Origin of the sequence: Micromonospora sp. NPDC048063 (assembly GCF_043202855.1) — a bacterium.
In the GTDB taxonomy this organism is placed as follows: domain Bacteria; phylum Actinomycetota; class Actinomycetes; order Mycobacteriales; family Micromonosporaceae; genus Micromonospora.
This window is the reverse complement of sequence record NZ_JBIDBG010000001.1, coordinates 507,047-622,389: the sequence shown is the minus strand read 5'-3', so window position 1 is coordinate 622,389 and position 115,343 is coordinate 507,047. Positions and strand designations below refer to the sequence as shown.

The window sequence follows — 115,343 nt, the reverse complement described above, 5'->3', positions numbered from 1 at the left end:
TCAGCTGCTGCTCCGGCGGACCGGGGAGCACCTCGGCGGCGTGGTCGAACTGCCGGTCGGTGACCTCGACGGCGTCCTCGCGGAACTGGAGCAGTGGGTCGGCGCGCTGGCCGGAGAGAACCCGGCGGCGCGGGAGACGACGCGCGCCGCCACGGCCGCGACGGAGGCCCTCGCCCGCGCCGACGCCGCGTTGGAGGCCGACGAACGCGAGGTCCGCGACGGTCTGCAGCGGGCCGAGGCGGAGCTGCGCCGGCTGGAGGCGGGAACGCATCAGCCGCCGCCCGTGCCGCACACGCGCGCCGACGAGGCACGCCGGGACCGGCCGGGCGCGCCGCTGTGGCGGGTGGTGGACTTCGCCCCGGAGGTGCCGGCATCGGATCGGGCCGGCATCGAGGCGGCCCTGGAGGCGGCCGGCATTCTCGACGCGTGGCTCGACCCCGACGGAGGGCTGCGCGACCCGCTCAGCGGGGACACCGTGCTGCGGCCCGGCGCGGCGGTGACGGCAAACCTGGCCACGCTGCTCCGCCCGGCGGTCGACCGGGCGGACCCGGCCTGCGCGGCGCTGTCGGACGAAGCAGTCGCCGGTGTGCTCGCCGCGATCGGCCTCGGCGCCGGCTCGGCGGTGACCTGGGTCGACGTGACCGGCGCGTTCGGCAACGGGGTCCTCGCCGGACGGTGGGCCAAGCCGGCGGCGGAGCACATCGGCGACAGTGCCCGGGAGGCGTCCCGCCGGGCGCGGATCAACCAGCTGCGGCGGGAAGCCGAGGAGCTGTCGGCGCGGCTCGCGGCCGTCGCGGGCCAGCGCGGCGAGCTGCGCCAGCGGCGGGAGCGGGTCGTCGCCGAGGCGCGGGCGCTGCCGTCGGACCAGCCGCTGCGGGAGGCCCACACCCAGGTACGCGGCGCGTACGAGACCCGCCGCGGCATCGTCGGCCGGCGGGACGAGGCAGATGCGGCGCTGGGCCGGCGGCTCGCCGAGGCGGAGGCCGCGCTGGCTGAGGCGACCGAGTTCGCCGACGACGTCGACCTGCCGTACGACGTCGAGGAGCTGGCCGCGGTGCGGGACGGGCTGCAGTCGTACCGGGTGGCCCTGGCCGCCTGGTGGCCGACCGTAAAGGGCGTGCGTGCGGCGCGGGCCCGCCGGGACGAGGCGGCCGGGCTGCACGAGGAGCGGCTGGAGCGGCTGGCGCCGGCAGCGGCCGAGGCGGCTGAGGCGCGGGACGCGGCTCGGGCGGCCCGAGTGGAGTTCGAGACGCTGGACGCCACCGCCGGCGCGTCCGTGGCGGACCTGCAGCGCCGCATCGCGGAGGCGACCGGCCTGCTGGAGGGCTGCGAGCGCGACCGTGAGGAGGCCCGGCGGCAGGAGGCGGCGGCCCGGGACGCCCGGGGTGACGCCGGCGGTCGGCGCAGCCGGTTGCAACAGGAGCTGCACGCGGCGACCGGGGCCCGGGACGCCGCCGTCGAGGGGCTGCGCGCCTTCGCCGGCACCGGCCTGGTCGACCTGGCCTGCCCCGGCCTCGAGGTGCCGGACGTGGCGCAGTCGTGGGCGGCGACCCCAGCGGTGGCGCTGGCCCGGGCCGTCGAGCGGGAACTGGCCGACACCGACGACGACGACCGCCGTTGGGATCGGCTGCAGCAGCAGGTCAGCATGGATGTGAAGGCGCTGACCGACGGCCTCTTGCGGCAGGGTCACCAGGTGGTGACGACCATCCGTGAGGAGACGATGGTCGTCGAGGTCAGCTTCCAGGGGCGTAGCCGCCCCGTCGCCGACCTGGCCGCCGCGCTGGTTGACGAGATCGACGAGCGGCAGCGGATGCTCTCCGCGCACGAGCGGGAGGTGCTGGAGACGCACCTGGTCAACGAGGTGGCCGGGGCGCTCCAGGAGCTGATCGTCGGCGCCGAGCGGCAGGTCGCGGGGATGAACGAGGAGCTGGAGGTGCGGCCCACCTCGACCGGCATGCGGCTGCGGCTGCTGTGGCGGCCGACCCGCGACGCCCCGGCCGGGCTGGCCGAGCTGCGCGCCAAGCAGTTGCGGCAGAGCACGGACGTCTGGAACGACGAGGACCGCCGCGCCGTGGGCGCCTTCCTCCAGGAGCAGATCAACCGGGAACGGCTACGCGACGACGCGGCGACCTGGTCGGAGCAGCTCACCCGCGCGCTGGACTACCGGGCGTGGCACGAGTTCACGATCCAGCGGCACCAGGACGGGCAGTGGCGCCCGGCGACCGGGCCCGCGTCCGGCGGTGAGCGGGTGCTCGCGGCGAGCGTTCCGCTGTTCGCCGCCGCGTCGTCCTACTACGGCTCGGCCGGCAACCCGTACGCGCCGCGGCTGATCGCCCTGGACGAGGCCTTCGCGGGGGTGGACGACGACTCCCGGGCGAAGTGCCTCGGCCTGCTGGCCACTTTCGACCTCGACGTGGTGATGACCAGCGAGCGTGAATGGGGCTGTTATCCGCAGGTGCCCGGCCTCGGGATCGCCCACCTTGCCCGGCACGACGGCATCGACGCGGTGTTGGTCACCCCGTGGCGCTGGGACGGACGCGAACGGCACCTGTTGTCCACGCCGGATCGGCGGGCGCCGCGGCAGCGGAACCCACAGCCGCACGAGCATCATCCCGAGCCGGAAACGACCCCAGGCCTGTGGGACGTGCCGTGACCGACCTGGAACGGCTGCGCCGGCAGCTCGGCGGGGCGGAGACCGAACGGCTGTTCCAGCGGTTACGCCGCCGCATCGCCCGGGGACAGCCGCTGACCGGCACCCTGAGCCTGGACGGGCCCAGCCAGGACGAACGGCGGGCGGTGGAGCGGGTCCTGGGCCGCCCGCCCGGTCGCGGCAGCACCCTGACCATCAACCTCGACGAGCTGGATCGGATCATCCGGCGCAGCGGAATGCACCCCGGCGGCTTGGCCGGGGCGGTCGAGGCGCTGACCGGAGGCGTCGCGGTGCTCGCCGAGGTGCGGGCCGCCGAGGCCGCCGCCTGGCAGGCCGCCCTCGCACCGCTCGCCGCACTCGGCGGTGTGCGCGCCGAACTGGCCGAATGGTGCGCCGCCTCGGGCACGGCCGCGCTGCTGCGGCGACTGGCCGGTACGCCGCCGGCGGCGGCGCGGCTCGTGGCCGACCTGGTTGCCGTCCTCGCCGCGCTGCCTGCGGACGGGGAACCGCTGGCCCGGATCGCAGCCCGCACCACCGGCGACGCACACGCGCTCGACGCCGGCCGGGCACTGGAGACAGTGACCCGCTCGGCCATCCGGGCCACCTGGTGGGGGGACGCGCCACTGCCCGAGTCAGCCGCCGAGCAACGCCGGATGCTCTGGTACGCCGCCGGGGTGTTCCTCGACGATCTCTCCTCGACCGTGCTCGCCGTCAACCTGCCCACGATCCCCGGATGCCGGCTGCACGACCTCGTCGCCCCCGCCGCCGCACTCGGGGAACCGGTCGTCGTGACCCTGCGCCAGCTCGCTCGCGGAGAGCCCCGGTTCGCCGCCCGGACCGTGTACGTCTGCGAGAACCCCACTGTGCTGGCCGCCGCGGCCGACCAGCTCGGTGCGGCGTGCCCGCCGCTGGCCTGCGTCGGCGGCCAGCCCAGCACCGCGGCGCTGCGGCTGCTGGCCAGCCTGGTCCAGTCCGGCGCCCACCTGCGGTATCACGGCGACTTCGACTGGGGTGGCCTGCGGATCGCCAACCTGCTGCACGGCAGGGTGCCCTGGCAGCCGTGGCGCTACAGGACCGCCGACTACCTGGCCGGGGTCGCGGCCCGCACCGCCCAGCCGATTACCGGAGGGTCGCTGAGTGGCACGCCGACCGACGCGGCCTGGGATCCGGGACTCGCTGCGGCGATGCTCGCGGCCGGGGTCCGGGTCGAGGAGGAACTGGTGCTCGACAAGCTGATCACCGATTTGTCGGCGGCGACGGGACATTGAGGTCGCCGCTGTCGGGCCGTAGGCGTTGCGAAACGGCTGCAACCGCACGACGTCGACGAGTCTCGCCCGCGGATCATGGACAGGATCGCAATCGTCGGCTGCGGCGGCAGTGGCAAGTCAACCGTCGCCCGGCAGCTGGCCCGGATCTTCAATTCACCACTGACTCACCTCGACGCGAGCTACTACGACGAACAGTGGAACCCGGTGCAGGAGCAGTTCGCTGACCAGCAAAGGCAGCTGGTTTCATGGGAGTAGCCCTCGGTGAGGAGTGCGTCGGGTCCGCCTTGGCCGAGGCGGCGGATTTCCAGAGATCGCTCAGCCGCCCCATCCGCAGCCACCCCATCCATACGAGGGAGGTCTGAGGTACTAGCATTGCCGCAGTCCGGGACGGCTCTGCTGAAACGAGGCGAAATGCGTTGGCTCCGGCGGTTCCTGGGCGGCGGGCGGGTCCAGCTCGATCCGGGGCGGCAGCAGGCACTGCTACGGGACGTTCAGTACCGGTACGGCGGCCGCGCGGAGATTCGGTTTTCCGAGCAGGTCGAGGCGGTCACCGCAATGCTGAACGGCGACGACGGATTGGTGGTGGCGGCCCGGATCGTGAGCCAGGTCGCCGACGAGGCCCACGCGGACCTACAGGCCCAGGCCAACGAAATACACCGACGGACGGGCCGGCGGCTCGTGGTGCACCGCCGGAACTATCGGCCGCTGTGGATGGAGGCCGGCTCAGCCCTGCGGTGGCCACTGTTCACGTTGCCATGCGGCTTCCACCCGTACGCGCAGGTGGCCGCCGCCGTCGCGGTGGTCGGCGGCCAGGCGCCCCGGCTCGACCAAGTGACCGACCCAAACCCGCTCCTGACCCGCGTGTTCGAGGTGCTCGACCTCACCACCGCCGGCTGGGAGTACGGCCGGGTGCGGATAGACACCGACGCTGCCGCCCTGGCGGATAGACTGATCTCGAGCGCTGGGCAGGTCCTTACAGCCATGGACGACCCGCCCCGGCTGCCACCTCCGGTTCGTGAGTGGATGCGCCGCAACAACACCTTCGACGTGCACGATCCGACCGGCCCTCGGGTGGTAGGCGTGATCAATGTGGGCGCGAGGATGCGGGAGTGTCTCCTGGCCTGAAGAACACCGAGACCATGTCAACGAGCAACGCGCTCGGCTCGTCCAGTCGCCACTCCCCGACCTACTCGACAGTCTCCTGGCCCACATCGGCCTGAGCCTTGAACCCGACTCAACCTAACCATTGAGAGACTTCTATAGCTGTCAAGGGGTGCTGGTAGCTGGGTGTGCGCCGGTCAGGGTTCTGAAGAGTTGCCGGCAGATGTAGCGCTTGAGGTTGCGCATGACCTCGCGTTTGGTGCGGCCTTCAGCGGTGCGGCGGGTGACGTAGGCGCGGGTGCGGGGGTCGTGGTCCATGCGGACCAGGGCGACGGTGTAGAGGGCGCGGTTGAGGCGTCGGTCGCCGCCGCGGTTGAGTCGGTGTCGGGTGGTGTTGCCTGATGAGGCGGGTAGTGGTGAGGCGCCAGCGAGGGCGGCGAACGCGGCCTCGGAGCGGATGCGTCCGGGGTGTGACCAGGTCAGCAGGACGGTAGCGGCGACGACGGCGCCGACGCCGGGTAGGTCGAGCAGTTGCTGGGCCTGTGTGGTGACTGCTTCGTGCAGGGCGGTGTGGTTGGCGGCGAGTTCGGCGTCGAGGGCGCGGATGCGTCGGGCCAGGCGGATGGCCTCGGCTCGGCAGACGGTCAGGGTCGGAGTCTCGTCACGGGTGCGCCAGGCCGCGATGGTGGTGATGGTGGTGGTGGTCAGGGCGCGGCGGGCGTCGATGCCGAGGTTGACGGTGCGTAGCAGGGCGGTCAGTGCGTTGACGGCGCGGGTGCGTTCGCCGCTCATCTGTTCGCGGGCGACGGTCAGGACGCGCAGAGCGGTGCGGGCGCCGGTCGCGCGGGGCCAGCGCAGCTCGTTGACGTTCAGACTGCGGGCTGTTTGGGCCATCGCGATGGCGTCCAGGGCGTCGCTCTTGCCGTGGCGTCGCCTGCTGATGGCCGGGATGTCGGGTGCTTCGGCGACGGCGAGGCCGGCTGCGGTGAGCTGTTCGGTGAAGGTGGCGCCGTAGGAGCCGGCCCCGTCGATGACGATCAGTGTTGTCGCGTCCTGGGTGTGGCGTTGGATCCAGCCGGTGGCGCGGCGTAGCCCGGCCGGGCTGGTCGGGAACTGGGCGTGCTGCTGGACTGCGCCGGTGCCGGCGGTGATGAGTGCGAGGGTGTGGGAGGCGGCGTGAGTGTCCACGCCGACGACGAGGTCGTAGTGGTCTGCGACGATGGCCATTGCGGCGTCCTGCCTTCCGATGCAGAGGTTAGCGTTGTTCGATCTCGACAACACCCTCGTCCAGCGCGATCGGGCATTCGCCGCCTGGGCACAGGAGTTCACCGCAGAGCATGACCTTGACCCCAAGTGGGCCACCTGGCTGATCTTCGCCGACGCACATCACGACGGCCCGATGGACACGTTTTTCGACATCGTCCGCGACGAGTTCGCCTTGACCACTCTCGCAGACGAGTTGTGGCGACAGTACCGACACCGCATGCCACAACTGGTCTCATGCTCCGCCGAGGACCTCGCGGGGCTGGCCAAGCTCCGCCGTCAGGACTGGAAGATCGGGATCGTCACCAACGGCATGACCGACAACCAGCTCGGAAAGATTCGCAACACCGGCCTGGACCGGCACGTCGACGCCTGGTGCATCTCACACGACGTCGGCATCCGCAAGCCCGACCCACGCATCTTCCAGCTCGCGGCCCACCGCTGCGGCCTCACCCTCGACGGCGGCGGGTGGATGATCGGCGACAGTCTCATCCTGGACATCGCCGGTGGTGCCTGCGCCGGCCTACGGACGGTGTGGATCCCCGAGCCCCGCCTCGCCCGTCAGCACGCCACATACGGACCGGACTTCTTCCTCCCGCCCGCACCCGACGCCACTGTCATGTCGGTCGCCGAAGCTGTCGACGTGCTACTCACGGCCGAGTGACCGGCTGCTAGCCCTGCCCTGCTGGTCAGCGAACGCCCTGCGCGGCAGTGAGCGGTCGTCTCGGCCTACCACCTTGCACGGCTTTAGACGTCACCGGGCTTGGTCCAGTCGGCTTCCTCGAACTGACCGTCGAGGAGCTGCGCGGGGTGCGGACTGGCTTGCCCTCCTCCACGCCGGACAACTCGATGTCCGCGCGCCGCCGCGATGCTCCCCGGCCGGTCGCCGGCGTAGCGGGGATGTCTCGTGCCGATGCAGGCTTCTCACACCCGCACGCGGGGATCGGCCAGCACGTTGGCGACCGCGGCCGTCATCCCGTCGACGCACAGCGTCGGCGCGCCGACCATGAACTCCTCCCGGTCGAGCCACTCCACGCGCTCGACGCCCGGCGCGGCCAGGATGCCCACGTCGAGCTGTAGCGACGCGTGGTCGTCGTAGTATCCGCGGGCGGCGTCACCGACCCAGAGGGACCAGTGGTATCCGGTGCCGCCCCGCTTTCGGTCCGCCTCCGTGAGCGGGTCGGTTTTGAGGTCGCCGGTGTCAAGCAGTTCGGCGACGGTCATGGGTTCCAAATCCGGATGGGCCGGCGGCAGCACCACCTCAAGGAGGTGTTCGAGGTGAACGGTGCAGGTACAGTTCCCCCGCTGCGGAGGAGTCCAACTGTCGACCATCACAGCACTCTACGGCCCCGGCTCATCCAGTCGTCATCTCATGTCTCTGCTTTTGCCATGCAGACTCGCCGTGACTTGTACTGGCCCCGTCAGCGCGCACGACGGGCGGCAGATCCGGATGACAGCTGGCGAGGCGGACAGCTACGCGTCATTGTTGCGCGATGATCACCATCCAACGAGTGCGGGTGCGGTGGAGCGCTGCGGCACGCGGCGCTCAGCAGGCCAACCTCCGTCGTGGCCTGAGCTGCCCGGTGCCCCTTCCTGCCTCACTACCGATGTGCGACGTGGCCGTGCACGAGGTGCTGTATAACGAGGCGACCGGCTACGTGCGCCATGACGAGGTTCTCAGTGGGGGCGTGGAGCGAGCCCGCGACGTGGGCTTGTGGCTCACCCTTGAGGGTTCCGCGGTGATCGTGGAACGGCTGCCAGGCCGGGCGGCATTTCCCCGCGACCGTGGTACAGCCCGCCTGTTCCCACTCGCATCGGGGCAGGTGGGCCGCTACCGGGCCAACTTCCGGTTCACGTTCACCCAATGCGCCTGCAATCCCAGCTGGTTCTACGAGGACTGGGCAGTGCACGTCGCCAATGGCCCAGTGGAGCCCGAAAGGTTCATCCAACGCGAACCGGACCATGACGCCGATAACCGCGTGCATCTCTACGGCGGCACGATCAGGCCCGCCGGAGGCAGCCGTCACCGCTAGGATCGGTCGGCGCGCAGCCAGCGGCAGATGAGTTGCGCCTGGTCCTCGAACCGCGTCAACTGGAAACTGAAGCCGACCAGAATCGCCTGCTTCGAGGCCAACCCGGCCAACCACGATGTTCTGATCGGGCCCGGTGACGAATGCGTACGGTCCCGCGGCGACGTCATCGAACACCAGGCCACCTGCGAAGAACTACGTGACGAGATCCAGCAACGGTGCACCCGGGCACTTGCGTTCGCCGGCGCCGCGATCGCGCTGCCACCGATCCTCGTCGAGGTGTGGTGGCGGGTTCGCCGCAGGCCGGCACCGACGACACACTGACTCCACGCTCCCCCACCCTGATCGCGGCAGATGAGGATGCGCCAGTGCTCGCCGACTAAGACGTCACCGGGCTCGGTCCAGTCGGCTTCCTCGAACTGACCGTCGAGGAACTGCGCGGGGTGCGAACTGGCTTGCCCTCCTCCACGCCGGACAACTCGATGTCCGCGCGCCGCCGCGATGCTCCCCGGCCGGTCGCCGGCGTAGTGGGGATGTCTCGTGCCGATGCAGGCTTCTCACACCCGCACGCGGGGGTCGGCCAGCACGTTGGCGACCGCGGCCGTCATCCCGTCAACGCACAGCGTCGGCGCGCCGACCATGAACTCCTCTCGGTCGAGCCACTCCACGCGCTCGACGCCCGGCGCGGCCAGGATGCCCACGTCGAGCTGCAGCGACGCGTGGTCGTCGAGGTTCTGGCACCGAACGTGACGATGGTCAGCGACGGCGGCGGCCTCACCGGTGCGCCACGCAAGCCCATCCACGGTTCGGACCTCGTGGCCCGGGCCATCGTCGTTCTCTCCCGGCAACAGCCGGTGGGCTCGACGGCCGGGGTGCTCCACCTCAACGGTGGCCCCGGTGTCGTCGTCCGCTGTGACGGAACGCCGGTGCTCGCGATGACCCTGCACACGGTGGAGGGTCTGGTTCAGACCATCCACGTCGTCAGCAACCCACAGAAGCTGACAGCCATAGCGCTGTGAGTTAGAACACTCAACACCGTGTCACACATCGGGGTCGTCACCTCGTCTGTGAGCGACTGGTCAACCGCCACTTTTACACATACGGAGACGCCGATGTTCGCCATCTATCTCACGGTGACCCTGCTCGCCTCAGCCCTCAACGGTTCGGCCGCCATCGCAAACGTGATCGGCCACGAATACCCAAAGGCGGAGGCGGACCGCAATCGGATACCCCGATCGTGGGTACGACCATTGGGAATGCTCCTGGGCGCGGGCGCGCTCGGCTTGCTGGCCGGGTTGGTCGTGCCGGTCGTGAGTACGCTCGCGGCAGCCGGTCTGGTCTTGTACTTCCTTGGCGCGCTGGGCGCACATATTCGGGCGGGTAATTTCCGACTCGGCGCCTGGGCACTTTTCTTCGGACTCGCTCTGGCCGCACTCACCGTCAACCTCGCCTACCATCCGGACGCTTGATGTAACTGGTGAGCGGGGGTCGGCGCTGAAGGTCATATCGGCGTCGGTGCCTACCAACGTGTCTGACAGCGTGAACCGCCGCACTCGCGTCCGAACCGGCACGTCGCCGGTGGACGGCCGGTGCGCTATGCCGATGAGCGAATGGCATCTGCTCATCGGCATGAGCGGACACCTGGTGGGGACCGCCGCCGTAGGCATCAAGGTGTGTTGTCGTCTCCACAGGCCGGACGCAGCAACCCCGTGGACCAGGCGTCCCACTGGGGTGCTCGGCGGGCCTCGCCTCTGAGATCAGCAACGGTCTAGCGGCCTGATGAGGTCGGTCCCCAGTCTTCGGCGTGGGTGAGGCCTAGGGCTGACAGCGCGTCGGCCACCGCCGTCCGGTGTTCGGCCTTCACGTCGGCGGCCAGCGTCGGCGCACTGTCGGTGATGGTGACTGGGTATGCCGTGAGTGGGGCGGTGCCGGAGTGGGCGACGGTCAGCTCACCTTCGCCTCGCCCCATGGTGAGGTCGAGGTGGGTCAGGTGCAGGGCGTAGGACGGCACCTGACCGGTGGCGTAGCCGTCGAACGGCGAGCGGACGGCGAGCGCGCCGTCGAGGCACCACCACGGCGCCGACGGTCGCCCCTGCCAGTGGTGGTCGGCGAACAGCTCGTGCCGCACCGACCGGTACTGCCAGGCCAGCACGACCGCGCGCCGCACGCGGGCGTCCAGAATGCCCAGCCCTTCCGCCCGGTCGGTGGCGGCCAGCAGCGCGGCGAGCCGCTGGCGTACCCAGGGGGCCAGGACCTGCTGCAGCCGGTGCGGCCAGGCCTGCTCGGCGGCCTCGGCGGCGAAGCGCAGCGCCGCGGCCAGCCGGGCCAGGCGGTCATCGACGTCGGACCAGTGTTCACCGGCGCGACCGGTGTGGTCGGGCAGCGCTGTGGCGTGACGACGGGCGACGTACTCGACGGTGGCGCGCAGCGCCCCACTGGCGGCAAGGTCGACATCCTGTCGGTTGTCGCACCACGACCAGTCGCTCTGATGCCTCAGCATCTCCCGCGCGTAGGGATCGCGCAGCACTTCCTCGCCGTGGTCACCGTGTGGGGGACGGGTGGCCGCATCGACCACCTCGGCGGCGAACAGCAACGCTTCGGCGTACCTTGTCGGCGCGGACGACACATCCACCTGCGTCACCTCCCCCTTGCGGCGACACGATGCCACAACCACGCGACTCGCCACGTCCACTCCAGACGGCATTCGCGCTCTGCGGAGGGGATACGGCCCGCGGTCATGGCAGTCCGCCGCTTTGACCGCTGCCCATCCCTCCGAGCTGGCGTCGGCCCATGCCTGGCTCCACGCCGGAGCCGGTGGTGCTCACGTCGGCAAGGTTGCTCCGAAGCTGGCTGGCGAGTGTGCTGGTTGCTTCCTGGGGTTCGACGTCGAGGTCGGCCAGGGCTTTGGTCAGGGCACGCAGGAGGGTGCGGATACCGCGCACCACCACCCGAGCCCGGCCACCGCCGCGTCGCCCGCCGCCACCGCTTCCGCCACCGTCAGAGCCAGTCGTGCGTCCAGCCGCGCACGCGGGGCCCCCGGCCTCCTAGAGGGTGGAGGAGACCGGGGGTTCCCGGGTCGGCAGCGGTCAGGCGGTGATGCGGTTCTTCGCCGGCTCGGGAGCGGCGAACGCCTCGGTGGCCGGGGTGCGGAAGGCGTGCACCAGGCCGGCGATCGACAGCAGCAGGAGCAGCCCCGCCCCGATGAACGTCACCAGAGCGGCCTGCTCGGCCTTACGGCCGAACTCGCTGAAGCCGTACGAGGTGAGCAGCATGCCGCGCAGCGTCTCGCCCTTGAATACGGTCTCCCGCTGGCCGCTGACCTCCGCCAACTGCTTCTGCAGGTCGGCCAGGGCCGGGTCGTTGGTCTGCGTGGCCTGCTCGACCTTGGCCCGCAGCTCGCTCTCCGGCGCGCCGAGGTCGGCGTACGTCTTCCCACCGGCCATGGACTTCAGGTGCAGCCCGATGAACTCGTTGGCGTAGCACTCGGCCTGCTTGCCGGTGGTCATCTTCTGGCCGGCGTACTCGACCAGGCAGTCCGCCTTCTTCTCCTCGTCGGTCAGCTTGTCGGCCGGCTTGAAGGTGATGTGCTGCGCGCCGAGCTGGTCGCGTACGTAGTCGTTGGCGAAGTTCGCGTTCGTGGTGAGGACGAGGCCGGCGATGAGCAGCAGAACGGTCAGGCCCAGCCCACCGATGCTGAAAAGCAGGTCCAGGGTGCGTCGCTTCATGTCGGAACTCCTGTGAGGATGGCAACGTCCGTTGGTGTCGCGTCTCATCCTGGCTCACCACGGCGGTCCCTAGTCAGGGCCAAACCCCCTGTCCGGTCCGTGACCTTCGACTCCCCCGCCCGGGCCGTCCGGCCACCTCAGGGCCATTCGTCGGTCAGGTCGCCGTCGCTCACGGCGGGCCCGTCGTCGACGCACGGCTGGCGGGTCGCCATGCGTCCACGGGGTCTCCTCCGGCGTCGAAAACGCCCCGGCCGGCAGGAACGCGTCGGACAGGGTGGTGTGGCAAAGCCACTCGCCCACCTCGGGCACGGCGCCCGGCGGGTCGGCCCCCCGCCCATCTCGCCGGAGACCTCCAGCACCACCTCCGTCCTGCCGTCCGCGGCCGGGTCAGGAAGATCACTCGCGCCTTCTGCGCCGGCCGGGTCGGCGACCACAGCCTCGAGCATGGCCGCATCGCCGACAAGTTCCACTCGCGGACCGACCGGCGCCTGGCCATCCCGCACGGCAGTGAGCCGCCGTTCGGGCGGACGCCGCCCGCCGGGCCGGTGTCCCTACTGCCGGTCGTACCGGATGTGGTCAGGGTCGACGCCGAGGTCGACCAGGCGGTGGGCCATCTCCGTGACCATCGCCGCCGGTCCGGCGAGGTAGGCGTCGTGTCCGGCCCAGCCGCCGTAGCGGGTCACGACGTCCACCACCGTGCCGGGTTCGTACGGGCCGGCGTCACCGTCGGAGACCGCCAGCACCAAGCGGAGCCACGGGAAGCGGTCCGCGAACGAGCGGAGCGATTCGAGATCGTACAGGTCGTCCCGAGTGCGGGCGCCGAAGAACAGCCAGGTTGCCGGCGGGCTGGCCAGACGGGCCAGCCCACCCAGCAGCGCCCGGATCGTGGCCAGACCGGTGCCGCCGGCGACCAGCAGTACGCGATTACCCGAGGCGGTTGCGAGGGTCGTGATGCCGCGCGCCGGGCCGAGCCGCAGCACATCACCCACGGCGCTCTTGTGCACCAGGACGTCGCTGAGCCGGCCGGCGCCTGTCGCCCGCACATGGAACTCCAGCACCCCGTCACCGCCGGGTGGGTTGGCTATGGAGTAGGACCGCCAGGTGCGCGGGAGCCGCCCAGATCCGACGGTGGCGTACTGCCCGGCCCGGTAGTCGTACGCCTCGGCGGTGCGTACCCGCAGGACTGCCAGGTCGGGGCCGCGCAGCTCGTGGTGGACCACGGTGCCGTTGAAGTACGGCGGAGCGGAGAGCTCCCCCGTGGCGGCGTTGCTCATCACGCCGGCCAGGAACCGGTACGCCCGTGACCAGGCGTCGTCGTGTTCGGGACACCAGCCGGCACCGGCACGGGACCGCAGCGCCTCCATCAGCGCCGCACCGAACGGCTGGTAGTGGCTGGCGCGTACGCCGAGCTTGCGGTGCGCCCGGCCAAGCTCCTCGAAGACCGGCACGATGACCTCCGGCTGGTCCAGCCCCTCGATAAGCTGCCGCACCGACCAGGTGAGCTGGTCGCGTTGGGCCGCGAGCGAGTCGGGGAACAGCGACCTCAGGTGCGATCCGTCCCGGAACAGCGCCGCGTACAGGTACGTCAGCGTGTCGGTGAGCGGCTCCAGCAACGCGAGGCTCTCCCGCAGCAGCCGCTGGTCGTCCACTCGTTGCGGCCACGCCGCCAGCAGCGCCCCGGCGGACGCCTCCCGCTCGTCCGGCGCCGGCACGTCCCCGCGCATCCTCCGGCGCAGCACCATGGAGTGGTGCAGGCCGAGCAGATCGTGGTAGTCGTACGCGTGGTCCCTCTCCCTCATCGTCACGCCGGCATGCTAGGCGCGGCCCGCCGGCGAAGTGCCTCTCATCAGGACAAATGTGCGATCTACCACCGCTTGTAGTAGTCGGGGCGGACGGCCCTTCCACGACCGATCCAGTCGTGCTATCGGAATGCGGCCAGTGCTCCGCCCTTCAGGGCGGGGGTGAAGGCCCGTGCTGGAAGGGCCGTCAAGGCCCGGGCAGTGCCTTAGACCGGGCGGTTCTGCTGCTCGATGTACGGCGGCGCCGAAGCCGACGATCGCGGTCCCGCTGGCGATGGTCGCTGCACGGAGCAGCGTTGCTCGTTGAGCTTGGGCTGGTGCTGCCGCCGACAGTGTGCCCGGCGCTTGACTGGCAGGAGCGACGCAGTTGATCGGAGCAAGCTCCCTTGGCGTTGGTGGCTCAGCGTGACATGGGTCAGGTTCTGCGGACTGCGCTGGTGAAGCCGGCGATGAAGAGGGTGGCGAAGGTCCAGGCGAGCAGTTGCAGGAACCAGCTGGCGATGGTGAGGGTGTGGCCGGCGGGGGTGTCGGTGGGTTGGCAGCGGTCGCGGGCGCCGGTCTTGATCAGTGGGGTACCGAGGTCGAGGCCCACGCCGATCTCGTCGATGGTGGTGCAGGCGGTGGCTGCGACTTCTCCGGTGATCGCCGGCTTTTGGGCGAGGCCGCCGCGGTGGCCGATGGTGACGCTGAGGGTGACTGCGGTCGCAAGCGTGGCGAGGAGCAGGAGCAGGGCGCGCCAGGGCTGGTAGCCGTATCCGAGGGTGATGCCGGTGAGGCGGCCCCAGGCCCGTTCGGAGCCGGCCAGTCCGGCGCGCTGGATCTGGTCGCGGCGTTGGGCGATGAGGATGGTGCGGGCGTCGCGGTCGTGGCCGGCGGCGCGGTAGGCGGCGGCGAGGTGCTGGTAGGGCTGGGCTGCGTAGCGGGGGGTGTGCTCGCGCAGCAGGGTCAGCCAGCGCGGCAGTGACGCGGGCCGCGGCAGCCCGCTGTAGGTGAGCCCGTCCAGCTCGACCAGTGATCCCTGGTCCGGTGCCGTGTGCGTCGTTCGGTCGGTGTCGAGGCGGAGCGTCCCGCCGATCCGCGTACCGGTCAACACCAGCACCGCCTGGCCGTCTGCGCTGGTGGCGGTGAACCCGTCGTCCAGGAGCACGTCCTGGTCGACGCGGAGGCCGTCGGTGTTGAGGGCGGGTCCGGTGGTGTTCTCCAGCCGTGCCCCGCCGCAGTACAGGACGCCGCCGATGTGGGCGCCGGGCAGCTGGATCGTGCCCAGCTCGCTGGCGCTGGTGGCGGTGAACCCGGCGTCCAGGGCCACGTCCCGGTCGACCTGGAGGTGGTCGGCTTCGAGGGCGGGTCCGATGGTGTTCTTCAACTGTGCCCCGGTGCAGTCCAATGTGCCGAGGTGGGCACCGAGCAGCCGGATGGTGCCCTGCTCGCTGGCGCTGGTGGCGGTGAACCCGTTGCGGAGCAACACGTCCTGGTCGACCTGGAGCCGGTCGGCGTTGAGGGCGGGTCCGGTGGTGTTCCGCAGCCGCGCTCCGGTGCAGTTCAGTTGGCCGCCGAGGTGGGCACCGAGCAGCCGGACCGTGCCTCGCTCGCTGGCGCTGGTGGCGGTGGAGCCGCGCAGGAACACGCTCTGGTCGACCCGGAGGCCGTCGGCGTCGAGGGCGGGCCCGGTGGCGTTCTCGAGCCGCGCTCCGCTGCAGTCCAGTGTGCCGAGGTGGGCAGCGAGCAGCCGGACCGTGCCCTGCTCGCTGGCGCTGGTGGCGGTGCTCCCTTCGAGCGAGAGCACCCGCGCGGCAAAGCGTGTGGCGTCGACTGGCGCGTCGTCCGAATCTGCCGTTTGCTCGATGCGGCACCCGGTCATGGCAACCGCCGACAGTCGGGCGTTGCGGAGATTCACGCCGCTGGGGAGTAGACAGTCGCGCAGCTCCAGCGCCAGGTCACTGGTGATGTTCTCCAGATCGATCTGGCCGGCGATCCGGGCTCCGCGTAGCCGCAGGCCGTGTGGGTCGGGCTCGCCGACCAGGCGGCCGCGGACGAGCTCACGGATGACCGAGGCCGAGACCGTCCGCTCATCGCCCCAGGACCGCATCGCTGCCTCGTCGACCGGCCCGTCACCGGCCAGATCGAGCACCTCGCCGCGGGCGACGGACTTGATCAGTCGCTGCTCGACACGACTGTGCGCTCGACCGTCCGCGTTCCTTACCCGCTGGCGACTCACTGACGTCATGGCACCAATAATGGACAGCCATGCCATCCCGCGATCCCCCGGACCGGGCCACGGCCCGCGACCCGTCGAACGTTCCGCGTCGCGGACGATGGGAAAAGGACGCGGCGGATCAGCTCAGCGGCCCGCCCGCCCCACCGGATCCGGTGGCAGCTCGCCCGGCCCCTGCCGCGCCCACCAGCGCCACGAGGTCGTCGAGGGTGTCCAGGGTGCGGCCGGGACCGTTCAGGTCCACCTCGACGCCGTACTCCAGCTCGATCGCGTCGACCAGGCGCAGCAGGCCGAGGGAGTCCACGCCGAGTGCGACCATCGACCCGCCGGCCAGCACGTCGGCCGCCGCGACCTCGCCGGCCGTGGCCTCGCTCACCAGTTCCGCGATCCGCTCGCGCAGGTCGGTGCTGCTGCCCATGTCAGAACTCCTTTGCGGACTGCCGGACGATCTCGGCGATCTCGGCGATGGTCGGGGTGTCGAAGAAGTCGTCCAGCGGCACCTCGACCCCGAGCCGCTGCTGGATCCGGCCGCTGATCCGGGTGATGCTCAGCGAGTGTCCGCCCAGGTCGAACAGGTCCTCGTGCACACCGATGTCGGGGACGCGCAGCACCTCCTGCCAGATCTGGCGCAGCTGCTCCACCACCGGGTCGTCGCCGGTTCCGTCGGCGGCGGACCCGCCCGGGGCCGCGCCGACCGGTTCCCGGGGCGCGGGGGCGGGCAGTGCGGCCCGGTCGACTTTCCCGTTCGGGTTCAGCGGCAGCCGGTCGAGCGTCACGAAGTCGGTGGGCAGCACGGCCTGCGGCAGGCTCAGCGCCAGGTGCTGTCGCAGCTCCGCCGGCTGCGGGGCGGCCCCGGCGCGGCACACCACGTACGCGACGAGGCGCGGCTCGTCCGCGTCGTGCCGCAGCGCGGTGGCCGCCGCGGCCACGGCCGGATGATCGAGGAGCCGGGCGTCGATCTCCCCCAGTTCGACCCGGTGTCCCCGGATCTTGACCTGGTCGTCGATGCGACCGAGGAACTCGATCCGCCCGTCGGGCAGCCACCGGCAGCGGTCGCCGGTGCGGTAGAGCCGCTCGCCGGCCCGCCCGAACGGGTCCGGGACGAACCGCTCGGCGGTGAGGTCGTCCTGCCCGAGGTAGCCGGCGGCCAGCCCCGCGCCGGCCAGGTACAGCTCGCCGGGCAGCCCGAGCGGCACCGGTCGGCGGGCCTCGTCCAGGACGTACGCCCGCACGTTCGGCAGCGGCCGACCGATGGTGACCTCGTCGGGACCGGCGGGGATCTCCGCCATGGTCGCGTAGACGGTCGCCTCCGTGGGCCCGTACCCGTTGACCAGGCGGGCGGTGCGGGCCCGCAGGTCCCGCGCGAGGGCGACCGGCAGCGCCTCCCCGCCGGCGACCGCGACCAGCGGCGCCGGCGTGCCCCCGGCGTCCGGGGCCGGAACGCCGAGACCGGCGTCCAGCAGCACCCGCCAGCCGGACGGGGTGGCCTGGGCGTGGGTCACGCCGGTGTCGCGGACCAGCCGCAGCACGCCCGCACCGTCCAGCGCGCCGACCGCCGAGGCGACGACGACTCTGCCACCGGTGACCAGCGGCAGGAGCACCTCCACGGTGGAGATGTCGAACGACAGCGACGTCAGGTGCAGCCACCGGTCCCGTGGCCCGCTGCCCAGCAGGTCGCGGACGCCCAGCAGCAGGTTCGCCAACGCGTCGTGCCGCACGGCCACGCCCTTGGGTCGGCCGGTCGACCCGGAGGTGTAGAGCACGTACGCGAGGTCGTCGGCGTTCGGCGGCCCGTCGGCGGGTCCGGCCGGGACCGGGCCGTGGAGCAGGTCGGTCCCGTCGAGGGCGAGGGTGGGCCGGCCCGTCTCGACGGCAGAACCTGTCACGACCAGAGCCGGGGCGGCGTCGGCGAGGATCGCCTCCCGCCGGGCCGGCGGGTTGCCCGGGTCGACCGGCAGGTAGGCGGCGCGGCAGCGCAGCACCGCCAGCACGGTCACCACCGCCTGCCAGGAGCGGTCCAGCGCGACGGCCACCAGCGTGCCGGGGCCGACCGCGCGCTGGCGTAGCAGCGCGGCGAGCCGGACGACGGCGGCGTCGAGCTGGGCGTAGGTCAGCGTCCGGTCGCCGTCGACCAGGGCCGGCGCGTCCGGGTCTGCGGCGACCCGGGCGGCGAACAGGGCCGGCACCGTCACGGCGGGGTACGCCCGGACGGTGTCGTTGACGGCGCGGGTGACCCGGTCGAGTTCGTCGGCGGGCAGCAGCGGCAGGTCCGCCACGGGGCGGTCGGGTTCGGCGACCACCGCGGCGAGCATGGTGCGCAGGTGCCCGCCGATCCGGCGTACGGAGTCGGTGTCGATGGCCGCCGGGCTGTGCTGGAGGCTCACCGTGACGCCTGTCGGGGCGTCGACGATCTGCACGTGCAGGGCGTTGCGGGCGGCGCCGCAGAACAGGGTCCAGTCGACCTCGCTGGCCACCCCGGGGAACGCCGGTTCCGCACCGCGCCGCCGGTAGGCGACGCTGACCGGGGTCAGGGCCGGGGCGGGCCGCAACCCGGACACGGCGTGGGCCAGCGGCACGGCGCGGTGCCGGTACGCCTCGCGCAGGCGGGCCCGGACGGCGAGGGCGTGGTCGCGGAACGTGCCCCGCGCCGGGGCGACCGCGACGGGCAGCTCGTTGACGAACAGTCCGACCCGGTCGGCCTGGTCGGGGGTGCGGGTGGACAGGGCCACCCCGACCGGCGCGCCCTGGTTGCCGTAGCGCCCGAGCAGGGCGTGCAGCACGGCGAACAGCAGCTCGAAGCGGGTCACCCCGATCGACCGGGCGGCCCGGTCGACGCCGTCGATCAGGCCGGCGGACAGGTCCAGGGGCACGGCCTCGCCGGGCTCCGCGGCGGTGGGCAGCCGCCGTAGGCCGGGCAGCACGACGTCTCCGGGGCCGGACCAGTGCCGCGCCCAGTGGTCGCGGGCGGCGGGCAGGTCGGCCGTGACGCGTTGCTGCTCGGCGGCGGCGAGGCCGGCGTACCCGTCGGCGCGGGGTGACGGCGCGGGCGGGCCGCCGGTGCGGGCGGCGGCGTAGGCGGCGGCCAGGTCGCGGACGAGCACGTCCTTGGACGTGCCGTCGAAGGCCAGGTGGTGCGCGGTGACGAGCAGCAGGTGGCTGCCGTCGGCGGCGGTCAGCAGGGTGAACCGGGCCAGCGGGCCGGTGCCCAGGTCGTGCCGGCGGGCGATCTCCTCGGTGACGCGGGCGTCGGTCCACTCGCCGACCGTGACCGCCGGGCGCAGGTCCGCGGGGGCCAGGTGGGGGATGCCGTCGTCGTCGGTGACGACGCGGGCGGCCAGGACCGGGTGCTGTTCGGTCACCGCGGCGCACGCCGCGACGAGGGCCCGACGGTCGAGTTCGGCGGCGAACCGTACGCCCAACGCCATGTGGTAGGCCGTGCCGGCGACGCCGGCCTGCTCGGTGAACCAGACGGCGTGCTGCGCGGAGGTCGCCTCGGCGGTACCCACATGTGCTCCCATGGTCGTGCTGGTGGTCAGTTGTCGAAGAGGTCGGTGAGCTGCCGCTTGAGCACCTTGCCGCCCTCGTTGCGGGGCAGCCGGTCCAGCAGCAGGAGTCGGGCGGGCAGCTGGTAGTCGGCCAGCCGGTCGGCGAGGAAGCCGCGCAGCACCGGCAGGGACAGCCCGTCCGGGCCGGCCGGGGGGCGGGGCACGACGGCGGCGGCCACGACCGAACCGAGCACCGGGTGCGGGACGCCGACGACGGCCGCCTCGGCGACCAGGGGGTGCTCGTGCAGGGCGGCCTCGACCTCGATGGTGGAGACCTTGAACGCGCCGGTCTTGACGACGTCCTGGTGCCGGTCGGTGAGGTACAGGTAGCCGTCGGTGTCCATCCGGCCGACGTCGCCCATCCGGACCCACCCGTCGCGGAAGGTGGCCCGGTTGGCCGCGTCGTCGCGGTAGTACGCGCGGGGGTGGGGGGCGCGCAGCCACACGTCGCCGGTGGCTCCGGCCGGCAGCGGGTTCCCGTCGGCGTCGGCGACCATCAACTGCCCACCCACCGGCCGCCCGACCGCGTCCCGGCGGGACGGGTCGTAGATCATCGTGGTCTGGGCCGGGGCCGCCTCCGTCGACGTGTAGTAGTTGACGATCGTGGCCTGCGGGAACGCCTCGGCCAGCCGGGCCGCGACCGCCGGGGCGAGCGGGGCGGCGGTGGAGCCGATGAGCTGCACGGCGCCGGTGTCCCGCCCGCGCAGCGCCCCGGAGTCGAGCAGCTCGACGGCGATCGACGGGACGACGAAGACGGTCCCGGTGCCGGGCGTCTCGATCAGCCGGGCGAACCGGGCCGGGGTGAACCGGGGCAGGGTGAACGCGGCGGCCTTCGCGGTGAGCGCGTTGGCCAGCATGGTCTGCCCGGCGTTGGTGCCGATGGCGAACGCGTGCAGGAACCGCTGCGAGTGGGCCAGCGCCAGCCGGCGCGGGTGGGTCGGCGCGCCCACGGTGAGGTTGGCGTGGCTGGCGGCCACTCCCTTCGGGCGGCCCGTGGTGCCCGAGGTGTAGAGGATCTGGGCGAGGTCGCCCGGGCGGGGGCCGGCGGGGTCGAGGTCGGTTCCGGGACCGGCGAGCAGGTCACCCACCGTCCAGGTCGACACGCCGGACGGTACGGGCGGGGCGGGGGTGTCGTCGCCGTGCAGGACGGCGGTGGCCGCGCAGTGGGTCAGCGCGTACCCGAGTTGCCCGGCGGCGAGCCGGTCGGACAGCGGCACGGCGACGCCGCCGGCCCGCAGCACCCCGCAGTACGCCACGGCGAACCGGGTCCAGTCGCGGGCGCCGAACAGCAGGCCGACCCGGTCGCCGCGGCACAGGCCCCGGTGCCGCAGCGCGGCGGCCACGGCGGTCGCGCCGGCGGACCACTGGGCGAAGGTCAGCGTCGCCACGCCGTGCACCTCGACCGCGACCTGGTCGGGGTGCAGGCTGGTGCGCCAGTCGAGCAGCTCGGGCACGGTACGGAGGGTGGCCCGGCCGGTGGTCGTCGCGGTCATGTCAGGCGGCCTTCCGTCCGGTCGTGGCGGCGGGTTCCCGGCGCTCCCGGACACCGGCGACCCGGGCGCGGCGCTCCTCGATGCCGACCAGGTCGTCCGGCGGCGCGTCGGGCACCTCGTCGTCGAACCGGGCGAGGGTCGGCGTGAGCAGCGACACCAGCGCCGTCGCCGCGATGCACACCCCGAACAGCACGTACAGCAGGCCGTGGCCGCGGCCCGGGCCGACGCCGATCACCGCGCCGACCGTGGCGGCGAGGGCGCCGTCGGGCAGCAGCATCGGCTCGGCGACCCGGGCGGCGAACGGGGCGACGACGCCCCAGCCCAGCGGCAGGGTGGACTGCGCGACCATCTGGTTGAGCGCGAAGACCCGGCCGTGGACGCGCGCCGGCACCTTGGTCTGGATGATCGTGTGGTAGACGCCGTTGACGATGCCGAGGGCCAGGTAGATGCCGAACGCGCCCACGCCGATGAGCAGCAGGTTCGGTCGCAGCCCGGTCAGCACGGCGGCCACCGCGATGCCGCAGGTGCCCAGCAGCACCGCCCGCATCCGGCGTCGGCGGGGGCCGCCCCAGATCAGCATCACCAGGCCGCCGACGGCCGCGCCGACCCCGCCGGCGAGCGCGACCCGGGCCACCTCGTCCAGGTCGGCGAAGCCGAGCACGAGCGGGGAGAGCAGGAACAGCACCGGGAACAGGAAGAAGTTCAGCGCGGCGAAGAACGCCAGCATGGCGCGGAACTCCCGGCGGCGCAGCGAGTACCGGAAGCCGGCGACGATCTCGGCGCCGATGCCCTCGCGCCGTTGCAGCGCCAGGGTGCGCGGGAACCGCACGGCCGCCAGGACACCGATCGCGAACAGGTACGACGCCACGTCGATGAGCAGGATGCCCCGTAGCCCGACGGCCTGCAGCAGGGCCACGGCGAGCAGCGGCACGGTGAACTGGGTGAGGCCGACGGCGGTCTGGGTGAGACCGTTGGCGTGGCCGAGGTAACGCTTGGGCACCAGCTGCGGCAGCGCCGAGACGAACGCGAGGCGCTGGAACGCCAGCGCGACCGACAGCCACGCCGTCAGCGGGTAGAAGTGCCACACCTCGGCCCGGTCGACGAGCACGAGCCCGGCCAGCACCGCGTTGGCGCCGCCGGCGGCCGCGTTGGCGAGCAGCAGGACGCGCCGCCGGCTGGTCCGGTCGACCAGCGCCCCGGCCAGCGGGGCGACGAGCAGGCCGGGCAGCAGGCCCAGCACGGCGAAGAGGGCGAACCGGGCGAGCGACCCGGTCTCGGTGTAGATCCACAGCGGGATCGCGAAGGTGGTCAGCGCGGTGCCCAGGCCGGAGACGATCTGGCCGGTGGCGACCAGGCCGAAGCGGCGCATGCTGGGCGGCGGCGCGGTGTCCGCCGGGGTGTCGGCGCCCGGTGGTGGGGGGCCGGCGGGCCGGTGGGAGACGGCGGTGAGCTGCCAGGCGGGCCGGGCGGCGTCCGGTTCGGCCGGCGCGGGTGGCGGCCCGTCGAGGCGTCGGTGCACGTCGGTGACGATCTCCGCCAGCTCGGCGGCCCGGTACTTGAGGAAGTAGTGCCCGCCCTCGTCGACCACGACCAGGGCGGTGCGGTCGGTGAGGAGGTGCCACTCCCGGTACCGCTCCTCGTGGTAGTCGGTGCTGCGGTCGCGTTCGCCGACCACCGAGATGACGGGCGCGCGCAGCGGGGTGACCCGCCGGCGCATCAGGTCGGTGAAGTAGTCCTCGGAGACCTCGGCGTCGTGGCGCATCGCCCGGATCAGGAACCGGACCTCGTCGGGCGCGAGCGACCCGACGGCGGTGCCCTGCGCCTGCAGCCAGGTGCGGTAGATCCGGTCGCTGCGCAGGCGTTCGGCCAGCCGCAGCCGCAGCAGCGGACCGAGCGGCCCGCCGGCCGGCCGGGCGAACGGGAAGACCGCGCCGAGGTACACCGCGGGCAGGTCCCGGCCGGCGGCCTCCAGCCGGCGGGCCACCTCCACGGCCAGCGCGCCGCCGGGGCCGCAGTGTCCGTAGAGGATCAGTGGGCCCTCCACCCGGGCCAGGATCTCCGCGACGACGTCGGCGGCGACGTCGGCGATGGGCGCGGGTTCGTCGGCGAGGCCGATGTCGTGCCCGGGCACGGCCACCGACAGCAGCCGGTACCCGGCCGGCAGCGCGTCGGCCAGCGGTTGGTACACCACGGCGCTGCCGCCGCCGTACGGAACGCAGACCAGGGTGGCGACCCGCTCGGCGGACGGCACCGGCGGGGTCAGTTCGTGCAGCAGCCCGGCGGGACCGGCGGCGACCCCGGCGACGAGGGCGGCCAGCTCGCGTACGGTGCGGTGGCGGAAGAGGTCCATCACGCTGACCGCCGGCGCTTCGGCGCCCACGACGACGGGCAGCTCCCGGCGCAGCCGGGCCACCACCTGGGTGGCCAGCAGCGAGTGCCCGCCCAGGTCGAAGAAGTCGTCGGTGGCGCCGACCTCGGCCACCCCCAGCACGGCCCGCCAGATGCCGGCCACCAGCGTCTCCACCGGCCCGACCGGCGCCACCCGCTCGCCGCCCGGCGGTGCGTCGGTCGGCTCGGGCAGGGCCCGCCGGTCGACCTTGCCGTGCTCCTGCAGCGGCAGCCGGTCCAGGACCATCCAGCGGGTCGGCACCATGTGCTCGGGCAGCCGGTCGGCGAGGCGGCGGCGCAGGCGCGCGGGGTCCGGCCCGTCCGCGCCGGGTGTCGGCTCCAGGTAGGCCACCAGCCGGTCGTCGCGCAACAGCACCGCTGCCTGTCGTACGCCGGGGCAGTTCCGCAGGGTGGCTTCGATCTCCCCCAGCTCGACCCGGTAGCCGCGAATCTTCACCTGGTGGTCACGGCGGCCGAGGAAGACCAGTTGCCCGTCGGCGTTCCAGCGGCCCAGGTCGCCGGTGCGGTAGAGGCGGGCGCCCGGGGGTCCGTACGGGTCGGGCACGAACCGCTCGGCGGTGAGGCCGGGTCGGTTCAGGTAGCCGCGCGCGAGCCGGTCGCCGCCGAGGTACAGCTCGCCGGCCACCCCGACCGGCACCGGGCGCATCCGCTCGTCGAGCACGTACACGCGGGCGTGCGGCAGGGGCCGGCCGATCGGCACCGGGCCGGTGCGCGGGCTGTCGGCGACCACCTCGTAGGTGGCCACGCCGACGGTGGCCTCGGTGGGGCCGTAGTGGTTGAAGACCTGGGCCGGGCCGGCGTCGGCGAGCGGGCCGACGCGCTCCAGGTCGGACGCCTCGCCGCCGAGGATCAGCGCGCGGGCGGGCAGCAGTTCGGCCGGCTCGGCGTCGGCGGTGAGCGCCGCCAGGTGCGACGGGGTGATCTTGAGGTAGTCGATGTGCCCGTCGCGCAGCCGCTCGGCCAGTTCGGCGCCGGTGCCGCGGCGGGGCAGCAGGTGCACCGCGCCGCCGGTGGCCAGCGCCAGGTAGAAGAGGGTGACGCTGAAGTCGAACGACATCGACTGGAGCAGCCCGTACCGGGCGGCCGGGACGACCGCGAACCGGTCGGCCACCCCGTCGAGGTAGCGCAGCGCCTGCCGGTGCGCCACGGCGACGCCCTTCGGCGTGCCCGTGGAGCCGGAGGTGTAGATGACGTACGCGAGGTTCCCGCCGGTCGCCCCGGTCTCCGGTGCGGTGTCGGGCACGGCGGCGGCCTCGACGGCGATCTCGTCGAGGCAGGCGGTCGGGGCGTCGGAGGGCAGCAGGTCCCGCAGGTCCGCGCTGGTGAGCACCACCGTCGGGCGGGCGTCGGCGAGCATCAGGGCCAGCCGGGCGGCGGGCTGCTCCGGGTCCAGCGGCAGGTACGCGCCGCCGGCGCGGAGCACCCCGAGCAGCGTCGCGGCCAGGTCGACGGACTGCTCCAGCAGGACCCCGACCAGCCGCTCCGGGCCGACGCCGCGGGCGCGCAGCACGTGGGCCAGCCGGTTCGCCCGTCGGTCCAGCTCCCGGTAGGTGAGCGTGTCCGGCCCGCAGACCACGGCCGGCGCGTCGGGCGTGGCAGTGACGAAGGGGGCGATGAGGTCGGCCAGGGTGTGCGCCGGGCCGGTGACGCCGGCGCCGGCGGCCGGGTGGTCGGCTCGGTGGTCATGGCGTGCCTGGTCCGCGCCGGCGTCGCCACGCTCGGGCCGGGCGAGGGCGAGCACCCGGTCCCGCTCGGCGGGGCCGATCAGGTCCAGGTCGACGACGGGCAGGTCCGGCCGGGCGACCGCGGCGCGCAACAGCGTCTCGAAGCTGCCGGCCAGCCGGCGTACGGTGGCGGCGTCGAACAGGTCGGTGTTGTGGACGACCATGCAGCGCAGGCCGTCGGCGGTCTCGCCCACGTAGAGCGAGAGGTCGAAGCGGGCGGTGGCGGCGTCGGTGCCCACGCCCTCGGCGTGCAGGCCGGCGGGCCAGCGGTCGCCGCCGTGGGCGTAGTTCTGGAGGGTGAACAGCACCTGGAACACCGGGGAGCGGCTGACGTCGCGGGCGACGTTGAGCTCCTTGACCAGCCGTTCGAACGGGATCTCCTGGTGGGCCAGGGCCCGGACCACGGTGGTGCGGGTGCGCCGCAGCAGGGCCGCGAAGCTGGGCTCGGCGGCCGGGGCGTCGGCGGTCGCGGCGACCGGGGAGAGGTCGGCGCGCAGGGCGAGGGTGTTGACGAAGAGACCGACGAGGTTCTCCAGCTCCGGCACCACCCGGCCGGCGACCGGGGTGCCGACGGCGAAGTCCCGCTGGCCGCTGTACCGGAACAGCGCGGCCTGCAGACCGGTGAGCAGGGTCATGTATAGGGTGGCGCGGTGGGCGCGGCTGAGCCGGCGCAGGCCGTCGGTGAGGTCGGCGTCGAGGGCGAAGCGGTACGTGGCGCCGGCGTACGACTGCACGGCCGGCCGGGGGCGGTCGGTGGGCAGCTCCAGCGCGGGCACCCCGGCCAACGCGCGGGTCCAGTACGCGAAGCCGTCGCCGGTGGCCGGCCCGTCGAGCCGGTCCCGCTGCCAGGCGGCGTAGTCGACGTAGTCGACGGCCGGGGCCGGGGGTGGGACGCCACCGTCGCGCAGCGCGGCGTAGGTGGCGGCGAGCTCGCCGAGGAGCAGGTCCAGTGACCAGCCGTCGCTGACGATGTGGTGCATCGCGAGGTGCACGAGGTGCTCCTCGTCGCCGAGCCGGACGACGAGGGCCCGCAGCAGCGGCGCGTGGCCGAGATCGAAGGGGGTGGCGACGGAGGCGGCCACCAGCGCGCGGGCGGCGGCCTCCGACGGCGCGGCGGTGACGGTGACCGGCACCCGCACCTGCGGGAGCACGTGCACGACGGGTTCGCCGTCGGCGTTCTCGACGAACCGCATGCGCAGGCTGTCGTGCCGGCCGGCGGTGGCGTCGAGGGCGGCGCGCAGGAGGTCGACGTCCAGCGGCCCGCGCAGCCGGGTGGTCGAGTGGACGACGTACGCGGCGGTGCCGGGGGTGAGCTGTTCGGTGAACCAGATCCGTTCCTGGCCGAACGACAGGCGGGGGTCGGCGGGGGGACGGGTGGCGGCCGGCGCGAGGGCAGGGCTCCGCGACGGTACGTCAACGTTGGTCACGCGGGTACCCTCTGCTGCGGTGACGGACGGGAGCCAGTAGTTTGCACGCCGCAACCAACCGGGTGGATCGGCTGATCGGTCCACTGTGGACAACATGATCGAGCGGTCCGGAAGCTGTTGGTCCACGGTGGACAAGATGATCGAGCGATCCGGAACCGGAACGGACCGTCGTACGGTCGGGAATGCGATTCACCGACATGGTCGTGCCCGCCGAGTGGGCGTCGGATGCCCTCGTGCACGTCGAGTTCGCCGGCGTCGGGGCCGGAACGGCGCCACTGACCTGGGCGCAGCAGGTGCTGTGGCGGGCGCTCACCCGGTTCGGGTCCAACCACCGCTTCCTCAACCTGCGGCGTACCGTGGCGGTCTCCGCGCGGGCCGGCGCGGACGTGGCCGCCGCGGCCCGCGCGGTGGGTGAGCTGGTCGGCCGGCACTCCGCGCTGCGCACCCGGCTGCGGGTGAGCGACGGCGAGCCATGCCAGGAGACGGCGGCGGCCGGGGTGCTGCCGCTGCTGGTGTACGCCGGCGCCGACGACGGGTCCGGGGCCGCCCGGGAGGCCGCCGGCCGCCTCGGCGACGTCGCGTTCGACCACGCCGAGGAGTGGCCGCTGCGGGTCGCGCTGGTCACGGTGGACGACCGGGTACGGCAGATCGTGGTGGTGTTCAGCCACACCACCGTGGACGCGCACGCCGCCGAGGTGGTGCTGCGCGACCTGCGGCTGATCCTGCTCCGGGGCCCCCTGCCCACGCCGCCCGGCCCGCAGTCGGCGGACGTGGGCCGCCGCCAGCACGGGGCCGACCGGCGCCGCTCGGAGCGGGCCGTGGCGCACTGGCTGCGGGAGTTCCAGCGCCTGCCCCGCCGGCCGCTGACCCCGACCGGGCCGGGGCTCGACCCTCCGCTGCGCCGGGGCGTGCTGGTCTCCTCCGCCATCGACACCGCCGCCCGGCTGATCGCCGCCCGGCAGCGGGTCAGCGTGTCGGCGGTGCTGCTGGCCGGGTACACGGCGATGGCCGCCCGCGATTCGGGGCGCGAGCTGTGCGGCCTGTTCCCGATGGCCCACAACCGGTTCCGCGTCGAGTACGCCGACGCGGTAGCCAACCTCGGCCAGATCGGCTTCTGCGTGGTGGACCTGACCGGGCGTCCCGACTTCGGCGAGCTGGTGTCCCGGGTGTGGGCCGCGTCCCTGGACGGCCTGCGGCACGCCTACTACGAACCGCCCGCGCTGCGCCGCGCCTTCGAGGCCCAGGGCGTCGACCTCGACTCGGCGTTCCTGCCGTACCACTACTTCAACGACGTCCGACTGGCCACCGGCGGTGCCGAGCCGGCGCCCCGGGTGACCCCCGGCGAGCTACGGGCCGCCGTGGAGCGCAGCACCTTCTCCTGGACCGCCGGCCTCCAGCAGGCGGCCTGGCACCTGCTGGCCCACGTGGTCGACGAGCCGGCCGGGGTCGGCGTCACGCTCACCGCCGACACCCGCCACCTTCCGATGAACGCCGTCGAGCCGTTCCTGCGTGGGCTGGAGGAGCTGCTGGTCGAGGCGGCCTTCGCGGCGGTGCCGTGGCCGTGGTCGTCCGTCCGCGCCGGGCTCCCGGCCGCCGCCGGGCCGGTCACCCCCGACGCCACGGGCACCGAGCAGGTGGCGTACGCGTCCTTCCACGGCGGACGCGCCGCGAGTGCGCCGCTGACCTGGGGGCAACGCGCGATGTGGCGCACCGTCGAGGAGTTCGACTCCCCCGCCGCCTACCGGGTGCTGGCCCTCCCCCGCACCCTGACGGTCCCCGCACGGGCCGACCTCACCGTGCCCCGGGCGCTGGACGCCGTCGGCGCGCTGGTCGCCCGGCACGAGTCGCTGCGTACCCGGTTCCGCCTCCGGGACCGGGAGCTGCACCAGGAGGCGGCGGCGACGGGCCGGCTGCCGGTCCTCGTCCACGCCGTGGCCCGACCGGCCGACGACCCCAACGGCCGGCGTGCCGCGGCTGCCCTGACCGCCCGGCTGGGCGAGCCGCGCTTCGACCACGTCGCCGAGTGGCCGCTGCGCGTCGCGCTGGTCACGGTCGACGACCGGGTACGGCAGATCGTCGCGGTGTTCAGCCACGCCGTCGTGGACCTGCACGCCTCCGACACCGTGCTGCGTGACCTGCGGGCGCTCCTGCTGCGCGGCGCGCTGGACACGCCGCCCGGTCTTCAGTCGCTGGACCTCGCCGAGCGGGAACGCCGCGTCGGGACAGGGCGCTCGCAGCGGGCCGTGGCGTACTGGGTCCGGCAGTTGGACGGCCTCACCGGGAGCCTGTCCGACCCGGACCCGTCCGCGGCGGCGGCCCGCCACCTGCGCGGTTCGCTGGTGTCCCCGGCGCTGCACCACGCGACCGGGCTGGTGGCGGCCCGCCACGGGGTCAGCACCTCCGACGCCCTGCTGGCGGCGACCGCCGCCGTGCTGGACGCGGGCAGCGGGCGGGGCGCCTGCGGAATCGTCGTCATGGCCAACAACCGCTTCCAACCCGACCACGACCGCGCCGTCGGCACCCTGAACCAGATCGGGTTCTGCCGGGTGGACCTGGCCGACGGGCCCGGCTTCGCCGAGCTGCTGTCCCGTACGCGACGCTCGGCCCTGGACGCCTACCGGCACGCCTACTACGACCCGACGGCGTGGGAGCAGGCGGTCACCGAGCTGGGCCACGACCACCGGACCTTCCTGGCCCCGTTCTGCTACCTCAACGACGCCCGCCTGTCGCGCCCCGCCCGGCCCTTGACGGCCGGACCGGACGAGGCCGACCTGCGGGCCTTGCTGACCCGAAGCACCGTCCGGTGGCTGCCGGACCTGGCGCAGTTCCCGTGGCGGTGCCGCCTCCAGGTGCGCGACGCGCCCGGCGCGGTCGAGCTGATCGTCACCGCCGACACCCGGTACCTCCCGCCCGGGCGGGCCGAGGGGTTGCTGCGCGGCGTCGAGGCGCTGCTGGTCGAGGCGGCCGTCGACGACACGGCGCACATCGCCGCCACGCGTTGAGTGGCGGTACGTGCCTCGGTCATGGACTCCCGACGTTCGACAGTTCGGCGGCGACGTCGGCGGTCGCGACGCGCCGGCGGACCCGGGCCGGCGGGGCGGGCAGGGCACGCCGGTCGACCTTGCCGTTCGCGGTCGCGGGCAGCTCCGGCAGGACCACGTACCGCAGGGGCACCATGTAGTCGGGCAGCTGCTGCGCCATGAAGGCGCGCAGCGCGCGTTCGGCCACCCGCTGCGGGTCGGCGTCGCGTTCGGTCACCACGTACGCCACGAGGGTCGCCGCGGCGCCCAGGTCGTCGCGCAGCAGCACGACGCTGTTGGCGACGAGCGGGTGCCGGTTGAGCACCGACTCGATCTCGCCGAGCTCCACCCGCTGCCCGCGGACCTTCACCTGGGTGTCGATGCGCCCGCCGTAGTGCAGGTGCCCGTCCGTTGACCACCAGGCCAGGTCGCCGGTGCGGTACACCCGCTGCGGCCGGCCGGCGACATCCGTCTCGACGAACCGCTCCGCGGTCAGGTCGGGCCGCCCGGCGTACCCCCGGGCCAGGCAGTCCCCGCCGAGGACCAGTTCCCCGGGCTGGCCCAGCGGGGCGAGCGCGCCGCGCTCGTCGAGGACGTACGCGGCGACGTTCGTGATCGGCCGGCCGATGGGGACGGTGTCGTCCGGTTCGGGCCGGCGGCACGGCCAGGCGGTGACGTCGATGGCGGCCTCGGTGGGCCCGTACAGGTTGTGCACCTCGACCTGCTGCAGGACGGTGGTGAGCTTGTTGACCAGCTTCGGCGGCAGCGCCTCCCCGCTGCAGACGACCCGGCGCAGTCCGGTGCAGCGGCCCAGGCCGGCCTCCTCGACGAAGAGGGCGAGCATGGAGGGCACGAAGTGCACCGTGGTCACCGACTCGCGGGCGATGACGTCGACCATCTCCTGCGGGTCGCGGTGCGCCTGCGCCTCGGCCGTGACCAGTGTCGCGCCGGCCATGAACGCCCACAGCAGCTCCCACACCGACACGTCGAAGGTGTACGGCGTCTTCTGCAGCACCACGTCGCCGGGGCCGATGCGGTACTCGTCCTGCATCCACACCAGCCGGTTGGCCAGCGACAGGTGCGTCATCTGCACGCCCTTGGGCGCCCCCGTCGAGCCGGAGGTGAAGATGACGTACGACAGACCCCGCACCACCTCCTCGGGGGCCCGGTAGCCGCGCCAGTCGACCGGCGCGGCGGGCAGGTCACCGCCCGTCAGCGGCCGTACGGGCACGGACGGCTCGCCGCCGGAGCCCAGCGCGGCCCGCCCCGGGTCGTCGGCCAGCACCAGCGCGGCGTCGGCCGCGCGGAGCATGAGGTCCAGCCGGGGGCGCGGGTGGGACGGATCCAGCGGCAGGTACGCCGCGCCCGCCAGCAGGACGCCGAGCACCGCGACCACCATCTCGGGGCTCCGCTCGGTGCACAGCCCGACGACCGACCCGGGTCCCACACCCTCGGCGCGCAGCCGCCCGGCCAGCGTCGCCGCCTCGTCCAGGAACTCGCGGTAGGTGCGGTCCCGTCCGCCGCCGCGCAGCGCGACGGCGTCCGGGGTGAGCGCCGCCTGGCGGCAGATCGTCTCGTGCACCGGCGTGCGGGGCGCGGGGACCGGCGCGGGGTTGAAGCCGAGCAGCGTCGCGCGCTCCGCCGGGCCGACCAGCGCGGCCTCCCGGACCGGCCGGTCCGGATGGGCGGCGAGCCAGGCGTGCAGGGTGTCCAGGCGCTCCTGCAGGTACGTGGGATCGCCGTGATGCCGGGCGAACCGGACCGGCACCCCGGCCAGGACCGCCGGCACCCCGGGGCCACCCGTGGTGGGCTCTGCCAGCACGACGTCCGCGGACGCCGACCCCTGCTGCCGACTGGGCGTCTGCGCGCGTACCTGGGTCAGGGTGCTGTCCGGGGAGACGCGCACCAGGACGTCGCCCCGCGGGCCGTGCACGGCGACCGACGTCGCGGCCGAAAGGCGGTGGCAGAGCACGGCCGCCACCGCCGCGACCAGGTCCAGATCGTCGTGGCCGCTCATATCGTCACCAGCCCGGCCAGCGTGCGCGGCGTGGGGTCGGCGGAGAGCACCTCGACCGGGATACGCACCCCGAACCTGCGCTGCACCTGCGTGATCATGCGGATGAACAGCAGCGATTCACCACCCAGCACGAAGAAGTTCGCGTCCGGGTCAATGTCGGGAGTGCCGAGCATCCTGCCCCACAGCTCCATGATCTCGTCCACCACCTCGGTCTCGCCGGCGCCGACGGAGGCCTGCTCCGGTTCCGCGATGCCGGCGGCCGGCGCCGCCGGTACGGGGTCGAGCCAGTGTCGGGTGCGGGCGAACGGGTACGTGGGCAGCGCGACCCGCCGCGCGCTGCTCTCGCCCCGCACCGCGGTCCAGTCCACGGCCGCTCCGGCGGTCCACAGCCCGCCGAGTCCGGCGAGCACGTCACCGGCGTCGACCTGCGCCCTCGGCCGGGGTTGCAGGGCGAACGTGGGCACCCGCCCCCGGTCCTGCGTCGTCTGCCGGGCCATGCCGGTCAGGGCGGTGCCCGGCCCGACCTCGACCAGGACCGGGTCGGGCAGGTCCAGCGCGGTCAGCAGCGCGTCGTGGTAGCGCACCGGGCTGCGCAGCTGCGCGGCCCAGTAGCCCTCGGCGCGGGGCAGCCCCCTGCCGAGCAGTACGCCGTCGATGCTGCTGACGACCGGGACGGTGCGGGGTCGCTGGGCGATGCGGTCCGCCTCGGCGCCGAGCAGTCGTGCCGCGTCGGCCATCATCCGCGAGTGGAAGGCGCGCTGCGCGGGCATCGCCCGGCAGTGCACCTCGGCCGTGGCCAGGCGCTCCCGCAACTCGGCGAGCTGCGCCACCGGCCCGGCCAGCACGGTGAACTCGGGGGCGTTGTACGCGGCCACGTCGAGGCCGTCCAGACCCACCAGGTGCTCCTCCACGGTGGACGGCGGCGCGAGCACGGCCAGCATGCCGCCCTCGGGCGCGTCCTGCATCAGCCTGCCGCGGGTCGCGACCAGGCGCAGCATGTCGTCGGCGGCCATCTCGCCGGCCAGCGCCGCGGCGGCGAACTCGCCGATCGAGTGGCCGATCAACGCCGCCGGGCGGACGCCCCACGACACCAGCAGACTGCCGAGGGCGAGTTCGTGCAGCGCCAGCGCGGGCTGGGTGACGTCGGTGCGGTGCACGATCCCCTGCGGGTCGTCGTCGACCAGCACGTCGCGCAGGTCCAGCCCCAGGACCGGGGCCAGCAGCGCCGCCCCGTGGTCGAGGTCGGCGCGGAAGGAGGGGTAGCGGTCGTAGAGGCCCCGCGACATGGCGGGGAACTCCGCGCCCTGGCCGGGGAACAGGAACACCACGCTGGGCCGGCGCGCCGCCTCGCGGACCGGCGCCTTGGGCAGCCGGGTCAGCGCCGCGGTGACGTCCCGCGCGGCGACCGCGAGCCGGTGCGGGAAGTGCCTGCGGTACGTCTGCGACGTCAGCGCGACATCGCCGACGGCCAGATCGGGGCGTTGCCGCAGGTGCTCGCCGAGCTGCTCGGCGGCCTCGCGGACCGCCTCCGGGCTGCGCCCGGACAGCACGATCAGCTCGGTGCGACCGTCGACCACGGCGGGACCGGGCGTGACCGGCCCGTCGGCCTCCTCCAGCACCACGTGGGCGTTGGTGCCGCCGAGGCCGAAGGAGCTGACCGCCGCCCGGCGCGGGCCGCCGGCGGAGTCCCACTGCCGGGCCACGCTGTCCACGGTGAACGGGGACGACCCGTCGAGCAGTTCGGGGCGGGCCTGCTTGAGGCCGGCCAGCGGCGGGATCTGCCGGAAGTGCAGCGCCAGCGCGGCCTTGATGAGCCCGGTGACGCCGGCGGCCGCGTCGAGGTGGCCGACGTTGGCCTTGACCGAGCCGATCGAGCACGGCTGCTCGCCGCGCCGGAACACCTCGGTCAACGCCGCCAGCTCGATCGCGTCGCCGACCTCGGTGGCGGTGCCATGCGCCTCGAGGTAGCCGACGGTCGCGGGGTCGACGCCGGCGGCGGCGTACGCGCGCGTCAGCACGTCGATCTGTCCGGCGATGCCGGGCGCGGTGTAGCCGACCTTCATGCCGCCGTCGTTGTTCACCGCCGAGCCCTTGATCAGGGCGTACACGGTGTCCCCGTCGCGGCGGGCGTCCTCGGCGCGTTTGAGCGCCACCATGGCGACGCCGTTGCCGGGGACGGTCCCGTCGGCCGAGGCGTCGAAGGGCCGGCACGTGCCGTCGGGCGACATGATTCCCTTCGTCTCGTAGAGGTAGCCGGCCTGCTGCGGCACGGCCACGCAGGCGCCGCCGGCGAGCGCGACGTCCGAGTCGCCGGTGCGCAGGCTCTGGCACGCCAGGTGCACCGCCACCAGCGACGTCGAGCAGGCGGTCTGCACGGTGACCGCGGGGCCGCCCAGGTCCAGCCGGTACGCGACCTTCGCGGCCAGGTGGTCCTTCTCGTTGCCCAGCACCACCGACAGCAGCCCCTGCGTCTCGACCAGGCCGGGCTGCGCGAACACGTGGTGCAGCGCGTAGTAGTTGAAGCCGGCCCCGGCGAACACGCCGACCCGGCCGAAGGGCTCCCGGGTGGCCAGGCCGGCCGACTCCAGCGTGGCCCACGCCGTCTGCATCAGCAGCCGGTGCTGCGGATCCATGGTCTCGGCCTCCCGCGGCGTGATGCCGAAGAAGGCGGCGTCGAACAGGTCCGCCTCGGCCAGCACGCCGCGCGCCGGCACGTACGCCGGGTCGTCGAGCCGGTCGGCGGGCACGCCGGCGGCCAGCAGCTCGCCGCGGGTCAGCTCGCTGATCGTGATCTTCCCGGCGGCCACGTTGGACCAGTACTCCCAGACGTCGGCGGCGCCGGGGAACCGGCCCGCCATGCCTACGATCGCGATGTCGCCGTTCATGATGATGCGCCTGCTCCTTCGGTCTGTGCGTGCAGATGCCGGGCCAGCGTCTGGACGGTCGGGAAGCGGTAGAGGTCGGTCAGCGCGACGGTCCGGCCGGCCAGCCGCTCCTGGAGCAGCCGGCGCACGATGGCGAGCCGCAGCGACTCCCCGCCGACGTCGAAGAACGCCTCGTCGACGTCGAAGTCGTCGGTGCCCAGCGCCTCCACCCAGGCCCCCGTCACCAGCTCCTCGAACTCGGCGAGCGACGCGGAGCGCTGGGCGGGAACCCGCGCCGGCTGCCCGGCCGTCGCGGCAGCGGTCGCCTGGTCGCTCGCCGTCGCGGCGGCGGGCACTGCGGCAACGGCGGACGTCGCGGCGGCGGGCTGCGGCACCGCGGCCAGCGCGCCCAGGGCACGGAGGTCGACCTTGCCGTTGCGGTCGAGCGGGAACTCGGCCACGGTCACCCACTGCTGCGGCCGGGCGTACGGGGCCAGCTCGGCCTCCACCGCACGGCGCACGTCGGCCACGACAAGGCCCTCGGGCGCGGGCTTCAACGCGGCGCACAGGCGTACGCCCGTCACCGGGTCGCCGGTGGTGAACACCACCGCGTCCCGCACCCCGGGCCGCGCGCGCAGCCGGCGCTCGACGTCGACCAGCTCCACCCGGTGCCCGGCGATCTTCACCTGGCGGTCGTTGCGGCCCAGGAAGCGCAGCTGGCCGTCCGTGCCCCAGCGCACCAGGTCCCCGGTGCGGTACAGGCGCACTCCCAGGCCCGCGTGCCGCACGAAGGACGCGTCGGTCCGCACGGGGTCGTTGAGGTAGCCGTCGGCGAGCCCGCCGCCCGCCGCCCACAGTTCGCCGATCGCGCCCGGCGGCACGAGGCGCCCCGACGGGTCGACGACGTACAGGTCGGTGCCGTGCACCGCCGCACCGATCGGCAGCGGGTCGGGCGTCGCGTCGGCGTGCTCGACCGAGTACGTCGTGGTGAACGTGGTGTTCTCGGTGGGGCCGTAGCCGTTGGTGAGCCGCAGCCCCGGGCAGGCCCGCAGCACCCGGCGCACGTGCGCCGGGGAGACCACGCCGCCGCCGGTGAACAGCTGCCGCAGCCCGGCGAACGCGTCCGGGCGGTGGTCGGCGACCAGGTGGAACACGCCCGAGGTGAGCCAGGCGTGGGTGATCCCGGCGGTGGGCAGGAACTCGGCCAGGCCGCTCGGCGTCGGTTCGCCGGGTGGGAACACGACCACGGTGTCGCCGTTGGCGAGCGGCACCAGCAGCTCCAGCGTGGACGCGTCGAACGCCAGCGGGGACAGCCGCATCATCCGCATGCCCGCCCGGTCGGCGAACAGCCGCGGGTCGTCGGCCAGCCGCAGCACGGCCCGGTGCGGCACGACCACACCCTTGGGCACGCCCGTGGAGCCCGAGGTGAAGGAGACGTACGCGGTCCGCGCCGGGTCGGCCGGCGCCGCCTCGACCGGGCCGTCGTCGGACCGCGCGGGGCCGGCCGGCGCCGAGTTGGCCCGGCCCGGCGCACCCCCGCGCGCCTCGACCGGGCCCTCTCCCGGCTGCGCCAAGGCGTCCAGACGGGCGAGTGGGCAGTCGGCCGCGCCCGACCACTCCGGGCCGGGCGCGCCCGCGCCGAGGCGGGCCCGCGGCGCGACGGCTGCGGCCAGGTGCGCCCGCCACTCGCCGGTGGCGTGCTGGTCGACCGCGACGTAGTGCGCGCTCAGCCGCAGCACGCCCAGCACCGCGACCGCCTCGGCCGCCGAGCGCGGCACCTCCAGGATCACCGCGTCGCCGGCGCGCACGCCGTGCACGTGCAGCAGCCGCGCCTGCGCGACCGCGTGGTCGTGCAGTTCGCGGTAGGTCAGCGTGAGCCCGGCGTGCGGGTCGACCAGCGCGATCCGCTCGCCCGCAACCTCCGCGTGGGCCGCGAACCGGCTCCACACGTCGTCGGCGGTGTCGTGCGGCCCGCCCGCGCCCAGCGACCGCAGCCGGGCGTGCTGCCCCGCCGACAGGGTCGTGAGATCGCGCAGGGCCGCGTCCGGGTCGGCGGCCATCTCCCCCAGCGCCGCCTGGAACGACTCGGCCAGCTCCCCGGCGTCGGCGGCGGTGAGCGCCGACGTGGCGTACTCCAGGGCGAAGCGGGGGCGGTCGGACCACGACTGGAGGTAGAGCAGCGCGTCGAAGACCGCGCCGTGGCAGTGGCCCTCGTGCACCCGCCAGGTGCGCCCGCCCGCGACCAGCTCGTCGGGCACCAGCTCGTGGTGGGCGGCGAAGCCGAGCTGCGCGAGCGGGTTGCGGCCCGGGTCGGTGGTGACGCCGAGCCCGGAGACGACCCGTTCGAACGGCACGTCGGCGTCGGCGGCCGCCTCGGCCATCGCGCCGGCCACGCCGCGTACGTGGTCGCGCACGCTGACGTCGTCGGGCGCGGCGCAGCGCACCGGGACGGCCCGGGTGCACAGGCCCACGACGGCGTCCATGCCCGCCTCGAACCGGCCCGCCGCCGGCACCCCGAGCACCAGGTCGGTCAGGCCGGCGCGGCGGGACGCGGCCAGCGCCCACGCCGCCATGGCCACCGATGTCACCGTCACCCGGCAGTGCCGGGCCAGTTCGGTCGCGGCCCGCGCCGCCTCGGCGTCGAGGTGGAAGTGCAGGCGCGCGCCGCGTCCGTCGGCCTCGACGACGGGCGGCAGGTCGGTGGGCAGCGCCACCGTCCGGGGCGCGCCGTCCAGCCGGTCCGCGATCCGGGCCAGCGCCTCGTCCACCGCCCCGGCCTTCTCCCGCGCGGCGAGCCGCGAACCGATCCAGTCGGGCGACGGCGCGGGGCCCGCCGGACCGGCGCCGGCGTAGAGCTCGGCGAACTCGCGCCAGAGCACCCCGATGCTCCAGCCGTCGCTGATCGTGTGGTGCACCAGCATGGTGAGCAGGTCCCGCTGCCCGGCACGGGTCAGCACGAAGACGACCGGCGGCTGCTCGAAGGGGCGCAGCAACTGCGCGGCCGACCGGCCGTAGAGGTCGTGCACGGCGCGTACCGGGTCGTCGCCGGGCAGCGTCTGGTGCAGCAGCCGGGGCTCGTACGGCGCGGGCAGCACGATCCGGGCCTGGCGTGGGTCGCGGACGAAGCGGGTGCGCAGCGCCTCGTGGCGGGTCGTCAGCTCGCGCAGCGCCGCGCGGGTCCGGGCCGCGTCGAGCGGCCCGTCCGCCTCGAGGGTGAACATCAGGTGGTACGGCGCGTCCTGGTCGAGCAGGTGCGCGGCCAGCATGGACCGCTGGCCGGGCAGCAGCTCCAGCTCGGCGGGCCGCTGGGCCGCCGGCGGCGGCGCGGTGTCCACGTGGTCCACCGCGCCGGCCAGTGCCTGCGCCAGCGGCAGCGCCGACAGCAGCCGGGCGCTCTCCACGTGCGCGCGCAGCTCCCGCTGGCCGAGCGAGACCAGCGCGATGGCCTGCAGCGAGGTGCCGCCCAGGCCGACGAACGACTCGGAGGCCGCGGCGTCCCGGAGGTGTTCCGGGGCGAGGCCGAGCACCTGCGCGGCGAGCGGCGCCCAGGCGGTGAGGTCGGGGGCGGCCATCAGACGCTCTCCGCCACGGGCCTGTCCAGCGGCACCTGGCCGGCGATGTCGCGCAGGTCGGCGAAGCGGGGGTTCTCCAGCACGTGGCCGAACATCACCGCGAGGTTGAGTTCCTGGCGGATCAGGGTGCTCAGCCGCAGCGCGCTGAGCGAGTGGCCGCCGAGGTCGAAGAAGTCGTCCTCGTCGTCGACGGTGTCGACGCCGAGCACCTCCATCCACAGCTGTTCGAGCTCGGCCACCCAGGTCCGGTCGGTTACGTCGCGCATCAGTGGTGCCTCTCTGTGTCCAGTCGGGTCGCGGGGGCGTCCAGGTAGTGCCGGGTGGCCGCGAAGGGGTAGGTGGGGGCGGGCACGCGGCGCCGGCCGGCGTCGTGCGCGCGGTCCCAGGCGTCGACGACGCCCAGTTGCCACAGCGCGCCGACGGTCGCCAACAGCCGGGCGTGCCGGTCGGCGGGCAGCGCGGGCTGCTCCGGGCCCAGGTGCGGGGTGACGCTCGTGCCGACCTCGATCCAGAGCACCTGGTCGAGGTCGGCGGGCAGCGTCGCCGGCGCGGGCGGTTCGGCCGCCTGCGCCCGCCAGTACGCGAGGTCGTCGTACTCGGTCAGCGGCTCCCCGCCGGAGGTGTGGACGGGCAGGTCGGGCGGGCCGAACCGGCTGCCGTCGACGTGGGCGCCGCGGATCAGCGCCAGCGCGTCCGCGACGGACATGATCCCGGCCACGACCGCGCAGGCCACCGCGCCGAGGCCGACGCCGGCCAGGGCGCGCGGTGCCACGCCCCGGCTGCGCAGCGACCGCGCCAGGCCGACGCAGGCCAGCAGCCGGGTGCAGCGCTCCCGGACGGCCTCGTCGAGGTCGCGCCCGCGCAGTAGCGCCACGCCCTCGTCGACGACCTGGCGGTACACCGGGTCGGCGTCGTAGTTGGGGCGGTTGCCGGTCAGCTCGCCGGCCCCGGTGAGGTGCAGCGCCACACCGCGCGCCCGCGCCTTGGCCACGACCTGCCGGACCGTCGGCGGCGAGGCGTGCGCTCCGGTCAGGAACGCGGCCCGCCACGGCAGCTCCGCCCGGCCGGTCCGCAGCGTGTACGCGAGGTCGGCCAGCTCCCCGGGCGCGGTCCCGGCCACCCACGCGACGGCGCGGTCCAGGCTGTCCTGCGCCGCGGTGGCGGTCTTGGCGGAGACCACGACCAGCTCGGTGACGTGGCGGCGCGGCCGGGGCCGGGCGGCCGGGGCCTCCTCCAGCACGACGTGGGCGTTGGTGCCCCCGATGCCGAAGGCGCTGACGCCGGCCCGGCGTACGCCGTCGGTCGGCGCCCACGGCCGGGCCGCCGCCGGCAGCTCGAACACCGAACCGTCCAGCCGGACCGCCGGGTTGGGCGTGGCGAGGTGGGCGATCGGCGGGATCACGCGGTGCTTCAGCGCCAGCACCGTCTTGATCAGGCCGATCACCCCGGCGGCGGTGTCCAGGTGCCCGACGACCGACTTGGCCGCGCCGAGCGCGCAGGGCGCCCGGTCGGGCCGGTCGCTGTCGAAGACCTGCCGCAGCGCCGCCACCTCGATCGGGTCGCCGAGCGCGGTGCCGGTGCCGTGGGTCTCGACCAGGCCGATGGTGTCCGGGTCGACGCCGGCCACGCTCAGCGCTGCCGAGATCACGCCGGCCTGGCCGGTGGGGCCGGGCGCGGTGAAGCCCGCCTTGCGGGCGCCGTCGTTGTTGACCGCGCAGCCGCGGATCACCGCGTGCACGGTGTCGCCGTCGCGCAGCGCGTCGACGAGTCGCTTGAGCACCACCACGCCCGCGCCGTCGCCGGGCACCGTGCCGTCGGCTGCGGCGTCGAAGGCCCGGCACCGGCCGTCGGCGGAGAAGATCCCACCGGGCTCGTGCAGGTGCCCGCGCCGGGTCGGCGGGGCCACCGTGGCGCCCCCGGCCAGCGCCAGGTCGGCGTCGTACGTCAGCAGGGCCTGCACCGCCTGGTGCACCGCGACCAGCGACGTCGAGCAGGCGGTCTGCAGCGTCAGCGCCGGGCCCTGCAGGTTCAGCTTGTACGCGATCCGGGTGCTGGCGAAGTCCTTGTCGCTGCCGATGATCAGCCCCAGGCCGCCGGCCGCCTCGACGGCACGCTCGTCGGGCCACACGTTGTCGAGCAGGTAGACGTTCAGGCCGGTGCCGACGTACACCCCGATGCGGTTGCCGTCGGCGGCGACCGGCGGGTGGCCGGCGTGCTCCAGCGCGGCCCACGCGCACTCCAGCAGGATCCGCTGCTGCGGGTCCATCAGCGTGCTGTCCGACGGCGAGTAGCTGAACAGCCGGTGGTCGAAGCAGTCCGCGTCGCGCAGCACCGCCCGGGCGGGCACGAAGTCGGGCCGCTCCACCAGGTCCTTGGGCACGCCCCAGCCGACGAGCTGCTCGGCGGTGAAGAAGGTGACCGCGTCGATGCCGTTGACCACGTGGTGCCAGAACAGGTCCAGGTCGCGTTCGGCGCCCGGGACGCGGACGGCCATGCCGACCACGGCCACCGCCGCGCTGTCGTCGAACTCAGCCACGGCTGCCTCCCCCGGCCCGGCGGGCGGCGAGCAGGGCGCGGCCCTGGCGGCGCTGCGCGGCGTGCGCGTCGGCGACCACGGGGGCCGCCTGCTGCAGATGCGCGGCGCAGCCGGCGACCGTGCCGGCGCGGAACAGGTCCGTCACGGAGACCTCCAGGCCCTCCTCGGACAGCCGCTGCTGCAACGCGATCAGCGCGAAGCTGTGCCCGCCCAGGTCGAAGAAGTTGTCGTGCAGCCCGATGTCGCCCCGGCCGAGCACCTCGCCCCAGGCGGCCCGGATCCGCTCCTCCAACCCGGTGCCGGCGGTGTGCTCGCGGCGCGTCGCGGGTGCGGCGGCCGTGCGCGCGGCGCGGCTGTCGGCCAGCAGTCGGGCGGTGTCCACCTTGCCGTGCGCGGTGAGCGGGATCGCCGCGACGGCGAGGATCCGCGACGGCACCATGTACGCCGGCAGGATCGCCCGCACGTGGGCACGCAGCTCGCGTTCGGCGTCCGGGCCGACCTCGCCGGCGACGAAGGCGACCAGTTGGTCGTTCTCGGCCGCGACGGCGCACGAGCGTACCGCCGGGTGGGTCAGGAACGCGCCCTCGACCTCGGCCAGCTCGACGCGGTAGCCGCGCAGCTGCACCTGGGTGTCGTTGCGGCCGAGGTACACCATGTTCCCGTCGACGCCCCACTTGACGACGTCGCCGGTCTTGTACATGACGCCCCCGCCGTACGGGTCGGGCAGGAAGCGCGCCTCGGTCAGCTCCGGGTTGTCCACGTAGCCGTGCGCGACGAGCACGCCGCCGCAGTACAGCTCGCCGGGCACGTTGACACCGGTCGGCCGCAGGTCCTCGTCCAGGACGTAGCAGCGCCCCGACGGCAGCGGCACACCGATGTCGCCCTCCGTGACCCGGGCCAGCTCGCCGGTGGGCACCTCGACGATCGTGACGTGGATGGTGCCCTCGGTGATGCCGTACATGTTGACGAACACCGCGCGCATGCCCGGCGCGCCGGCGACCAGCGACGTGACCCGCGACCAGCTCAGCGCCTCGCCGCCGAGGACGACGTAGCGGATGCTGGAGACCTCGTCCGCGCCCAGCAGCCGCAGGTACGGGGGCAGCAGCCGGTAGAGCGCCCCCGGGGTCTGGAACACCACCGTGACGGCCTCGCGGCGCACCAACGCGGCGAGCCGCTCCCGGTCCACCAGGTCGGCCTGGTCGGCGATGACGAGCCGGCCGCCGGTGCTCAGCGCCCCCCACATCTCCCACACCGAGGCGTCGAACGAGAACGAGCTGGCGGCCAGCCACACGTCGTCGGCGGTGATGTCGAGGCCGGCGGGGGTGGGGCTGTTCAGCGCGTCCAGGCCGCCGTGGCCGACGATGACGCCCTTGGGCACGCCGGTGGAGCCCGAGGTGTAGATGATGTACGCCTGGTCGCCCGGCCCGGGGAACGTCTCGGCGACCACGGACGCCCCGTCGAGGGTGTGCGCGTCGGCCATTCGGATGTCGCGGCCCCGCGCCAACGCGGCGGCCGCGTCCGCGGTGCCGGCCTCCACCAGCATGATCGGCATGGCGGCGCTGGCCGTGATCAGTTCGAGGCGCTGCTGCGGATACTCCGGGTCCAGCGGCACGTAGACGCCGCCGAGCTTCCAGACGCCGAGGATCGCCGCGATGACCGCGGGCGAACGGCGCAGCAGCAGCCCGACCCGGTCGCCGCGCCGCACGCCCCGGTCGGCCAGGCCCGCCGCGATCCGCCCGGCCCAGCGGTCCAGTTCGGCGTAGGTGACCTCCACGTCCCGGTGGCGCACCGCCACGGCGTCCGGGGAGTTCGCCACGTGCCCGGCGAACCGGCGCAGCACCGACGGGTGGTCGACGGGCTGCTCCGGGATCGGCGGGTTCACCCCGGCGGTCAGCAGCAGCCGCTCCGCCTCGTCCACCATGGACGGTTCGGCGTCCGGCTCGTCGACGACCGACCGGAGGAAGGCCAGGTAGTGCGTGAGCAGCGTCGCGACGGTCTCCGGGGTGAACAGCTCGGTGCTGTACTCGGCGCGCACGAACGGCGCGCCGGTGGACACGTCGAGGGTCAGCCCCAGGTCGAACTTGGTGACGTCGACCTCGACGTCGACCTCGGTCAGCTTCACCCCGTCGAACTCGGGGAACGCGAACGGGAAGTTCTGCACCGTCAGCGAGGTCTGGAACAGCGGCGCGTGGCTGAGCTGCCGCTCCCCCACGGTGGCCCGCACGATCTGCTCGAACGGCACGTCCTGGTTGGCGAACGCGGCCATGCTGGCCCGGCGGGCCCGCTCGACCAGCTCGGCGAAGCCCGGCCGGCCGGACACGTCGAGCCGGATCGGCAGCGTGTTGACGAGGCAGCCGACGATCCGCTCCTCGGCCTCGTCCATCCGGTTGGCCACCGGCACCCCGACCACCACCTCGTCCTGGCGCGCGTACCGCGACAGCACCGAGGCGTACGCGGCCAGCGTCACCGCGAACAGCGTCGCGCCCCGCGACCTGGCCCACGCGGTGAGCCGCTCGACCAGCTCGGGCTCGACGGGGCGCCGCAGCACCGCGCCGCGGGCGCTGAGCACGCTCGGCCGGGGGAAGTCGGTGGGCAGCGCGAGCTGCGGGACGTCCCGCAGCTCGGCGCGCCAGAAGTCCAGCCCGGAGCTGTCGCGCTCCCAGGACTCGCGTTGCCGCCGCGCGTACGCCAGGTAGGACTCCGCCGGTTCGGCGTACGCGGCGGCATCCGGGCCGGACACCGCGGCGTTGTACTCGGCGGCGAGGTCGCGCAGCAGCAGGCCCACCGACCAGCCGTCGCAGGCGATGTGGTGCACCAGCACGGCGAGGGTGTGCTCGTCGGGGCCCCAGGAGCGCAGGAAGGCGCGCAGCACCGGCCCGTCGCCGAGCCGGAACGGGCGCCGGGCCTGCTCGGCGACGAGGGCGTGCAGGAAGGTCTCCTGGGTGTCCCGGTCGGCCCGCCCACCCGCCTGGACGTCGATGTCCGCGTGCGGGGTGGCCGACACCCGCTGGGTGAGCACACCGTCGACCAGGGCGAACGTGGTGCGCAGCGCGTCGTGCCGGGCGACGACGCGGGTCAGCGCCCCGCGCAGCGCCTCGGGCTGTAGCGCGCCCTGCAGGTGGACCGCGAAGGCCACCACGTACGCCGGATTGCCGGGCTGGAGCTGGTTGAGGAAATAGAGCCGTTCCTGAGCGAAGGAAGCACGACCGGTACGAACCATGCATCGATCGTGGTCCGCCGGACGTCCCGCCCGGCAGAGCGACCTTCCCCGCCCCGCCAGGGAAAACCTCCCGGTCGGGTGCCGGACACCCACACGCCGTCGCCGGACACGACTCGGCCCCCGGTCCGGCGGGTCAACCGTCGGACCGGGGGCCGGTCAGGCTGGGCACGCCAGGCAGGTCCCGACAGGACCGGCCGGCGGATGGTGGTGAGGGACGGTTCGACTGCTCGGGAGGTGCGGGCCCGGCCTGGAGCGGCGCGTGGGGTGGCCGGCAGGTGCCGGCCACCCCACGCGTCTGTGGGACGGTCAGAGGCCGCCGGTGAAGACCAGCCGGTTGGGCGTGCCGGCCAGGTCGCCCTGGACCACGCCCGTGGTGGCGTTGCCGACCAGCCAGCTGTGCAGGGTGGCCTGGGAGGCGTCACCGTTCACGCTCTTGTAGAGCGCGGCGATGCCCGCGACGTGCGGGGTGGCCATCGAGGTGCCGTTGAAGACGGCGGTGGTGTTGTTCGGTTGGGTCGACAGGATCGCCGAGCCGGGAGCGTAGAGGTCGACGCAGGCGCCGGTCGAGGAGTAGCTGGCCCGGGCGTCGGTGTTGGTCGACGCGGCGACGGCCACCGCGGCGGTCACCGCCCGGGGCAGCCGATCGCACGAGTCCGCGCCGGTGTTGCCCGCCGAGGTGGCCAGGAAGACACCGGAGTTCATCATCCCGGTGATCGCGGCGGCCATCGTGTCGGAGTAGGTCCAGTTCCACGAGGTGTTAGCCACCGCCGGCTTCGCCGCGTTGGCGGTCACCCAGTCGATCGCGGCGATGGTGGCCGAGGTCTTGCCCGACCCCTGGCAGTTGAGGATCTTCACGGCGTGCAGCCGGACGCCCTTGGCCACCCCGTACGTCTTCGAGCCGATCGTGCCGGCGACGTGGGTGCCGTGCCCGTCACAGTCGGTGTTGCGCCGGTCGATGGCGTTGTAGTCGAAGCTCGCCCGGCCCTCGAAGTCCGGGTGGGTCACGTCGATGCCCGAGTCGATGACGTAGGCGTGCACGCCGGAGCCGGTGGCGGTCGTGGTGTAGCTGTTGGACAGCGGCAGCGTGCGCTGGTCGACCCGGTCCAGGCCCCAGGACGGCGGGTTGGCCTGGGTGCCCTCGGCGACGCCGTCGAGCCAGGCGTCCTGCTCGACGGCGAGCACCGCGGGATCGCGGCGCAGCGCCTGCACCTGCCCGGCGGTCAGCTCGGCGGCGAAGCCGTTGACAGCCCGTTCGTAGACGAACCGCGGGTTGACCGACAGGGCACGGGCGATGCCACGCGGTTCGGCGCCCGGGCGCAGCCGGACGATGTACTCGCCGGGCACCGGCCGCACGCCGGGCGCGGCGGACGCCGCGTTGACCGGTGCGGACGACGTGGACGCGGGTGCCGCCGCAGCCGGTACGGCGACCAGGGTGCAGCCCGCCGCCACCAGCGAAGCCATCAGGACTCTTGATCTCACATTGCCTCCCAGACTGACCCGGTGTCATCACTGGATGACGCCGCGGTGAAGAGGCACGCTAGTCGGAGCACTGTCGAGCGTCAATGCCTTCCTCGCCCTGCGGACCGGAGGGCAGGTGGCCGACGGCCGGTCGTGACATCGACTGTCGCGTCCGGCCCGGCGACGCCGGCCGGGGAAGACGGTGGACAGGGTGGCGGCGGGTGAGCCCCGCCGCCACCGCACGGTCAGCAGACCTGGCGTCGGCGTAGCCCGCGCCACCTGCCACCAACCGTGAACCGTTCCCCCGCGACAAGCGCCACCGAGCCCGACGGAGCGACGACTAGTATTCGCCACGCCCGAAGGCGGCCAGCTCCGCGGAGTGGCCGGGGTTGCTGACGTACGTCGCCCCGATCGGAGCGGTCACCCGGCACCACATGTCCAGCCGTTCCACGTCGATGCCGGCCGCCGCGGCCAGCTCGTCGCGCCGGCGCAGCATCTCCGCGCGGTCCAGGCCCTCCAGCACGTAGTCGACCGCGTCGAAGCACGGGTCGCCGGCGCAGGCCATCGGGTCGATGGCGACCAGACCCTTCGGGCCGCCGCTGAGCACGTTGCCCAGGTGCAGGTCGCCGTGCAGCAGCACGGTGTCGGTGGGCACCGCGAACAGGTCGTCGCGCAGCCGCTTCGACCCGGCGAGGTCGGCGCCCCGCCGCACCGCCGAGTTGAACAGCACGTCGATCCAGTCCTCCAGCCGCCGCGGCGCGGCAGCCGGGTCCCCGGCGCCGTGCAGGTCGTTGAGGAACGCGGCGTACTCCCGCGGCGACGGCGGCTGCGGCATCTTCTCCACCAGCGTGCCCGGGTGGATCGACTCCAGCAGCACGGCGCCTTTGACGGCCGCCAGCACCGCCGGCACCCGCCCGCTGGGCGCGAACTGGCGCAGCATGTCGACCTCCTCCCGTACGGCGTAGCTGTCGGGCGACAGTTTCAGCACCGCGTCGCCCTGCGGGCCGCGGCACCGGAACACCACCGAAGAGTTGCCGGACTTGAGCCGGTCGCCGAGGTCGAGCTGCCACTGTGCGACGAGCTCGTCCAGGCGCTGGGGCAGCGTGCCGACCCAGCGGTGCGCCGCCTTGCCGAACCGCGGCTCCAGCCGGCTCGCGATCGCTTCCAGATCCAGGGTCATCCCGCTCACCTCTCCATCGATCGCGCGCCGGCGCAGGCGGCCGAGCCGCCCACCCCCGGCAGGGACATGGCGCCACGCCTACGCGCCAGCGGTACGCCGCCACCGGACACCGTGTCGAGACTCGACCCGTACGGCCCGGGGCGCTCCAGCCTGGCCTTGCGGGCGACCTCGATCGCCTCGTGCCGGTCCGACACGTTCAGCTTGCTGAAGATGGTCGAGATGTGGTTGCTGACCGTCTTCGGCGAGAGGTTCAGCCGCGTGGCGATCGCCACGTTGCGCATGCCCGACGCGATCAGTTCCAGCACCTGCCGCTCACGCGTCGTCAGCTCCGGGAAGAGCTGCTGGTTGCGCGGCTCGCGGCCCAACTGCCCGATGAGTTGGTCGGCCACCCGGGGGCCGAGGATCACCTCGCCCGTCGCGATGCCCCGGATCGTCCGCACGATGCCGTCGCCCGGGCAGCTCTTGAGCACGTAGCCCCGCGCACCCGCCCGCATGGCCGCGAAGACCGCACCCTCGTCCTCCACCGCGGTGAAGACCAGCACGGCGGTCGAGGGCGACATCCGGGCGATCTCCTGCAGCGTCACCCCCACCTGGAAGCCCGGCAGCTCGATGTCGAGCACGAGCACGTCGGGGCGCAGCGACGCCGCGCATGTCATCGCCTCCCGCGTGGTCCCCGCCTCGGCGACCACGCTGACCTCAGCCGAGGAGGACAGCAGGGCATGCAGGCCCCTGCGTACCACCGGCTGAGCGTCGGCCAGCACCACCGTCACGGTGCGAGGCTTCGCCTCGCCCGCGACACTTCCCGGGCTCCGCCTCATCGTATGAGCCAGTTCCGAGGTCGAGCCAACGCTGACCATTACGACACCTCACCCCGTCCTAACCGGCCCGCGACGCCTCCCTTCCGGAGGCGTCGCGGAAGCGCCGACCTCCGCGTCGGCGTGAACATCTACTGACGGCGAACAGAACAACACATGAAGTCAGTCGGACGGAAGCCATGTCAATCTTCTGACGTATTTTCCGAAATCAATTTAATACGACCATCCGGTACCCTTCTCGGCCGACGGAGCAGCCCGCGACAGACCGGGAATGCCGGGACGATGTACCCGCAGGTCCCGCCTCCGCGCCGCACGCCGGGACGCACCGCCCGCCCGGACCAGGCCGGGCGCCTAGCGCACCGCGCCCCGGACGTCCAGCGGGAAAGTTCCCTGCCCACCCGGGAAGTCGTCCCGACCCCGGTCCGCCGAACGCCCTGTCCCGCCCGGCTTCGCCGCGGCGAGGATTGACGCCGGCCGCTCCACCACACAAGGATGTGCGAATATGCCCTTGTCACGAATGATTGATTTTTCATCCCGTTTGGTGCCGACCGACCCGCTACGCAGGAAACTGATCGCGATCCGGCTGGCCGAATCGATCGGCAAGGGAGTCTTCCTCAGCGGCAGTGTCGTCTACTTCACGCTCCGCGTCGGCCTCGACCCCAAGCAGGTCGGCCTGGGCCTGTCCGCCGCCGGCCTGTCCGCCTTCATCTCGTCGGTCGTGTTCGGCGTGATCGCCGACCGGGTGGGGGCGCGCAGGCTGCTCGTCATGCTGTTCGCCGCGCTGACGGTGGGCTTCGGGCTCTACGCCCTGGTGGACAACGCGATCCACTTCTTCGCCCTGGTGGTCGCCGTCGGCTTCATCGAGTACGGCACCGGCCCGACCAACGGGGCCCTCGTCGGCAACCTCGTGCCCGCCGAGGAACGGGTCAAGCTCAAGGCGATGATGCGGTCGGTGTTCAACATCGGCTTCAGCATCGGCATCGGGGTGGCCGCCGTCGCCGCGCTCGACCAGCGGCTGCTCGTGCTGATCCCGCTCACCACCGCCGCGCTCATGGCCAGCGCCGCGCTGCTGGTCACCCGCCTGCCCGACGTGCCGTCGCGTCCCGTCCCGGTGGGCTTCAAGCGCTTCGCCGCCGTACGCGACCCGCGCTTCCTCTCCGTCATCGGCGTCTCGACGGTGCTCGCCTCCCACGTCACCGTCATCCTGGTCACGATGCCGCTGTGGGCGCTCAACCGCACCTCGCTGCCACACTTCCTGATCCCGTTGCTGCTCATCTTCAACACGGTGTTCGTCATCCTGTTCCAGGTACGGGCCAGCCGGGGCGCGGACACCGTGGAAGGGGCCGGCAGGCTCGCGCGGCGCTCCGGCTACTGGCTGGCCGGCGGCTGCACGGTGATCGCGGTGACGGCCCTGGACGACAACGTGGTGCTGGTCTCCGTCGCGATCGTCGCCGCGGTGCTGATCCTGTCGGTGGCCGAGGTGATGCAGGCCGCCTCGGGTTGGGGTCTCGCGTTCGGCCTCGCCCCCGAGCACGCGCAGGGCGAGTACCTGGGCGCGTTCGACCTGCACGTGATCACGCAGAACATCATCGGACCGGCCGTGCTGTCCGGCCTGGTCATCGCGTTCGGCTTCTGGGGCTGGCTCGGCATCGCGGTCGCCGCGCTGGTGGCGTCGGCGCTGATCATCCCGGTCGCGCACCGCAGCCAGGCCACCCTCGTCCCGGAAACGGCCTCCGCGACAAGCCCGTGAACAGCGGCTCGACCACCGAAACGGCCAGCACCACGCGGCCGCGGGCCGGCCCCGGTGTGGGGACGGCCCGCGGCCGCGTGATGGGTCAGGAACGGTCGGGGTCCGCGTGCTCCGGCCGCGCGGCGGCGGCCACCAGGGCCCGGATCTCCGGGGCCATCGTCGCGCTGAGGGGTTCGCGACGCAGCTCGCGCAGCAGCCCGGCGACCATGCCGACCATCACGAACAGGAACGGCAACGCGGCGAGGATGGTCAGCGACTGCAGGGCGGACAGGCCACCGGCGAGCAGCAGCACGGCGGCCACCAGGCCGGTCAGGATGCCCCACATGGAGACCAGCCATGCCCTCGGTTCGAGGTTGCCGCGCGAGGAGAGCGTGCCCATCACCACCGAGGCGGCGTCGGCCCCGCTGACGAAGAAGAGGGCCACCAGCACCATCACCAGGATCGCGGTGACGGTGAAGAGCGGGAACTCCCGCAGGACCGCGAAGAGCGCGGCCTCCGGGCTCTCCGCCACGGCGGCCGAGAGGTCGGTGCCGCCGAGTTGCAGGTCGATGGCGGTACCGCCGAACACCGAGAACCAGGCGAAGCTGACCAGGCTCGGGATGGCCACCACACCGAGGACGAACTGGCGGATGGTGCGGCCCCTGGAGATGCGGGCGATGAACGCGCCGACGAACGGGGTCCAGGAGATCCACCACGCCCAGTAGAAGATGGTCCAGCCCGCCATCCACCTCTCGCCCCCGAAGGCGCCGGTGCGGAAGCTCATCGGGATGAGGTCGTTGAGGTAGCCGCCGGTCGAGGCGGTGAGGCTGTTGAGGATGAAGACCGTCGGGCCCACCACGAGCAGGAAGAACATCAGCGCCACCGCGAGCACCATGTTGGTGTTCGAGAGGAACTGGATGCCGCGCTTGACGCCGGTCACGGCGGACACCACGAACGCCACGGTGAGCACCGCGATGATCCCGATCGCCAGCGGGGTGGACTTCGGCACGCCCCAGAGGTTCGCCGGGTTAGGCGAAGCCCCTTCACCACACAGGCCGATGGAGCCCGGAGCGCATACGCAGGGTGCCTGGGTGGCGGCCATTCACCAAGGGCCGGGCGAAGGACCGCTGTGTCGGGGACGGATCGGGCACGAGCCTCGGCCTGCCTGACCACGCTCAATCGCTGTCGGCGCCTCCTGACCGTCGCCGCTCCTCGCGCCACAACTCGTGTCCTCGCATCAGCCACCCAACCCAGAAGACCGCGAACAGGATCAGGAAACACGCGAACGGCACGATGGCGAGCACTGCCGCGATCGGCTGGATGCGGCCTCCGTCACCGTTCCATCCGCTCGCGGCGACCGTGCCGAGACCAGCGCACACGATCATGAGGAGGACAGGACCCGGCCGGTCAACCGGGTGCGGCTCACGGGGCAGGCGCAACTCCGACTCCTTCGTGGCACAAGAGGCGTCCATCACCGGCTTTCGCCAGCAGTGTTGCAGCACGAAGGCAGAGATCAAAGACCAAGAATTCGGCGTACGGGTCGACTCATCCGTCGCTTACCACGTCAGGCGTCGCGGCCAGCGGAACGCCAACTCCCGGACACCGGCAACCGCTGGCGGGGTCCGCTGTAGCCCTCAACTTAAACCGCCGAGCGGGTGTGGGCCGACGAGGTCGCGGACATGGCTCAGCACTAATTTCCATCTTTCGATGATGTTGGTACTGTGCTGCGGTGTCTCCCCCTCGCACCGTCAGCACGCCACCGGGCGACCGCTCCCTGACCGTCGAATCCACGCGTTCCACATTCCGGCGATGGCAGCTCGCACGCTTCGGCGAACCCGGTCTCGCGTGGCTGATGCTGTTGCCTTCGGTGGCGATATTCGCCCTGTTCGTGTTCTGGCCACTCGGGCGAACCCTCTATCTGTCCGTGCACGGGAACGACATCTTCGGCGCCCCGTCCGAGTACGTCGGCGGGGAGCACTACCGGGAGATGCTGTCCGGGGAGTTCGGCAAGGTGCTGGCCACGACGGCGCTGTTCACGCTGTTCTCCGTGGTGCCGGCCGTCCTGGGCGCGCTCTTCGTGGTGCTGCTGCTGGAGGCGCGCATACGCGGGGTACGGGTGCTGCGCACCGCGTTCGCGCTGCCGTTCGCGTTCTCGGTGGCGACCGCGTCGGTTGTCTTCGCCGTCATCTACAACCCGGCGATCGGAGTGGCGAACGGCCTGCTCGGATACCTCGGGATCGACCGGGTCAACTGGCTCACCGACCCGTCGATCGCGCTGCCCGCCGTCTGCGTCGCCACGGTGTGGATGAACTTCGGTTACAACATCCTCGTGCTCTCCGCCGGGGTATCGGCCATCTCGCCCGAGGTGGTCGAGGCGGCGCGGCTGGATGGCGCGACCGGTTGGCGGCTGGCGTCGCGGATAACCGTGCCGCTGCTCTCCCCGCAACTGTTCTTCCTCGTCGTGGTGTCCACGATCCACGCGTTGCAGAGCTTCGGGCAGATCCACATCCTGACCAAGGGCGGACCGGACCAGGCCACGACGACGCTGGTCTACTCGATCTACGAGAAGGCGTTCGCCTTCGGTTCCGCCGACTTCGGCGCGGCCAGCGCGCAGGCCGTCGTACTGCTGGTCATCATGCTCGGCTGCACGGCCGTCCAATTCGGCATCCTCGAACGGCGGGTCCACTACCGATGAAGAAGCCCAGCCTCGGGCAGGCCGCCGTCTACGTCGTGCTCGGCCTGGCCGCGATCCCCGTTCTGTTCCCGGTCTACTACGGCTTCGTCGGCGCCGTCATGGGCCCCGGTGACCTGGCGACCTACCCGCCCGCGCTGGTGCCGCAGGAGCTGCACTGGCAGAACATCAGGGACGTGTTCCGCTCGGTGCCGCTCGGCCGTTTCTACGTGAACTCCGCCGTCCAGGCCGGGGTCATCACGGTGGCACAGGTCGTCACCAGCATCTTCGCCGCGTACGCCTTCGCGTTTCTTCGCCTGCCCGCGAAGGCGGCGACCTTCGGCCTGTTCCTCGCCACCCTCATGGTGCCGTGGGAAGCGATCATCATTCCCAACTACCTGGCCATCTCCGGCTGGGGCCTGACGCGGGGTGGGCTGACGTACCTCGGCCTGGTGCTGCCCTTCCTCGCCTCGGCGTTCGGCACGTTCCTGCTGCGTCAGGCGTTCCTGCAGTTCCCGACCGAGCTGCGGGACGCCGCAGTGATCGACGGGTGCGGTCACTGGCGCCTGTTGTGGCGGGTCGTCGTGCCCCTCTCCAAGCCCTCGATCGCGGCGGTCGGGGTCTACGTCTTCCTCTCGGCGTGGAACCAGTACTTCTGGCCGCTGATCCTGATCCGCGACACCGAATTCCAGACGCTTCAGATCGGCATCTCCCAGCTCAACGACGCCGAGGCGGCGCAGCCGGGTCTCGTCCTCGCCGGCGTCGCGCTCTCCCTGCTCCCCACGCTGGCCGTCGTGATTCTCGGTCAGCGCCACATCGTCCGCGGCCTGACCGCCGGCGCGCTGCGTTGAACCTTCGAGAAGGAGAGAACCAATGAGAAGACCTCGGCTCCGCCGGACCACAGCGGCGCTCGTCGCCCTCGTGGCCGCCGCCGCGCTCACGGCCTGCGGCGACTCCGGATCCGGCACCGACAGCGGCAGTGACGCGCTCGACGCCCCCGGTGCCGAGGTGCTGGAGAAGGCCACGGAGAAGACCACGATCGAGTTCTGGCATGCGATGAAGGGGGCCAACGCCACCGCCGTCGACCAGCTCATCGCCGACTTCAACGCGCAGAGCGGGGGCAAGGTCGAGGTCAAGGCGGTCTTCCAGGGAAGCTACGACGAGACGATCGCGAAGTACAAGGCCTCGGTCCAGCAGAAGAGCACACCGGCCCTGGTGCAGATCTACGACATCGGCAGCCGCTTCATGGTCGACTCCAAGCAGGTCGTGCCGATGCACAAGTTCATCGAGAAGGACGGCTTCAACGCGGCCGACATCGAGCCGAACATCGCCAGCTACTACTCCGTCGACGGCAAGATGTGGTCGATGCCGTTCAACTCCTCGACGCCCCTGCTCTACCTCAACAAGGAGGCGTTCGAGCGCGTCGGCCTCGACCCGACGAAGCCACCGAGCAACCTCACCGAGATCGGCGACCTGGCGAAGAAGCTGACCGTCAAGGACGCCAGTGGCAAGACGGTCCAGTACGGCTTCGGCGCCGCCATCTACGGGTGGCTGCTGGAGCAGTTGCTCGCCACCGACGGCAAGGAGTACTGCGACAACGGCAACGGGCGTACGGGCCTGGCCTCGAAGGTGCAGTTCGACCAGGAGACGGCCGTGCGTGTCGCGCAGTGGTGGACGGACCTGGTGAAGGGCGGCTACGCGACGAACACCGGCCGCAAGACCGACGACGCCCAGGCGGCGTTCAAGGCGGGCACGGTCGCCATGCACCTGGAGTCCACCAGCGTGTTGCGCGGCTACGTCGACGCCGCGAAGGGCAGGTTCACCGTCCTCACGGCCCCGTACCCGAAGGTGAGCAGTTCGTCCACGGGTGGACCGATCATCGGTGGCGCCTCCCTGTGGATCAACGGCGTCGGTCACGGCGCCAAGGAGAAGCGCGCCGCGTGGGAGTTCGTGAAGTTCGCCTCCACCCCGGCCCAGCAGGCCAAGTGGCACACCAGCACCGGGTACGTGCCGATCAACGCCAAGGCGCTCGACGAACAGATCGACAAGGACTGGATGGCGAAGTTCCCCCAGTTCCGCACCGCGGTCGACCAGCTGCACGCGCTGCCGCCGTCGGTCGCGTCGGCCGGTTGCCTGCTGGGCGTGATGCCGCAGGCCCGCAAGGCGTCCGAGGACGGCCTGGAGGCGGCGATCGTCGGTAGCAAGCCGGCCGACCAGGCCATGAAGGACGCCGCGACGAGCGTGCAGGGCGCCATCGACAGTTACAACAGGTCGGTCAGCTGATCATCGCGTCACGACCGGGCCGGTCCGGTCACGGGGAAGGGCCAGCTCCGAGGGCACTGGCCCTTCTCGGTGCCGGTCGCCTGCGCGGCGGGGGGACGCTGGTGCCTCGCCGGGGCGGCACACCTGCTGCCGTCACCCGGCTGCGTTACCGCCCACGGCGCTCGGACGCAGGGGGCGTCGCCTCGACCAGACGCCGCGTGATCCACAGTGGTGAGGTGACGGCGTTGCCCATGACGACGGCGTGGGCCCCGGCCGCAAAGGCCTGCCGGACCTGCTGCGCCGTGCGGTAGCGACCCTCCGCTATCACCGGCACCTCCAGCCGCTCGGCGAGCTGGGCGACGAGTCGTAGGTCGGGGCCCTCCGTCGGCGGGCTGGTCGGCGTGTAGCCGGAGAGTGTCGTGGCCACCGCGTCGGCACCGGCGTCGACCGCGGCCAGGGCCTCGGCCAGGGTGGAGATGTCGGCCAGCACCAGGGCGGCGGTGCGCGAGTGCACCGCGCGTACCGTGTCGGCGAAGCTGCCCGCGTCCGGGCGGGGCCGGTCGGTGGCGTCGACGGCCACGACGTGCGCCCCGGCCGTGGCGGCCCGCACCGCGTGTGCCGGGGTCGGGGTGATCATCACTCCGGTGGTGCCGTGTTTGACCAGGCCGATCACGGGCACGTCGACGGCGGCGCGGATCGCCGCGATGTCGTCCGGCCCGTTGGCGCGGATCGCCACCGCACCGCCCGCCGCGGCCGAGGCGGCCACCCGGGCCTGCACGTAGGCGTCCCGCATCGGGTCGTCGGGCTCGTCGGGCAGCGGCTGGCAGGACACCACCAGACCACCCCGCATGACGTCGAAGACCGTCACCTGTCCTCCATCGCCATTCGGGCCGCGCCGATCGCCACGGCGTTGTCACCGAGCGCCGACGGCAGCAGCGGTACGTGGGACCAGGCCGGGAGCACTTCCGCCTGGTAGGCGCGGGTCGCCGCGGACAGCACCGCCGGCGCCGCGCCGCCGGCCAGGACGACCGCCGCCGGGTCGAGCAACGCGACGAGTCCGGCCAGGGCCGCGCCCAGCGTCTCGCCGGCATGATCCAGCACGCGCTGGGCGGCGGCTTCGCCGGCTGCGGCCCGGGCGGCGACCTCCCGCCCGCTCACCTGCTCACCGGCGGCCAGGGCGTAGGCGGCGGCGATCCCGCTGCCGGACGCCACGGCCTCCAGGTGCCCCCGGCGCCCGCAGCCGCAGCGCAGTTGTTCCGCGCCGGGTGCCGGCAGGTGGGCGACCTCGCCTGCCGCCCCCTGGGCGCCGCGTTCGAGGCTGCCGCGCCGGATCAGAGCGCCGCCGAGGCCGGTCCCGAGGGCGAGCAGGAGCAGGTGCTCCCGGCCGCGCCCCGCGCCCGTCCACGCTTCCGCGAGCGCGGCGGCGTTCACGTCGTTGTCGACGTGCACCCGGCGGCCCAGTCGGGCGCCCAACTCGTCGGCGATCCTGGTGCCGGCCCAGCCGGGCAGGCTGTCCGTGGCGTACCGGACGGTGCCGGTGGCCGGATCCAGCGTGCCGGCGGCACCCACCCCGATGCCCGCGACCCGGCCGCCGTCCAGGAGCCGCCCGGCCAGTTCGGCGGCCGTGTCGAGCACCATCGCCGGCCCGTGTCGGGCGGGTGTGGGGGCCTGGACCCGGGCGGCCACCCGCCCGTCGGGGGTGAGCAGCAGGGCGATCGTCTTCGTGCCCCCGATGTCGATGCCGAGATACGCGACGTCCGCGTTCCCCGTGGCGAAGCTGTCGATCATGGTTCCGTTTCTCGGGGTGACCGGTGATTGTCGTGTAGTCCTGGTCGAACTCTCGCAGGCCTGGTTTCGGCCCAGACCGCAAGTTACGCTACGGCGGATCAGAGGCGTGTACCGGGATCGGGTGCCCGCCGCCCGCCCGCTGCAATCCGTCCGCGTCCGCCAGGGCGTCGCGTCGCCGCCGGCGCTGGTCGAGGTTCTTGGTCCGGGGCGACTCTGGGCAAGTTACGGCCCCGGCCGCAACAATCGAGCCACACTCCATCGATCAGTGAAGGAGACCGATGAAACGGACAGGACTGCGGTCCGCCGCCCTGCTCACCGCCGGCGGGCTGCTCGCCGGCTTGCTCGTCGCCACCGCCGGCGGCGCGGTGAACGCCGCCCCGCCGCCGGCTCCCGCCCCGATCGTCGGCGCGGAACAGGACCTGGGCCACGCCATCAATTCGCGGGTGCTCTCGCAGTACCAGGCGCAGGGCGTCGACCAGCAGGGGCGCCCACAGGCCTACTGGGTGACCGCCGGCAACAGCGAGGTCACGGCGATGTTCCAGGTCACGGACATCCGGTCGGGGAAGGTGGTCTTCGGCCAGCGACTGCCCTCCGGTACCGGTAGCTGGGCGGTCACCTTCGCCAGGCCGCAAGGTGCCGTCTACTTCGGCATGACCAACGGCGCCGTCTACACCTGGTCCCCCGGGGACACCTCGGTCACGTCCCTGGGCGTGCCGTACCCGGACGAGCAGATCTGGCGGATGGCCGCGGCGCCGGACGGTGTCGTCTACGGCGGGACGTACCCCAGCGGAAAGCTCTTCTCCTACGACCCCGCCACGAAGCGGTTCACCGATCACGGTCAGATCGTTCCCGGGGAGACCTACGGCCAGGCGCTCGCGATCGACGACCGGTACGTCTACTTCGGCACCAAGCCGAACGCGAAGCTGGCCCGCTTCGACCGCGCCACCGGCGAGGTGCGGCCGATCACGCTGCCCGCCCAGTACGCGGACGAGGAGGCCGTCTACGACCTCACCCTCGCCGGGGGATACCTGTTCATCCGGCTCGACCACTCCAGTGACCTGCTCGTCTACCGCCTCAGCGACGGGGTCGTCGTGAACATCGTCCCCGCGATCTCCGGTCGGATGGTCTCCGAAACCGATGCCACGGGCCGGTACGTCTACTTCCGCATGGTGGCCGACGGCATCGTCCGGTACGACCTCCAGACCCACACCTACACGCCGGTCGGCTGGAAGCCGAACGCGCTGCCGGGCAGTTGGGAATGGGTCGACCTGGCCGACCCGGCGTGGCCCGGACCGACCCTGTCGATGACGTACTACTACGGCCGCGTCTACCTGTGGAACCCGCAGACTCGGCTGACCCGGTACATCGGCGAGCAGGACCTGGAGGGCGCCCCCAACCCGATCCAGGCGATGGGGACCGGGCCGGACGGATCGGTCTACATCGGCGGGTTCCTGTCCCCACCCGGCATGGCGCGCTTCGACCCGGCCGACGACTCCATGACCCTGCTGTCCGGCGCCGGGCAGGTGGAGGGTTTCGGAACCCGCGGCGACCACCTGCTCTACGGTCGCTACCCGGACGGCAACCTGCTCTCCTACGACACCACCAGGCCGTGGGCGTACGGGTCCAACCCGGCTCCCAGGGCCGTCCTGGGCGACGAGCAGCAGCGGGCGCAGGCCTTCGTCGACCTGGGTGAGACGGTCGCCGTCGGCAGCATCCCCCGCGCGGGTCGCCTCGGCGGCGCCCTGAGCTTCTGGACGCCGTCGACCGGTGCCGTGCAGACCTACCGGGACATCGTGCCGCGGCAGAGCGTCGTCAGCCTGGTCGAGCACGACGGACTGCTCTACGGCGGCACCTCCGTCAACGGCGGGTACGGCATCGAGCCGACCGCCACCGAGGCCGAACTGTTCGTGTTCGATCCGCAGACCCGGCAGGTGGTCGAGCGCGTGGTCCCCGCGCCCGGCGGCTCGGCCGTGAACGCGCTGGTCGTCGACCCGTCCGGCACCATCTGGGGCCTGTCCGACGGCACGTTGTTCACCTTCGATCCGGCGACCCGCGCGGTCACCAGGTCGGAACGGCTCTTCCCGAACGAGACGACGATGTACGGCCACGAGCGGGGTCTCGTCCGCGCCGACGACGGCTTCTTCTACGCGTCGGTGTCCGACAGCCTCTGGCGGATCGACCCGGCGACGTGGGACGCCGTCGAGCTGGCCGCCGGCCGGGTGGCGTTCCTCACCAAGGGCGGCGACGGCAACCTCTACTACGGTCGGGTGTCCCGCCTGTACCGGTGGAACTTCGCGCTCCCGGCGGTGTGCAGCCGCGTCGTCAGTGGCAGTTACGCGGGGCCGCTCGACATCACGACGGGGACCACCTGCCTGCGGGATGCCACGGTGTCCGGGCAGGTTTCGGTGGGCGACGGGGCGACGCTGGTGGTCCGGGACAGCACCGTCGAGGGACCGGTCGTGGCCCGACGGGCGGCCGGCGTGACCGTACGGGACAGCTCGGTGGTCGGGCCGCTCTCCGCCACCGGCACCACCGGTGACTTCAGGCTGGTCGACTCGTCGGTGGCGGGGCCGGTGACCGTGGTCGACGGACGAGGGCCGTCGGTTCTGGCGGGCAACGTCATCGAGGGCCCCCTGCGCTGCACCGGCAACGAGCCGGCGCCGCAGGACGACGGTCAGCCGAACGCGGTGACCGGCCCCGTGCAGGGGCAGTGCGCCACGCTCTGACCTCACATGCCCACGGCCGGCGCTCAGGATGCCATCCGGAGCGCCGGCCGCGGCGCGCCGGGCCAGGTGCGGAGGTCGGGGCTCGTCCCGCTCACCGCGCCGGGGCACCGGGGTGCGTCCGACGGAGCGAACCCGATCAGAGTCCGCAAGGGTGCGGGCGGAGGGGAGCGACTCGCACAGAAACCGGTTACAGTGCTCGGACCGGACCACACGACGACAGGAGGTGCCCCGGTGACGAGCATCAGCGACCACCAGCCGGCAGACGCCCGATCCGACTGGGAGTCACGGATCGCGTTGCGCAGCGACGAGGCGGGCACGACTGACGGCACGCCCGTCCTCGCCCCGCCGGAAGGTCTGGCGGCGGTCGCCGGAGTCCACCACGTCCGTCTCTCGTGGTCCCCGGTGCCCGGCGCGGTGGGTTACCTGGTGCACCGCGCGCCGGTGCGCGACGGCGCCGCCGACGGCGAGCTGACCCCGATCGACCACCTCGGCGGTGACGTCCTCGCCATCCCCGACACCTGGTACGTCGACACCACCGGCGAGCCCGGCCAGTCGTACGCCTACGCGGTCGCCGCCGTCCCCGAGGTCACCGTCACCGGCCCGCTCGGGGCACGGGTGACCTGCGCGTCACTGCCCGCCACCGGCGTCGCCCCGACCGTCGTCCTCCAGGTCGACGCGGCCGCGCACGGCGCCGCGCTGGCCCGGCCGTGGCAACCGATGATCGGTAGCGAGCGGCTGTCCCAGCTACTCTGCACGGACACCTCCGGCGGCCGGCAGATCGGCGGCGAGCTGCTCGCCGCGCTGCGCCGCATCCGCGACGAGATCGGCGTCGAGACGGTGCGCGCGCACTCGATCCTCCACGACGACCTCGGCGTCTACCGGGAGGTCGACGGCGAGCCGGTGATCGACTTCTCCGGCGTCGACCGGGTCTACGACCTGCTCCTGTCCGTCGGGCTGCGACCGGTCGTCGAGATCGGTTTCATGCCCCGCGACCTGGCCAGCGACCCGGAGCGGACGGTCTTCGAGTACCGGGGGGTCATCTCCCCACCGAAGGACTGGGACCGCTGGGGCGAGTTGGTCCGCGCCCTCGTCGCGCACCTGCTCGACCGGTACGGCGAGGAGGTGCTGGGCTGGGACTTCGAGGTGTGGAACGAGGCCAACCTGGAGGTGTTCTGGTCGGGCACCCGTGAGGAGTGGATGCGGCTCTACGACGTGACCGCCAAGGCGGTCAAGGACGTCGACCCCCGGATCCCCGTCGGTGGGCCGTCGTCCGCCGCCGCCGGCTGGGTCGACGCGCTGCTGGAGCACGTCCGGCGCTCCGGCGCTCCGGTCGACTTCGTCTCCACACACACCTACGGCAGCCCGCCGCTGGACCTGCGCCCCACCCTGGAACGGCTCGGCTTCGGGCACGCCCGGATCCTGTGGACCGAGTGGGGCGTGACGCCCACCCACTTCCACCCGGTCAACGACGGCACCTCCGCGGCGACGTTCCTGCTCACCGGCATGCGCTCGGCAGCGGGCCGGGTGGACGCCCTGTCCTACTGGGTGGCCAGCGACCACTTCGAGGAGTTGGGCCGACCGCCGCGGCTGTTGCACGGCGGCTTCGGCCTGATCACCGTCGGCGGGATCGCCAAGCCCCGCTACCACGCGCTGCGGATGCTCAGCCGGCTCGGCGAGACCGAGCTGCCGGTGCGCGCCGGCGGGGACGGCGCCGGCGGCCTCGTCCAGACCTGGGCCAGCCGGCGCGCGGACGGCAGCCTGGCCGTCCTCGTGTGGTCGTCCACGCTGGACCAGTCCAAGCGCGACGGCGACCCGGCGCTCGCCCGCCGGATCCGCCTGGTCGTCGACGGCGCGGCCGGCCGGGCCGTGACCGCCACCCGGCTCGACCGCGAGCACGGCGACATCACCACCCTGGCCGAGCAGCTCGGCATCACCGAGTGGCCGGTCGGGGAGCAATGGGACGCGCTGCGCGCCGTCGACGCGCTACCGATCGAGGAGGTCGCCACCGCCGTCGAGGGCACGGCGGCGGTGGTGGAGCTGCACCTGCCGCAGCCGGGCGCGGTGCTCGTCGAGGTGGCCGGAGGCTGACCGTGCGGCCGAACCCTCCGCCGCCCGACGCCACGACGTCCGGCGCGGCCACGCCCACGGCCGGCGGCTCCACGTCCGCCGGCCTTCGGGCGGGCCGCGAGCCCCCGGGCCTGCCGGCGCGGGGACACGGTCACGGCATCCGGGTACGGGCAGGTCGCGGGCAGGTCGACGTCGACTGGGATCCGGTGCCCGGCGCCGCCGGCTACCTGGTGCACCGGGCCGACGGCGACGGCCCGTACCGGGTGGTCGACCATCGCGGCGGTGACCTGCTCGCGGTGCCCGGCCCGCCGTACGCCGACACGACCGTCGAGCCCGGGCGGCGCGTACGGTACGCGGTGCGCCCGGTGCTCGACCCGGACCGGCCCGGCGACGGTCCGCTGGGGCCGGGATCGGCGCCGGTCACGGCCCGCGACGGCGGTGACGCGGTGGTCGGGGTGACCGTCGACGCCGCCCGCCCGGTCGGGCCGGTGCCCCGCCCGTGGCGGGACATGGTCGGCTCGGAGCACCTGAGCCTGCTGCTCTGCACCGACCGGGTGGGCGGCGAGGAGATGGGGGCCGGGCTGGCCGCCGCGCTCGGCCGGGTGCGCCGCGAGCTGAGCGTCGAACGGGTCCGCGCGCACGGCATCCTCGGCGACGACCTGGGCGTCTACCAGGAGGTCGACGGCCGCGCGGTGCACGACTTCACCGGCGTCGACGCCGTGCTCGACGCACTCGCCCCGACCGGCCTACGGCCGGTGCTGGAGCTGTCGTTCGTGCCGCGGGCGCTGGCCCGCGACCCGTCCCGCGAGGTCACCGCGGCGGGCGTGTCCAGCCCGCCCCGCGACTGGGACCGGTGGGCGGCGTTGGTCGGCGGCCTCATCCGGCACCTGCGGGCCCGAGTCGGCGACGCAGAGCTGCGGCGGTGGGCGGTCGAGGTGTGGAACGAACCGGACCTGGACTGCTTCTGGACCGGCACCCGCGAGGACTACCTGCGGATGTACGACGTGACGGCCCGGGCGGTGCGCGAGGCCTGCCCCGGCCTGCCGGTCGGCGGGCCGGCGACCGCCGCGACGAGATGGATAGAGCCGTTCCTCGACCACGTCGACGCCTCGGGCGCGCCGCTGGATTTCCTCTCCACCCATGTCTACGGCAGCCCGCCGCTGGACCTGCGACCGGCCCTGGAGCGGCACGGTCGGGCCGGCACCCCACTGCTCTGGACGGAGTGGGGCCCCTCCCCCACCCACTTCGCGCCGGTCAACGACTCGGTGCTCTCGGCCGCCTTCGTGGCCACCGGGATGCAGGAGGCGGCCGGCCGGGTCGCGGCGCTGGCCTGCTGGGTGGCGAGCGACCACTTCGAGGAGCTGGGCCGTCCGCCCGCGCTGCTGCACGGCGGGTTCGGGCTGCTGTCGGTAGGCAACCTGGCCAAGCCCCGGTTCTGGGCACTGTGGATGCTGGAACAGCTCGCGCCCGTGCAGCTCGCCGCCCGGCTCGACGGGGACGGCGCGGGAACGCTGGTGCGGGCCTGGCCGTCCGTCGACCCGGACAGCGGGCGGGTCGCCGTGGTGCTCTGGAACGGCACGCTGGACCAGGGCGTGCTGGGCCGGCCCGACCAGCGCCGCCGGCTGAGCCGTACGGTGCGGCTGCGCATCGACGGGCTGCCCGCAGCCGGGTACGAACTCCGGCACCGCCGGCTGGACGAGCGGACGTCGAACCTCGCCGCGACCGCGCGCCGGCTCGGCGTCGACGGCTGGCCCACCGAGGAGCAGTGGGCCGGGCTGCGGGCCGCCGACACCCTCGCCGGTGCGGGACCGCCGGTCACCGTCGCGCCGGACGGCGGCTGCCTGCGGCTGCCGCTGACCCTGCCCCTGCCGTCCCTCGCCCTGGTGGAGCTGACCCCGCGATGACCCACACCGGACCATGGTGGCGGGAAGCCGTCACCTACGAGGTGTATCTGCGTTCCTTCGCCGACGCCGACGGCGACGGCCTCGGGGACCTGCCCGGTCTGCGTTCCCGGCTGCCCTACCTGGCCGCGCTCGGCGTGGACGCCGTCTGGGTCACCCCGTTCTATCCCAGCCCCGACCGCGACGCCGGGTACGACGTCACCGACCACCGCGATGTCGACCCCCGGCTCGGCACCCTCGCGGACGTGGACCGCCTCGTCACCGACGCGCACCGGCTCGGCCTGCGGGTGCTGGTCGACCTGGTGCTCAACCACGTCTCCTCGGCCCATCCGTGGTTCGTCACCGCCCGCGCCGCCGGCCCCGGCTCGCCGGAGCGGGCCCGGTTCCACGTCCGGCCCGGCCGCGGCCCGGCCGGTGCTGAGCCGCCGAACAATTGGCGGTCCATCTTCGGCGGCTCGGCGTGGACGCCGTTCGGCGACGGCGAGTGGTACCTGCACCTGTTCGACACCGATCAGCCCGATCTGCGCCACGAGCACCCGGAGGTGGCCGCCGACGCGCTGGCCACGCTGCGGTTCTGGCTGGACCGCGGGGTCGACGGCGTCCGCTTCGACGCGGCCGGCTCGCTGTGGAAGGACCCCGACTACCCGGAGCTGCCGCCCGGCTGGCAGCCCGGTGACCCGGCGCCGTACAGCGACCGGGACGAGGTGCACGAGATCTACCGCCGGTGGGCGCGGGAGCTGGCGTCCTACCCGGGTGACCGGCTCGGCGTGGCGGAGACCTGGGGCGGGCCGGAGGTGCTCTCGCCCTACCTGCGCCCCGACGAGCTGGGGCAGGCGTTCGCGATGGACCCGCTCTACTGGCCGTTGCGGCCGCAGCCGTGGCGCGAGGGCGTCGAGGCGCTCCTGGCCGCCACCACCCGGCACGGGCGGCTGCCCACGTGGGTGCACGGCAGCCACGACGTACGGCGAGCGGCCGACCGGTGGGGACCGGACGGCGCGCGGGCGGTGCTGCTGATGATGCTGGCGCTGCCCGGCGCGGTCTACCTGTACGCCGGGGACGAACTCGGCCTGCCCGACGTCGCGCTGCCCGACGACGCGATCCGCGACCCGGTGTTCCGCCGCTCCGGCGGCGTGGACCGGGGACGCGACGGCGCCCGGGTGCCGCTGCCGTGGACCGCAGGCCCGGCGCCGTACGGTTTCGGCCCGGCCGGGTCCAGGCCGTGGCTGCCCCAGCCGTCGGGCTGGGGAGCGCGCTCGGTGGCCCGCCAACGCCACGACCGGACGTCGACGCTGGCCCTGGCCCGGGCGGCGCTGCCGCTGCGCGGTACCTGCTGGCGGGGTCGACCGGCGCGGCTGTCCTGGCGCGAGGCGCCGGCCGGCTGTCTCGCCTTCCGGCGCGGCGCCGGCGGGCCGACCTGCCTGGTGAACCTCGGTGACGGGCCGGTCGACTGGCGGCCCTACGGGGACCGGGTCCTACTCGCCAGCGGCGCGGCGGGGGCCGACAAGCTGCCGGCCCGCTCGACCGCCTGGCTGGCCTGACCGGCCGGCCTCCCCTCCCCCGTCACCGTGGGGAGGCCGGTCGGGGCCCGGGGGCCGCCGGGCAATGGCGGGCGCCCTGATGTCAGGCCGACGGCGTGCTCTCCCTGCCGGTGGCTTCCGCGAACGGGTTGGGGATCGAGTCGAGCAGCAACCTGGTGTAGTCGTCCCGGGGGGCGCCGATCACCTCGCGGGTCGGGCCGCGCTCCACCAGGATCCCCTGGTGGAGCACCAGCACCTCGTCGGCGAGCAGCCGGGCGCTGAGCAGGTCGTGGGTGATGTAGAGCATCGCCAGCCGCCGCTCTCGGACCAGCTCGCCGAGCAGCTCCAGGATCTCGGCGCGGATCGACACGTCCAGCATGGAGATCGGCTCGTCGGCGATCAGCACCTGCGGGTCGGGGGCGAGGGCCCGGGCGGTCACCACCCGCTGCCGCTGCCCGCCGGAGAGCTGGTGCGGCAGCTTGTCGAGGAACTGCCCGGCCGGGGCGAGCCCCACCCGCTCCAGCAGCTGGGCCGCGCGCTCCCGGACGGCGTCGCCGCGCAGCCCGGCGAAGTTGACCAGCGGCCGGGACAGGGCGTACGCCACCGTGCGGGTCGGGTTCAGCGCGCTGAACGGGTCCTGGAAGACCATCTGCACGTGCCGCCGGTAGTCACGCAGGGCCCGGCCGCGCAGCCGGTCCACCCGGATCCCGTTTCCGGAGCCGCCGGTGAACCGCACCTCGCCGGCGCTGGGGCGTTCCACCCCGGTGATGATCCGGGCGATCGTCGACTTGCCGCTGCCGCTCTGCCCGACCAGGGCGGTCACCGCGCCGGGGCGCAGCGCGAAGGACACCTCGCGGACGGCCTCGACGGTGCTGGTGCGCAACCCGCGCCGGCTCGGGTAGCGCTTGCTCACGTTCTCCACGGACAGCACCGCGTCGCCCTCGCCCGCGGGAGTGTCGGCCTGCCGGGTCAGGGTGCCGGCGGCCGGGAAGTGGCTGTCGAGGGTGGCGGCGGAGCCGAGGGTGACGACCGGCAGCCGGTCCTCCTGGGCGACCAGGCAGCGGACCAGCCCGCCGTGGTCGGGGAGCAGCTGCGGGTGCGTCGCCCGGCAGGCGTCCTCGGCGTGCGGGCAGCGCGGGGCGAAGAGGCAGCCGGTGTGCGGCCGGGACAGGTCCGGTGGCCGGCCGGGAATGTAGGTGACCCGCACGTCCGGCAGCCGGGGGTCGGCGTACGAGCCGAGCAGGCCGCGCGTGTAGGGGTGCCGTGGCTCGTGGAGCATGTCGGCGGCCCGCCGGTCCTCCACGATCTCGCCGCCGTACATCACCATCACCCGGTCGGCCATGTCGAGGACGGTGCCCAGGTCGTGGCTGATGAACAGCACCGCGAAGCCGAGCTCGCGGCGCAGCTCGGCCAGCCGGGTGAGGATCTCGCGCTGCACCACCACGTCCAGCCCGGTGGTGGGCTCGTCGAGCAGCACCAGCTTGGGACGCAACGCGAGCGCGAGGGCCAGCGCCACGCGCTGTTTCATGCCGCCGGAGAGCTCGTGCGGGTACGCCCGGAGCACCCGCCGGTCCAGGGCCACCAGCTCGAGCAGCTCGATGGCCCGTTCGGTGACGTCGCCGGGCACCTTGTGCGCGGCGAAGGTGTCGGCGAACTGCGCGTGGACCCGGATCACCGGGTTGAGCGAGTTCATGCTGCTCTGGAAGACGGTGGACAGGTCCACCCAGCGCAGCTCCCGCAACTGCTCCTCTCCGGCGGTGGTCAGGTCGACGCCGTCGAAGGTGACCCGGCCACCGGTGATGCGGGCCGGCGGGGAGAGCAGCCGCAGCACGGCGTTGCCGAGCGTCGACTTGCCGCAGCCGGACTCGCCGAGCAGGCCGACGAACTCGCCCTCGGCGACGGTGAACGAGACGTCGTGCACGGCCCGGTTCGCCGGCAGGTCGCGGGGGGTGTACGTGACGGTGAGGTGGTCCACCTCGAGCAGGGTCATGTCAGTCCTCCCGCAGGTGGGGGTTGCTCAGCGCGTCGATGCCGAAGTTGATCAGCGTGAAGGAGGTGATCAGCAGGGACAGGGCCAGGCCGGGGGCGACCAGCCAGGCCCACTGGCCGGTGAGCAGGGCGCCGCCGAGGCTCGCCTGGTTGAGCATGGTGCCCCAGCTGACCGTCTGCGGGTCGCCGAGCCCGAGGAAGGCCAGGCCCGCCTCGCCGCCGATCGCGCCGAGCGCCGCGCCCATGAAGCCGACCACGATCAGCGAGGTCATGTTCGGCACGATCTCCCGGGCGATGATGCGCGCGGTGCCGTCGCCGGCGAACCGGGCCGCGGTGATGTAGTCGCGGGTGCGCAGCGTGATGATCTGGGACCGCTTGATCCGGGCGCCGTACGCCCAGCCGGTCACGCTGATCACGAAGATGATCAGCCACAGCCCGCGGACCGGGGCGTACGCGGCGAGCGTCACCATCAGCGGCAGCGCGGGCACGACCAGCCCGAGGTTGATCAGGAAGGACAGCACCTCGTCGACCCAGCCCCGCAGGTAGCCGGCGGTCAACCCGATGACCAGCCCGATCAGGGTGGACAGGGCACCGGCCGCGAGGCCGACGACGAGCGAGGTGCGGGCGCCGACGACCAGTTGGGACAGGACGTCCTCGCCCTGGGCGGTGGTGCCGAGCCAGTGGCTGCCGGTCGGGCCGAGCGAGGTGGGGAAGGCGTCGTCGCGCGGGTCGTACGGCGCGACGAGCGGCGCGAAGACCGCGACCGCGATGAACGCGGTCAGCATCAGCAGCCCGATGCGGCACTTGCGGTTGCGCCAGAGGATGACGAACCAGCCGGGCAGCCGGCTGTGGCGGGCGAGTTCGGTGGCGGCGGCCTGGACGCCTTCGGTGTCCGTGCCCCGGGCGGGTACGGCGGGGGCCGGCGTGCTCACGCGACCTCACCCCGCTCGTCGCGGGCGATTCTCATGCCGACTCCACCTTTCGCACCCGTGGGTCGAGGAAGCCGTACAGCAGGTCGGCCAGGAAGTTCGCCACCAGCACACCGATCGTGGTGAACAGGAAGATCGCCTGCATCAGCGGGTAGTCCCGGCTGGACACCGACTCGAGGAGCAGCCGGCCCATGCCGGGATAGTTGAAGACCGTCTCGACCAGCACGGTGCCGCCGAGTACGCTGCCCAGCGCGATGGCGAAGCCGGTGACGTTGGGCAGGATCGCGATGCGCGCACCGTAGGTGATGGCGATGCGTCGCCGGGGCAGGCCACGGGCGACGGCGAGGCGGGTGTGGTCCTCGCCCAGGCTCTGCACCATGTTGTTGCGCATGCCGATGATCCAGCCGATCGGGCCGGTGATGAGCAGCGCCACGGCGGGCAGCACGCTGTGCTGGAAGGCGTCGGAGATGAAGATCCAGCTCCAACCGGGTGAGCTGCCGCCGCCGTACCCGCCGCGCTCGGGGAACCAGCGCAGGGTGATCGCGAACACGTAGATGAGCAGCAGGGCGAGCCAGAAGAACGGCAGCGTCCCGAGGAACGTCGAACCGAGGGTGATGACCGAGTCGACGCGGCTGTTGCGGCGGTACGCGGCCCAGGTGCCCAGCAGTGTGCCGACGACGAACGAGATGATCTGGGTGACCCCGACGAGGATCACGGTCCACGGCAGCGCCTGCCCGATCATGTGGGTCACGCTGTAGGGGAAGTAGGTGTACGACACCCCGAAGTCGCCCTGCACCACCGCGCCGAGGTACTGCAGGTACTGCTCGAAGAGATTGCCGTCGGGGGTGCCCAACATGATCCGGATGGCCTGCAGTTGGGCCGGGTCGACGCTCTCGCTCTGCCCGGCCAGCCGGGACACGATGGCCTCGGCCGGGTCCCCGGGCTGCAGTCGGGGGATCAGGAAGTTGAGGGTGACGGCGGCCCACAGGGTGCCGAGGAAGAAAGCGAAGCGTCTGGCGAAGTAGGCCACGGGAGCCATCCCTTCTCGGGGACGGGCCGGCCGGCGCGCGGGGCGCCGGCCGGCCATCGGCTACTTGGCGTCGGTCCCGGCGGGCTGCAGGTTGGTGATGATCAGCAGGTTGTCACTGGGCGCGGCGTACGGGTTCTGTTCGTTGGGCCAGCCGGTCGCCTTCGCGGTGCGGTACTGGAACCACTTGGCGCCGTACCAGAGCGGGATCATCGGCACCTGCTCGGTCATCACCTTGGTCAGGTCGGCGACCGCGGCCTTCTGCGCCGCCTCGTCGGTGGCGGTGCGCAGCCTGTCGATGAGTTCGTCGGTGCGCGGGTCGTTCCAGCGGACGAAGTTGCTGACCGCCTTCTTGCCCACCGGCGCGGACTGGTCGCTGGCCAGCGGCTCCTGGAAGTTGCGGAACATGTTGCAGCTGCCGCCGTGCACGCCGAGCAGCATGTCGTAGTTGCCGATCGCGCGGTCGTTCTCGTACGCCTCGGGGGTGGGGGTCTCGGCCCGGACGGCGAAGCCGAGCGCGGTCAGGTTCGCCACGATGATCCGCTGCGCCTGCACCCAGTCGGTCCAGGAGCCGGGCACCCGGAAGCTGAAGGAGATCGGCTTGCCGTCCTTGCCGACGCGCTTGCCGTCGCCGTTGCGGGGATAGCCGGCGGCGGTCAGGTCGGCGTCGGCCTTGGCCGCGTCGTAGCCGACCACGCCCTGGTTAGGGATGTCCTTGGGCAGCCAGTCGGCCTGGCCGGGCATCACGAGACCGGTCTGGCTCGCCGGCTTGACGTAGCCGAGCTGCGCCTTGTCGACGATCTCCTGCCGGTTGAACGCGGGCACCAGGGCCTTGCGGAAGGCGGTGTCGTTGAACGGCGCCCTGGTGAGGTTCATGTACACGCTGATCGAGCTGCCGGAGGGGTACCAGTACTTGTTGTGCTCCGGGTCCCGGTCGACGTACGCCTTCCTGACGTCCGGCACGAACATGGCGTTGGTGTCGTACTCGCCTCGGCTGAGCTTGAGTTGGTCGATCTGCCCGCCCCCGTCGGCCTTGTGGAACCGCAGCTCGTCGACCTTGACCTTGTCGGCCTGCCAGTAGTCGGCGTTGCGGCCGAGCGTCAACTGCTGCGGGTTGAACGCCTTGACGGTGAACGGTCCGGTGCCGACCGGCCGCTCGGCGTTGGTGAAGGTCACCGGGTCGCCGACGGTGGACCAGACGTGCTTCGGCACGACCTTGATCTCGCTGAACAGCGTGAACGCCGCCGCGCCGGGCTGGGTGAACCGCATGGTGACGGTGTGCGGGTCGGTCGCCTCGACCGCGCTGAGGTACCGCCAGATGCCCTTGACGTCCAGCGCCTTGTGCGCCCTGAGCATGTCGTAGGTGAAGGTGACGTCGTCGGCGGAGAACGGTTTGCCGTCGTTCCACTTCACCCCGTCGCGCAGCTTCCAGACGAGCGTCTGCGGGTCGGTCCACTTCCATTCGGTGGCGAGCCAGGGCTTGGCCTGGCACCCGTAGTTGTCGTAGGTGATCAGCTGCTCGAAGACGTACTCGGTGGCGCCGAGCCGGCTGGCCTCCAGGTAGGGGTTGTAGTTGGCCTGCGGGTTGCTGCCGCCGCCGAAGTCACCGTAGTCGAGGAACGCGACCCGCCCGTCGGTGCCGGGGCCGGACTTCTGCTCGGTGCCGGTGCAGCCGCTGGCCGCGAGGGCGACGGCGGCTGCGATCGCGGCGATCCGGGCGAGCTTCGATCTCTTCATTGACCGATACCTCCAAGGGGGGCGCCCGTCGGGCAGCCGCAGCTGCGGCGCACGACGAGCTCGGTGGGGAGGACGATGCTGTCGGGAGCCGCCGCGCCAGGGGCCTCGACGGCGTTCAGGATCAGCCGGGCAGCCTCCGCGGCCAGGTCCCGCACCGGCTGCCGGACGGTGGTGAGCGGGGGCGAGACGAGCGCGGCCATGGGTGCGTCGTCGAACCCGGTGATCACGAGGTCCTCGGGCACCCGCAGGCCCCGGCCGAGGGCGCCGACGAGGACGCCGAGAGCGATCTCGTCGTTGGCGCAGACGACCGCCTGCGGCGCGGCCCCGTCACGCAGCAGCTGCTCGGCGGCGAGGACGCCGTCGGGCTGCTGCATGGCGACCCGGACCGGCTCGGCGGGCGGGGTGAGCGCCAGCTCCCGGTGGGCGGCGAGGAAACCGGCCCACCGCTCGCTGATGTCGGGCGACCCGTCCGGGTTGCCGACGAAGGCCAGGTCGCGCAGGCCGTGGTCGAGGAGCAGGTGCCGGGTCAGCCGGGTCATGGCGGGCGCGTTGTCGACGCTGACCGAGGGAACCGTCCCCGTCCCCCGGCCGGCCAGCACGACGACCTGGACCATCTCGGCGAGCCGGAGCAGGACCGGTTCGGAGATGGTGCCACCGATGACCGCGATTCCGTCGACCCGGCGGGCCATCTCCAGCACCTGCGCGTCGGAGTCCTCACGCATGTGCGTGCAGAGGATGTGCACGCTGGCCCGGGCCGGCACCGCCTCCGACTCGAAGCCCTGGATCAGCTCGGTGAAGTAGGGGCCGGACAGACCGGGGAAGACCAGGCCGAGCGCGCCGTGCCGGCCGGCGGCCAACGCTCGCCCGAGGTGGTCCGGTCGGTATCCGTGCTCCTCGATGGCTTCGAGGACGCGCCGGCGCATCTCCTCCGACACCTGGCCGGTGCCGTTCCAGACCCGGGACACCGTGGCGACGGAGACGCCGGCCAACCGGGCGATCTCCCGAACCGTGACCCGACTGTTGCCCATGGCCCCCTCGATCCGTAACGTGCGGTTAACAGAAACCGGTTTCAGGCACCATAAGCAGGTGCGAGCCAGATCACAAGTGGACGCCTGGGAAGTCCGGCGAGAGGAAGAGGGAAACTCATGTCGCGAGTTCTTCTCCACGACCGCAGGATCGTCGTCGACGGTCGACCCCGACTGCTGCTCGCCGGGGAGGTGCACTACTTCCGGCTGCCCCGGGCCCAGTGGACAGACCGGCTCGACCGGCTCCGCGAGTGCGGCGGCGACACCGTGGCGACCTACGTGCCGTGGCTCTGGCACGAACTACCGGACGGCACAGTGGACCTCACCGGCCGCACCCACGAACAGCGCGACCTCGGCGGCTTCCTGGACCTGGCCAACGCGCGGGGCCTGCGGGCGATCGTCCGGCCCGGCCCGTTCATCATGGCCGAGGTCAAGAACGAGGGCATCCCCTACCGGCTGTACGACGAGCACCCGCACCTGCTGCCGACCACCTGGGACGGCGCGCCGATCGACACCCGCACCATCGACTACCTGGCGCCGGAGTTCCTCGCCGCCGCCGACGGCTGGTACGCCGAGGTGATGCCGGTGATCGCCGAGCGGCTCGCCGACCGGGGCGGGCCGGTGGTCGCGGTCCAGTTGGACAACGAGATCGGGATGCTTTCCTGGGTGACGAACTCCCCCGACCTGACCGACGGGGTCTGCGAGGACCTGCGCCGGTGGGCGGTCGACCGATACGGCAAGGACGGCGCCGCCGAGCGGACCGGCGTCGACCCGGGCGACCCGATTGCCTGGTCGGCGGCGTTGCGGACGCCGGCCGAGCCGTGGTCCCTGGCGGTGCACGACGCCCTGGGTCGCTACATGCGCGACCGCTACCGGCGCTACGTCGCGGCGCTGCGCGCCTCCGCCGAGCGGCACGGAGTGACCGGGGTGCCCTTCCTGGTCAACGTCCACGGCACCGGCGGCGGGCGCGGGCGCACCTTCCCGATCGGAATCAGCCAGCTCTTCGAGGCCTACCGGGGCCAGCCGCAGCTCACCTCCGGCTCCGACTACTACCTGGGCGACCTGACCGTCACCAACGTCGCCGACCTGTACGTCGGCAACGCCTTCCTGGCCGCCGTGCACGACGCCGACCAGCCACTGACCTCGCTGGAGTTCGAGGCCGGCAACGGCGACTACGGGCAGGACCTGTCCACCCTCTACCCGCCGGAGGCGGTCGAGCTGAAGGCCCGGCTCTGCGTGGCCCAGGGCAACCGGCTGCTCAACCTCTACCTCTTCGCCGGCGGCTACAACCCGCCGCTGGCCCAGCCGGTGGGCGACGGAAACGACCGGATCGCGTTCACCGGAGAGCGGCACGGGTTCGCCGCGCCGGTCGACCCCGAGGGGCGACTCAACCCGACCTTCGACGCGGCCCGGCGCGCGCTGCACGCCATCGGCGGGATCGCCGACCTGCTGGCCGACTCCGACGAGGAGCACGACGGGCTGGCGCTCGGCTTCGTGCCCGACCACTACCTGACCGAGTACCACCACCCGGCCTCGGCGTCCCGCGCCGAGCAGGTCGCCGACCTGGAACGGTTCCGCGGCATGGGCCCGCGCGACGTGCTGGCCCGGGCGTTGCTGCTCGCCGGCTTCTCGTTCCCCGCCGTCGACCTCCAGTCGGCCGACCCGGCGACCACTCCGCCGGTGATCGCCCTGGCCAGCGCCGCCACCCTCGGCCGAGACGTCCAGCAGCGGCTGGTCGCGCACCTGCGCCGCGGCGGCCGGCTGCTGCTGCACGGGGTGCTGCCGGACCGGGACCACGACGGCACCCCGTGCACCCTGCTGGCCGACGCGCTCGGGCTCACCGTCACCGGACGGTCCGACGGCGGACCGCACTACTTCCCCTCGGTCGTCGGGGTCGGCTGGACGGCCGAGGTCCGGGTCGGCTACGCCCAACGGCTCGCCGGCGCGACCGCCGAGCCGCTGCTGACCGAGGTGGGCTCCGGCGAGCCGTGCGCGGTGGAGGTCAGCGTCGGCGCCGGCCGGGCCCTGGTGGTCACCGCCGACGTCCCCTGCGACCTGGGCTTCTGGCGTACCGCCCTGGACCGGCTCGGGGTGCGTCCCCGACTCGCCCCCGACCCGGACGGCCCCGGGCTGGTGCTCACCTCGACCGTGGACCGCGCCGGGCAGCGGCTGTTGCACCTGGTCAACGTGGCCCCGTCGGCGGTGACCGTCGCGCTGGGCTGGCACGGTGAGCCGGTGCTGGCCGGCCGACGGCTGCGGGTGCCCGCGCGGACCGGGCTGGTCCTGCCGTACGGAATCAGGGTCGGCGCCGCGACGCTGGTGGAAACGACCTGCGACCTGGTCGCCCAGCACGGCGACGAGGTGCTGCTGCGCCCGACGCAGGGCGACGACGAGGTGGTGCTGACCACCGACCGGCCGGTCCACGCGAGCCGGGGCATCGTGACGGCGGCGGACGGGCGGGTGGTCGTCCGGCTGCCCGGCGGACCCGACGGCGAGCCGGTCCGCATCGGCGTGGGCTGACGGCGGCGTTCGACGGCAGCCACCACGACGTCACCGAACGGGCTGCCGGGATGGGCCGGAGGCTCGGGAGGCGCGTCTCCTCCCCAGGGAGGAGACGCGCTCCGACCGTCGGCCGCAACCCGGGCTTGAGGTCGGGCGAAGTCAGCCAGGCCCCGCACCAGCATCTGCAGGTATGACAACCACACTTCGTCGGGCCACACGATGGAACCGCCCACTGATGATCTTCGTCTGGGCGATGGCCGTCCTCGCCGTCGTCTCCGCGGTCGGCATCGTCGCCGATCCGCGGGTCCTCACCGGCGTGCCGATCTGGCTCAAGCCGTTCAAGTTCTCGGTGTCCTTCGTGCTCTACGGCACCACCCTGGCCTGGATGCTCTCCCTGCTGCCGCGCCGCAGCCGGATCGCGGAGTGGGCGGCCACCGTCGTCGTCGCCATGGGCGTGGTGGAGATGGCGATCATCGTCGGGCAGGTGCTGCGCGGCACAACCAGCCACTTCAACGAGACCAGTCCGCTGAACGCCACCCTGTGGCAGCTGATGGGTGTGACGATCATGGTGCTGTTCGCCGCCCACGTCGTCATCGGGATCGTGCTGCTCCGGCAGCCGATCTCGAACCGGGCCGGCAAAACCGCGATCGGGTGGGCACTCGGCCTTACGCTGCTCGGCATGCTGGTGGCGATACCGATGGCGCTGCCCGACCAGGCCCAGAGCATCGAGGGGGTCGCCGGGGCGCACAGCGTGGCCGTGCCGGACGGCGGGCCGGGGCTGCCGCTGGTCGGGTGGAGCACCACCGGTGGGGACCTGCGGATCGGGCACTTCGTGGGGCTGCACGCCTTGCAGGCGCTGCCGATCCTGGCCATGCTGCTGGCCCGGTTCGCCGACACGCGACTCGACGAGCGCACCCGGGCGCGGCTGCTGGTCGTCGCCGGCGGCGCGTACGGCGCGCTCACGCTCCTGCTCACCTGGCAGGCGCTGCGCGGGCAGCCGCTGCTGCGGCCGGACGCGCTCACCCTGACCGCCGCGGCGGCCCTGGTGGTGGCCACCGCCGTGGCCAGCGCCGGCGTGGTGGCGGCCCGTCGGCGCCGACCGGAGCTGGTGCTGGCCGCATGACCGGGACGCTGTTCACCCTGACGTTCGCGGTGGCCGCGCCGTTCTGGGCGCTGATGATCCTGCTGCCGCACTGGTCCGTGACCGGCCGGGTCGTCAGGTCGCCGCTGATCGTGGCGCCGGTCCTGGCGATCTACGCGATCCTGGTGATCCCGGCGCTCGCCGAGGTGCTGCCGGCCGTCGCGTCCCCGACCCTGACCGGCATACGCGACCTGCTGGGCACCGACGACGGCGCGGCGGCGGCCTGGGCGCACATGATCGCATTCGACCTGTTCGTCGGCCGGTGGGCGTGGCTCGACAGCCGGGAACGCGGCGTCCCGTCACTGGTCATGGCGCCGGTGCTGGTGCTGACGATCCTGCTCGGGCCGCTCGGCCTGGCCGCCTACCTGGGCATCCGGACCAGGTGGACGAGCAATGTTCCCGCCCCGAGCCGCAGCGCCTAGGCTGACGCCGTGAGGTGGGTGGGGCGGCTGTTCGACGCGCGCGACACGCTCGTGCGGATGCTACTACTCGACCTGAGCGGCGTCGGCTACCTGCTCCTCGGCAACCCGGCCAGCGGAAACACGCCCGCCATGCAGTGGGTCCTGGCCGTGGCCGCGTTCGCCGTCGCGCCGGTGCTGCACCGCCGGCCCCTGGTGAACCTGGTGGTGCAGACGGCGCTGCTGGCGGTGGCGATCGGCCTGATCGACGACGTTGTGATCAACCAGGTGGGCGCCAGCTGGGCGTTGCTCGAGCTGACCATGCGGGCGCGCCGACCGCGGACCATCTGGCTGGCCGCCGGGCTGCTGACCGTGGTCGACCTGACCGACTCGATCGGCGACCCGTTCCTGCGGGTCCTCTCCGGCGTCTTCGGGCTGCTGGTGGAGGTCGGCGTGCCGCTGCTGCTCGGCCTGGTCATCCGGACCACCCGGGAGCTCGCCCGGCAGGCGCAGGAACGGGCGGCGGCGGAGCAGCGCCGGCGCGAGTCGGAGAGCCGCGCCGCGCGCGCCGACGAACGCAGCGCCATCGCCCGGGAACTGCACGACGTGGTCGCGCACCACGTGGCGTCGATGGTGCTGCGGGTCGGCGTCGCGCGGCACGTGCTGACCGATCTGGACCCACGGGTGCACGAGGTGTTCGACGACGTGCACGGCACGGGGAGCGCGGCCCTGGCCGACCTGCGCCGGCTGGTCGCGGTCCTGCGCGACCCCGAGGGCGTACGCGGCGATGCGGCCCTGACCGCGATCGAGCCGTCGGCGCTTCCGGCCGCCCTCGGCACGGCCGTCGACCGGGCCCGCCAGGCCGGCGTCACCGTGGAGGCCGACATCGACCCGGCGATCGGTTCGCTCGACGCGGTTCGGGGTCTGGCGGTGTTGCGCCTGACCCAGGAGGCGCTGACCAACGTGGCCAAGCACGCCGGCACGTCCGCGCTGGCCCGGCTGTCGGTCGGCGTGGTCGACGGGGCCGTCCACTGGGAGGTGTCGGACGACGGTGGCGGGTGGGTGCCGGCGCCGGTGCCCTCCATCGGTGGCCACGGCATCACCGGCATGCGCGAACGCGTCGAGGTCCTCGGCGGCCAACTGGAGGCCGGGCCGGCGGGCGCGGGTTGGCGGGTGCGTACCATCCTCCCGGGCGCGGCCACCGCGCCGGCGCCCGCTCTCCACTCCCCTGCCGCCACGCCGGCCTCGTCGGTGCCGCACGAACGCGAGGCCCCGGCGGGGCCGCGCACCGCGGAGCCGGCATGATCCGCGTCCTGCTGGTCGACGACCAGCACCTCATCCGCGCGGGCCTGCGCATGCTCTGCGACGCCCAGACCGACATCGAGGTCGTCGGCGAGGCCGACAACGGCCGCGACGCGATCCTCCTCGCCGCGCGGCTCATACCCGACGTCGTCGTCATGGACCTGCGCATGCCCGGCGTCGACGGGATCACCGCGACCAGCCGCATCCTCGCCGACCGCCCCGCCACCCGCGTCGTGGTACTGACCACGTTCGGCGACGACGACCACCTCTACCCGGCCCTGACCGCTGGCGCCTGCGGATTCCTGCTCAAGGACGCACCCCCGGCCGACCTGCTGGACGGCGTCCGCCGGGCCGCCGCCGGGGACAGCCCGTTCAGCCAGGAGGTGCTGCGGCGCCTCGTGCAACGCGCGGTGCACGCCCGCGCCGAGACGCCTCGGCCGGTCGACGGGCTGACCACCCGGGAGCAGGACGTGCTGAACCTGGTCGCCGAAGGTTTCTCCAACACGGAGATCGCCGAACGGCTCCACATCGGCGTCACCACGGTCAAGACCCACATCACCAGCCTGATGACCAAGACCGGCAGCCCCAACCGGGTACGCCTGGCCCTGTTCGCCCGCGACGCCTGAGTCAGGGCCGGCACGCCTGACCGGCATGCGACGCCTGCGGCCCGAGGGCCCACTACGGCGTGGACGACCTCACTCCCTGGTAAGGGTCACAACCTGAAGCGACTCACCAGCCATCGAGTCAGATGGTGATGACCACTTTCGCCCGCGCGTGTTCACCTTCGAGGTACCGGATGGCTCGGGGCACCTCGTGGAGCGGATAGGTCCGGTCGATGACCGGGGTGAGGCGGCCGGTCTCGGCGTGGGCGCGGAGCGTGTCGAGGTGCTGCCGGCTGGGTGCCGTGGTGAGGGTGACGATGCGGTGTCGAACGAAGGGTGCCAGCAGCCGCCCGCGCGCGAGGAGCCAGACCGGTCCGACGAGACTGCCGCCGCGGTACACGCCGCCGCCGGAGAGCACCAGCGTCCCGGTCGGGGTCAGCGCCCGCCGGAGCGCGGTGAGTGAGCGGTTGCCGACCAGGTCGAACACGACGTCGTGGCGGCGAGCGTCGCGGGTGAAGTCCTCGCGGATGTAGTCGACGACGTGGTCGGCACCGAGGGAGCGGACCAGGTCGGCATTGCGGGTGCTGCACACCCCGGTCACGGTCGCGCCGAGCGCCTTGGCCAGTTGGACGGCCAGGGTGCCGACGCCGCCGGAGGCGCCGTTGATGAGAACGCGGTGGCCGGGCTCGACCTGCCCGACGTCGCACAGTCCCATGAGCGCGGTGATACCGGCCAGCGGCAGGGCGGCTGCCTGCTGCGGCGTCAGGTTCGCCGGCTTCGACGCGACCAGGGTCTCGGGCACGCACACGTACTCGGCGAACGCGCCGTTGGCGTCGCCGAGGTCACCGAAGACGGCGTCACCCGGGCGCACCTGTCGAACGTGGGTGCCAACGGCCTCGACCCGGCCGGCGAAGTCGCGGCCACGGATGCGCGCCCGCGGCCCCGGTCGGCCCATGGCCAACCGCGCCATCCGTGGATCGCCACGCATGACATGCCAGTCGTACGCGTTGAGCGCGGCAGCCTCGACCCGCACGAGCACCTCGTCGGCGGCCGGCACCGGCGCGTCGACGTCCGCGAGCGTGAGCGTCTCCGGCGGGCCGTATCGGTCTTGGACGATCGCCTTCATCTTCCCTCCCCTCCCGGTGTACGGCGTACACCCCATGGAGGCAGCGTAGGTGTACGCCGTACACCCGTCAAGGCGGTTATGGTTTCAACCGTCGCCGGAAGACGAGGACCGAGATGGCTGAGCAGGCTGACACGCTGCGCCGGACGCCGCTGAGCAGGGACCGGGTCCTGCGCGCCGCCGTCGCGCTCGCCGACGGGGCCGGGATCGAGTCCCTCAGCATGCGCAACCTCGCACAGGATCTGGGCGTCGTGCCGATGGCCCTCTACAAGCACGTGGCCAACAAGGACGAACTGCTCGACGGCATGATCGACGTGGTCGTCGGCGAAATCGATCCGCCGGTGCCCGACACCGACTGGAAGCGCGTGCTCCGCGGGCGCATCCTCTCGGCGCGGCAGGTGCTGCGGCGCCACCCCTGGGCGCCGCTCGCGATCGAGTCGCGGAACATGGCGACGCCGGCCATCCTCGCCTACCTCGACTCCGTGGTCGGGACGTTGCGGGCCGGCGGTTTCTCCGCCGACCTCGCCCACCACGTGATGCACGCGATGGGCAGCCGGATCCTGGGCTTCAGCCAGGAACTGTTCGACGCCTCCCGGCGCGCCGGCCGGTCCGGCATCACCGACCCGGACCCGCCGGCGGCCCTACCACCGGAGGTCGCGGCCCGATTCCCGCACCTGGCCGAGATCGCCGGGGCGGCATCCCACGACGACGCGTCGGTCGTGGGGCAGGGCTGCGACGACCAGTTCGAGTTCGAGTTCGCGCTGGACCTGCTGCTGGACGGCATCGAACGGCTGCACCAGCAGGGCTGGACGTCGTCGCGCCGACCCCGGTGAGACGGTCAGCGGTTCTGGCTCGGCTGGCAGGGCCAGCAATTCACGCATGGTTCTCGACTTGTTGGGCGTGGGCGTGACCCGCCATCGATAGCGTGCTCGCGACTTGACCTGAGAGGGAGAGAACATCCATGACAGAGCACATCGATCCGGGTCTGGCCCGTCGCGGCCTTCTCAAGCGTAGCCTCGTGACCGCAGCCGCACTCGCCGCGCTCGGTCCCCTGGAGGCTCTCGGTGCGCGCACCGCCGGCGCGGCACCGATGAGCAAGCGCCCGTCCAGCCCCGACTACGGTCCGCTCTACCCGACCAGGGACCACACCACGGGGCTGGAGTTGCTGGCCCTGCCCAAGGGCTTCGAGTACATCAGCTACGGCTGGACCGGCGACCTGATGTCGGACGGCGTGGCAACCCCGGGTTCGCACGACGGGATGGCCGCGTTCCGCCGCCCGGACGGCAAGATCGCGCTGGTCCGCAACCACGAGCGGGGCAGCTACACCGGTGCGTTCACCACACCGGCGTACAACCCGGCGGCTGGTGGCGGCACCTCCAACCTGGTGTTCGACCCGGACCAGGGCAAGTTCCTCGAGTCCTGGGGCAGCCTGTCCGGCACGATCCGCAACTGCGCCGGCGGGCCGACACCCTGGGGCACCTGGCTGACCTGCGAGGAGACCACCGAGATCGCCCCGGACGGCACTCGCCACGGGTACGTCTTCGAGGTCCCCTACGACCGCAAGGGTGACCCCCGTCCCATCAAGGCGATGGGGCGGTTCAGCCACGAGGCGGTCGCGGTCGACCCGAGGACCGGGATCGTGTACCTGACCGAGGACGCCACCCCGTCCGGGTTCTACCGCTACCTGCCCAACAAGGCGGGCGAACTGTCCGCCGGCGGCGAACTGCAGATGCTCGTCGTGCGGACCCCGGACGGATCGTCCTACTCGACCTACGCCGACGGCACCGGCGTGGAGTACCGGACCTCCTGGGTCACGGTGCCCGACCCCGACTACGCCCCGGGCGAGACCCGCCCCGCGGTGCAGGGCGCCGCACTCGGCGCCGCCGTGTTCAAGCGGCTCGAGGGCGCCTGGTACGGCAACGACCGGGTCTACATCGTGTCCACCAGTGGCGGGCCGAAGGGCCAGGGCCAGGTCTTCGAGTACGACCCGCAGGCCGAGACGATGCGAGTGCTCTTCGCGTCGCCGGATGCCAGCGTGTTGAACAACCCCGACAACATCTGCGTCAGCCCGCGCGGTGGCATCGTGCTCTGCGAGGACGGCAGCGAGGGCGAATACCTGCACGGCCTGACCACCGACGGCGAGATCTTCCCGTTCGCGCTGAACCAGGTCGTGATCCCGGCTGGCGGGATCCCCGGCAAGTCGGTCGCCCCCGGCGACTACGCCGGTTCCGAGTGGGCCGGGTCGACCTTCGATCCGAAGAACGGCAACTGGATGTTCGTCAACGCGCAGAGCCCCGGTATCACGTTCGCCATCACGGGCCCCTGGCGCAACGGTTCGCTCTGATGCGCTGATCGCGCCGGAAGGGCGGGTAGCCGCACGGGGGTTGTCCGGGAACATCCGGACAACCCCCGCACGGATCTCCCAAGCCCGGAATCGCGGCCACCACCTTCCGGTGATCGATGTTCGGCAGCGGGCGGCGTCACTTTTTGTGACCCTGAACGGCGTGGGCACAGCACCCGGACACGAGACCGTTGAGCTGCGCGTGCACGGGGTGTCCGGCGCGTCGGCGGAGCAGATTCTCGACCACCCGATCGTGGTGCGCGTCGCCGGGGATCGGCACGCGGGGTTCTACCGGCCCCGGCCGGGAGCCGGCGCGGCCGGCGGCGCCACCGCCGGGGTCGCCGTCGAGGCGTACCGCTGGGGCACGCTGACGGCCGGCGCCGCGGTGCGCACGGCGTCCATGCTGCTGCTGTTGCCGTTCATGCTGTGCAACCTCGCGATCTGGCTGCGCCCGACGCCAACCGACCGGTTCGGTCTGCTCGGCGCGCTGTGCCGCCTGCTCGCCGGCACCCTCACCGCCGCCTTCACGCTCTCGATCATCGGCGTCACGCTGAACCTCGTCGGCTGGCAGTGCGTGCCGTACGTCGAGTGCCGGACCGGCCGGCCCTATCTGTCCTGGCTCGCCACGCTGCCGATGGGCCCGCGCCTGGCCGTGCTGTCGCTCATCCCACTGCTCGCACTCCGCCTGGTCTGGGCGATCGGCGCGCGCTCCGCCCGGGCGTTCGAGGGCTTCGGCCCGGCCTCGGCCGAGCCACCGGCCTCGGAGATGACCGAGAGCCTCACCACCCGCGGGTTCTGGGACGACGAGCGCGTCACCGCCTGGCTTCGCCAGATCCACGTCGGGATCAGCGCCGGCACGCTCGACGCCAGCCTGCTCGCCTCCCTGCCAGACGGCGGGCGGAATCGGCTGGGTCTGCTGCTGTTTGCCGCCGCCGCGGCCCTGGTGGCGTTCTGCGCGGTGCTGCTCTGCCTGCCCGTGCCGACCAGCCCCGCGCAGGCCCGTCGCCTCCTGCGCCCGCTGTGGGCAGCCATCGCCGGGGTGACCGTCCTGAGCCTCGGCTACGCCGCCCTCACCCGCACGGCCCAGCCCGTGATCAGGCAGTTGCCGGGCTACGAGGGCAGCACCGGCGGCCTGGTCGCGGCACAGGGCATCCTGCTCGTGGCGATCGCCGTCGTCACGTTCGCACGCCAGTGGACGCAGCCGACCGGGACCCGCCCGTTCCTGCGCGGACTCGGCACGCCCGTCGTGGCGGCATTGTCGGTCAGCGTCGCCGCAGCCTTCACCGCCACCCTGGTCTTCCGGGTCGCCGACTACCTCGACCGCGGTCACATGCCCAATCCGGTCCGGCCGAACCCACCCGTCCTCGGCCCCCTGGAGCCGCCCGTCGCGTACTGGTGGGCCGCCCTCGCCGGACTCACCGCGCTGCTGATCATCACCGGAATCACCACAGCTACGCTCCTGCTCAGTCGCCGCCGGCGGCGGGCCCTGGCCGAGCGCGTCGTCGCACAGGACTACCCGCAGGTGCCCCTCGACGCGGCGCCCCGGCTACGCCTCGTGCGGGAGACCGTCGCCAAGTCGCACGTGACCGAGGAACTGGCCCCGATACTGGTCACGTTCTTCCTGATCTCCTCGCTGGGCCTGGCCACCATCGCGCTGGACCTGATCGGGATCGGTCCCACCCAGCTTGCGGCAAAGCTCAGCGGCCAACGCGACGGAACCGGCCTGCTCGTCGCCCACGTCACCGACGTGGCGATCTGGGTCATCAGCCTGCTCGTGATCAGCCTCATGATCCTCGGCTTCCGCTCGTACCGGTCGGCCGAGACCCGACGCCTCGTGGCGGTCCTGTGGGACCTGGGCACCTTCTGGCCCCGCACCGTCCACCCCTTCGCGCCCCCCTGCTACGCCGCCCGGGCAGTACCCGAACTGACCAAGCGGGTCGCCGCGCTCGCCGCGCACGGCCCCGTGGTCATCTCCGGACACAGCCACGGCTCGGTCCTGGCCGCAGCCACCGTCCTGCAACTGCCGCCGACCGCCCTGCCCAGGGTCTCCCTGCTGACCCACGGCTCCCCACTGCGCCGCATCTACGCCCGCCTCTACCCGGCCTACCTCGGTCAGCAGGCGCTGTGCGACCTGGGCGAGCGACTCGACTGGCGGTGGCGCAACCTCTGGCGGGACACCGACCCGATCGGTGGACCCATCTTCGACCGCGGGGGCACAGCGCCACCATGCGACACCCCGGCAGCCGAATCGGTGGACCTGCGGCTCCGCGACCCCCACGCCGTGACCATCGACCCGGCCGACACCGTGCCACCGCCCGTCGAGCGCCACTGGCCGTACCACACGCAACCGCAATACCAGGCGGCCGTACGTGACCTCACCGATCGATCGGCCAGCAGCAGTCCCTCGCTACCAACATCCCCGTGAACGGAGTTTCGGGTGCATCGTGGCACTCTCTCCTCTCAGATCCAGTAGGTGTCGTGGCGCAGGAAGAACTCGGTCCGTTCCTCCTCACTCAGCGCCGCCAGCCCGGGCAGCCCCTCGAAGTAGCCCTCCCGGGGGGCGCCCGGCGCGAAGTGCAGCAACATCGACGCGGGCAAGCCGGACTCGTTGCGGAACGCGTGCACCCCGCCCTCCGGCACGTGGACGAAATCGCCCGGCTCGGTGTCGATCCAGCGGCTGCCGTCGTAGATCCGTACCGAGCCGGCGAGGATGTAGAACGACTCGGAGATGGAGCGGTGGAAGTGCGGGGCCGGGCCGCTCGGTGTCGGGCCCATGTCCCAGCGGTAGAGGCCGAACTGACCGTTCGTCGTGGCGCCGGTAGCCAGGTAGTGCGCCGAGCCGCCGTTGGCGTAGCGCAACTCTGGTGCGGCGTCGGCCGTGCGGTACGTCGCGCTGACCTCACCCGTGGCGCCGAGGTACCGCGGTGGGGGGTACGTCATGTGCTCTCCTTCAACCGGTGGTTCCGGACGGCGCTACCGCTTCTCCGCCGGCTGGTAGCGCAAGATGACGACGCCCGAGCTGAGCTCGGTCTGTCCGACGAGTCTCAGGTTCGCCGCACCGCCGTCGCGGAACAGCAGGTCCCCGTTCTCCACCCGCCCGTCGCCCACGAAGACCGGGTGCAGCCAGAACCGCAGTTCGTCGAGCAGGTCGTTGTCGAGCAGGGTGCGGGCGAGCCGGCCGCACCCGTACATCAGGATGTCCTTGCCGGGCTGCCGCTTGAGCTCCGCGACCTCCTTGGCGACGTCGCCGGCGATGATGGTGGAGTTGTGCCAGTCGAGGCGTTGCAGGGTCGTCGAGACGACATACTTCGGCAGGCTGTTCATCCGATCGGCGAAGCCGGCCTCGTCGCGCGGCATGCTCGGCCAGGCCTGGGCGAACCCCTCGTACGTGGCACGCCCCAGCAGCAGGGCGTCGCTGCCGAACAGCTGCTCCAGGGCGTACCGCTGCCCCTCCTCGGTCATGTACGAAAGCATCCACAGGTGCGGGTTCGCGATGACCCCGTCGAGGGAGAGGTACGTCGAGGCGATCACCTTCCTCATGGGCGCGGCGCTCGTGTCAGTCATTGTTCCGGTCCTTCCGCTCGTTCCGGCCGGGCCTCTCGGCACCGGCTCGCTGTTTCCGGGGACCAGCGTGCGCCCGGCCCGGGCCGCCGGACATCCGTGGCGGCCACGGATTCGGGTACCGAAAGCCGGCACGGACGCCCCCGTGCCCGGGTGTGCGGGACAATGGCGCGTGTCCTCGACCGCCATCGACCGACCGTCCAAGCGCGAGGCGGAGGTCCTCGCCCTGCTGAGGCTCCGCCTGTCGAACGCCGAGATCGCCGAGAGGCTGTTCATCTCGGTGCGCACGGTGGAGAGCCACGTGTCGTCGTTGCTGCGCAAGTACGGCGTCGCCGACCGGTTCGGCCTCGCGGCACTCGCCGAGCCGCCGCCGGGCGGCGCCACGCCGACCGGCCCGCTGGCCGGGCTACCCGACCCGCGTACGGCGTTCGTCGGGCGCGGTCCCGAGCGGGACGCGATCCTCGCCGCCCTCCAACACCACCGGCTGGTGACCCTGGTCGGCCCGGGCGGGGTCGGCAAGACCCGGCTGGCGTGCGTGGTGGCCGCGGCGGCGGCGTGGTCGTTCCCGCTCGGCACGGCGTTCGTCGATCTCGTACCGGTCCGGGACGACTTCGTGGCCCAGGCCGTGGCGACCGCGCTCGGGGTCACCGAACGGGCGCAGCAGCCACTGCTGGCCGCGATCGCGGACCGCCTCGGCCAAGGCCGCACCCTGCTCGTGCTGGACAACTGCGAGCACCTGCTCGACCCGGTGGCCGGCTTCGTCGAGCGGATCCTCTCGGCCTGCCCGGACACGACCGTCCTGGCCACCAGTCGGGAGCGGCTCGCCGTACCCGGCGAACAGGTCGTCCCGGTGGCCCCGCTGCCGCCGGCGACCGACGCGGTGGCCCTGTTCCACGACCGGGCCCGGGCGGTCGACCCGGACTTCAGCGCGGACCCGGCGCTCGTCGCCGAACTCTGCGCCCGGCTCGACGGGATGCCGCTGGCGATCGAGTTGGCCGCCGCTCGCAGCGCGTCGCTGGGCGCGGCGGGCCTGCTGGCCGCCCTGGACGACGTGCTGCGCCTGCTGGCCGGCGGGCGCGGGGCCGACGGGCGGCACCGCTCGCTGCGCGCGGTGATCGGCTGGAGCCACGACCTGCTGGACGACGAGGAACGTGCCCTGTTCCGGCGCCTGGCGGTGTTCGTCGGGAGCTTCGACCTGGCCGCTACGGCGGCGGTCAGCCAGACCGCCGAGCACAGTGCGGTCGCCGACCTGCTCGGCCGGCTGGTGGAAAAGAGCCTCGTCGTCCACCAGCGGGGGGCGGTGAGCAGGTGGCGGCTGCTGGAGATCGTCCGGGCTTTCGCCGCCGAGCGGCTCGCCGGGGCCGGCGAGGAGCCGGCGCTGCGCGAGCGGCACCTGCGTTGGGCCGCGGCGACGGCGGCGGGCCTGGAGCGGCGGCTGACCGACCGGCCGCGTGGGCACCCACGAACGGGGGACCGGCCGGAGGCCCGGTCGGCGGGCCGGCCGGTCGGCGACTGGCGGGACGACTTCCACGCCGTCGCCGACGACCTCCGGGCCGCCCTGGCGAACTGCCCGCCGGGGCCGAGCCCGCTCGCCCACCAACTGGCCCGCGCACTCGGCCGCCTCGCGTACGCGCACCGGTTTCTGCTGGAAGCCGCCCGCCATTTCGAGCGCGCGGCCGCCCACGCTCCCTCTCCGGACGCCGCCGCGCGGGACCTGCGCAGCGCGGCCGACTGCGTCGTGATCGTCACCAACTCCAGCCCACGGGCCTTCCGACAGTTGCTGGCCGCGGCCGAACGGGCCGGCGCGGCCGGCGACGGCGACGCCCGGGCCGTCGCGCTGGCCCGGGCGGTGGAGTTGGCCAACCGGTTCAGCTCGGAGCCGGCCGCCGAGATACCCCAGCAGCGGCTACGCGACCTGCTCAACGAGGCGTCCGCCGACGGGGCACCGCACCGGCCGGCGGTGGCGGCCTGCCTCGCGCTGGCGACGGCATGGGCCGCTGGCGGGCAGTGGCGCGACCCGGATCCGGACCTCGCCGCGGCCGCGGTCGCGGCCGCCCGGGCCGTCGGCGACCCTGTGCTGGTCAGCGCCGGCCTGGAGGCGGTGAGCGCGGCCGCCACCAAGGCCCGACGGCTGCGCGAGGCGCATCGGGTGGCTGGTGAGCGGATCGCCCTGCTGCCCACGCTGCCGCGCGACGACCCGTACGCCGGTCCGGAGATCGTCGACGCGCTGCACATGGCGGCGACCTACGCGATCGCGGCCGGAGACCTGCGGGCCGCGCTGGCCGCGGCCCACCGCGTGCAGCAGGACGACCTGGTGAGCAACCACCCGTACGCCTCGGCGAGCAAGCTGATCCCGGCTCTCGCCCTCACCGGGCAGTTCGCGGCGGCGGTGCGACATGCCGGCGCGATGTGGGCCGGTTGGGAACGGGCGGGCAGCCCGCCCGCGCCCTGGCTGTCGCCGGTCATCCTGGCGGCCGCGCTCGCGCACGGTCTGCTCGGCGACGGCGAGAGCTTCAGCCGGTGGCGGGGCCGCGCGCTTCAGGTCACCGGCCTCGCCGACGCCGAGCACCTGCCCAGCCTGGTCCCGTTCCTCGCCTTCGTGGACGCGCGCGTCGCCGTGCACACCGGTCGGCTGGGCGAGGCGGCGGCGCTGACCGAGCGCGCCTTCGGCGACTACCCGCAGAGCAGGTACGAGCCGTACGCGCGGGCCGCCGCGGCCGAACTCGCCGTCGTCGCCGGACTGCCGGACGCGGCCGAACGCCTCGCCACGGCGGCAGCGGTGTGCGCGGAGAACGACTGGGCGGTGGCCTGCCTCACCCGTGCGGCGGGGCGGCTGCACCACGACGAGGACGTGCTGGCCGCCTCGGTCGAGGCCTGGGAGCGCAACGGCGCCCGGTTCGAACGCGCCTGCACCCTGCTGTTGCTGCCCGCCCGCGTGGCTGAGGGGCGTGCGGAACTGGCCGAGCTGACCCGCCGGTGAGCACGGCGCCGGCGCCGGCGATTCGCCGCCGACGAGATCGGCCAGGCGGTGGCGAGTCGAACAGGCCGATCAGCTCGGGCTGCTCCGCCCCGACGACGCGGACGCCGACGTCCGGGTCCGGCCGGATGGCCGCCCCGTCCAGGGGTTCGGCCAGCCCGGCAGCAGCGGCCCTTTCGCGCGGCTCCAGGACGGCACGCTCGCTGCCCCGCCCCCAGCTTCCCTCCCAACCGGTCTCGCGACCGCCATCGGGGTACTGATCGCGATTCCACCAGCCTATCGATGGTGTTGGTGGAACGATGGAAGGCGTGGGAACTGCGAAAACTGCCATGCCTGCTGTCTCGCCGCTTGCTGGTGAGCCGATCAAGCGTGCCGATGCCGAGCGGCTCGCGGGAGTGCTGAAGGCGTTCGCCGACCCGGCCCGACTGCGACTGCTCAGCCTGATCCAGTCCGCTCCGGAGGGCGAGGCGTCCGTCAGCGACCTCACCGCGCCGCTTGATCTCTCCCAGCCGACCGTGAGTCATCACCTTCGGATCCTCACCGAGGCCGGCCTGCTCGAGCGCGAGAAGCGCGGCGTCTGGGCGTACTACCGCCTGGTGCCGTCCGCGATCGCGGCGATAGCCGACCTGTTGACGCCGCCCCGCAAGCGGGCGACGAAGAAGGCCCGCTGACGGCACTGTCGAGGACCGTGCCGTCGTAGAACGCTGGCAGGACGATCCGGTGGGCATCACCCGCAGTGCCGTCGCAAGGCACCGGAGCATCCCGGCGGGCAGGGCACCGACTGAGGCCGTTTGCGCACGGCCGGCCCGGGAAGACGACGAGCGGAGTGGCGCGCGGAGCCGCCCGCGCCACGCACCACGGGGAGGCCGACATGGGTGACCGGGAACGGCTGCACGAACTCCGTCAGCAGGCGCACAACGCGGGCATCGAGGGTAACTCCAAGATGACCGAGGAGCAGCTGCGCGAGGCACTGCGGAAAGTCGGCAGGGGCGAACAGCCCCAGATGGCCAAACACCAGGCCAAGCGGTGACAGACGCGAGCGGTGCCGGCACCCGCTGAAAGGCGGGCCGGCACCGCTCGCGGTTCTCGACTGATCGTTTTCCGGATTCCCTACCGCCCCACCGAAGACTCCCGACACACACCTCACCGGCCACCCTCGGGCATGGTGCGGGCACGAGGGGGTACCGCCCCCGCGCGGTCAGTACGGGCGTCCGAACAGACGTGACCCGCCCGGCGGGGCCATGACCCAGCACCCGCCCCCGACGGCGCCCATCCGTCGCGGCAGGAACGTGAAGACGACGCCCGGCTCAACACCCGGCCCGCCCTGCGTGCCGCCCGCGGCACCGGCGTGGTCGCCGCCGCCGTCCGTGGCTCCCGTCCGGCCGGCGCCGTGGCGATCTTCGGCACCTCCGCCGACGCGGTCGGCGCGTTCTTCCTCAGCCGAACGCGACGAGGATCAGCCCGAACTCTCCGGTACGGTCCCGCCATGGACCTTCGATCTCGGCGGGCTGCCACCACGCGAGTGGTAGGCACTACCGCACTGCTGTCGGGCCTGCTGATCTCCGTGCTCACGATCTCCAGCGACTCAGGAATGGCCGAGCCGCACTTCCTCGCCGGGCTCCTTGTCCTCACAGGCATCGGACTGCGCATAGAGGCCGCGATCATGGCTCCCGGGGCGTAGCCGGAGCCCCGTTAGCCGCGAGCGGCCGGTGCCCGCCGGAGGCCGCCAGCGGGCCGAGCGCGGGCAGCTGGCGCCGCGCTTGTGCGGTGCCTTGATCCCGAAAAGACCGTTTCGGCGGCGGTGGGTGTGGACCTCCTGTCGGCGTCCGGGACGCCGGGAAAGTTCCGTTGCACGAGTGGGGCCGCGCTCCTGCGCGCGGCCCTGCGGCAACTCTGCGGCACCCAGATCATGACCACCCCGTTGAGCCGCAACCACGACCCGACGATCACGCCTGAGGCCGACTTTCACATCCTCCATTCAAAAGTTCCGATAAATCGATGGAAAGTGCTAACGTCACCCATCGATCTTCTGTCTCGCGGGAGCGCATCGACCGGCCCAGGGGAGAAAGTTGACCGCTCTTCCGGCAGGGGAGCCGCACCCACCAGGAGGAACCATGACCGCACCGAAACAACGGCGGCGTCGAGCCGCGCTCGCGGCCGCAGCTGCCGCGGTGGCGACCCTGCTCGCCGCGGCCCCCGTCACTCCGGCCACCGCCGCACCCGCCACCGCCGATCTCCCGCCGCAGGAACCCGGCGTCACCCTGCGCTCGTACGACATGGGTGTCCCGCTGTCGGCGCTGTGCACCCTGAAGCCCGCGCAGACGCCGAACGTCGACAAGCTCATGCCGCAGATCAACTGGACCGCTACGGACGAGTTCGGCCTGTCCGACCGGTTCATCAGCCACGTGATCGCCAACCTCGCCGTGCCCACCGACGGTGACTACACGTTCCGGCTCACCAGCGACGACGGGTCACGCCTGACGATCGGCGACCAGCTCGTCGTCGACCACGACGGCCTGCACGGCGAGACCTCCCAAGAGGGATCGATCAACTTGAGCGCCGGCCTGCACCCGTTGCTCGTCGAGTTCTTCGACAACGGCGGCGGGCAGGTGTTGCGGCTCGAGTGGCGGCGCCCCGGCGCCGACGGCTTCGAACTCGTGCCGACCTCCGCGCTGAGCACCGACGCAGGCGTCGTACGCGTCACCGCCCCTGGCTGGAAGTACTGCGAGGGGGCAACCGACTCGGCCGGCGACGGCCTGCCCCTCGACCGGGTGCACCCGGGGTACACCCTCACCGACCTGCGCCCCGAGGGCTTCCAGCCGCAGGTCACCGGCATGGACTTCATGCCCGACGGGGACCTGGTCATCTCCACCTGGGGCGGCACCGACAACACGACCGGCGAGGTCTACGTGGTCGAGGGCGTCACCGGGAAGAGCGGCCCGGAGCAGGTGACCTACCGCAAGTTCGCGGCGGGACTGCGCGAACCCCAGGGGGTGGCGGTGGTCGACGGGACCGTCTACGTCAGCCAGAAGCACGAGCTGACGGCCCTGCGCGACACCGACGGCGACGGCGTCGCGGATGACCACCGGACGGTTGCGACCTGGCCGTGGGGCCGCAACTTCCACGAGTTCGCGTTCGGCCTGCTCCACCGGGACGGGTACTTCTATCTCAACCTGTCGGTTGCCATCAACTATGGCGGCGCCACCACCGTGCCCCAGCCCGCGCCGGACCGCGGCACCTCGATCAAGGTGAACGCCGCGACGGGCGAGATCACGTATGTCGCCGGGGGGCTGCGCACTCCGAACGGGATCGGTTGGGGTCCACGCGGGGAGGTCTTCGTCACAGACAACCAGGGGGGCTGGCTGCCGGCGTCCAAGCTGGTCGAAATCCAGCAGGGAGCGTTCTACAACCACTACACGACGCCCACGGGTCGGTTCGACGACAAGCCGGTGACGCGTCCCGTCGTCTGGCTTCCGCAGAACGAGATCGGAAACTCGCCCTCCACTCCCGTACTGCTGAAGCAGGGCCCGTACGCGGGGCAACTGGTCGTCGGCGACGTGACCTACGGCGGCCTGCAGCGAGTGTTCCTCGAGAAGGTCGAGGGGCAGTACCAGGGTGCGGTGTTCCGGCACACGCAGGGACTGGAGTCCGGCATCAACGAGGTCACCCTCGGCCCCGACGGCGCGCTCTACGTGGGAGGCCTGGGCGCCGGCGGCAACTGGGGTCAGGAGGGCAAGCTGACGTACGGCCTGCAGAAGCTCACGCCCAACGGCACCTCGGTCTTCGAGGTCAAGCAGATGCGCGCGTCGCATGTCGGGTTCGAGCTGGAGTACACCAAGCCGCTGTCGGCCGAGACCGCGCAGAAGCTCGCCGACGCGTACCAGGTGACGCAGTGGCGCTACGGCGCGACGAGCCAGTACGGCGGGCCCAAGCTCGAGCTGGAGACGCTCAGGGTGGCCAAGGCCGAGCTGTCGGCCGACGGTCGCACCGTCAAGCTGCGGATCCCGGGCCTGAAGGAGGACCGCGTGGTGCACGTGCGCTCCCCGCGTCCGTTCTCCTCCGCCGGCGGCGAGGAGCTGTGGAACACTGAGGCCTGGTACACGCTCAACGAGATCCCGGGACGCGTGGTGCAGCCACAGACCTTCTTCGAGGCCGAGGAGGGCCGCACGGTCGCTGTCGCCATGGCGACCGACCACGCCGCCTACTCCGGCGCCGGCTTCGCTGCCGGGTTCGCCCAGAACGGCTCGTCGACCAGCATCTCCGCGGACGTGCGGGAGAGCGGGACGTACGACCTGGCGATGCGCTACAGCAACGGCCCGAACCCCTACTCCGGCGAGAAGCAGCTGAGCCTGTACGTCAACGGTGAACGGGTGGAGCAGACGGTCTTTCCCTCCACGGTGACCTGGAAGGAGTGGGGCACCGTCACCACCACCGTGCGCCTGGACAAGGGGCGCAACCTGGTCGAGTACCGCAAGGAGGCCGCGGACTCCGGGCACGTGAACCTCGACGTGCTCGCCGTCCGGCCGCACGGCGAGCGCATCACGCTGTTCAACGGCGGCGAGCTCACCGAGTGGCAACACAGCGACGGGCGCGAACCCGGATGGACGGTTGCCGACGGCGCCATGACGGTGCGCAACGGGGACCTGCGCACCTTGCAGGCCTTCGGCGACTTCCGCCTGCACGTCGAGTTCAACCTGCCGCTGTACCCGCCGGACGTGACCGGCCAGGCGCGCGCCAACAGCGGCGTGTACCTACAGGACCGCTACGAGATCCAGGTGCTGGACTCGTTCGGCATCGACCCGCCGAAGAACAACGACGCCGCGGCCATCTACAACCAGAAGGCCCCCGACGTGAACGCGGCGCTGCCGCCCCAGACCTGGCAGACGTACGACATCGTCTACCGGCAGGCCCGCTACGACGCGGCCGGCAACAAGGTCCAGAACGCGCGCGTCACCGTCGTGTGGAACGGCGTCACGGTGCACGACGACGTCGAGATTCTCGGACCGACAGGTGGCAACCGGCCGGAGGGCCCGGCGACGGGCGCGATCCGGTTGCAGGACCACGGCAACCCCGTCCAATACCGCAACATCTGGATCGAGCCGCTCGACCTGTAGTTCCAGCGGCCAGAATGCGGACGGCCGGGACCGGTTCGCCGGCCCGGCCGCCCGCCTGGCGGCCGCAGCAGCCACCTCGACGGCGCGGGTCGCCGTTCGCGTTGAAGCCCAGCGGCAGGCCGGTCCGACGACCCCGAGCCGTCGGCCCGGCCCGCCACGCTCGGATCACACCGTCACGCGGACACGTGCGCCACCCCGGGCCGTCCGCTCTGCACGTAGACGCTCGCCCGCGTCGACACCGGCGCGCCCGGCGCGTTGACGAACGGCACCACCCGGTAGTCGGTGCGCATCTCGTCACGGCCCAGGTGGCACATCTGGTACCCACGCTGGGAGTTGTGGAACTTCATGTGCGGGTTCTCGGCCAGCCAGGTCACGCCGAGGCTGTCGTGGTCGGTCCCGTTGCCGCCCGAGCTGATCGACGTGCCGAGGAACTCGGTGCCGATCGTCCGCGACCCCGGGTCGGAGAAGTCCAGCTTGAGATCGGCGGCCACGCTGCGGTGGGCGTCACCGGTGACGACGAGGAAGTTCTCGACGTTCCGCTCCGCCACGCCGTCGAAGAGCCGCTGGCGTGCGGCGGCGTACCCGTCCCAGGTGTCCATGCCGTACCGCTCGTCCGGGCCTGCGGTGTGGTCGGCCTCCATGGCGAAGATCTGGTTGCCGAGCACGTTCCACCGTGCGGTGGACGCGGCGAGCCCGGCCAGCAGCCATGCCTCCTGCTCGGCGCCGAGCATCTGCCGCTTCGGGTCCCAGCGCAGCGACGCGTCGGTGAGCTGCCGGTCACGGAACCGCCGGGTGTCGAGCACGTCGAGCTGCAGCAGGTCGCCGAACCGCAGGCGCCGGTAGACCTGCATCTCCGGGCCCTGCGGCATCGACGACGCCCGCAGGGGAAGGTTCTCGTAGTACGCCTGGTACGCGGCGGCCCGGCGGAGCCGGAACACGGCTGGGTCCTGGTCCGGCTCGGTGTCCGGCTGGGAGTGGTCGCCGGCCCAGTTGTTCTCCACGTCGTGGTCGTCCGGCGCCACCACCCAGGGCGCGGCGGCGTGCGCGGCCTGCAACGACGGGTCGAGCTTGTACTGGGCGTACCGGATCCGGTAGTCGGTCAGGGAGAACGTCTCGACGGCCGGGTAGTGGGCGCGGCCGATCGAGCCGGCGCCGCCGCCCTCATAGATGTAGTCGCCGAGATGGACGACGAGGTCCATGTTCTCGCGGGCCATGTGCTCGAACGCGGTGAAGTAGCCATCGGTGTAGGCCTGGCAGCTCGCGAACGCGAAGCTCAGCGACTGGAGCGCGGTCCCGGGGCGCGGTGCGGTGCGGGTACGGCCCACCGGGCTGACCTGGTCGGCGATCCGGAACCGGTACCAGTACCCGCGGTCCGGCCGCAGGCCGTGCACCTCGGCGTGCACCGAGTACCCCCAGTCGGCCGTGGCGCGTTCGACGCCGCGACGCACCACCCGGTGGAAGTTCTCGTCCTCCGCCATCTCCCACCGCACCAGGACGGGGCGATCAGGCATCCCGCCGAGCCCGTCGAGGGCGAGCGGGTCCGGTGCCAGGCGGGTCCAGAGCACAACACCGTCGGACGTCGGGTCGCCGGACGCCACACCGAGCGTAAACACGTAGCCCGGCAGGGCGACCCGGCTGTCCGAGGCGGTGGACGTCGCGGAAGCCGGCTCGGCGGCGAGGACCGCCGCGCCCGCGGCGATACCGCCCAGAGCGAGAAAGCGACGTCGGGGCAGCATGAGTGGGGACTGTGACATGAGGCGTTGCCTTCCGGACAGGTCGGGCATCTGTTCCTCGACATCCCAACGGCCCGGCCTGACGCTCCCGGGAACGAGTGGTGAACGGAACGCATTCTGATGTGGGGATTTCTGGTCACGTCGCTCGCCAAGCGGTGACAGCCGACAACGGTCGCGCAACGTTCTCGTGTCGGTGGTCGGTCGCCGCTGGAGGATCGAGGAATCGCTCCAAGCCGCGAAGACCTGCCCTCGGACGGGATTCGGGTCCGCCGTTCGGCTAGTGGGGCGCGCCGAGAGGGCCAGCGATCCTCGGCCGATTTCTGTATGGTGCCCGCCATGATCCGCACGCCCACACTTACCGCCGCCGCTGTCGTACTGCTCGTCCTGACCGGATGCGGCGAAGACGGAGACAGCAGCACCTCTCCTGCGTCGGCACCGAACACGCCCGCCCTGCTTGCGTGCAGCGACCTCTTCAAACCAGGTCAGAAGATCGAACAAGCGGAGGCCGAACGCGGATGTGTCGACCGTGCTGGCGGCGTCCACGTCGTCGGGGGATTCCGTTGCGACGACGGCCGCGACCTGTGGGTGACGGACTCCTCGACGGGCGCGCCGGCCGGGTGGGGGTTCGGTGACGGCGAGTTCGTTGCGGTGCAGGACGCGGCGAGCGAATCCGGCTTCCGGAAGGCATACCAAAGCTGCAAGCCGTAGCACCGCAAGCAACACCATGCATCCGCTGACCGAGGGCGTCACCGTCATGGTGACGCCCTCGGCACCCTGGTGGCGGTACGTGCCGCTGTCCATCGACCAACAGCTGGGGCCCGGCCGGGCCGGCCGGGCGGACTGCGCGGAGCTGAAGCTCTGGCGCCTTCGCGGTTACCGTGAGGGCTGTCGCCAAGAGAAGGAGGCACGGACATGACGGAGCGGCATCCCGCGCTCGCGCGACTCGACGCGCTCGTCGGCCGGTGGACGGTGCAGCCGAAGGTCCACGGCCTCGGTGCCGGGTGGACGAACTTCTCCTGGGTCGAGGACGGCAAGTTCCTGCGGCAGTTCTCCGACGCCGAGCCGCCGCCGGCCAGCGCACCGCAAGCCTGGCGAGAGAACAACCCGTTGCCCACGACGTCGCTGATCGGGCTCGACGACGCGGGCGAGGAGTTCACCATGCTGTACACCGACGCGCGCGGCGTGCATCGGGTCTACCGGATGTCCTTCGCCGACGGCGTCTGGCGGCTGACGCGGGACGCCCCCGGCTTCAACGTGGCCTAGCGAGGAATCCCGGCCCCTTCATGGCCGGAAGGAATCGCGTCACGAGCCTGGACGTTTCTGGTTTTCGATGTACTCGCGGATGACGGCTATGGGTGCCCCACCGCACGATCCGGCGAAGTACGACGGCGACCACAGGTGGCCGTGCATGATGTGCCGGTTGATCCGGCCGGTGAACTCCTGCCGAAGGTAGTGCGCGGAGACGCCCTTGAGCCTGTTGACCAGGGTCGATATCGGTAGCTTCGGCGGGTAGTGGACGAGGAGGTGGACGTGGTCGTCTTCGCCGTTGAACTCCCGCAGTTCCGCACCGAGCTTGGCGCACACGTCAGCCATGATGTGCCCGCACCGGGTGAGCATGGCGTCATCGAGCACGTCCCGCCGATACTTGGTGACGAAGACAAGATGCACGTGCAGGTTGTGCACGACGCTCCGACCGCGGCGGACATTCGGATCTGGGGTCCATCGGGGTGACATAGACAAGAATGCTAGGTTGTGGACGTGAAAATTGTTGTGCAGGTCCGCCTGTTCCCCAACGCTGGCCAGGAGGCGGCGTTGCGGAACACGCTGAGCCTGTGCAACAAGGCCGCCAATTTCGCCTCGATGGAGGCGTTCCAGCGGCGAATCCACGCGAAGCAGGCGCTCCAGCGGCTTACCTACGGCCGCTTGAAGGCCCTGGGCTTGTCGGCTCAGCCGGCGATCCATGTTGCCCGTAAGGTCGCCGGCGCGTACGCCACCCTGAATGCCAACATTCGTGCCGGTAATCTCGGTAAGCCCGGGTCGAAACGCCGCCGCACGGCCGAGGCGAAGCCGATCGGATTCCGTCGGGACGCCGCGCAGCCGTTCGACGACCGCTGTCTGTCCTGGCAGATGCGCTCCCGCACGGTCTCCATCTGGACCATCGCGGGGCGGCAGGCCGGCATCCGATTCGGCTGCTCCGCGCAGCAGTACGCGGTGCTGTCCGCCCACCGCAAGGGCGAATCCGATCTGGTGCACCGTGACGGCAAGTGGTATCTGTACGCCACCTGCGACATCCCTGATGTTGAGGTGAAGGAGCCTGACGGGTTCCTCGGCGTCGACCTGGGCATCGCGAACATCGCCACCACCAACGACGGGACCCGGCACTGCGGCAAGGGTTTGAACCGGGTGCGTCACCGTAACCAGCGGCTACGGGCCAAACTCCAGCGCATCGGCACCAAATCGGCCAAACGGCTGTTGAAGGCCCGCCGCCGCAAGGAAGCCCGGTTCGCGGCCGACACCAACCATCGCATCGCCAAGCAGATCGTGACCGAGGCCGAACGCACCGACCGCGGCATCGCCCTGGAGAACCTCACGGGCATCCGCGACCGGGTACGGCTCCGACGGCCCCAGCGGGTCACCCTGCACACGTGGGCGTTCCACCAACTCGGCCAGTTCATCGCCTACAAAGCAGCCCGGGTCGGGCTGGCCCTCGTCCACGTCGACCCGGCGTACACCTCGCAGGGCTGCTCCACCTGCGGGCACACCACCAAAGCCAACCGCCCCAACCAATCCACCTTCCGATGCACGTCCTGCGGCTTCGCTGAGCACGCCGACGTGAACGCAGCCCGCAACATCGCCACACGCGGTGCTACGGACTGGGCAGCAGTCAGCCTGCCGAACGCGGCGTGACCGATACAGCCAGCATCGAACACGATCTGCAAGCTCGGCCCCTTCAAGGCCGAGAAGCTGACCCAACGCTTCACCTGCACGCTCAGCCCGGATGGCGACACCATCGACGGGCAATGGGAGACGTCCGAGAACGGTGTCGACTGGCGGCTCGACTTCGAGCTGACCTATCGCCGCTGACCGAGCCAGCCGAGCCCCCTCGCCTCCTGGCTCGGTTCGCCTCGACCTCGACCGACCGGGCTTCGTCAAGCTGGTCTTGTGCAGGTAGAGCGGTTCGCCGGCGTCCGAAGCCATCCGGCGGAAGCCACCGCCTCGGCTACTCGCGTGGCTACTCGGCTACTCGCGTGGCTACTCGGCTACGCGGTCGGCGCTTCGGACAGGTTGCGGTCGATGTGGTCGGCGTGGAACAGGGCCTGCCGAAGTAGCCGCCGAACGTGCTCGTCGGCGGCGGAGTAGTAGACGAACGTTCCCTCGCGACGTCCCTTGACCAGCCCGGCGAGGCGGAGCTTGGCCAGGTGCTGACTGACTGCCGTGGGGGCCGCTCCGGCCAGTTCAGCGAGGCAGGCGACGGACGATTCGCCCTGCAAGAGCGCCCAGAGGACCTTGATCCGGGTGGGGTCGGCCAGGAGCCGGAACGTCTCGGCCGCCAGATGCACCTGCTCCTCGTTGGGCATGTCGAAGTCGGGCAGCGACGTGTGCATGGCCTGAGCATACCGACCATCCCACTGCTTGCGTATCTGCGTAACTGCGCACATAAGATGCCTGGGTGACGACGAGCGTTGAGAACCCGTCTACCGCCCAGCCCGTGCATCCGGTCCCGACGCGTCGAGCTGGCCAGCGGCGGACTGCCCTGTGGTCGCTGCCGGAGGTCCGCTCGGCTGTCGCAGCGACCGGCCTGTTCGGGCTGGGTCTGCTGACCCAACTGTCCCCCGCTCCGAGCTGGGCGTGGTGGGCGTTGTACCTGGCCTGCTACGTCGCTGGCGGGTGGGAGCCGGGCTGGGCGGCCCTGCGGGCGCTGCGCGAGCGCAAGCTCGACGTTGACCTGCTGATGGTCCTGGCGGCGGTCGGCGCGGCGTCCATCGGGCAGGTTCTCGACGGGGCGTTGCTCATCGTCATCTTCGCCATCTCCGGCGCGCTGGAAGCTGTCGCCACCAAACGCACAGAGGACTCCGTCAGCGGCCTGCTCGACCTCGCGCCCGACACAGCCACCCGCCTCACCGCGACCGGTCAGGAGACCGTCGAAGCCGCCGACCTGCAGGTGGGAGACGTCATCCTGGTTCGCCCCGGCGAGCGGATCGGCGCCGACGGCGACGTCACCCACGGCGCGAGCGAGGTCGACCAGGCCACCATTACCGGCGAGCCGCTGCCCGTGGACAAGCATCCCGGTGACGAGGTGTTCGCCGGCACCCTCAACGGCACGGGTGCGCTCCGCGTCCGCGTGACCCGTCCGGCCGGCGACACGGTCATCGCCCGGATCGTCGCCATGGTCGCCGAGGCCAGCGCGACGAAAGCCCGCGTGCAGCTGTTCATCGAAAAGATCGAACAGCGCTACTCCGTGGGCATGGTCGCCGCCACGATCGCCCTGTTCGTGATCCCGTTGGCGCTGGGTGCCGAGCTCCAACCGACGCTGCTGCGCGCAATGACCTTCATGATCGTCGCCTCCCCGTGCGCGGTGGTGCTGGCCACCATGCCGCCGCTGCTGTCCGCGATCGCCAACGCCGGCCGGCACGGCGTGCTGGTCAAGTCCGCCGTGGTGATGGAACAACTCGCCACCGCCACGCGGATCGCTTTCGACAAGACCGGCACCCTCACCGAAGGCACCCCGCACCTGACCGACATCCGGCTCCTGCCCCACGCCAGCCTCACCGAAGACCAACTGCTGGCCCTGACCGCCGCTGCCGAAAGCTCGTCTGAGCATCCCCTCGCCCGCGCTGTGGTCGCAGCCGCCCGCGATGCGCAGCTCCCGCTACCCCCGTCGGACGCCTTCACCTCGACTCCCGGGCGCGGCGTCACCGCCCACGTCGATGGCTACCAGGTCGACGTCGGCAGCCCCGTCGGACTCCTCAAGAGCCATGACGACCCACTACGCGCCATCGTCGACGAGCTGGAGCAGGCGGGTCGAACAGCGGTCGTGGTCCAGGTCGATGGCGAACCGGTCGGCGTGTTGGGCCTCGCCGACAAGCTCCGCGCAGACGCCGCCGCAACGGTCGCGCAACTCACCGTTGTGACCGGGGCGCGCCCGCTGCTCCTGACCGGCGACAACGAACGCGCCGCCCGACGGCTCGCCGGCGAGGTCGGCATCACCGACGTTCGCGCCGGCCTGCTCCCCCAGGACAAGGTCACCGCGGTGCGCGAACTGGAAAACCACGGGGCCCGCGTGATCCTGGTGGGCGACGGCGTCAACGACGCCCCCGCCCTGGCCGCCGCCCACGCCGGCATCGCCATGGGACGCGCCGGCGCCGACCTCGCGCTCGACACCGCCGACACCGTCATCACCCGCGACGAACTCGCCACCCTGCCCGCCGTCATCCAACTGGCCCGCCGCGCCCGCCGGCTCGTCATCGCGAACCTCGCCATCGCCGGAACCTTCATCGCCGTCCTGGTCGCCTGGGACCTCATCGGCGCCCTGCCCCTGCCGCTCGGCGTGGCCGGCCATGAAGGCTCCACCATCATCGTCGGCCTCAACGGACTCCGCCTGCTCCGCCGCGCCGCCTGGGATCGGGCAGCAACCCCAGCAGCACCATGAGGAGAGGCATGTGGCCGGGACCGGAGGACGCCCACCGCCCGACACGCCGCAGCGTCAGGCGGGACGTCCGCCACCGATCACCCACCGCGCGGATGGTCAACCGCACCGTCAGCGGTTCTGTGCCGGTGCGGCGATACCCTCCTCGATGGCCAGCCGGGTCAGCTCCGGCCGCCGACGGCGCCCCGTCTTCTCCCGGATCCGGTCGAGGTGGGATCGGACGGTACGGACGCTGATCGCCAACGCCTCCGCGATGTCCTGGTCCCGTTCGCCGGCTGCCAGCAGCGACAGCACCTGACGTTCCCGGTCGGACAACGGCACCCGGTACAGCGGCTGCCGTCCCCGGGACGAGTCCAGCAGGATCGAGGCCAGGGTCGGCGACACGTAGGTGTTGCCGGCGGCGATCTCCCGTACCGCCCGGAGGATCTCGTCGGCGTCGGCGTCCTTGGTCAGGTAGCCACGGGCCCCGGCGGCGATCGCCCCGAGCACGTCGGACTGGTCACCGTGCGCGGACACCACCAGCACCCGGTGGCCCATCCCGGTGACCGCGACCACCGCCGCCGCGTCGCGTACCCCCGGCAGCCGCAGATCGAGGATCGCCACTCCCCCGCCGGGCTGCCGGTACGCCGCGAACTCCTCCACCGACTTGGCGGTCACCCTGACCTGGACATCCGGTGCGTCCCCGAGCGCCCGGACCAGCGCGGCCCGATAGAGGGGGTGGTCCTCCACCACCGACACCTCGATCGTCGGCACGCCGGTCACCGGGGCTCCCCCGCGCCGGCGGCCGGGGTGGTGACGCCCGGCGTGGCTGGCCGTCGGGCGGCGGCCGGGTCCAGCACGGGGCCGACGGGGAACAGCGCCAGCACGGTCGGTGGCACCGGCGTGGGCCGAACCGTCCCGTACCCGAGCGCCTTGAGCGCGTCGCCGTCCGGAACCGGATACCGTACGCCCTGGTCGGTGAGGAGGAAGACGGTGCCGAGGGCGGCCTGCGGCGTCGGTCGCTCGCGCACCACCGCGGCCCGGCCGGCCGGTACGAACACTCTGTCGGCCCGCGTGCCACCGCCGGCTGCCAACGGCTCCGCCCCGGCCGGCACGCCGGTGGTGGCGCCCAGCCTGACCATCGCCCGATCGCCGTCCACCGTCGCGCACACCGCGGCCCCTTCCTGGGGCGCCTCGGCGGGCGGGGCGAGTCGGGCCGGATAGTCGGCGGCCTTACCGGCCACCGCCCGCGACTGCGCCACGTCGGCCGGCGTCACCGGAATCTCGCGCGCCGCGCCACCCGGGTACGCCGCGCGGTTGGCCGGATTGCCGAGCACCAGCGCCGCCTCGGTCTGCCCGATCGGCAGCAGTCCGTCGGCGTGGACCAGGTAGTAGCGGGGTTCGGTGCCGACGGTCGTGGCGGCGAGCACCTGGCCGACCCGGGTGCTCCGGTCGCCGATCCGGGGCCCCGCGGCGCCTACCCCCGCCACCGTGATCAGTCGCAGGTCCGGGCCAGCGATCACCGCGCTCAGCCAGGCCGCGCTGACCGGCAGCGGGCGTACCGCGTCGTAGCCGAGGGCTACCGCCGTGGCCGGGTCGGTGATCCGGTGCCGGCGACCGGCCACCAACGCGTGCTCGGTGCCGTCCGGGCCGGCGACCAGCAACGCGGTCGCCGCGTCCACCTCGACGCCCACCGGCGGAACCCCGGCCAGCGCCGTGGTGACCGGCGCGGTGCCCGCCGGCCGGCCGTCGGCGGTCTGCGCACAGACGGTGAACGGCCCCGTCGTCAGCCGATCCCGGCCCGGCAACGACGGCGGCGCGCCGGGTATCCCGAGCGGGACGCCGCGCGGGGCACGCGCCAGCGACTTGCTCGACACCCGGCTGGTGGCGGTGCCGTCACCGCCCGCGAGCAGCCGCGCGGAGGCGTAGTTGAGCATCGGGTGCAGCAGCCCGTCGGTGCCCATCACGTACGCAGCTCCGGTGTCCTTGTCGAGCACCACCTGGCCGGGCTTGCGCCAGTCGGTGTTCGCCCCGGGCCGCAGAAAGCCGTACACACCGAAGCCGGCGGTCACCAACAGGGCGACCGCCGCGCCGAGCGCGCACCCGATGACCAGACGGCGACTCGGCGACACCGGGTGGTTGGCGTCACCGACCTGCAGCGCCGAGACGAGCCGGCGGCGAAGGAACTGGTACGCCTGTAGTTGGTCCCGCTGTGTCCACATCAGTTCGTCCCCGCCATGGTGCGGTGCACGCCCGGTGCACTAGAACTACGGATAGAAGGTACGGATCGCCGACGAGATCGAGCCCAAGGAGCCGAGCCATGCCGCCAGCCGCACCGGCCACCGCACCGCCCCTCGATTCCACACGGCAGCGGAGTGCGCCGCCGATGCCCGTACCACCGGTGGGACCGCGCACACTGCGCGGGCTCGGCGTCGGCCGGCTGATGCTCTGGCAGACCGCGGTGCTGGGTGCGGTCGCGGCCGGCGGGCCGTCCGACGCGGCCGGCGGCACGCTCACCGGGGTGGCGGCGGGCGTGGTGCTCGCTACCGGGGTGCGCTGGCGCGGCCGGTGGCTGTCCGACTGGGTGGTGGTCCGGCACCGGTTCCGGCGCCGCGCCGGAAATGCCCTGCCGGCCCTGCCCGGCCTGCGGACCCGGACCGACGCGGACCGGGCGGGTAACCGGATCGGGTTGGCCGGTGACGGCACTTCGTGGAGCGCGCTGCTGCGCGTCGAACCCGACGGTGACCTCGACGACCTGCTGCGCCGGCTGCTGTCCCGCTACGACGACCCCGATCTGCCGCTGGCCGGCGCGCAACTGGTCGACTGGACCTCGCCCGGCACCGGCAACGCGGCGCGTTGGATCGCCATCCGGCTCGACCCCGAGACGGCCACCCGGGCGGTACGGGCCCGCGGTGGCGGCCGAATCGGCGCGGTACGTGCCGCGGGCACCGCCGCGCTGCGGCTCGCCGCCGAGCTGCGCGCCGGCGGGCACCAGGTCACCGCGCTCGACGGCGGTCAACTGCGCGACGCGTGGGCCGCCGTGCTCGGTGTCGATCCGCGGCGCGCGGACGATCCGGGCACCGAGACCTGGCACTACTGGTCGCTGGGCATGCTGCACCAGGTCTGCTTCCGGCCACGCCGAGCCGCCCGGAGCCTGAGCGAGACAGCCGCGCTGCTTCGCCGGCACGCCGCCACACCGGCGCTGGTCAGTGCCGTGTCGGTACGGTGGGACCGGCAACGCGGCGGCGGCACCCGCAGCACGGCGCTGATCCGGCTCGGGGTGCCCGCCGGACCAGCCCGGGAGGCGGTCGCCGAGGCGGTCGGGAAGGCCACCGCCGGCTTCGACCGGGATCTGGTCCCACTGGACGGGGCGCATGCCGAGGCGGCCTGGGCCACGCTGCCGCTGGCTGGCCTGCCAGTGGGTTAGCCGCCCCATGCGCGTGCCGCGCCGTAGATGTCGAGCACCGCGCCCGCCACCGGCACCAGACTGAGCAGCGCCAGGAACTCGACCACGTCGAGCAGCCGGCCCCAGTACGGCGACGGTGTCTTGGCGGCGGCCCGGACCGCGTACGTCCCGCAGACCACTCCGGTCACCAGGAGCAGCCCGGCGAGGAGCAACCGCGTTCCGGGCCCGCCGGCCAGGCTGGCCCGTGCCGTCAGGCCGAGCACCGACGCGGCACCGGCCAGCAACAGGGCGGCCCGCTGGCCGACGCCGACGTAGGCTCGGGCGCGGAGCAACAGCGCTACGCCGGCCAGACCGGCCAGCGCCCACGCCCAGCGACCACCGCTCCACAGGAGTATCCCGGCGCAACCGGCCACGATGACCGCCAAGCCGCAGAGCAGACCGGTCAGGATCCGTTCGGCGGCCTCGGTGTCCGCGACCACCTCGGGCCCGAGCGTGGGCCGCTCGTCCCCGCGGAACGCCTCCATGTCGGTGGGGACCCCGGGCAGCGGCAGCCGGCCGAGCCGAAGCGCGAGCATCGGCAGCGCCGGACTGGCCACCACGGCCACGCAACAGGTGACCGCCGCGACCGAAGCGGGCGAGGAGGCGGTGAGCAGGTCGGCGAGCGCGCCGAGACTACCCACCGCGGCAGCCACCGCGGCGGCGGCGAACCGCTGCTCCGCCACCACCACGGCGGCCACCGCCGTGTAGAGAGTGGCCGCCGCGCCGGCCAGCGCCAGTCGACTCGCGGTCAGCTCCATTGCCGTGCCCAGGCCACCGATCGCCGCCAGCCCGCCGATCATCGCGGCCGGTACGCCACCGGCGGCCACCGCCGCGCCCAGACCTCGCTCGCCGAACGCCCGCGACAACGCTCCGCTGGCGAGCAGCAGTATCAGGGCCAGGATGCCGGAGAGCAGCGCGACGGTCGACGCGGCGAGCCCGCTGAAGCCGACCGCGACCGCGACCGCGGTGAAGGCCAGCGTGGCGACCGCACCGCCGACCTTTCGGGACGCCGCCGCCCGCCACACTCCGGGCCGGTCCGCGGCGGCGCTCGCGATGGCGTCCACCACGTCGTCGAAGAGCATCGGGGTGGCCCGTCGGTCGACCGTGTCCAGGTAGAGCACCTCGCCGTCGCGCACCCCGGCGCCGCTGACGGTGACCGCACCGTCCAACGGCGGCGCGCCGAAACGACGCAGCTCCCAGCCGACCCCGCCGGCCCGATCGGCCCGGTCGGCGTTGGTCGCCAGCAGCCGGACCAGTTGCGGAAGCAGCTCCGCCACCGTGCTCTGGATCGGCAACGACACGTCGAGACGGGCGTGGGGAGCTACCACGGTGACCCGTCGAGGGGCAACCGCAGTGGTCACTGCTGCGCCTCGCCGAGCAGCGGAGCGTACCTCGCCTCGTTGGCCGCCGCCAGCTTGGCCAGGCCGTCGTTCACCGCCTCCAGCACGAGTTGACCGAGGGTGTGCGCGTCGTAGCGACGCAGCACCTGCGGGTCGATGGTCACCTCGGTGAACCGGCCGTCACCCTTGAGCTTCACGGTGACGTCGCCGTTGCCCGCGTACGCGGTCAGCTCCATCGTCGCCACCGAGCGCTGGATCTCCTCGATCCGCTGTTGCTGCTCACGCACCTGGGCGAGCAGATCCTCGATCGCCGGTTCCATCTGTCGTCTTCCCTCCGGTGTCACCGCTACCCGCCCGTGCCGTGGCCCGCCAGTGGACTACGGCCGCCGCCCCTGCACGTCGTATTGGATCGACTCACGGGTATGAGTCGCAAGGTTTGCGAGATACACGTACTGCGCGGCGGTGGTGTAGGCGTCCATGTAGTCGGCCCGGCCCGGGTCGGCCCGGGCCCACCGTACGGCCTCCTCCGCGGCCGCGCCATGCAGCGCGCCAACCGGTACGGTCGGGGCCGATCCGCCGTTGCGTAGCTCGAAACTGGCGAGGTCGCCGGCCGCCGTGTAGACGGTCCCGTTGCCGGTGAACTGCGGGTGGTGGAACACGTCGGTGGGCACGCTCTGTGGATGCACCGGGGCGGGTGCCTGCAGGGCACCGGTGACGACGTCGGCCGCCTGCCCGAAGGCGAAGCCGGCGAACTCGCCGACCTCCGGCAACTTGCCGACACCGAGCCCGACCACGTCCTTGACCGCGTTGGCGATCGCCACCTGCCGGGCGTACGCCTCCTGCGCCGTACGGGTGGCCTGCTCGGCGTCCTGCACGTTGGCGTACCAGATCGCGTTGGCGGCCGCGGCGTTGGTCAGGCCGTCGACGTTGCCGGCGTACCGGCCCGCCTGTTCCATCGGGATCGTGCCGGCGTCGGCCTGGCGCAGCAGGTACTCCTGGTACAGGTCCGCCGCCGCGCTGATCTCGTCACGACCGTCCTGGGTGACCTGACCGAGCATCAGCATGTGCCGGGCGTCGGTGCTGCCCAGGCGCTGCGCCGCCGGATCGGTGTCCAACCCGTCGAGCGGCTGGGCGTACAGATCCAGGTTCGGCACGGTGGCTCGGGCGACCGCCTCGGCGAAGTGCGGGTTCTCCCGCATCGCGGCCAGGGTCTGCGGGTACGACGCCGGGTCGGTCATCGTCTGCGTGAGGTTGACGTAGGCACCGCGGGCCAGGTCGTGCTCGGCGGGATCGGCGGTTCCGGCGCCGATCCAGTCGACGACCCGGCCCGCGGTGCTGCCGTCGTCCGCCCACCCGAAGCCGGCCAGTCGGCGCAGTGTCTCGCCGTCGCTGGCCAGCGCCGCGTCGGCGACGTGGTTCCGGGTGGACACGTCGAGCAGCGTGGTCATCGTCGCATCCACCCGGGGCTTGTCCCAGAGCACCGCGTCGTCGGTCGACACGTAGTACCCGGGCTGGTCGGGGCTGTGCCGGGAGAGGCCGTCCAGCCGCTGGGTGACGTCGGCCATCTCGCCGACCCGACGGGTCACCGCGGCGGAGTAGTCGGCTCCGGCGACGAGATCCCGGTCGGCCGCGCCGGTCAGCTGCGACAGCGCCTCCCACTGGGCGTAGCGGGGCACGTCGAGCCGGTTGGTGTAGACCGTCTCGCCGAGCACCCCGGTCAACGGTGCGCGGCCCGGCGTCGCCGGCACCTCGTGCGTGAAGCCGAACGAGTTGGTGCCGATGTTGGTCTCGGTGGCCGCCGGGGTGTGCACGAGGTCGCGGACCGCGGCAGGCAGGTCGGCCGGGTCCTGCGACAGGGTGAGGATGCCGTTGCCGACGGTCCGCAGCATCTCCTGCCGGTCGGCGGGGGCGAAGCCCGGGGCGGTCTCGCCGAAAATGCCGAACAGACTGGTCTGGTAGCGGTGCTCCGTGGCGTTGACGTAGCCCGGGAGGTCGAACACCCGGTCGCCGAGCGCGCCGTAGAACGAGGTCAGGAAGGCCTTGTCCGCGGCGGACGGTGGTTGGCCGGCGCGTACCCGGTCGGTGATCACGGCGAGTTGCGCCATGCTCTGGCGGAACTGCGTTGGCGAGGCGTCGCCGGCGAGCGCGGCCCGCACCTTCTCTCCCGCCAGACGTCCGTCGGCGCCGGCCGCGGCGGCCGGACCGGCGGCCCCGACCGGGTGCGACCCGCCGAGCTCGGTGGCGACCTGCGCCAGCACCACGCCAAGCCGGTCCCACACCCCGCGCATCGCACCCAACGCCTGCTCACCGATGTTCCGGGCGTGCCCGAGCAGAACGGAGACCTGGCTGCTCGGCACCGCCCCGGCGGCGGCCACCAGCAGCTGGGCGTTGGCCCGGAACCGGGCGATGACCGTGTCGGCGGTGCTCGCGGCGGCCTCCAGGCCGCCGGCTGCGCGTTCCAGCGCGGCGGCGTGCCGGCGCAGCCGCGCCTCGGTGCCGTCGAGCCCGGTGGTGACCCGGCCGGCGGCGGCGCCGAACGCGTCGTACGCCGAGCCGTGCCACTGCGCCGAGAGCCCGGTCCGGCGCCGGACCAGCTCGCCGGAGACGCCCGCCGCCTGGTCGGCGATCGCCAGATATGAGTGGGCCACGGCCCGCAGCCCGGCCGGGTCGCCGGTCATCTGCCGGCGGTATTCGGCGAGCACCGTGGCGTACCGGGAGAGCAGCCAGGACAGCGCGCCCGACAGATTGACGGTGTGGCCGACCAGGGCGGGAGAGACGCCGGTCATCGGTCAGTCCACCTTGATCGAGCCGTCGGCGCCGACGCTGATGTCGGCGTTGACGCTCTGCCCACCGGAGCTGGCGGTGACCTCGATGTCGAACGCGCGTCCGGTGTCCACCGGCACCTCGACGGTCAACGTCATGTCACCCTTGCTGGCCGTGATCGTCACGTCGTCGTCGCCGTCGTCGCCGGGCCCGGACGGGGCGGACGACGCCGGCCCGTCAACCGGCGCGGCCGGTGGGATCGGCAGGGTCTGCACCGGGCCCTGTGGGGTCATCGTCACCGGCGCCCCACCGGAGGGGAGCGAGGACTGACCGGGTTGGACCGCGATCCACTGGTCGGTGCCGAGCGCCGGCGGCAGGTAGTTGCTCATCGAACCGCCGGCCGGGTAGCCCGCGCCGGTGAACGACGGCATGCCGTAGCCGCTGGTGCCGTAGCTGCCGCCCAGGGCCACCTGTCCCGCGCCGGTGGCGACGCTGGCCATCGGTGGTGGCGCGAGCACGGGGTTGCCCGCGCTCCCGGCCGGCAGCGCCGGAGCGGGCACCGAGCCGCCGTCGTTGTTCTTCGAGAACAACTGCTCGACCTGGCCGACGATGGTGGCCAGACCGGTCAGGATCTGGCCGAGGTTGGTCACCCCGATGGCGGTGAGGATGCCACCGATACCGGTGAGGAACGCCTTGAGGATCCCGGTGGTGCTGACCGCCAGGGCCCGGCCGGCCGCCCGGGTGTACGGATTGGACATCAGCGCGGCCACCGTCGGGTTGACCGCGCTGACCACTGCCCGGTAGGCCGTCTGCGCGGTGGTCAACTGCGCGGCGGCACCCTCGAGTTCCCGAACGCCGGCGTACACGGTCTCGATGATCTGCTGGAAGCTGGCGAAGGACTTGTTCAGCTTCTGCACCACGGAGTCGCTCGCCGACCCGGCGGACCACACCTCACGCAGTTGCTCGCGGGCCCGCTCCAGGTCGGCCAACAGAGTGACCAGCCGGGCCACCCGCGCGGTCAACGCCGCGGAGTGGGCAAGGATGGCTTGCGGGTTACCGCCCACGATCGTGGGCAGTGCGACGGTGCCGGGCCCGCGACCGCCGGCGGCGGCGTCCATCGCGCCCGAGTTGGGGATGTCAAACACGACGCACCTCTCTCGGCTTCAGGCCGTCGGGGTTCACCACAGCGAGGTCGCATCCGTCATCGGACGGTAGACCCGGACGCGTCCGAACTCCGCCGCCGAGCCGACCGCTCCGTGGTTGTAGAGCTGGCCGCCCGCGCCGGCGACACCGATGACCGGGCCACCGTCACCGACGACGGGCTGAACGACCACCACGTCGCCGGGGTGCACCAGACCGGACACGTCCCGCCCACTGCCGGAGTAGACCGCCAACAGGCCTACCCGTTCCTGGTTGGCCGGGCTACGGTCGAGCCAGTCGGCGAAGTCCCGCGCGTCGCGGAAGGTCACCTCGGTCAGGGGCCGGGCCGAAAGCTCACCGAGCCCCGCCCGGCCCAGGTAGTCCAGGATGTTGCCGACCGACCCGGGCTCCCCCGCCGCGCCCGCGCTGTCGTTGATCGCGTAGCCGGCGAGGGCGGCGCTGGGCGCCGCACCGGTGCCGGAGGGCGCCCCGCCCAACGCGGCGGCGACCGCCCGGTCCGCGTCGTCGTAGTCGTTGGCGCTGCGGTGCACCAGGTCGTTGATCTCCTGCAGCAGTTGCAGCAGCGTCCGCATGGTGCCGACGACCTGCCCCTGCATCGCGATGTTCGCCGACGCGACCGGCGAGCCCAGCTTCGCGAATGACGTCGGCGCGAGGGTGAGCCGCTCCAACTCCATCACCGTGCTGTACGCCTGGAGCAGAATGCCGACGACGTTGCCGACCACTCCACGTACGGCATCCGGCCGCACGTTGTACGACGAGCCTGTCGTCATCGTTCGCACCTTCCCGCCAGATCGCCCACGCCGGGCCGGGCAACTCGGCCGCGCTGAGGCGGTTCCCGGATCGTTGCGGGTCATCGTAGGTTGGTGCGCGCGAGCCCTTAAACGGCAAAACTACCCACTACCTGCTCTGTCAAAGTGACCACGGGTCCTGATCCTTCGGGCCGAGGAGGCACCGCCGGATGTCCGCCGACACCTTCCGCCGCCGGGCTGTACTGCCCGAACCACCACGCGGCGAGATCATGCTGCAGTCCCCGCCCGCCCTGCCCCGCGGGTCCGGCCAGGCCGGCATGCAACTGATGTTCATGCTGCCGATGATGCTCGGCATGGGCGCCATGTCGTTCGTCTACATCGGGCGGTCCGGCGGGGCGATGACCTGGGTTTTCGGCGCCCTGTACATCAGCGCCATGGCCGGCATGCTGATCATGAGCCTGTCCCGTGGCGGAGCCTCGAAGAAGGCGCAGATCAACGACGAGCGACGCGACTACCTACGCTACCTCGGCGGCCTGCGCGGCCAGGTCCGTGAGGTGGCGGTCCGCCAACGGGAGACGGCCCTGGCGGCGCTGCCCGACCCGGCCGACCTGTGGTCGTTCGCCGGCACCGAGCGGCTCTGGGAACGGGCCCGCACCGATCCCGACTTCGGCCGGGTCCGGGTCGGCACCGGGCCGCAGCGGCTGGCCACCGCGCTGCGGGCGCCGCAGACCGCCCCGCTGGAGGACCTCGATCCGGTGGCGTCCACCTCGCTGCGGCACTTCATCCGCACCTACGCGACCGTCGGCGGGCTGCCGGTGGCGGTGTCCCTACGTTCCTTCCAGCGGGTCACCCTGGCCGGCGACCGCCCCGAGATCCTGGCCCTCGCCCGGGCCCTGCTGGCCCACCTGGTCACCTTCCACTCCCCGGACAACCTGCGCGTCGCCGCCTGCGTCGGGCCGGACCGGCAGGACGGCTGGGACTGGCTGAAGTGGCTGCCCCACGCGGTGCATCCGGGCCGGGCCGACGCGAGTGGACCGACCCGGTTGGTCGCGCCCACCCTCAGTGAGTTGGCCGCGCTACTGGCCGACGATCCGGCCGACCCGGCGGCCCGCGGCCCGTTCAGACCCGGCGCCCGGCCCGAGGCACCGCACCTGCTGATCGTGCTCGACGGGGCCGGCACGCTGCCCGATGCCGGGCTGGCCCCACCCGACGGCCTGGCCGGCACCACCCTGCTGGAGATCGGCGGCGGGTCCGGTGGTGGCGCTGACGCGCTCGATCTGGTGATCTCCGAAGGTCGGCTCGGCATGCGCACCCCGGACGGCGTCTCGCTGGTCGGTGTGCCCGACCGGCTCAGCGTCGCCGGCGCCGAGGTGGTCGCGCGGCAGCTCACCGCGCTGCACACCGGCACGGCGGCGGCCAGCGAGCAACCGCTGTCCACCACCTTCGGCCTGGCCGACCTGCTCGGCATCGGCGACCCGCGCCGGCTCGACCCGACGGTCACCTGGCGCCCCCGGTCGGCCCGGGACCGGCTGCGCATCCCGATCGGGGTGGATCCCGACGGGCGCCCGGTCGACCTGGACCTCAAGGAGTCGGCCGAGGGGGGCATGGGCCCGCACGGGCTGGTCATCGGGGCCACCGGGTCCGGCAAGAGCGAGCTGCTGCGCACCCTGGTCACCGGGCTCGCCGCGACCCACTCCTCGGAGACGCTCAACCTCGCGTTGATCGACTTCAAGGGTGGCGCCACCTTCGCCGGCATGACCGGCCTGCCGCACACCTGCGCGGTGATCACCAACCTGGCGGCCGACCTGACCCTGGTCGACCGGATGGCCGACGCGCTCCGCGGCGAGCTGGTCCGCCGCCAGGAACTACTGCGGGCCGCCGGGAACTACGCCTCGGTACGCGACTACGAGCGGGCCCGAACCGAGGGCACGCCGCTGCAACCGCTGCCCTCGCTGCTGGTGATCATCGACGAGTTCAGCGAGCTGCTGTCCAGCCGGCCCGAGTTCATCGACCTGTTCGTGATGATCGGTCGGCTCGGCCGCAGTCTCGGCGTGCACCTGATGCTCGCCTCGCAACGGCTCGAGGAGGGGCGGCTACGCGGCCTGGACAGCCACCTGAGCTACCGGATCGGGCTGCGCACCTTCTCCGCGGCGGAGAGCCGGGCGGTGCTCGGGGTGTCCGACGCGTACGAGCTGCCGCCGGTACCGGGCTCGGCGTACCTGAAGTGGGACACCACCACCCTGCAACGGTTCAAGGCCGCGTACGTCTCCGGCGAACTGCCGCCCGAGCAGACCGCCGCCGTGGCCGAGGAGATCCCGTACGAGCGGCGGGTGCTGCCGTTCGGGCTCGCCCCGCTGGCGCTGGCCGAGCCGGTACGCGCACCGGCACCGGCGAACGGCCTCGACACCGCGGCGACCAAGGGCGAGACCGTGCTGAGCGCCATGGTCGGCCGGCTGCTCGGCAACGGGCCCGCCGCGCACCAGATCTGGCTGCCGCCGCTGGCCGAACCGCCCGCCCTGGACCAGCTGCTGCCGCCGCTGGGCGTCGATCCGCAGCGTGGTCTGACCCCGGTGGGCTGGGCCGGCAACGGGCAGCTCACCGTGCCACTGGCCATCGTGGACAAGCCGTTCGAGCAGCGTCGGGACCTGCTGTGGGCGGAGCTGTCCGGGGCGGCCGGGCACGCGCTCGTGCTCGGCGCACCGCAGAGCGGCAAGAGCACCCTGCTGCGTACCCTGGTGACCGCGCTGGCACTCACCCACACCCCGACCGAGGCGCAGTTCTTCCTGCTCGACTTCGGTGGCGGCGGCCTGGCCACCCTCGCCGGCCTGCCGCATGTCAGCGGCTACGCCAACCGGATGGACACCGAACGGGTCCGCCGGATCGTCGCCGAGCTGACCGGCCTGCTGTCCGAGCGGGAGCAGTCGTTCGCCGCGCACGGCATCGACTCGATCTCCGACTTCCGGCGCCGCCCACCGCCCAGCCCGGACGGGCGGACGTTCGGCGACGTGTTCCTCGTCGTCGACGGCTGGATGACCCTGCGCCAGGAGTTCGAGCCGCTGGACGAGTCGGTCACCACGCTCGCCGCCCGCGGCCTCGGGTTCGGCCTGCACGTCGTACTGTCGGCCAACCGGGCGATGGAGATCCGACCGGCCCTGCGCGACCTGATCGGCACCCACGTCGAGCTGCGCCTCGGCGACCCGGCCGACTCGGCGTACGACCGGCGGGCCGCGGCCGACGTGCCGAAGGGGGCTCCGGGACGCGGGCTCACCGCCGACAAGCTGCACTTCCTCGGCGGGCTGCCGCGCATCGACGGCCGTAACACGGTCAGCGACCTGCCCGACGGCGCGAGCGACCTGGTCAAGCAGGTGGACGCGAGCTGGCACGGCCCACGCGCTCCGCAGGTGCGGTTGCTGCCCAGGCTGGTGCCGGCCGCCGACCTGCCCGGGCCGGTTCCCGGTGACCGGCGGATCCCGATCGGGCTGGCCGAGGCGGACCTGGGACCGGCCTACGTGGACTTCGACGCCGACCCGCACTTCATCGCCTTCGGCGACGTGGAGTCCGGCAAGACCGGGCTGCTGCGGGTGCTCGCCCAACAGATCGCGGCCCGCTATCCGGTGGCCGAGGCCGCGGTCATCGTCGCCGACTACCGGCGCGGGCTGGTGGACGCCCTCACCGGCCCGCACCTGCTCGGCTACGCCGGCAGTGAGCCGGTGCTCGAGCAGCTCGTCGCCGAGGCCGCGGAGGGACTGCGGCGACGCCTGCCCGGTCCGGAGGTGACCGCCACCGAGTTGCGCGAGCGCAGCTGGTGGAGCGGCCCCGAGCTGTTCGTCCTCGTCGACGACTACGACCTGGTGGTGTCACCGAGCCGCAACCCACTCGCGCCCCTGCTGGACTTCCTGCCCCAGGCCAAGGACGTCGGCCTGCATCTGGTGCTCACCCGCCGGTCCGGCGGCGCCAGCCGAAGCCTGTTCGAGCCGGTCGTGCAGCGGCTACGCGACCTGGGCACACCGGGCCTGCTGCTCTCCGGTTCCCGCGACGAGGGCGCGCTGCTGGGTGACGTCAAGCCCAGCAAACAGCCGCCCGGACGTGGGCAGTTGGTGGACCGGCGGACCGGGGTGTCGCTGGTGCAGCTCGCCTGGGCGCAGACCGACCCGGCCTGATCCGAACCGGTCGACGCAGGGACCCGGCGGCCCCGGCCGCCGGGTCCCTGTGGGTAATAGTGCCGTGTCGGCGACGGGTACTTGTGCCGTACTACCAAGGGTGACGGATGCATAGCATCCCCAGCGTGTACGGCGCCGCGAGTCGGCGCGCGACCCTGCCAAGAGGAGGTGACCCGACGTGGCCAGTCCCGGATACCAGAGTGATGCCGCCGCGATGACGCGAGCGGTCAGCGGGTTCGACGAAGCCGCCACCAACACGGCTCGGAGCATGGCACAACTCGAGAGCGAACTCGTGTCGGTACTGAGCCGGTACGCCGGTAACCAGGCCACCGCTTTCTGGCAGCTGCAAGGCCGGCTGCAGGAGAGCATGCGGGTTGCGTCACGGGAGCTGCAGACCATGTCCGGTCTGGTCAACGAGAGTTTCCGCAACTACAACACCGGTGACACGGCGGCCGCCGACTCTCTGCGGGGCCTCACCGGCGCCGTGGGCGAGGGCAGCCCCGTACTCAGCCGGCTGGCCGGTGCCTAACCTGCCCGGAAAGGGGTGATGTGAGATGACCGCCGATGTAATCAATGTGGAATTTGGCGCGCTGCGGGCCGCCGCCGACTCGCTGCAGGTGAAGGCCCAGGCGTTGAACGGCCACGTGGAACAGCTGCAGAGCAGCCTGGCCCCGATCAAGCAGACCTGGTACGCCTCCGGCAGTGCCGCCGGTCAGGCCGCGGAGCAGTCCGAGACGCGGCTGCGCGCGGCCCTGGCCGACATCATCGCGGTGATCGGTCAGTTCTCCGGCAAGGTGAACGAGGCGCACGACACCCAGTTGGCGCTGGAGAACAGGAACACCAGCTTCTTCGCCTGAGCCGGTGCGATCAGCGGCGGCGTGGGGTGGGGCGGAATCCGCCTCCACCCGACGCCGCCGCCCCGCTGGCCGGCGTTGTTCTCAGCCGAGCTCCGAGACAGGAGAGCGCGACGATGTCCCACGAGGAGTCGTTCCGGGTCCACCTCGAATCGCTGCTGGCGTTCGCCCGCGAGCTGGAGGACCAACTGGAGGCGATGCGCAGACCGACGGACGGCCTCGGCCAGTTGCGCATCCGGCCGGTCCGGCTCGGCGATTTCGGCGAGGCGGCGTCGCTGGCCGAGCGGCACCGGGCCGCCGCCGAACAGATGCACGAACTGCTGCACACCGTGCGGGAGGCGATCGCCTTCGCCAACGACGTGACCCGCATGATCGCGGACGGGTACGCCGACTACGACATCGGCGTCGCCACGTCCTTCCGGGCACACGGAAGGGACTGACACGATGCCGCGTGGACACGGTCGGGCACGTAGCGACTTCAGCCAGTACAGCCATCACGAACTCATGCGAATGCTGCACGCCGGCGAACCGAAGTCGGTGACCGAGGCGGCGGAGGGCTGGGGAGCCGCCGGCACCGCGCTGCACGAGCGCGCCGGCGACATCGAGCGCCAGCTCCGCGAGTTCGAGCAGTGGTGGGACGGCGGCGCCGCCCGACAGTACAAGTTGATGATCAATGATCTGACCTCGGGTATCCGGCAGGTGGCCAGCACCGCCTTCACGGTGCGTGACCTGGCCTACTCCTCCGCCGAGGCGCTCACGACGGCCCAGAAGTCGATGCCCGCCCCGGTCGCCGTACCCGATCTCGCCCCCTCCGTGGTCGCCGCCGCGACCACGCCCCTGGTCGTACCCGCGGACACTCCGGCCAGCACGGTCGAAACCCTGCGCCAGCACCAGGCCGAGGCGGTCGCCGAGGTCCAGGCCCAGCAGCGGGCACAGGCCGCCTCGAACGCGGCCCACCAGCAGGCGGTGCAGGTGATGTCCACCCTCGCCAGCGAGTACGTCACCACCGAGGACGCGATGCCGGTCACCCCGAGCGCCGCGTCCCGGCCGGCCACCGGCACACCGATCGAGGAGCCACCGCCGGTCACGCCAGCCCCACCGCTGGATCCGCAGACCGGCGGCGGCCTGCCGTCCGTACCGGCCGAAACGCCGGTCGACCCGGACAAGGCACCCGTCGACCCGGACGCGACACCACCGGCGATCCAACCCCGGCCGCTGTTCGGCACGATGTTCACCGCCGGGTTGGCCGCGGCCGCCGCCGCGCTCGGCGGGCGGTTCGCCACCGTGCCGCCTGGGCTGGGGGCCAAGCCGAAGGACGAGAAGAAGGACACCGCTCCCGCGGCCACGGCCAACGACAGGGCCGCCGGCAGCGGCGCCCGGATCTCCGCCGGCGGCGCGGGTGGCGGTGTGGGTGGCGGTGTGGGTGGCGGCGGAGGCGGCGTCGACATGTCGCCGGTGGCGAACCAGTCCTTGGCCGGTCAGGCCGGCGGCCCGACGGCGAGCGGACTCGCCGGAGCCGCCGGGGCCGCCGCCGGGGTAGCTGCGGCGAAGGGCATGGCCGGCGGCTTCATGCCGGCGATGCCCTTCGCCCCGATGGGCGCGGGCGACGCCGCCGGCGGCCGACGCATCCCACCCTGGCTGGTCGAGACCGAAGACGTGTGGGGCGAGCAGTCGGTGGTGACGCCGGCGGTGATCGGCGAGGAGCCTGAGTCGGACCAGCCTGGGAACCGGTCATGGAGGTGACCAGCGCCG

At 72.8% G+C, this 115,343-nt stretch carries 82 protein-coding genes and 1 pseudogene (2 of these 83 running past the window's edge); 41 read left to right on the top strand and 42 right to left on the bottom strand.

Features of this window, described 5'->3' with window-relative positions; all coding sequences use genetic code 11:
• The 4 genes from ACGFZ2_RS02750 to ACGFZ2_RS02735 form a co-directional block, all read left to right on the top strand.
• Positions 1-2,653 carry the 3' portion of a TIGR02680 family protein gene (locus tag ACGFZ2_RS02750; protein WP_393449420.1) on the top strand. Its footprint begins 1,484 nt before the window's first position, so the window shows 2,653 of its 4,137 coding nt (coding positions 1,485-4,137); its start codon lies off the left edge, out of view; the stop codon is at positions 2,651-2,653.
• A complete protein-coding gene (locus tag ACGFZ2_RS02745; protein ID WP_393449417.1) occupies positions 2,650-3,918 on the top strand; it encodes a TIGR02679 family protein in 1,269 nt (422 codons plus the stop codon). Before ACGFZ2_RS02750 ends, ACGFZ2_RS02745 begins: the two co-directional genes overlap by 4 nt.
• Before the next feature lie 75 nt (positions 3,919-3,993).
• On the top strand, positions 3,994-4,173 hold the full coding sequence (locus tag ACGFZ2_RS02740; protein ID WP_393449415.1) for a hypothetical protein: 180 nt from the start codon (positions 3,994-3,996) through the stop codon (positions 4,171-4,173).
• A gap of 156 nt (positions 4,174-4,329) precedes the next feature.
• Positions 4,330-5,043, top strand: coding sequence for a hypothetical protein (locus tag ACGFZ2_RS02735; protein ID WP_393450210.1), 714 nt, complete (start codon positions 4,330-4,332; stop codon positions 5,041-5,043).
• A gap of 141 nt (positions 5,044-5,184) precedes the next feature.
• On the opposite strand, the gene ACGFZ2_RS02730 is transcribed toward ACGFZ2_RS02735, so the two are convergent.
• Positions 5,185-6,246: an IS110 family transposase gene (locus ACGFZ2_RS02730; RefSeq protein WP_393449412.1), complete on the bottom strand. Its 1,062-nt coding sequence runs from the start codon at positions 6,244-6,246 to the stop codon at positions 5,185-5,187.
• Here ACGFZ2_RS02730 and ACGFZ2_RS02725 point away from each other — a divergent pair.
• Positions 6,239-6,946: an HAD family hydrolase gene (locus ACGFZ2_RS02725; protein ID WP_393449409.1), complete on the top strand. Its 708-nt coding sequence runs from the start codon at positions 6,239-6,241 to the stop codon at positions 6,944-6,946. The two genes, ACGFZ2_RS02730 and ACGFZ2_RS02725, sit on opposite strands and share 8 nt — an antisense overlap.
• A gap of 260 nt (positions 6,947-7,206) precedes the next feature.
• Here the strand turns inward: ACGFZ2_RS02725 and ACGFZ2_RS02720 are convergent, their stop codons facing one another.
• Complete coding sequence (locus ACGFZ2_RS02720) at positions 7,207-7,542, bottom strand: hypothetical protein (RefSeq protein ID WP_393262534.1); 336 nt, start codon at positions 7,540-7,542, stop codon at positions 7,207-7,209.
• A 233-nt stretch (positions 7,543-7,775) separates the two neighbouring features.
• Here ACGFZ2_RS02720 and ACGFZ2_RS02715 point away from each other — a divergent pair, with 233 nt between their 5' ends.
• On the top strand, positions 7,776-8,315 hold the full coding sequence (locus tag ACGFZ2_RS02715) for a hypothetical protein (RefSeq protein WP_393449406.1): 540 nt from the start codon (positions 7,776-7,778) through the stop codon (positions 8,313-8,315).
• A gap of 27 nt (positions 8,316-8,342) precedes the next feature.
• On the top strand, positions 8,343-8,636 hold the full coding sequence (locus ACGFZ2_RS02710; protein WP_393449403.1) for a hypothetical protein: 294 nt from the start codon (positions 8,343-8,345) through the stop codon (positions 8,634-8,636).
• A 233-nt stretch (positions 8,637-8,869) separates the two neighbouring features.
• Here ACGFZ2_RS02710 and ACGFZ2_RS02705 read toward each other — a convergent pair whose 3' ends face one another.
• A complete protein-coding gene (locus ACGFZ2_RS02705) occupies positions 8,870-9,013 on the bottom strand; it encodes a hypothetical protein (RefSeq protein WP_393262024.1) in 144 nt (47 codons plus the stop codon).
• A gap of 24 nt (positions 9,014-9,037) precedes the next feature.
• On the opposite strand from ACGFZ2_RS02705, the pseudogene ACGFZ2_RS02700 reads away from it, so the two are divergent.
• Both ACGFZ2_RS02700 and ACGFZ2_RS02695 read left to right on the top strand, forming a co-directional pair.
• Positions 9,038-9,331 (top strand): annotated as a pseudogene (locus ACGFZ2_RS02700) (RNA polymerase subunit sigma-24); the annotation flags it as partial.
• A gap of 93 nt (positions 9,332-9,424) precedes the next feature.
• The gene (locus ACGFZ2_RS02695) at positions 9,425-9,781 is read left to right on the top strand and encodes a DoxX family protein (protein ID WP_393449400.1); all 357 of its coding nucleotides are present in this window, start codon (positions 9,425-9,427) and stop codon (positions 9,779-9,781) included.
• 299 nt (positions 9,782-10,080) lie between these two features.
• On the opposite strand, the gene ACGFZ2_RS02690 is transcribed toward ACGFZ2_RS02695, so the two are convergent.
• The 8 genes from ACGFZ2_RS02690 to ACGFZ2_RS02655 all read right to left on the bottom strand — a co-directional run bounded on the left by ACGFZ2_RS02690 (position 10,081) and on the right by ACGFZ2_RS02655 (position 26,649).
• The gene (locus ACGFZ2_RS02690) at positions 10,081-10,944 is read right to left on the bottom strand and encodes a hypothetical protein (RefSeq protein WP_393449397.1); all 864 of its coding nucleotides are present in this window, start codon (positions 10,942-10,944) and stop codon (positions 10,081-10,083) included.
• Positions 10,945-11,398: 454 nt separating this feature from the next.
• On the bottom strand, positions 11,399-12,037 hold the full coding sequence (locus ACGFZ2_RS02685) for a hypothetical protein (RefSeq protein WP_393262543.1): 639 nt from the start codon (positions 12,035-12,037) through the stop codon (positions 11,399-11,401).
• Positions 12,038-12,588: 551 nt separating this feature from the next.
• Complete coding sequence (locus ACGFZ2_RS02680) at positions 12,589-13,836, bottom strand: globin domain-containing protein (RefSeq protein ID WP_393450207.1); 1,248 nt, start codon at positions 13,834-13,836, stop codon at positions 12,589-12,591.
• Between the two features lie 415 nt (positions 13,837-14,251).
• The gene (locus tag ACGFZ2_RS02675; RefSeq protein WP_393449394.1) at positions 14,252-16,063 is read right to left on the bottom strand and encodes a hypothetical protein; all 1,812 of its coding nucleotides are present in this window, start codon (positions 16,061-16,063) and stop codon (positions 14,252-14,254) included.
• A gap of 109 nt (positions 16,064-16,172) precedes the next feature.
• Positions 16,173-16,469: a phosphopantetheine-binding protein gene (locus ACGFZ2_RS02670; RefSeq protein WP_393449391.1), complete on the bottom strand. Its 297-nt coding sequence runs from the start codon at positions 16,467-16,469 to the stop codon at positions 16,173-16,175.
• Position 16,470: 1 nt separating this feature from the next.
• On the bottom strand, positions 16,471-19,557 hold the full coding sequence (locus tag ACGFZ2_RS02665; RefSeq protein WP_393449388.1) for an amino acid adenylation domain-containing protein: 3,087 nt from the start codon (positions 19,555-19,557) through the stop codon (positions 16,471-16,473).
• A gap of 26 nt (positions 19,558-19,583) precedes the next feature.
• On the bottom strand, positions 19,584-21,089 hold the full coding sequence (locus ACGFZ2_RS02660; RefSeq protein ID WP_393449385.1) for an AMP-binding protein: 1,506 nt from the start codon (positions 21,087-21,089) through the stop codon (positions 19,584-19,586).
• A gap of 1 nt (position 21,090) precedes the next feature.
• The gene (locus ACGFZ2_RS02655; protein ID WP_393449382.1) at positions 21,091-26,649 is read right to left on the bottom strand and encodes an amino acid adenylation domain-containing protein; all 5,559 of its coding nucleotides are present in this window, start codon (positions 26,647-26,649) and stop codon (positions 21,091-21,093) included.
• A gap of 182 nt (positions 26,650-26,831) precedes the next feature.
• Here ACGFZ2_RS02655 and ACGFZ2_RS02650 point away from each other — a divergent pair, with 182 nt between their 5' ends.
• On the top strand, positions 26,832-29,651 hold the full coding sequence (locus tag ACGFZ2_RS02650; protein ID WP_393449379.1) for a condensation domain-containing protein: 2,820 nt from the start codon (positions 26,832-26,834) through the stop codon (positions 29,649-29,651).
• A gap of 19 nt (positions 29,652-29,670) precedes the next feature.
• Here the strand turns inward: ACGFZ2_RS02650 and ACGFZ2_RS02645 are convergent, their stop codons facing one another.
• The 9 genes from ACGFZ2_RS02645 to ACGFZ2_RS02605 form a co-directional block, all read right to left on the bottom strand.
• A complete protein-coding gene (locus tag ACGFZ2_RS02645) occupies positions 29,671-31,686 on the bottom strand; it encodes an amino acid adenylation domain-containing protein (RefSeq protein ID WP_393449376.1) in 2,016 nt (671 codons plus the stop codon).
• Positions 31,683-34,571, bottom strand: coding sequence for a type I polyketide synthase (locus ACGFZ2_RS02640; RefSeq protein ID WP_393449373.1), 2,889 nt, complete (start codon positions 34,569-34,571; stop codon positions 31,683-31,685). The genes ACGFZ2_RS02645 and ACGFZ2_RS02640 overlap by 4 nt, the downstream gene beginning before the upstream one ends.
• On the bottom strand, positions 34,568-38,122 hold the full coding sequence (locus ACGFZ2_RS02635; protein ID WP_393449370.1) for an amino acid adenylation domain-containing protein: 3,555 nt from the start codon (positions 38,120-38,122) through the stop codon (positions 34,568-34,570). The genes ACGFZ2_RS02640 and ACGFZ2_RS02635 overlap by 4 nt, the downstream gene beginning before the upstream one ends.
• Complete coding sequence (locus ACGFZ2_RS02630) at positions 38,122-38,388, bottom strand: phosphopantetheine-binding protein (RefSeq protein ID WP_350704528.1); 267 nt, start codon at positions 38,386-38,388, stop codon at positions 38,122-38,124. Before ACGFZ2_RS02630 ends, ACGFZ2_RS02635 begins: the two co-directional genes overlap by 1 nt.
• On the bottom strand, positions 38,388-40,658 hold the full coding sequence (locus ACGFZ2_RS02625) for a beta-ketoacyl synthase N-terminal-like domain-containing protein (protein ID WP_393449367.1): 2,271 nt from the start codon (positions 40,656-40,658) through the stop codon (positions 38,388-38,390). Before ACGFZ2_RS02625 ends, ACGFZ2_RS02630 begins: the two co-directional genes overlap by 1 nt.
• Positions 40,651-43,878, bottom strand: a complete 3,228-nt coding sequence (locus ACGFZ2_RS02620) for an amino acid adenylation domain-containing protein (RefSeq protein ID WP_393449364.1) — start codon at positions 43,876-43,878, stop codon at positions 40,651-40,653. The genes ACGFZ2_RS02625 and ACGFZ2_RS02620 overlap by 8 nt, the downstream gene beginning before the upstream one ends.
• A gap of 306 nt (positions 43,879-44,184) precedes the next feature.
• Complete coding sequence (locus tag ACGFZ2_RS02615) at positions 44,185-45,339, bottom strand: S8 family peptidase (RefSeq protein ID WP_393262577.1); 1,155 nt, start codon at positions 45,337-45,339, stop codon at positions 44,185-44,187.
• A 337-nt stretch (positions 45,340-45,676) separates the two neighbouring features.
• The gene (locus ACGFZ2_RS02610; RefSeq protein WP_393449361.1) at positions 45,677-46,516 is read right to left on the bottom strand and encodes an aminoglycoside phosphotransferase family protein; all 840 of its coding nucleotides are present in this window, start codon (positions 46,514-46,516) and stop codon (positions 45,677-45,679) included.
• A 5-nt stretch (positions 46,517-46,521) separates the two neighbouring features.
• Positions 46,522-47,286 (bottom strand): LuxR C-terminal-related transcriptional regulator, encoded by a 765-nt coding sequence (locus tag ACGFZ2_RS02605; RefSeq protein WP_393449358.1) that lies wholly within the window; start codon positions 47,284-47,286, stop codon positions 46,522-46,524.
• 547 nt (positions 47,287-47,833) lie between these two features.
• Between ACGFZ2_RS02605 and ACGFZ2_RS02600 the strand changes: the two genes are divergently transcribed.
• Positions 47,834-49,081 (top strand): MFS transporter, encoded by a 1,248-nt coding sequence (locus ACGFZ2_RS02600; RefSeq protein WP_393449355.1) that lies wholly within the window; start codon positions 47,834-47,836, stop codon positions 49,079-49,081.
• 85 nt (positions 49,082-49,166) lie between these two features.
• Here the strand turns inward: ACGFZ2_RS02600 and ACGFZ2_RS02595 are convergent, their stop codons facing one another.
• Together ACGFZ2_RS02595 and ACGFZ2_RS02590 are read right to left on the bottom strand one after the other, a co-directional pair.
• The gene (locus ACGFZ2_RS02595) at positions 49,167-50,162 is read right to left on the bottom strand and encodes a BCCT family transporter (RefSeq protein ID WP_393449352.1); all 996 of its coding nucleotides are present in this window, start codon (positions 50,160-50,162) and stop codon (positions 49,167-49,169) included.
• 73 nt (positions 50,163-50,235) lie between these two features.
• On the bottom strand, positions 50,236-50,577 hold the full coding sequence (locus tag ACGFZ2_RS02590; RefSeq protein ID WP_393449349.1) for a hypothetical protein: 342 nt from the start codon (positions 50,575-50,577) through the stop codon (positions 50,236-50,238).
• Between the two features lie 350 nt (positions 50,578-50,927).
• Between ACGFZ2_RS02590 and ACGFZ2_RS02585 the strand changes: the two genes are divergently transcribed.
• From ACGFZ2_RS02585 to ACGFZ2_RS02575, 3 genes are read left to right on the top strand one after another with little or no spacing between them, the layout of a single operon-like run.
• Complete coding sequence (locus ACGFZ2_RS02585; protein ID WP_393449346.1) at positions 50,928-51,755, top strand: carbohydrate ABC transporter permease; 828 nt, start codon at positions 50,928-50,930, stop codon at positions 51,753-51,755.
• Positions 51,752-52,582 carry a carbohydrate ABC transporter permease gene (locus ACGFZ2_RS02580; protein WP_393449343.1) on the top strand — a complete coding sequence of 277 codons (831 nt, stop codon included), beginning with the start codon at positions 51,752-51,754 and terminating at the stop codon, positions 52,580-52,582. The genes ACGFZ2_RS02585 and ACGFZ2_RS02580 overlap by 4 nt, the downstream gene beginning before the upstream one ends.
• A 22-nt stretch (positions 52,583-52,604) precedes the next feature.
• Complete coding sequence (locus ACGFZ2_RS02575) at positions 52,605-54,014, top strand: ABC transporter substrate-binding protein (protein ID WP_393449340.1); 1,410 nt, start codon at positions 52,605-52,607, stop codon at positions 54,012-54,014.
• Positions 54,015-54,159: 145 nt separating this feature from the next.
• Here the strand turns inward: ACGFZ2_RS02575 and ACGFZ2_RS02570 are convergent, their stop codons facing one another.
• A complete protein-coding gene (locus ACGFZ2_RS02570) occupies positions 54,160-54,861 on the bottom strand; it encodes an N-acetylmannosamine-6-phosphate 2-epimerase (protein WP_393449337.1) in 702 nt (233 codons plus the stop codon).
• A complete protein-coding gene (locus ACGFZ2_RS02565; RefSeq protein ID WP_393449334.1) occupies positions 54,858-55,781 on the bottom strand; it encodes an ROK family protein in 924 nt (307 codons plus the stop codon). Before ACGFZ2_RS02565 ends, ACGFZ2_RS02570 begins: the two co-directional genes overlap by 4 nt.
• Before the next feature lie 278 nt (positions 55,782-56,059).
• Here ACGFZ2_RS02565 and ACGFZ2_RS02560 point away from each other — a divergent pair, with 278 nt between their 5' ends.
• From ACGFZ2_RS02560 to ACGFZ2_RS02545, 4 genes are all read left to right on the top strand, one after another.
• The gene (locus ACGFZ2_RS02560) at positions 56,060-58,507 is read left to right on the top strand and encodes a hypothetical protein (protein ID WP_393449331.1); all 2,448 of its coding nucleotides are present in this window, start codon (positions 56,060-56,062) and stop codon (positions 58,505-58,507) included.
• Positions 58,508-58,738: 231 nt separating this feature from the next.
• A complete protein-coding gene (locus ACGFZ2_RS02555) occupies positions 58,739-60,595 on the top strand; it encodes a xylan 1,4-beta-xylosidase (protein WP_393449328.1) in 1,857 nt (618 codons plus the stop codon).
• 2 nt (positions 60,596-60,597) lie between these two features.
• Positions 60,598-62,478 carry a xylan 1,4-beta-xylosidase gene (locus ACGFZ2_RS02550; RefSeq protein WP_393449325.1) on the top strand — a complete coding sequence of 627 codons (1,881 nt, stop codon included), beginning with the start codon at positions 60,598-60,600 and terminating at the stop codon, positions 62,476-62,478.
• Entirely contained in the window at positions 62,475-64,013 is a 1,539-nt protein-coding gene (locus tag ACGFZ2_RS02545; protein ID WP_393449322.1) for an alpha-amylase family glycosyl hydrolase, read from the top strand. Before ACGFZ2_RS02550 ends, ACGFZ2_RS02545 begins: the two co-directional genes overlap by 4 nt.
• An 82-nt stretch (positions 64,014-64,095) precedes the next feature.
• Here ACGFZ2_RS02545 and ACGFZ2_RS02540 read toward each other — a convergent pair whose 3' ends face one another.
• The 5 genes from ACGFZ2_RS02540 to ACGFZ2_RS02520 are packed head-to-tail and all read right to left on the bottom strand — an operon-like array spanning position 64,096 to position 70,702.
• Positions 64,096-65,982, bottom strand: coding sequence for an ABC transporter ATP-binding protein (locus ACGFZ2_RS02540; protein WP_393449318.1), 1,887 nt, complete (start codon positions 65,980-65,982; stop codon positions 64,096-64,098).
• A gap of 1 nt (position 65,983) precedes the next feature.
• Positions 65,984-66,913 (bottom strand): ABC transporter permease, encoded by a 930-nt coding sequence (locus ACGFZ2_RS02535; protein ID WP_393265968.1) that lies wholly within the window; start codon positions 66,911-66,913, stop codon positions 65,984-65,986.
• A 31-nt stretch (positions 66,914-66,944) separates the two neighbouring features.
• The gene (locus ACGFZ2_RS02530) at positions 66,945-67,940 is read right to left on the bottom strand and encodes an ABC transporter permease (protein WP_363703593.1); all 996 of its coding nucleotides are present in this window, start codon (positions 67,938-67,940) and stop codon (positions 66,945-66,947) included.
• Between the two features lie 60 nt (positions 67,941-68,000).
• Complete coding sequence (locus ACGFZ2_RS02525; protein ID WP_393449315.1) at positions 68,001-69,674, bottom strand: ABC transporter substrate-binding protein; 1,674 nt, start codon at positions 69,672-69,674, stop codon at positions 68,001-68,003.
• Positions 69,671-70,702, bottom strand: coding sequence for a LacI family DNA-binding transcriptional regulator (locus ACGFZ2_RS02520; RefSeq protein ID WP_393265962.1), 1,032 nt, complete (start codon positions 70,700-70,702; stop codon positions 69,671-69,673). Before ACGFZ2_RS02520 ends, ACGFZ2_RS02525 begins: the two co-directional genes overlap by 4 nt.
• Positions 70,703-70,819: 117 nt before the next feature.
• On the opposite strand from ACGFZ2_RS02520, the gene ACGFZ2_RS02515 reads away from it, so the two are divergent.
• The 5 genes from ACGFZ2_RS02515 (at position 70,820) to ACGFZ2_RS02495 (ending at position 76,668) form a co-directional block, all read left to right on the top strand.
• Positions 70,820-73,219 carry a beta-galactosidase gene (locus tag ACGFZ2_RS02515; protein WP_393265959.1) on the top strand — a complete coding sequence of 800 codons (2,400 nt, stop codon included), beginning with the start codon at positions 70,820-70,822 and terminating at the stop codon, positions 73,217-73,219.
• Between the two features lie 172 nt (positions 73,220-73,391).
• The gene (locus tag ACGFZ2_RS02510) at positions 73,392-74,324 is read left to right on the top strand and encodes a hypothetical protein (RefSeq protein ID WP_393265956.1); all 933 of its coding nucleotides are present in this window, start codon (positions 73,392-73,394) and stop codon (positions 74,322-74,324) included.
• Positions 74,321-74,764: an ABA4-like family protein gene (locus tag ACGFZ2_RS02505; RefSeq protein WP_393265954.1), complete on the top strand. Its 444-nt coding sequence runs from the start codon at positions 74,321-74,323 to the stop codon at positions 74,762-74,764. Before ACGFZ2_RS02510 ends, ACGFZ2_RS02505 begins: the two co-directional genes overlap by 4 nt.
• Positions 74,765-74,773: 9 nt before the next feature.
• Positions 74,774-76,045, top strand: a complete 1,272-nt coding sequence (locus tag ACGFZ2_RS02500) for a sensor histidine kinase (protein ID WP_393449312.1) — start codon at positions 74,774-74,776, stop codon at positions 76,043-76,045.
• The gene (locus ACGFZ2_RS02495) at positions 76,042-76,668 is read left to right on the top strand and encodes a response regulator (protein ID WP_393265949.1); all 627 of its coding nucleotides are present in this window, start codon (positions 76,042-76,044) and stop codon (positions 76,666-76,668) included. Before ACGFZ2_RS02500 ends, ACGFZ2_RS02495 begins: the two co-directional genes overlap by 4 nt.
• A 118-nt stretch (positions 76,669-76,786) precedes the next feature.
• Here ACGFZ2_RS02495 and ACGFZ2_RS02490 read toward each other — a convergent pair whose 3' ends face one another.
• Complete coding sequence (locus tag ACGFZ2_RS02490) at positions 76,787-77,770, bottom strand: NAD(P)-dependent alcohol dehydrogenase (protein WP_393449309.1); 984 nt, start codon at positions 77,768-77,770, stop codon at positions 76,787-76,789.
• A gap of 113 nt (positions 77,771-77,883) precedes the next feature.
• Here ACGFZ2_RS02490 and ACGFZ2_RS02485 point away from each other — a divergent pair, with 113 nt between their 5' ends.
• The 3 genes from ACGFZ2_RS02485 to ACGFZ2_RS02475 all read left to right on the top strand — a co-directional run bounded on the left by ACGFZ2_RS02485 (position 77,884) and on the right by ACGFZ2_RS02475 (position 82,533).
• Positions 77,884-78,600 (top strand): TetR/AcrR family transcriptional regulator, encoded by a 717-nt coding sequence (locus ACGFZ2_RS02485; RefSeq protein ID WP_393449306.1) that lies wholly within the window; start codon positions 77,884-77,886, stop codon positions 78,598-78,600.
• Between the two features lie 185 nt (positions 78,601-78,785).
• On the top strand, positions 78,786-80,111 hold the full coding sequence (locus tag ACGFZ2_RS02480) for an alkaline phosphatase PhoX (RefSeq protein ID WP_393449303.1): 1,326 nt from the start codon (positions 78,786-78,788) through the stop codon (positions 80,109-80,111).
• 160 nt (positions 80,112-80,271) lie between these two features.
• Complete coding sequence (locus ACGFZ2_RS02475; protein ID WP_393449300.1) at positions 80,272-82,533, top strand: hypothetical protein; 2,262 nt, start codon at positions 80,272-80,274, stop codon at positions 82,531-82,533.
• A 35-nt stretch (positions 82,534-82,568) separates the two neighbouring features.
• Here the strand turns inward: ACGFZ2_RS02475 and ACGFZ2_RS02470 are convergent, their stop codons facing one another.
• Together ACGFZ2_RS02470 and ACGFZ2_RS02465 are read right to left on the bottom strand one after the other, a co-directional pair.
• Complete coding sequence (locus tag ACGFZ2_RS02470; protein ID WP_393449297.1) at positions 82,569-83,048, bottom strand: cupin domain-containing protein; 480 nt, start codon at positions 83,046-83,048, stop codon at positions 82,569-82,571.
• A gap of 33 nt (positions 83,049-83,081) precedes the next feature.
• The gene (locus ACGFZ2_RS02465) at positions 83,082-83,672 is read right to left on the bottom strand and encodes a dihydrofolate reductase family protein (RefSeq protein ID WP_393265933.1); all 591 of its coding nucleotides are present in this window, start codon (positions 83,670-83,672) and stop codon (positions 83,082-83,084) included.
• A gap of 169 nt (positions 83,673-83,841) precedes the next feature.
• Between ACGFZ2_RS02465 and ACGFZ2_RS02460 the strand changes: the two genes are divergently transcribed.
• The 4 genes from ACGFZ2_RS02460 to ACGFZ2_RS02445 all read left to right on the top strand — a co-directional run bounded on the left by ACGFZ2_RS02460 (position 83,842) and on the right by ACGFZ2_RS02445 (position 91,760).
• A complete protein-coding gene (locus tag ACGFZ2_RS02460) occupies positions 83,842-86,649 on the top strand; it encodes an ATP-binding protein (protein WP_393449294.1) in 2,808 nt (935 codons plus the stop codon).
• A gap of 296 nt (positions 86,650-86,945) precedes the next feature.
• A complete protein-coding gene (locus ACGFZ2_RS02455) occupies positions 86,946-87,317 on the top strand; it encodes an ArsR/SmtB family transcription factor (RefSeq protein WP_393265928.1) in 372 nt (123 codons plus the stop codon).
• A gap of 200 nt (positions 87,318-87,517) precedes the next feature.
• Positions 87,518-87,676, top strand: a complete 159-nt coding sequence (locus ACGFZ2_RS02450) for a hypothetical protein (RefSeq protein WP_393265925.1) — start codon at positions 87,518-87,520, stop codon at positions 87,674-87,676.
• A 1,084-nt stretch (positions 87,677-88,760) separates the two neighbouring features.
• The gene (locus ACGFZ2_RS02445) at positions 88,761-91,760 is read left to right on the top strand and encodes a family 16 glycoside hydrolase (protein ID WP_393449291.1); all 3,000 of its coding nucleotides are present in this window, start codon (positions 88,761-88,763) and stop codon (positions 91,758-91,760) included.
• A gap of 173 nt (positions 91,761-91,933) precedes the next feature.
• On the opposite strand, the gene ACGFZ2_RS02440 is transcribed toward ACGFZ2_RS02445, so the two are convergent.
• On the bottom strand, positions 91,934-93,496 hold the full coding sequence (locus ACGFZ2_RS02440) for an alkaline phosphatase D family protein (protein ID WP_393265920.1): 1,563 nt from the start codon (positions 93,494-93,496) through the stop codon (positions 91,934-91,936).
• 333 nt (positions 93,497-93,829) lie between these two features.
• Here ACGFZ2_RS02440 and ACGFZ2_RS02435 point away from each other — a divergent pair, with 333 nt between their 5' ends.
• Together ACGFZ2_RS02435 and ACGFZ2_RS02430 are read left to right on the top strand one after the other, a co-directional pair.
• The gene (locus tag ACGFZ2_RS02435; protein ID WP_393265918.1) at positions 93,830-94,201 is read left to right on the top strand and encodes a hypothetical protein; all 372 of its coding nucleotides are present in this window, start codon (positions 93,830-93,832) and stop codon (positions 94,199-94,201) included.
• A 204-nt stretch (positions 94,202-94,405) separates the two neighbouring features.
• Positions 94,406-94,756 carry a hypothetical protein gene (locus ACGFZ2_RS02430; RefSeq protein ID WP_393265916.1) on the top strand — a complete coding sequence of 117 codons (351 nt, stop codon included), beginning with the start codon at positions 94,406-94,408 and terminating at the stop codon, positions 94,754-94,756.
• 39 nt (positions 94,757-94,795) lie between these two features.
• Here ACGFZ2_RS02430 and tnpA read toward each other — a convergent pair whose 3' ends face one another.
• Complete coding sequence (gene tnpA, locus ACGFZ2_RS02425) at positions 94,796-95,227, bottom strand: IS200/IS605 family transposase (RefSeq protein WP_393265914.1); 432 nt, start codon at positions 95,225-95,227, stop codon at positions 94,796-94,798.
• Between the two features lie 24 nt (positions 95,228-95,251).
• On the opposite strand from tnpA, the gene ACGFZ2_RS02420 reads away from it, so the two are divergent.
• Complete coding sequence (locus ACGFZ2_RS02420) at positions 95,252-96,400, top strand: RNA-guided endonuclease InsQ/TnpB family protein (RefSeq protein WP_393449288.1); 1,149 nt, start codon at positions 95,252-95,254, stop codon at positions 96,398-96,400.
• 353 nt (positions 96,401-96,753) lie between these two features.
• On the opposite strand, the gene ACGFZ2_RS02415 is transcribed toward ACGFZ2_RS02420, so the two are convergent.
• Complete coding sequence (locus tag ACGFZ2_RS02415) at positions 96,754-97,098, bottom strand: metalloregulator ArsR/SmtB family transcription factor (RefSeq protein WP_357458084.1); 345 nt, start codon at positions 97,096-97,098, stop codon at positions 96,754-96,756.
• A 65-nt stretch (positions 97,099-97,163) separates the two neighbouring features.
• Between ACGFZ2_RS02415 and ACGFZ2_RS02410 the strand changes: the two genes are divergently transcribed.
• Positions 97,164-99,143, top strand: coding sequence for a heavy metal translocating P-type ATPase (locus ACGFZ2_RS02410; RefSeq protein WP_393449285.1), 1,980 nt, complete (start codon positions 97,164-97,166; stop codon positions 99,141-99,143).
• A 108-nt stretch (positions 99,144-99,251) separates the two neighbouring features.
• Here ACGFZ2_RS02410 and ACGFZ2_RS02405 read toward each other — a convergent pair whose 3' ends face one another.
• Positions 99,252-99,902 (bottom strand): response regulator transcription factor, encoded by a 651-nt coding sequence (locus ACGFZ2_RS02405; protein WP_357692942.1) that lies wholly within the window; start codon positions 99,900-99,902, stop codon positions 99,252-99,254.
• Positions 99,899-101,341, bottom strand: a complete 1,443-nt coding sequence (gene eccB / locus ACGFZ2_RS02400; protein ID WP_393449280.1) for a type VII secretion protein EccB — start codon at positions 101,339-101,341, stop codon at positions 99,899-99,901. Before eccB ends, ACGFZ2_RS02405 begins: the two co-directional genes overlap by 4 nt.
• A 179-nt stretch (positions 101,342-101,520) precedes the next feature.
• Between eccB and ACGFZ2_RS02395 the strand changes: the two genes are divergently transcribed.
• Entirely contained in the window at positions 101,521-102,546 is a 1,026-nt protein-coding gene (locus ACGFZ2_RS02395; RefSeq protein ID WP_393265904.1) for a type VII secretion protein EccE, read from the top strand.
• Here ACGFZ2_RS02395 and eccD read toward each other — a convergent pair.
• Genes eccD through ACGFZ2_RS02370 form a run of 5 tightly spaced genes read right to left on the bottom strand, consistent with a single transcriptional unit; the run spans position 102,543 to position 108,598 of the window.
• Positions 102,543-103,892, bottom strand: coding sequence for a type VII secretion integral membrane protein EccD (gene eccD, locus ACGFZ2_RS02390; RefSeq protein WP_393266065.1), 1,350 nt, complete (start codon positions 103,890-103,892; stop codon positions 102,543-102,545). The two genes, ACGFZ2_RS02395 and eccD, sit on opposite strands and share 4 nt — an antisense overlap.
• A 29-nt stretch (positions 103,893-103,921) precedes the next feature.
• Entirely contained in the window at positions 103,922-104,224 is a 303-nt protein-coding gene (locus ACGFZ2_RS02385) for a YbaB/EbfC family nucleoid-associated protein (RefSeq protein WP_357692936.1), read from the bottom strand.
• A gap of 57 nt (positions 104,225-104,281) precedes the next feature.
• A complete protein-coding gene (locus ACGFZ2_RS02380) occupies positions 104,282-106,690 on the bottom strand; it encodes a WXG100 family type VII secretion target (protein WP_393449277.1) in 2,409 nt (802 codons plus the stop codon).
• Between the two features lie 3 nt (positions 106,691-106,693).
• Positions 106,694-107,812: a WXG100 family type VII secretion target gene (locus tag ACGFZ2_RS02375; protein ID WP_393449274.1), complete on the bottom strand. Its 1,119-nt coding sequence runs from the start codon at positions 107,810-107,812 to the stop codon at positions 106,694-106,696.
• Positions 107,813-107,845: 33 nt separating this feature from the next.
• The gene (locus ACGFZ2_RS02370; protein ID WP_393265895.1) at positions 107,846-108,598 is read right to left on the bottom strand and encodes a WXG100 family type VII secretion target; all 753 of its coding nucleotides are present in this window, start codon (positions 108,596-108,598) and stop codon (positions 107,846-107,848) included.
• 188 nt (positions 108,599-108,786) lie between these two features.
• On the opposite strand from ACGFZ2_RS02370, the gene eccCa reads away from it, so the two are divergent.
• From eccCa to ACGFZ2_RS02340, 6 genes are all read left to right on the top strand, one after another.
• Positions 108,787-112,737: a type VII secretion protein EccCa gene (eccCa, locus tag ACGFZ2_RS02365; protein WP_393449271.1), complete on the top strand. Its 3,951-nt coding sequence runs from the start codon at positions 108,787-108,789 to the stop codon at positions 112,735-112,737.
• A gap of 178 nt (positions 112,738-112,915) precedes the next feature.
• Entirely contained in the window at positions 112,916-113,266 is a 351-nt protein-coding gene (locus ACGFZ2_RS02360) for a WXG100 family type VII secretion target (protein WP_393449268.1), read from the top strand.
• A gap of 25 nt (positions 113,267-113,291) precedes the next feature.
• Complete coding sequence (locus ACGFZ2_RS02355) at positions 113,292-113,594, top strand: WXG100 family type VII secretion target (protein WP_350705957.1); 303 nt, start codon at positions 113,292-113,294, stop codon at positions 113,592-113,594.
• 113 nt (positions 113,595-113,707) lie between these two features.
• Complete coding sequence (locus ACGFZ2_RS02350) at positions 113,708-114,031, top strand: hypothetical protein (protein WP_393265888.1); 324 nt, start codon at positions 113,708-113,710, stop codon at positions 114,029-114,031.
• 64 nt (positions 114,032-114,095) lie between these two features.
• Positions 114,096-115,334, top strand: coding sequence for a WXG100 family type VII secretion target (locus ACGFZ2_RS02345; protein ID WP_393449265.1), 1,239 nt, complete (start codon positions 114,096-114,098; stop codon positions 115,332-115,334).
• Positions 115,325-115,343, top strand: the beginning of a protein-coding gene (locus tag ACGFZ2_RS02340; protein ID WP_393449262.1) for an alpha/beta hydrolase. 1,301 nt of this gene lie beyond the right edge of the window; only the first 19 of its 1,320 coding nucleotides appear in the window; its start codon is at positions 115,325-115,327; its stop codon lies beyond the right edge, outside the window. The genes ACGFZ2_RS02345 and ACGFZ2_RS02340 overlap by 10 nt, the downstream gene beginning before the upstream one ends.

Bases quoted from the DNA above. Each gene is read 5' to 3' on its own strand.
- ACGFZ2_RS02740 (WP_393449415.1), top strand. From the start codon at position 3,994: ATGGACAGGATCGCAATCGTCGGCTGCGGCGGCAGTGGCAAGTCAACC.
- ACGFZ2_RS02735 (WP_393450210.1), top strand. From the start codon at position 4,330: ATGCGTTGGCTCCGGCGGTTCCTGGGCGGCGGGCGGGTCCAGCTCGAT.
- ACGFZ2_RS02725 (WP_393449409.1), top strand. From the start codon at position 6,239: ATGGCCATTGCGGCGTCCTGCCTTCCGATGCAGAGGTTAGCGTTGTTC.
- ACGFZ2_RS02730 (WP_393449412.1), bottom strand. From the start codon at position 6,246: ATGGCCATCGTCGCAGACCACTACGACCTCGTCGTCGGCGTGGACACT.
- ACGFZ2_RS02715 (WP_393449406.1), top strand. From the start codon at position 7,776: ATGATCACCATCCAACGAGTGCGGGTGCGGTGGAGCGCTGCGGCACGC.
- ACGFZ2_RS02710 (WP_393449403.1), top strand. From the start codon at position 8,343: ATGAGTTGCGCCTGGTCCTCGAACCGCGTCAACTGGAAACTGAAGCCG.
- ACGFZ2_RS02695 (WP_393449400.1), top strand. From the start codon at position 9,425: ATGTTCGCCATCTATCTCACGGTGACCCTGCTCGCCTCAGCCCTCAAC.
- ACGFZ2_RS02685 (WP_393262543.1), bottom strand. From the start codon at position 12,037: ATGAAGCGACGCACCCTGGACCTGCTTTTCAGCATCGGTGGGCTGGGC.
- ACGFZ2_RS02680 (WP_393450207.1), bottom strand. From the start codon at position 13,836: ATGAGGGAGAGGGACCACGCGTACGACTACCACGATCTGCTCGGCCTG.
- ACGFZ2_RS02675 (WP_393449394.1), bottom strand. From the start codon at position 16,063: ATGACGTCAGTGAGTCGCCAGCGGGTAAGGAACGCGGACGGTCGAGCG.
- ACGFZ2_RS02670 (WP_393449391.1), bottom strand. From the start codon at position 16,469: ATGGGCAGCAGCACCGACCTGCGCGAGCGGATCGCGGAACTGGTGAGC.
- ACGFZ2_RS02660 (WP_393449385.1), bottom strand. From the start codon at position 21,089: ATGACCGCGACGACCACCGGCCGGGCCACCCTCCGTACCGTGCCCGAG.
- ACGFZ2_RS02650 (WP_393449379.1), top strand. From the start codon at position 26,832: ATGCGATTCACCGACATGGTCGTGCCCGCCGAGTGGGCGTCGGATGCC.
- ACGFZ2_RS02645 (WP_393449376.1), bottom strand. From the start codon at position 31,686: ATGAGCGGCCACGACGATCTGGACCTGGTCGCGGCGGTGGCGGCCGTG.
- ACGFZ2_RS02640 (WP_393449373.1), bottom strand. From the start codon at position 34,571: ATGAACGGCGACATCGCGATCGTAGGCATGGCGGGCCGGTTCCCCGGC.
- ACGFZ2_RS02635 (WP_393449370.1), bottom strand. From the start codon at position 38,122: ATGGCCGCCCCCGACCTCACCGCCTGGGCGCCGCTCGCCGCGCAGGTG.
- ACGFZ2_RS02630 (WP_350704528.1), bottom strand. From the start codon at position 38,388: ATGCGCGACGTAACCGACCGGACCTGGGTGGCCGAGCTCGAACAGCTG.
- ACGFZ2_RS02620 (WP_393449364.1), bottom strand. From the start codon at position 43,878: ATGGTTCGTACCGGTCGTGCTTCCTTCGCTCAGGAACGGCTCTATTTC.
- ACGFZ2_RS02615 (WP_393262577.1), bottom strand. From the start codon at position 45,339: ATGGCTTCGCTGGTGGCGGCGGGCTGCACCCTGGTCGCCGTACCGGCT.
- ACGFZ2_RS02610 (WP_393449361.1), bottom strand. From the start codon at position 46,516: ATGACCCTGGATCTGGAAGCGATCGCGAGCCGGCTGGAGCCGCGGTTC.
- ACGFZ2_RS02600 (WP_393449355.1), top strand. From the start codon at position 47,834: ATGCCCTTGTCACGAATGATTGATTTTTCATCCCGTTTGGTGCCGACC.
- ACGFZ2_RS02595 (WP_393449352.1), bottom strand. From the start codon at position 50,162: ATGGCCGCCACCCAGGCACCCTGCGTATGCGCTCCGGGCTCCATCGGC.
- ACGFZ2_RS02580 (WP_393449343.1), top strand. From the start codon at position 51,752: ATGAAGAAGCCCAGCCTCGGGCAGGCCGCCGTCTACGTCGTGCTCGGC.
- ACGFZ2_RS02575 (WP_393449340.1), top strand. From the start codon at position 52,605: ATGAGAAGACCTCGGCTCCGCCGGACCACAGCGGCGCTCGTCGCCCTC.
- ACGFZ2_RS02565 (WP_393449334.1), bottom strand. From the start codon at position 55,781: ATGATCGACAGCTTCGCCACGGGGAACGCGGACGTCGCGTATCTCGGC.
- ACGFZ2_RS02560 (WP_393449331.1), top strand. From the start codon at position 56,060: ATGAAACGGACAGGACTGCGGTCCGCCGCCCTGCTCACCGCCGGCGGG.
- ACGFZ2_RS02545 (WP_393449322.1), top strand. From the start codon at position 62,475: ATGACCCACACCGGACCATGGTGGCGGGAAGCCGTCACCTACGAGGTG.
- ACGFZ2_RS02540 (WP_393449318.1), bottom strand. From the start codon at position 65,982: ATGACCCTGCTCGAGGTGGACCACCTCACCGTCACGTACACCCCCCGC.
- ACGFZ2_RS02525 (WP_393449315.1), bottom strand. From the start codon at position 69,674: ATGAAGAGATCGAAGCTCGCCCGGATCGCCGCGATCGCAGCCGCCGTC.
- ACGFZ2_RS02520 (WP_393265962.1), bottom strand. From the start codon at position 70,702: ATGGGCAACAGTCGGGTCACGGTTCGGGAGATCGCCCGGTTGGCCGGC.
- ACGFZ2_RS02515 (WP_393265959.1), top strand. From the start codon at position 70,820: ATGTCGCGAGTTCTTCTCCACGACCGCAGGATCGTCGTCGACGGTCGA.
- ACGFZ2_RS02510 (WP_393265956.1), top strand. From the start codon at position 73,392: ATGACAACCACACTTCGTCGGGCCACACGATGGAACCGCCCACTGATG.
- ACGFZ2_RS02505 (WP_393265954.1), top strand. From the start codon at position 74,321: ATGACCGGGACGCTGTTCACCCTGACGTTCGCGGTGGCCGCGCCGTTC.
- ACGFZ2_RS02495 (WP_393265949.1), top strand. From the start codon at position 76,042: ATGATCCGCGTCCTGCTGGTCGACGACCAGCACCTCATCCGCGCGGGC.
- ACGFZ2_RS02490 (WP_393449309.1), bottom strand. From the start codon at position 77,770: ATGAAGGCGATCGTCCAAGACCGATACGGCCCGCCGGAGACGCTCACG.
- ACGFZ2_RS02485 (WP_393449306.1), top strand. From the start codon at position 77,884: ATGGCTGAGCAGGCTGACACGCTGCGCCGGACGCCGCTGAGCAGGGAC.
- ACGFZ2_RS02470 (WP_393449297.1), bottom strand. From the start codon at position 83,048: ATGACGTACCCCCCACCGCGGTACCTCGGCGCCACGGGTGAGGTCAGC.
- ACGFZ2_RS02465 (WP_393265933.1), bottom strand. From the start codon at position 83,672: ATGACTGACACGAGCGCCGCGCCCATGAGGAAGGTGATCGCCTCGACG.
- ACGFZ2_RS02455 (WP_393265928.1), top strand. From the start codon at position 86,946: ATGGAAGGCGTGGGAACTGCGAAAACTGCCATGCCTGCTGTCTCGCCG.
- ACGFZ2_RS02450 (WP_393265925.1), top strand. From the start codon at position 87,518: ATGGGTGACCGGGAACGGCTGCACGAACTCCGTCAGCAGGCGCACAAC.
- ACGFZ2_RS02445 (WP_393449291.1), top strand. From the start codon at position 88,761: ATGACCGCACCGAAACAACGGCGGCGTCGAGCCGCGCTCGCGGCCGCA.
- ACGFZ2_RS02440 (WP_393265920.1), bottom strand. From the start codon at position 93,496: ATGCTGCCCCGACGTCGCTTTCTCGCTCTGGGCGGTATCGCCGCGGGC.
- ACGFZ2_RS02435 (WP_393265918.1), top strand. From the start codon at position 93,830: ATGATCCGCACGCCCACACTTACCGCCGCCGCTGTCGTACTGCTCGTC.
- ACGFZ2_RS02430 (WP_393265916.1), top strand. From the start codon at position 94,406: ATGACGGAGCGGCATCCCGCGCTCGCGCGACTCGACGCGCTCGTCGGC.
- tnpA (WP_393265914.1), bottom strand. From the start codon at position 95,227: ATGTCACCCCGATGGACCCCAGATCCGAATGTCCGCCGCGGTCGGAGC.
- ACGFZ2_RS02415 (WP_357458084.1), bottom strand. From the start codon at position 97,098: ATGCACACGTCGCTGCCCGACTTCGACATGCCCAACGAGGAGCAGGTG.
- eccB (WP_393449280.1), bottom strand. From the start codon at position 101,341: ATGTGGACACAGCGGGACCAACTACAGGCGTACCAGTTCCTTCGCCGC.
- ACGFZ2_RS02385 (WP_357692936.1), bottom strand. From the start codon at position 104,224: ATGGAACCGGCGATCGAGGATCTGCTCGCCCAGGTGCGTGAGCAGCAA.
- ACGFZ2_RS02380 (WP_393449277.1), bottom strand. From the start codon at position 106,690: ATGACCGGCGTCTCTCCCGCCCTGGTCGGCCACACCGTCAATCTGTCG.
- ACGFZ2_RS02370 (WP_393265895.1), bottom strand. From the start codon at position 108,598: ATGACGACAGGCTCGTCGTACAACGTGCGGCCGGATGCCGTACGTGGA.
- eccCa (WP_393449271.1), top strand. From the start codon at position 108,787: ATGTCCGCCGACACCTTCCGCCGCCGGGCTGTACTGCCCGAACCACCA.
- ACGFZ2_RS02355 (WP_350705957.1), top strand. From the start codon at position 113,292: ATGACCGCCGATGTAATCAATGTGGAATTTGGCGCGCTGCGGGCCGCC.
- ACGFZ2_RS02350 (WP_393265888.1), top strand. From the start codon at position 113,708: ATGTCCCACGAGGAGTCGTTCCGGGTCCACCTCGAATCGCTGCTGGCG.
- ACGFZ2_RS02345 (WP_393449265.1), top strand. From the start codon at position 114,096: ATGCGAATGCTGCACGCCGGCGAACCGAAGTCGGTGACCGAGGCGGCG.